Here is a 110860-nt window from a genome sequence, read left to right as displayed (position 1 = left end):
GCCGCCCGAACCCGCGTGCTGGGGCGTGACCACGGCGCGGGTCACGCCGCCGAGGCGGGCGACCGGCAGGGTGAAGGACCAGGGGTCCAGACCATAGGACAGGTCGAAGGCGGCGCTCAGGGTGTTGGCGCTGTTCGACAGGTCGTTGGAGCCGCGCACCGAGCCGACTTCCGAACCGCCGAGGCCCGAGTCCACGGCGACGAAGCCCGGCGTTACGACCTTGCCGCGCGCGTCGACGACCCGCAGCCCGGCCGGAGCCGCTCCGGTTCCGACCGAGACGACCCGGCCGTTACGCACGACCACGGTGCCGTTCTCGATCACCGAGGTGCCGGTCAGGACGCGACCGCCGGTGATGGCGACGTCCTGCGCCGCTACGGGACCGACGAGGGCGAGCGCTGCGACAGCGCCCGCGAGAAGGGTTTGGATACGCATGGTTCAGCGAGCTCCCTGGGCGACGCCGGCGGCGGACTGGCCGAAGCCGGGCTGACCCAGTTCGAAATCGGATACGGGCTGGTAGGCGGGGTTGGACCGGTCAAACGCCAGACCGCCGTCGATGAAGACCTGATCGGCGCGGGCGTAGATCGAGAAGGGATCGGCGCTCCAGATCACCACGTCGGCGCGCTTGCCGGCTTCCAGCGAACCCGTCTCCTTGTCGATGCCGATCGACTTGGCGGCGTTCAGGGTGATCCAGCTGATGGCGTGCTCTTCCGAGACGGTCATCCCGGCGCGGCGACCGGCCGACAGGGCGGCGGCGACTTCCTGGTTCAGACGCTGGGTCAGCTCGGCGTCGTCGGAGTGGATGACGGCGCACGAGCCCTCGGGCGCGTCGGTCAGGGCGGCGTTCTCTTCGATGCCGTCCAGGGCCTCCATCTTGAAGCCCCACCAGCCGGTCCACATGGCGGCGCAGACGCCCTCACGAGCCAGCAGCGGCGCGATCTTGTAGGCCTCGACCGCGTGATGGAAGGTGGTGATCTTGTAGCCGAACTCCTTGGCGACATCGAGCATGACCGCCATTTCGTCGGCGCGGTAGCAGTGGTTCTGGATCAGGATCGAGCCGTCCAGAACGCCCGCCAGGGTGTCGAGCTGCAGGTTGCGGGTCGGGGGCGTGCCCTCCCCCGTCTCGCGCCACTTGTCCCACTTGGCCTTGTATTCGCGGGCGGCGATGAAGGCGGCGCGATAGCCGGCGACATTGCCCATGCCCGTGGCGGGCGAGGTGTTACGGCCGCCATAGACGCGGCTCGGGTTCTCGCCGCAGGCCATCTTCAGGCCATAGGGGGCGTTGGGAAACTTCATCCCCTGCATGGTCACGGACGGGACGTTGCGCACCGTCACGCCGCGACCGCCGAACAGGTTGGCCGAGCCGGGCAGGATCTGGAGCGTGGTCACGCCGCCGGCGCGGGCGGTGTTGAAGCCCGGGTCCTGCGGCCAGATCGAATGTTCGGCCCAGACCTGGGCCGTGTTCGGATTGGTGGCCTCGTTGCCGTCGCTCATGCCCATGACGCCGGGCGAGGGATAGACGCCGAGGTGGCTGTGAATGTCGATGACGCCGGGCGTGACGTAGCGGCCGCGGGCGTCAACCACCTTGTGGCCCGCCGGGACCGGGGTGTCGGCGCCGCCGACGGCGGCGATGCGGCCGTCGGTGATCACCACCACGCCGCCTTCGATCTTCTGACCCGTGCCGGTCAGGACCACAGCGCCGACCAGGGCCAGGTTCTCACGCGGCAGGCCGCGATAGGTCGAGGGATAGGGGTCGGTGTTGGCCCAACCGTCCAGGCCGGGGGCCATGGTGCGGTCGGCGGACTTGGCCGGCGCCGTTTCGGGCGCCGGCTTGGCGTCTCCAGTCGTGGCGCAAGCGCTCAAGCTAAGCGCACCCAGGGCGCAGGCGATGACCGCGAGGCTGGAGCCCCGCAAGCGGTTGGATGACATGAACGAGACCCCCTCGCGCCCGCGTACGGCGGGCCTACAATGGGGCCGCATAGAAACGACACTTTCCCCTAGCGTAAAGCGGTAATGTCAGGGGGCGGACAAGCGGTCGCGCACCTCGGCCTCGTCCAGACCCTCGACCTCGATCATCTTCAGTCGCGACTGGCCGCCGCGCGCCAGGGACACGGAGCGCTTGGGCACGTTCAGCGCCTTGGCCAGAAAGGCGATCAGGGCGGCGTTGGCCTCGCCCTCGACCGGCTGGGCGCGAACGCGGACCTTGAGCACAGGACGCCCGTCGGGATCGACGTCCCAGCCGTCGATGCGGTCGGCGGCGGCGCGGGGCGTCAGCTTGATGGCGAGGCGGGCGGTCATGCCCCTATGTCCGCTATCCCGGCCAAAAAGAAAACGCGCCGGACGATCCCTCGTCCGGCGCGCTTCATGTTCAGTCTGTGGAAGCCCTTAGCCCAGGGCGGCCATCAGGTCCGGCACGGCGGTCTTGTAGTCGGCGACCAGGCCGTAGTCGGCGACCTGGAAGATCGGGGCGTCGGCGTCCTTGTTGATGGCGACGATGACCTTGGAGTCCTTCATCCCGGCCAGGTGCTGGATGGCGCCCGAGATGCCGATGGCGATGTAGAGGGCCGGGGCCACGACCTTGCCGGTCTGGCCGACCTGATAGTCGTTGGGGGCGTAGCCCGCGTCGACGGCGGCGCGCGAGGCGCCGATGGCGGCGCCCAGCTTGTCGGCCAGCGGCTCCATCACGGCGTGGAACTCGTCGGCCGAACCGAGGGCGCGGCCGCCCGAAACGATGATCTTGGCGGCACCCAGTTCGGGGCGGTCCGACTTGACCATTTCCTCGGAGACGAAGGCGGTCCGGGGCGCTTCGCCCGCGGCGACGGTCTCGACCGAGGCCGAGCCGCCTTCACCGGCGGCGACGAAGGCCGTCGGGCGCACGGTGATGACCTTCTTGGCGTCGGCCGACTGGACGGTTTCCAGCGCGTTGCCGGCGTAGATCGGGCGCACGAAGGTGTCGGCCGAGACGACCTCGACGATGTCCGAGATCGGCGCCGTGTCCAGCTTGGCGGCGATGCGCGGGGCGAAATTCTTGCCGTCGGTGTTGGCCGGGGTCAGGATGGCGTCGTAGGCGCCGGCCAGCGGCAGGACGGTGGCTTCCACCGCCTCGGCCAGGCCGCGAGCGACGGCGTCGCCCTCGGCCAGCAGCACCTTGCGAACGCCGGCGATCTTGGCGACGGCCTCAGCCGCACCCTTGGCGTCCTTGCCGAGAACCAGAACGTCCACGTCCGACGACAGGGCCAGGGCCGCCGTCACGGTCTTGTGGGTGGTGTCGCGAACAACCGAACCGTCGTGGTCGGCGATGACGAGAACGGCCATTTACAGGACCCCCGCGGACTTGAGCTTGGAAACCAGTTCGGCCGCGTCGGCCACCTTGACGCCCGCCGAACGCTTCGGCGGCTCCGTCACCTTCAGCACCTTGAGGCGATCAGCGACATCGACGCCGTAGTCGGCGACCGCCTTGACCGCGATCTCCTTCTTCTTGGCCTTCATGATGTTGGGCAGGCTGGCGTAGCGCGGCGTGTTCAGACGCAGGTCCACCGAGACCACGGCCGGCAGCGTCGCCGACAGGGTCTGCAGGCCGCCATCGACTTCACGGGTGACGACAGCCTTGCCGCCCTCGATCGCCAGCTTGCCGGCGAAGGTGGCTTGCGGCCAGTCCAGCAGGGCGGCCAGCATCTGGCCCACGGCGTTGTTGTCGCCGTCGATCGACTGCTTGCCCAGCAGGACCAGGTCCGGCTTCTCTTCGTCGACCACCGCCTTCAGCAGCTTGGCGACGGCCAGGGGCTCCAGATCCGTGTCGGACTGGATCAGGACGCCGCGATCGGCGCCCATGGCCAGGGCCGTGCGGATGGTTTCCTGAGCCTGGGTCACGCCGATGGAGACGACGACGATTTCCGTCGCCGTGCCCGCGGCATGGTGTTCCTTGCCTTCCTTGAGACGCACGGCCTCTTCGACGGCGATCTCGTCGAAGGGGTTCATGCTCATCTTGACGTTGGCCAGGTCGACGCCGGTCTGGTCCGCCTTCACGCGAGCCTTGACGTTGGAGTCGATCACCCGTTTCACCGGGACGAGTACCTTCATGAGCCTATCCACTTGGTCATCGAAATGTCGGTCGAGGGATTGGACCGGCGAAACCGGCCTGTCAACGTAACGCTACGTGAACTGCGGTCGTGTCGCCGGCGCATTTTTCATCTATGAGACCCGTATGAAACGCTTTCTGACGATCCGCCGCCTCAGCGTCCTGTTCTTCAGCATCTTCGGCCTGATGGTCGCGGGCATCTTCGTGTTCCAGCGCTACTGGATGGAGCCGGGCGAGCGCTGCGAGGCCGCGGGCAAGTGGTACGACATCGAAAGCCGCATCTGCGCCCAGCCGATCTCGATCGCTGAAATCACCGGCCGCCCCATCGGCGTCACCCGCGCCCAGGCCTCGGCTGAGAAGAACCAGGAGCTGGTCGAGATCGAGACCCAGCTGACCGCCGAGAAGCGCGCCCGCGCGGCCGCCACCGAAGCCGAACGCGCCCGCGTCGCGGCCCTGCAGCAGCAGTAAAAAGCGTCATCCCAGCCGGAGGCTCGTTTACGAGCCGGAGAGCCGGGACCGCCCAAAACGCAGCGCTTCCTGCGGTCCCGGATCGGCCTGACGGCCGTCCGGGATGACGGACAAGGCGTGATGTTTCAGCGCGTCGCGCCGGGCTTCCACAGGATGTCGGCGGCGCCGTTGGCGTTGGCGCGGCGGGCGGCGACGAACAGGTGGTCGGACAGCCGGTTCAGATAGCGGACCGCCTCGGGGTTCACCTGCTCGCCCGATTCCATCAGACGAATGGCGTCGCGCTCGGCCCGGCGGCAGACGGTGCGCGCCAGATGCAGGTGCGCCGACAGGGGCGAACCGCCCGACAGGATGAAGCTGTCCAGCGGCTTCAGGCTCTCGTTCATCCAGTCGATTTCGCTTTCGATGCGCGCGACCTGAGAGGCTAGGATGCGCAGCGCCTCCCATTTCGGGGCCGGGTCCAGCGGCGTGGCCAGGTCGGCGCCAAGGTCGAACAGCTCGTTCTGGATGCGGCCCAGCATGGCGTCGATGCGGTCGTTCTGGCCGCTGTTCAGGCGGGCCAGGCCGATGACGGCGTTCAGTTCGTCCACCGCGCCGTAGGCCTCGACCCGCAGATCAGTCTTGGACACGGGCGCGCCCGAGGCCAGGCGGGTCTGACCGCCGTCGCCGGTGCGGGTGTAGATCTTGTTCAGCGTGACCATGTCGTCAGCCCCCTCGTGAATTCAGCCGCCGTGCGTGGCTTTCCACCACATCCCGCCGATCAGCAGCAGCACCGCCGTCGCCTGCAGGATGATGCGCAGCCGCATCAGCTTGTTCGAGTTCGAGCGAGCGAAGTCGCCGCCGCGATACAGGGTGTAGACCCCAAAGCCGAGCGTAATGGTCACGGCGGCGATAGCGATCAGGATCAGGATGTCGAAGATTTCCATGACCGCCTTCTAGGCCCGCCGAACGGGCCGCGCCAGCGCCCGCGACGTCGCGCCCGGTCGGCGACCGCAGTTGCGACCTATTCGCACACCCCGGTTGTCACGCCGCCGCCCTTGCTGTTGAGAAGCGCTCGCAAATCAACCGGGGCCGTTCATGTCTTCCTTCGCCGTCTCTCGCCGCTCGACCCTTCTGGCCGCTTCTGCGCTGGCCACGCTCACTATGGGTCAGGCCGCGATGGCGGAAGAAACCGTCATCGACCAGCGCCAGACGACGACCAAGGTCGCCGACGTGGTCGTCACCGCTTCGGGCTTCGAGCAGCGCATCACCCAGGCCCCGGCCTCGATCAGCGTCGTCCCGCGCGCCCAGATCGAAGAAATGCGCGCGGTCTCGATCGCCGAGATCCTGACCAATATCGAAGGCGTCGATGTGGGCGCGGCGGTCGGCAAGACCGGCGGCCAGACCATCAACATCCGCGGCATGGGCTCGGACTACACCCTGATCCTGATCGACGGCCGCCGTCAGAACACGGCCGGCAGCGTGACGCCGAACGGCTTTGGCGAGACCTCCAGCAGCTTCATGCCGCCGGTCTCGGCCATCGAGCGCATCGAGGTCGTGCGCGGCCCGGTCTCGACCCTGTACGGGTCCGACGCCATGGGCGGGGTGGTCAACATCATCACCCGCAAGGTCGGCGACGTCTGGGGCGGATCGGCCTCGGCCAACTACACCCTGCAGGGCGACGACGATTTCGGCGCCATCTGGGGCGGCGACTTCTACGCCAACGGCCCGCTGGTGAAGGACCTGCTGGGTCTGGCGGTGCGCGGCTCCTATCTGACGCGCGAGCAGTCCAGCCTGACGTTCGAGAACGTCGGCGGCGTCGAGACGCCCGTGACCGGCTTCGGCCGCAGCTCGACCGAGAACGAGATCTGGACCCTGGGCGGCCGTCTGAGCCTGACGCCCCACGCCGACCACGACCTGTGGCTGGACGTCGACGTGTCGCGTCAATGGTACGACAACGCCAAGGGCCAGATGGGCACCAACACCACCGCCGGCGGCTATGCCAACGCGCTGGAGTTCAACCGCGACCAGGTCGCCCTGGCCCACAACTGGCGCCTGCCGTTCGGCGTGCTGGAATCCAACCTGTCCTACGGCAAGACCGAGACGGTGGGGCGCATCATCCCCAACGGCGTGGCCGGGGCCGGCGGCGCGCGCACCCTGGAGTCGGAAAACACCATCTTCGACACCAAGCTGTTCTCGCAGTGGCGCAACCACAGCTTCACCGTCGGCGGCCAGTACTGGGACGCCCAGATGGTCGACGGCGTGGCCCCCAAGACCTTCGAGCACACCCAGTGGGCCCTGTTCGCCGAGGACGAATGGCGCTTCACCGATACGCTGGCCCTGACCCTGGGCGCGCGCCACGACGACCACTCCAAGTTCGGCGCCCACTTCAGCCCGCGCGCCTATCTGGTGTGGAACGCCAACGACCAGTGGACCCTCAAGGGCGGCGTCAGCCAGGGCTTCAAGACCCCGCGCCTGGAACAGCTGGCCGAGGGCATCAACGGCTTCGGCGCGCAAGGCCGCCTGCCCCTGCTCGGCTCGCCGGGCCTGAAACCCGAGACCTCGACCTCCAGCGAGGTCGCCGTCTTCTATGACAACGGCTCGACCTTCCGCGCCAACCTGACCGTCTTCAACAACGCGTTCCAGGACAAGATCGCCGCCGGCACGCCGCTGACGAACTGCACCTTCGGCCTGACGCGGGCGCAATACGACGCCGGGAGCTACAACAAGACCGGCTGCACCGACGTCGGCTATTGGGCTGCCTACGCCACCTTCAGCCAGCAGGTGAACGTCGATGAGGCCGTCACCCGCGGCGTCGAGACGGCGGCGCGCTGGCGCTTCGCCCCCGACTGGACCCTGTCGGGCAACTACACCTACACCGACAGCGAGCAGAAGTCGGGCGCGGCCAAGGGCCTGCCCCTGACCGACACGCCCGAGCACATGGTCAACGCCAGTCTGCGCTGGAACGCCACGGACAGGATGAACCTGTGGCTGCGCGGCGAGTATCGCTCGGAGCGTTTCCGCGGTCTGGGCGCGGCCCGCGACGCCTGGGGCGACTACAAGGCCTATGAGCTGTTCCACCTCGGCGGATCGTACGACGTGACAGAGCGGGTCACGATCAACGCCGCCGTCTACAACCTGTTCAACAAGGACTTCGTCACGCTGAAGCCCTACGGCGCGCCGGTCGCCTATGCGCCGGAATACGCCAACAACCAGGAGCCGCGCCGCCTGTGGGTGTCGGTGACGACGACCTTCTGATCCTTCCGTTTCCTCCCCAAACTCCAAGGGCCGCCTCTTGCCGGGCGGCCCTCTTTCTTTGTCCCAGCTAAGCCGTTGGTCATTTTTGGCTGGCACGGTCCTCGGCCATGACTGATCGCGCCATCCGCAATCTTGAGCATCTGCGCCGCACCGCCTCGACGGCGCGGGTGCTGAACCTGCTCAAGGTCTATGACGAGCACGGCGAGACGGACGACTGGGCCGAACGCCCCATGTTCCGCACCCCGGCGCTGAACACCGCCCTGATCATCAAGCACCGCCTGCGCCGCAACGAGACCGACGCCTTTCCCGGCCGACGCCAGGTGGCGACCAAGGTCGTGGTGCCCATCGACAGCAGCGACCTGAAGACCGGCGGCCGCTTCGTCTTCGTCAACCAGATCGGTTTCGAGCGCGCCATGCAGGGAGCGTTCGGCATCGCCGCCGACCATCCTGACCTGAAGACCCTGCGGCTGATGGACCAGCTGCCGTCGCTGGACCCCTTCCTGCTGCGCGAGCAGCTTAGGCGGGGCGAGGTCGATGCGGCCCCTTGCTATTTCGCGCTCAGCGAGGCCGACATGGAGCGGATGCTGGCCTTCGTCCAGCAGGAGATCGAGCCCCTGGTGACGCTCAGCATGGGCAGCGGGGTGGCGGCGGTCGGCTCGACCGCGCGCATGGCGACCAAGATCCTGTCCAATGCGCCGGGCGACCGGCTGGAGGCGCTGCGCGCCACCCTGCGGCTGGAGCCGGAGCAGTATCAGGAAGGCGTCTTCTGCTGGAAGGGCTTCCTCTATTACAAATGGACCCTGGCCAGCCTGATGGGCGACATCGTCAACGTCGCCGACGAAGTGGGCGCCGTGCAGCCCGTCGGCCCCAGCGATCGCGCCGCCAAGGAATATATCGACCGCGGCCGCTCGGTCCTGCGCGGCCGGATCATGAAGACCTGCGAGGACGTCAGCCGCACCCTGCGTTACTACGACGACGCCTATGCGGGCCTGACCCGCGAGGGCAATCCCATCGCCTTCCGCGACTTCCTGCTGGAGGCGCCGACCCTGTTCGCGCGACTGGGCGACCAGTTGGGCGCGGTGCAGCACATCGTCAGCTTCTGGCGCTTCCGCTTCGGGCCCAAGGCGCCGCCGGTCGGGGTCGACGAGCTGATCGACATCTTCATGGATTTCGAGACCGGCCTGATGGGCCGCGAGACCGACGCCTACGACCCGCGCGACGCGGCCTAGCCCCCTCCGCCGTCATCCCGGCCGTAGCCGCAGGCGGAGAGCCGGGACCGCCCAGGCCACCACCGGCAGCGCTTCTTGCGGTCCCGGATAGCGGCTGCGCCGCTTCCGGGATGACGGACGGGGAGCGCCAAAAGAAAACCCCGCGCCGACGACGGCGCGGGGTTCTGTCGTTCGGACCTGCGACGGGTCCTAGTAGCGGTAGTGTTCCGGCTTGAACGGACCCTCGGTCGGGACCGAGATGTAGTCGGCCTGGGCCTGGGTCAGCTTGGTCAGCTTGGCGCCCAGCTTGGCCAGGTGGAGGAAGGCGACCTTCTCGTCCAGGTGCTTGGGCAGGGTGTAGACCTTGTTCTCGTAGGCCGAGACGTTGGTCCACAGCTCGATCTGGGCCAGGGTCTGGTTGGTGAAGGAGGCCGACATGACGAAGGACGGGTGGCCCGTGGCGTTGCCCAGGTTCACCAGACGGCCTTCCGACAGCAGGATGATCTTCTTGCCGTCCGGGAACTCGACGTGGTGGACCTGATCCTTGATCTTGTCCCACTTGAAGTTCTTCAGGCCGGCGACCTGAATTTCCGAGTCGAAGTGGCCGATGTTGCAGACGATGGCGTTGTTCTTCATCCGGCGCATGTGATCGACGGTGATGACGTCCTTGTTGCCGGTCGTCGTGACATAGATGTCGGCGCGGTCGGCGACGTCGTCCAGGGTCTGGACCTCATAGCCTTCCATCGCCGCCTGCAGGGCGCAGATCGGGTCGATCTCGGTGACGATGACGCGGGCGCCGCCGTTGCGCAGCGAAGCCGCCGAGCCCTTGCCCACGTCGCCGTAGCCGCAGACCACGGCGACCTTGCCCGACAGCATGACGTCGGTGCCGCGACGGATGGCGTCGACCAGGCTCTCACGGCAGCCGTACAGGTTGTCGAACTTGGACTTGGTGACGCTGTCGTTGACGTTGATGGCGGGGAAGGGCAGCTCGCCGCGCTCGGCCATCTGATACAGGCGGTGCACGCCCGTGGTCGTCTCTTCCGACACGCCGCCGATGGCGTCGCGGATAGCCGAGTAGAAGCCGGGCTTCTCGGCGATGTAGCGCTTCATCACCGCGAACAGGGCTTCTTCTTCCTCGTTCTGCGGGTTCGACAGGACCGAGATGTCCTTTTCGGCCTTCGGGCCAAGCACGCACAGCAGGGTGGCGTCGCCGCCGTCATCGAGGATCAGGTTCGGATAGCCGCCGTCGGCCCATTCGAAGATCTTGTGGGCGTAGTCCCAGTATTCCACCAGGGTCTCGCCCTTGGTGGCGAAGACCGGCGTGCCGGCGGCGGCGATGGCGGCGGCGGCGTGGTCCTGGGTCGAGAAGATGTTGCACGAGGCCCAGCGCACTTCGGCGCCCAGGGCTTCCAGGGTCTGGATCAGAACCGCCGTCTGGATGGTCATGTGCAGGGAGCCGGCGATGCGGGCGCCCTTCAGCGGCTGGGCCGCGCCGTATTCCTCGCGCAGCGCCATCAGGCCCGGCATTTCGGTTTCGGCGATGGCGATTTCCTTGTTGCCGAAATCGGCCAGGGAAATGTCGCGAACGATGTAGTCGGTCATGAAGGAGTTCTCGCGGCGAGGATTTTCAAGGCGCCGCTATAGCGCGCCCGGCCCGGCGGGGCAATCAACCCATAAGGATAGCTTTATATGACAGGCCGCCAGCGCCGCGCCCCAGCCCTACGGACTAGTACGTAGCCCCGCCTTAAGAGCCGCAATACCCATAAGGTTCAAAGGGATATCCAGGCGCGCTCCCTTGCGCCGCATTGCTTAGAAAGACGACGACGATGGCCGGTGAAGACATCCAACACCGCATGGGTTTCATGGGTCTGGGTCAGGCGTCGCCCGGCTATCGCGCCATGAGTCCGCTGCTGCGGCAAGAAGCGCCGGTGGCCCTGGCCGCCTTCTACGACCGGGTGCGCGCCGAGCCGACCACGCGCCGTTTCTTCCGCGACGAAGGCCACATCAGCGCCGCCAGCAACGCCCAGCAGCGTCACTGGGACGCCATCATCGACGGCCGCGCCGACGCCGACTACGCCCAGTCGGTGCGCACCATCGGCCATGTCCACGCCCGCATCGGGCTGGAGCCGCGCTGGTATATCGGCGGCTACAGCGTCATCCTGGCCCACCTGACCCGCGCCATCGCCCAGCGCCCCCGGAAGTTCTGGGCCAGCAAGCGCGAGCACGACCGCGTCACCGCCGAGGCCGTCGCCGAACTGACCCAGCGGGTCATGCTGGACATGGACCTGGCCATCTCCATCTACCTCGACGTGCTGCAGGAGCAGCGCGACAAGGTCCAGGCCGCCCACGCCGAGGCCGAGGCCCGCCAGACCGAGGTGGTCCGCGCCCTGGGCGCCGCCCTGCACGACCTGGCCGAGAACGACCTGTCGACCACCATTCCGGGCGTCTTCCCCGAGCAATACCGCAGCCTGCAAAACGACTTCCACGCCGCCACCCGCGCCCTGCGCACCGCCGTCCGCGCCGTGGCCGACAGCGTCGAGAGCCTGAGCGCCGGCTCGAACCAGTTGGCGACCGCCTCCGAGGACCTGGCCAGCCGCACCGAGCGCCAGGCCGCCAACCTGGAACGCACCGTCAACGAGGCCGACGCCATCGCCCGCGCCGTGGCCTCGACCGCCGACAACGCCCGCCAGACCGCCGAGGCCCTGGCCGCCGCCCGCGTCGATGTCGAGGAAAGCAGCCAGGTGGTCGGCGAAGCCGTCGCCGCCATCCACGCCATCGCCGAGTCCTCGACCGGCATCGCCCGCTTCACCAGCCTGATCGACGAGATCGCCTTCCAGACCAACCTTCTGGCCCTGAACGCCGGGGTCGAGGCGGCGCGCGCCGGCGACGCCGGTCGCGGCTTCGCCGTCGTGGCCCAGGAAGTCCGTGCCCTGGCGCAGCGCTCGTCCGAGGCCTCGGGCGAGATCCGCACCCTGATCTCCACCTCCTCGGCCCAGGTGGCGCGCGGCGTCGATCTGGTCGAACGCACCGGCGAGGCGCTGGAGCGCATCGGCGGCCGGGTGGTGGCCATCGACGGCCTGGCGAGCGGCATCGCCGGCTCGGCCCAGGACCAGGCCGAGGGTCTGGCCCGCGTCCGCCGCACCATGGGCGAGATGGACGACATCACCCAGCAGAACGCCGCCATGACCGAGGAAGCCACCGCCGCCGCCCGCCAACTGGCCAACGAGGCCGTCAGCCTGAACCAGCAGGTCGGTCGTTTCCGTCTGGATCGCGGGTCGTCCGGCGCCCCGCATCTGCGCGCGGTCAGCTGATTGCGTTTACGGACTGGCGCATGACGCGGCGCACGGCTTAACTCCCCCGAAAGTTCAAGGGGGAGTTTCGACCATGAAGACCATTCTGACGGGCGCCGTCTGCGCCATCGCGCTGACGGGGGCCCTCACCACAGCCCTGCCCGCCGCCGCCCAGACCGCTTCGGCGCCCGCGCCCGGCGCCGTGACCCTGATCCAGGCCGGGCGGCTGCTGGATCATCCCGGCCGGGCGCCGCGCGGGCCTTCGACCCTGGTGGTGCGCGACGGCAAGGTGGTCGAGATCCGCGACGGCTTCGTCGACGCCTCAAGCTTCCCCGGCGCGACCGTGGTCGACCAGCGCAACCGTTTCGTCCTGCCCGGCCTGATCGACAGCCATGTGCATCTGGTCTCGGACGTCGCGGGCCAGGCCGGCTTCCTGGCCGGGATCACCGACAATCTGCCGGTTCGCGCCTACAGCGCCGCCATGAACGCGCGAAAGACGCTGATGGCGGGCTTCACCACCGTTCGTAATCTGGGCGACACGGGCGGCGTCACCCTGGCCCTGCGCGGCGAGACGGCGGCCCACCGCCTGCCGGGGCCGCGCATCATCGACGCCGGCAACAGCATCTCGACCACCTCGGGCCACATGGACGGCCGCCTCGGCTTCAACGACGACCTACGCGAGCACGTGGCCCACGACAACGTCTGCGACGGCGCGGACAACTGCCGCGAGGCTGTGCGCCTGCAGGTCGGCCGCGGCGTCGACGTCATCAAGATCGCCACCACCGGCGGGGTCAACAGCCGCATCGGCGCCGGCCTGGGCGCCCAGATGTTCGAGGACGAGGCCAAGGCCCTGATCGACACGGCCCACCTGTACGGCAAGAAGGTCGCGGTCCACGCCCACGGCGTCGACGGCATCAACCTGGCCCTGCGCATGGGCGCCGACTCGATCGAGCACGGCACCATCTTCGACGACGAAACCCTGCAGCTGCTGCGCCGCACCCGCGCCTATTACGTGCCGACCCTGTCGGTGGTGAACGGCTACACCGAGCGGCTGGCCGCCGACCCCGAGGCCTATCCGCCCGAGGTCCTGCCCAAGATCCGCTGGCGCATCCAGATCACCGGCCAGTCGCTGCAACGCGCCGTGCCCGCCGGCGTCCGCATCGCCTTCGGCACCGACGCGGGCGTGTCCAAGCACGGCCGCAACGCCGACGAGTTCGAGCTGATGGTCAAGAACGGCATGACGCCGATGACCGCCATCGAGGCCGCCACCGTCAACGCCGCCGACCTGCTGGGCCTGTCCGACGAGGTGGGCGTTCTGGCGCCGGGCAAGCGGGCCGACGTCATCGCCGTGGCGGGCGATCCGCTGACCGACGTGACGACGCTCAAGACCGTCGCCTTCGTCATGCGCGACGGCCGCATCTACAAGGATGAACGCTAGAGCGTCTTCCGACTTGGCCTCGGGGCGAGGCGCGGCTAAGGCTTCGCCCCATGGCTGACGACGCTTCGATCCGACCCGCCCGCGATCTCTCGATCCCCCGTCACGACTGGACGCTGGAGGAGGTCGAGGCCCTGTTCGCCCGCCCCTTCATGGAGCTGGTGTTCGAGGCCGCAAGCGTGCACCGCGCCACCTTCGACCCCAGCGAGGTGCAGAAGTCCCAGCTGCTGTCGGTCAAGACCGGCGGCTGCGCCGAGAACTGCGGCTACTGCTCGCAGTCGGCCAGCTTCAAGACCGGGCTCAAGGCCGAGAAGCTGATGGAGCCCACCGCCGTCATCGCCGAGGCCATGGCGGCCAAGGCAGGCGGGGCCAGCCGCTTCTGCATGGGCGCCGCCTGGCGCGAGCTGAAGGACCGCGACACGCCCAAGCTGGCGGCCATGATCTCGGGCGTGAAGGCCCTCGGTCTGGAGACCTGCGCCACCCTGGGCATGCTGAACGCCGACCAGGCCAAGCAGCTGAAGGACGCGGGCCTCGACTACTACAATCACAACCTCGACACCGGGCCGGAATACTACGCCGAGGTGGTGACGACCCGCTCCTATCAGGACCGGCTGGAGACCCTGCAACACGTCCGCGACGCGGGCATGAGCACCTGCTGCGGCGGCATCGTCGGCATGGGCGAAAAGCGCCGCGACCGCGCCGGCCTGCTGCACACCCTGGCCACCCTGCCCGCCCATCCCGACAGCCTGCCGGTCAACGCCCTGGTCCCCGTCGGCGGCACGCCGCTGGGCGAGCGGGTGCTGAAGGAAGGCGAGATCGACCCGATCGAGTTCGTCCGCACCGTCGCCGTCGCCCGCCTGGTCTGCCCGCAGTCGATGGTCCGCCTGTCGGCCGGTCGCGAGGGCATGACGCCGGAAATGCAGGCCCTGTGCTTCCTGGCCGGCGCCAACTCCATCTTCGTCGGCGGCAAGCTGTTGACCACGCCCAACCCGGAAGAGGACGACGACGCCAAGCTGTTCGCCCTGCTGGACCTCAAGCCCATGCCGCTGCGGGTAGAGGCGCGGAGCTAGGGCTCCGCGCCGCCCTCGTCGGGTTAACGCGATTTCATTGGCGCGCAGCCTTGCCCAACGGCAAAGCTTGGGCATGAGTTCGAACCTCGCCCCACCCGCGGCGGACTTCCGGCGGCCCTTTCGCGGCTGGCTGGCGTTCGACGTCAGGACCGGGTTGATCCTTCTCGCCCTGTTCAGCGTCGCCCGCTTCGGCCTCGTCATGCTGGCGAACGTCACCCGCGACTACGGTCTGGTGTCCGCCTTCTTCATCGTCATGGCGCTGACGCCGCTGGTCCTGCTGACCCGGTCGGGACGGGCGCGGATCGGGCTGAACTGGCGCCCGAGTCTCGCGGGACTGGGGCTGGGCGCCCTTCTGGGCGCGGGGTGTTGCGTCGTCCTGATCGCCACCGCCAGCCTGCTCTTCGCCGCCCCCGGCGACAACGCCTTCGTCTATGTGGCGGGCACCTATTCCGCCCTGCCGGACCAGATGGACGACACGCTGCGGCTGATCATGTTCGCCGTCTTCGCCGTGATCGGCATGAGCTTCAGTCCGATCGGCGAAGAGTTGTTCTACCGCGGCCTGGTCCATGAATCGTTTGTCGTCCGCCTAGGCGAAAATCGCGCCGCCTGCGTCGACGCCGCCGCCTTCGCGGTCGTCCATCTGGCCCATTTCGGGCTGGTGTGGCGCGGCGCCGGCTGGGTGCTTCTGCCAGCGCCGGCCCTGTGGTGGCTGTGCGGCATGTTTGCGACCGCCCTGGCCTTCACTTGGGCGAGACGCGCGAGCGGCTCGGTTCTGGGGGCCGTCGCCGGGCACGCCGCGTTCAACCTCGCGATGACCGCGTGGATCTTCTACGGGCTTCGAGTCTAGTCCAACCCGAACAAGGGGCGCTACCGCCCCGGACGCCGCGTCATGGCCGAGGCTGGCGCCAACTGCAGGCCGCGCGCCTCAAGCCCCGCCGTCCAGCGGGCGGCGGCTTCGACGGTGACGGGGTAGCTGAAGCCGGTTCCCAGGGCCGCGCCGCGGGTCTTGGCGGCGGCTTCCAGGGCGTTGAGCTGGCCCATGATGGCGGCGGGGGTCTGGCTTTCGTCGATGATGCGGTCGGCGCTGGCGCGGGCGAAGGCGCCGGGCTTCCTGCGCATGGAGCCGTCGTCGAGGAAGGCCAGACCGCGCTGACGCAGCACGCCCAGCATGGCGCCCATGCCCTCGTCCGAGGTCGCGAAGCGGTCGCCCAGATAGTTGGTCACGCCGAAATAGCCGACAGCGCGGCCCAGCAGCCAGTCCAGCTTGGCCTCGACGTCGTCGGCCCCGCCGCTGGACAGCAGGGTGTAGGGGCCGGGATCGTTGTCGGGATAGCCGGTCGGCTCCATCGGCAGTTCGATCATCACCTCGTGGCCCTGGGCGCGGGCCATGTCGATCCAGGCCTGCAGCCCCTCGGCGTAGGGGACGAAGCTGAGCGTCACCTCGGCGGGCAGGCGCTCGATGGCCGCGCGGGTGGTGACGGCGTTCAGGCCCAGTCCGCCGACGACCAGCGACACCATGGGCTTGCCGTTCGAGCGGAACGGCCGGGCGTAGGCCTGGGCCGGGACGCGGCCGTCCGGCGCGATGCGCGGCAGGGGGCCGTTCGGACCGGGCGAGAACAGGCCGGCGATAGGGGCCTTGGCCAGGGGATTCGACGGCGCGCGAACGGGCGCGCCGATGGCCGAGCCGCCCGCCACGCTGGCGCCGTCCGGCAAGGTGATCAGGGCCTCGGTCCCGGCCGCGCCGTTCGGATCCAGCAGGGCCGGATCGCCGCCGGCCAAGTCCTGATAGACGTCCAGCCCGCTCATGGAAAAGGCGTCGGCGCCCGTGGGGGCCGGATCGGCGGCGGCGGCCGGGCGTTGCAGGGCCACCCGGGCCGAGGGCGCGCCCGCGCGCGGGTCGCCCAGAACGGCGACGAACAGAGCCCCGGCGGCCAGGACGAAGACGCCCGCCGCGCCCACGGCGACCGGCGGCTTCTTCAGCGTCGCCACGACGGCGTCAAGGCTCAGGCGCGAACGGGCCTCCGGCGGCAGGCCGGCGGTGGCGGCGAGAGCGGACTGGCGCTTGGCGAACATGGACAGGGCGGCGCTCGAACGACAGGGGCGGGACTGGAGAACCGCACGGCGCGGCTCCCCTCGATCCTCACTTATCCCCAGCGCCGGTTAAGAAACCCTAACGCCCCGTTCACCACGTCTGTCGGAGGGATCAGTCCCTTTTCGGTTCATTGCCGGGGGTGACTTCCGGCCCGCGCGCCGGGCGGTCAGGCGACTGCCCCGGCATGACCGCCTCGGCCGTCTCGATCGGCTTGGCGCCCGGCTCCGTGACCACGACGTTCGTCGGCGCGGCGGCCAGCCTGGCTAGGTCGCCGCCGGCGCGCAGCACGTCCAGGGCGCGTTGCAGCTGATAGTCCTTGGCCTTGTCGAAGTCCGGCCCCGGCGCTTCGTGCGGCGTGTGCGGCCCCTTGCGCTCGGCGCCGATGGAGGAGTCCAGCGCCGTGGCGTAGGCGGCCTCGGAATAGATGAAGCTGGAGCGCGAGACGATGCGCGCCTCGGCCTCGGAGCGCGCCACCTCCAGGTCCGGCTCGATGCCGATCTTCTGGATCGAGCGGCCCGACGGCGTGTAGTAGCGCGCCGTGGTGATCGACAGGGCGCCGTCAGCGCCGCCGCGCAGCGGGATCACCGTCTGCACCGACCCCTTGCCGAAGCTGGTCAGGCCGACGACCGTCGCCCGCTCCTGATCCTTCAGGGCGCCGGCCACGATTTCCGAGGCCGAGGCCGAGCCGTAGTTGATCAGGACCACGACCGGTAGGCCGCCGGTCAGGTCGCCCGGCCGGGCGGCGTAGCGTTCGATCTGATCCGGCTTGCGACCGCGCTGGCTGACGACCTCGCCGCGTTCCAGGAAGGCGTCCGACACGTCGATGGCGGCGGTCAGCAGACCCCCGCCGTTGTTGCGCAAGTCCAGGACAAAGCCCTTGATGCCGGGTTTCTCGGCCTTGAGACGGTTGATCGTCTCGGTCAGTTCGCGGCCGGTGTTTTCGTTGAAGGTCGAGATGCGCAGATAGCCGAAGTCGCCTTCCAGTCGGCCGGTGACGGATTCGACCTTGATGACCTCGCGGGTCAGGACCACTTCGCGCGGCTCCTCGCCGTCGCGCAGGAAGGTGACGGTGACGCTGGCGCCGATCGGGCCGCGCAGCTTTTCGGAGACCTCGGATACGGTCAGGCCGGCGGCGTTCTGGCCGTCGATGGCGCTGATGACGTCGCCCGCCTGAACGCCCGCGCGCCCTGCCGGACTGTCGTCCATCGGCGAGATGACCTTCACCAGACCGCCCTCGGAGGTGATGGTCAGGCCGACGCCGGAATACTCGCCTGTCGTCCGCTCGCGCAGGTCGCCGTAGGACTTGGCCGGCAGATAGTTGGAGTGCGGATCCAGCGCCGTCATCATGCCCTGCAGGGCGGCCTCGATCAGCTTCTTGTTGTCGACCGGCACCACATAGGCCTGTTCGACGATGCCCAGCACGTCGCCGAACATCTGAAGCATCCGGAAGGTCTCGTTGCGCGGGGTCTGGCTGGCGACCGCCGCCGCCGATCCGCCCAGGGCCAGGGCGGCGCAACCGATGAGAAGCAGTTTACGCATTCGGTGTCTTTCCATCGGACCCGCGCGGGCTCCGGTCGTCCAGGGAGGCGCAGGCGCGTTCGGACGCCGACGTCAGATGTGACGATACAATCAGCCTCGGCGCGGATTTGAAAGGACTTTCGCGCTGTCCGGGGCCTATTGCAGCCCCCTACTGAAGCCAGGGCGCGGGGTCGATGGGGCGTTCGTCGCGGCGCAGCTCGAAATAGGCCTCGCCCTCCTCGCCGGTGCGGCCCAGGGCCTGGCCGTCGCCGACCCTCTGCCCGGTCTCAACCGACAACTGGTCCAGCCCGGCCACGACGACCCGCCAGCCGGGTCCGAGGTCCAGGATCACCACCTCGCCCCACTCCTTCAGCGGCCCGGCGTAGGCGACGCGGGCGGGGGCCGGGGCGGCGATGACCTCATGGCTGGAACGCCAGCGCCAGCCGCTGGAGCCGCCGCCGAAACGCTGCGACGGCGCGCCCTGCACCGGGGCGGTCAGGCGGCTGCGTCCGGCGGGCAGACGGGCGGCGGGGGCCTCGACGGCGGCCTCGGCGACCATCGGCGTCTGGCCGCCCAGTTCGCGAATACGGGCCTCCAGCGCGCGGGTGGCGCGCTCGGCGCGCGCAGCCTCGGCGCGCAGGACGGCGCGCAAGGCGACCTTTCGGGCCGACAGGCTTTCGATCTCGGCCCGGCGGTCGCCCTGGGCGCTCTCGACGGTGAACAGGCGCTCGCTGGACAGGGCGGCCAGGCGGCGGATGCGGATCACCTCGGCCTGACGATCGACCAGGGTCTTGGCGCGCGCCTGAAGCTCGGGCGTCATGGCGCGGATCAGGATGGAGGCGCGCACTGTGTCCACCGCCTTGTCGGCCGGGATCAGCAGCGGCGGCGGCGGCTTGCGGCTCATCATCTGCAGGGCCGACAGCAGCCGTCCCTGCCCGGCCCGCTCACGCGACAGGGCGGCGACCAGGGCGGCCTCGCGGTCGCCCAGTTCCTTCAGACGGGCGCGCTGGGATTCCAGTTGCACGTCGTCCGCGGCCTCGGCCTGACGCAACTGCGCCAGTTGGCGATCCAGATCGACCACCTCGTCGCCGGCGGCGGCGGCCTCGGCGCGCAGGCGCCGGGCGCGCGCGGTCTCGTCGCGATATTCGGCCTGCAGCCGGGTCAGTTCAGGGTTGGGCGCAGCCGCGCGCTGGCTGGACGCCGGACCGGCGAGGGTCAGCGCCAACCCCGACGTCAGCAGAAGAAACCCCGCCCCCCGGCGCATCAGTCGCGATGATAGGGCGAGCCGGACAGGATGGTCACGGCGCGATAGAGCTGTTCGGCCAGCATGGCGCGGGCCAGGGCGTGGGGCCAGGTCTGCGGCCCGAAGGCCAGGGTCGAGCGGGCGGCGCGGCGCACGCTCTCGTCCAGCCCGTCGGCCCCGCCGATGGCGAAGACCAGGCGACGCTCGCCCTGATCGCGCAAGGTCGCAATGTGGTCGGCGAAGGCGCGCGACGAATAGGTCTTGCCCCGCTCGTCGCAGGCGATCAGGTGCGCGCCCTCGGCGGCGGCCAGGATCAGCTCGGCCTCGGGGGCCTTGCCCGATTTGCGGGGTTCGAGATCCACAAGCTCCAGCGGCCCCAGCCCCAGCGGACGACCCGCCAGGGTCGCCCGTCGGGCGTAGTCGTCGGCCAGGGCGGCCTCGGGACCGCGGCCCGGCTTGCCGATGGCCGCGATCGCCAGCTTCATGGGGTCAGCTCAGTCCGAGGATCAGGCGGCGCCGGCGCCGCGGTGGGCGCTGTCGATCGCCCAGATCTTCTCGATATTGTAGAAGGTGCGCACTTCGGGGCGGAACAGGTGGACGATCACGTCGCCCGCATCCAGCAGCACCCAGTCGCAGTGCGGCAGACCCTCGACCTTGACCTTGCCCAGACCCATGTCCTTGAACAGGCGCAGCAGGTGGTCGGCCAGGGCGCCGACGTGGCGGTGCGACCGGCCCGAGGCCACGATCATGGCGTCGGACATCGGGCTTTTGCCGCGCAGGTCGATCAGGACCATGTCCTGAGCCTTGTCGTCGTCGAGTTTGGCGATGATGGCGCGTTCCAGATCGGTCAGGCCGACCGGAAGCGGGGCTTGATCGCCGGTACTGGGACCGCCTTCGGCCTGACCGTCTTCGGAATGGACGGACTCGATCGGGTCCATCTCGTGCGCCGAGTTGGAAACGGCGGCGTCTTGCGCATCGTGCGCGGGCGAGGGGGTCAGCGGAGGGCTCCGGGGGAGATTACTAAAGGTCCAACCTAGCACGTCCCGGCCGAAAGGTCACCCATCGCCGCGAATCAGGACCTCGCCCCGACGAATCGCCGTCGAGGAGCGCGGATTCAGCGGCGCCGCCAGATAGGTCCAGGCGGGCGCGGCCAGGCTGGCCAGCAGCCCCGCCTGGGCCGCCGGGATGCGGAAGCGAGCGTAGCGCGAGGCCGCGGGGGCCGTGCGGCTGTCCAGCTGACTGCCGGGCCGAGCAATGACCGCCACCGGCATCAGATGCATGATGTCGGTCCAGCCCCGCCACCTGTGGAAGCTGGCCAGATTGTCCGACCCCATCAGCCAGACGAACCGAACGCCGGGATAGCGGGCCTTCAGCGCGCGCAGGGTGTCGACGGTCCATTGCGTCCCGGCGCGCGTCTCGAAATCCGAAACGATCATGGCCGGGCCGACCGTGTCGGCGACCGAACGGGCCGAGGCCATGCGCTCGACCAGGGGCGCGGTCTCATGGTTCGATTTCAAGGGGTTCTGCGGCGAGACCAGCCAGACCACCCGGTCCAGGCCCAGGCGCCGCATCGCCGTCTCGGCCACATGGGCGTGGCCGTCGTGGGCCGGATTGAAGGAGCCGCCGAACAGGCCGACCTTCATCCCGGGCTGCAACCCCAGCCCGTCACGCAGGGCGCCGGGTCGAGGGCCGAGGCCTTTCGGCGCGGGACCGGCGTGGAAGAAGGACAAGGGCGGCTCTTTGGCGGCGGCGACGAGAGGGCGGACTTATGCTCACCCGCGCCCTAACACGGCCCGTCGCCCCTGTCTCGCATCAGCAGGCGGACGAAAGCCTCAGAACTCTTTCCAGCTCGACCCCGGATCGCGCTCGCCCGGCTGGGCCAGCTGCTGGCCCCAGGTCACGACCATGAAGGCCTTGTGGCTGCGGATCTTGTACTGGCCGATCATCGGCGTGACGGCGCCCAGCGGCAGGCCGGTGCGACCGTCGTAGAGGAAGCCCGAGAACTCGGCCACGCCCATGCGGTCGCGGTTGGAATAGATCGACAGTTCGGGGATGGAGACGACGTTCAGGGTCTCGTTGATCGGCACCCGCATGTCGGGAATGCCGAACACCCGGCGCATCTGCTCCAGCGACAGGGCGCCGGCACGGACCTCGAAGATGGCGTCGGCGCTGTCGCGGTCGCGGCTGATCGCATAGCCGGCGTCCGACAGGGCGGCGCGGATGGCGCTCAGCGCATAGCGGGCGTTCTCGGCCTGGAAATAGGTCTCGTCGACGAAGACGCGCGCGCCCTGGGGGATCGGCAGGGTCAGCCCCTCGACCGCACGATCGGCGGCGCGGTTGACCAGCAGCATGTCGGTGGCCGTCCGCGCCGGATTGGTCTCGGTCACGGAGGCGCAGCCGGCCAGTACGGCGGTGGCTGCAAGAAGGACGGTCAGGCGCGCGGTCGTCAAATCACCAGGCTCCGGTGTTCGGCATGGAGGCCCACGGCTCGGCCGGGGCCAGACGCGCGCCGGCCTGCAGCAGTTCGACCGAGACGCCGTCGGGCGAGCGGATGAAGGCCATATGGCCGTCGCGCGGCGGACGATTGATCACTACGCCGCCGTCGGCCAGACGCTGGCAGGCGGCGTAGATGTCCTCGACCTCGAAGGCCAGGTGGCCGAAGTTGCGGCCGCCCTGATAGTCCTCGGGATCCCAGTTGAAGGTCAGCTCGACCTCGGGCGACTTCTCCGCCTCGGCGCGTGCGGTGTCTTGCGGCGCAGCCAGATAGATCAGGCTGAAACGCCCGGCCTCGCTGTCCATCCGGCGCGTCTGCACCAGACCCAGCAGGTCACGATAGAAATGCAGCGACGCCTCCAGGTCCTTCACGCGGACCATGGTGTGCAGATAGCGCATCGCTCAGTGGGCCTCGGGCGGGCGGGCCGCCGGGTCGAGGTATTCGCTCTCGGGGTGGGGATGGTCCGACAGGACGAAGCGGCGGTCGCAATAGCCGCACTCGACGAAGTCCTCCTCGCCCATCTCCAGATAGACCAGCGGGTGGCCGAGGACGCCGCCGCCGTCGCAGGCGACGCGCTTCGTCGGCACGACGATCTCTTCGGGGGCGGGGATGACAGCGTCGGTATGGCGGGGAGGCATGGTCCGGTCCGGGTCTGGAAGGCTCGCGCCGTTCCTAGAAGGACCGGACCTTTAGGTCAAACTTCCGAAGGGCGCGGTTGGCGACGGAACAGCTTGTCCAGCATGGCCTTGCGCTTCTTGAACAGGGTCAGGCCCAGGCAGCCGGCGCCGACCCACAGGCCGATCTCGCCGATCAGGGCCGCGACGGCGGCGAGCAGGGCCGCATGGGTCATGTCCAGATAGTCCAGCTTGCCCGCCAGCAAGGCGACGCCCATGCCGGTGTAGCCGACAGCACAGACGCCCATGGCGGCGAAACCGATCAGGCGGGTCTTGGTCAGGGGCTTTTTCATCTGGACTTGCAGGGCGGTCATGAGCGTCTCTCCATCAAGGCAGGTTGTCTTTATGACAAGGACCCTAGACATACCCCGCATTGACGTCAAGCACCATTTACACAAAGACGCGCAAACTTGTCTGAACGAGGTATCGCAGCGCCTTGGCGAACGCGCCCTCGCCTCCTACCTATGCCGCACGCTTCCGCCGTCCGAGTGAACGCCCGCATGACCGAGACCCCCGCCCTGCCCGTCAACGCCATCGAGGTGCGGGGGCTGAAGAAGACCTATGCGGGCAGCAAGAAGTCGCCGCCCAAGACCGCCCTGCGCGGGGTCGATCTGACGGTGCCGCGCGGCTCGATGTTCGGGCTTCTGGGTCCCAACGGCGCGGGCAAGTCGACCCTGATCAACATCATCGCCGGGGTCGTGAACAAGTCCGAAGGCAGCGTCCGCATCTGGGATCGCGACATCGACCACGAGGCGCGCGACGCGCGGGCGGCGCTGGGCGTCGTGCCGCAGGAGATCGTCGCCGACGTCTTCTTCACCCCGCGCGAGGCGCTGGAGGTCCAGGCCGGCTTCTACGGCGTGCCCGCCCATGAGCGCCGCTCGGACGAACTGCTGGCCGCGCTGGGCCTGTCGGACAAGGCCAACGCCTATGTCCGCGCCCTGTCCGGCGGCATGAAACGCCGTCTGATGGTGGCCAAGGCTTTGGTGCACAACCCGCCGGTCCTGATCCTGGACGAGCCGACGGCGGGGGTGGACGTCGAGCTGCGCCGCCAGCTGTGGGACTATGTGCGCAAGATCAACGAGGAGGGCGTCACCGTCATCCTGACCACCCACTATCTCGAAGAAGCCCAGGAGCTGTGCGACACCATCGCCATCATCAACCGGGGCGAGGTCGTGGCCTGCGAGCCGACGCATCAGCTGCTGAAGCGTCTGGACACCCGCAACGTGGTGGTGACGCCGGAGACGCCGCAGGCGGTCCTGCCCGATCTGCACGGCTTCCACGTCGCGCCGCGCCCGCATGGCGCCTTCGTCGTCACCTATCGCACCGGCGAGTCCAGCGTCGAGCAGGTGTTGGCCGCCGTCCGCGCCGCGGGCGTGACCATCAAGGACATCGCCACCGAGGACCCCAGTCTGGAAGACGTCTTCCTGGCCATGACCTACGGCGACGCCAGCCGCCCCAGCCCGACGCAGGACTGAGGCCCTTCGTCATCCCGGAAGCGGCGCAGCCGCTATCCGGGACCGCAGGAAGCGCGGCGATTGGAGCATGTGCTTGGGGCGGTCCCGGCTCTTCGCCTTCGGCTTCGGCCGGGATGACGGTTGGGGGCGGCGCTAGACCACCATCACCGTCCCGAGCAGCAGCTTGCCCCCCGGCTTGCCCAGCACCCGGTCGGTGGCGGCCTGCAAGGCGCGGCTCAGCCACTCCACGTCGGGCGGGGCGCCGGGCAGCATCCGTTCGCCGGCCAGCCGCACCACTTCGTTGTAGGCGGCGCTGAGGCGGGGCTTGGACTGGTCGGCGCGGGCGCGCAGGGCGGTATCGGCCACATCCACCCCGACCTCGACCGTCATCACTCCCCGGCGCCCGTCGCGGCGCAGGATGGTGGCGGTGGCGGTCGGCAAGGGGATGTAGGCGTTGGCGGGGGCGCCGCCGCCTCCGCTCTTGCCCGAGGCTTCAGCCTCGGCGGCGACGAGTGCGGTACCCAGGGCGGCGAGGCCGATCAGTGCGCGACGATCCATGCCCCATCCTGCCCCGCCGCCGCTTAAGGCCCGGTTACGGCTGGCGGGCCGCCGCGCCCCGGCGTAATCGAAAGGGATGAGCCAGACCGATCTTTCCGCCTATCGCCCCAATGTCGGGGTGGTGCTGTTCAACAAGACCGGACAGGTCTGGCTGGGCCGCCGCGCCAAGACGCCCGAGCCGTGGAACTGGCAGTTCCCGCAGGGCGGCGTCGACGAGGGCGAGAACCTGGAGGCGGCGGCGCTTCGCGAACTGCAGGAGGAGACCGGGGTCCGCTCGGTCGAGCTGCTGGGCCGCACCGGGGGCTGGATCGTCTATGACTTCCCCGAAGGCATGGGCGGCCCCAAGGCGTGGAAGGGCTTCAAGGGCCAGAAGCAGGTCTGGTTCGCCTTCCGCTTCACCGGCGAGGACAGCGAGTTCGACCTGGCCGCCCACGGCGAGCCGGAGTTCGACGCCTGGCGCTGGGGCGCGCTGGAGGAGGCGCCGGCGCTGATCGTGCCGTTCAAGCGCGAGGTCTATGAGCAGGTGGTGGCGGCCTTCGAGGACCTGCCGCAGAGCTGACGCCGCAAAGCTTCACCCCGCCGTCATTTCGACCGTCATCCTCGGGTCAAGCCCGAGGATGACGGTGAGTCAAAGGGCGCTGCACCGCTTGCCCAAAGAAAAAGGCCCCTCGCCGAAGCGAGGGGCCCTGATCTGTTTCGATGTCGCCGCGATCAGTTCGCGGTGATCTCCGAGGCTTCCTCGGCCAGGATGCTGAGACCCTCGCCGTTGACGTCGGCGAAGCCGCCCTTGACCTCGAAACGACGACGCTGGGCGCCGTCATAGACCGTCACCACGCCTTCGCGCAGGGTGGTCATGAAGGGGGCGTGGCCCGGCAGGACGCCGAAATCGCCTTCGATGCCCGGAGCATCGACCTGATCGACCGAGCCCGCGAAGATTTCGCGTTCCGGGGCGACCAGGGAGAAGTTCAGCTTGCCGGCCATGGCTTAGGCTTCCGCAGCCATCTTGGCCGCCTTTTCGACAGCCTCTTCGATGGCGCCGACCATGTAGAAGGCGGCTTCCGGCAGGTGGTCGTATTCGCCGTCCACGATGCCCTTGAACGAGCGGATGGTGTCCTTCAGCTCGACGAACTTGCCCGGCGAGTTGGTGAACTGCTCGGCCACGAAGAAGGGCTGCGACAGGAAGCGGCTGATCTTGCGGGCGCGCGACACGACCAGCTTGTCGTCTTCCGACAGCTCGTCCATGCCCAGGATGGCGATGATGTCCTTCAGCGCCTTGTACTGCTGCAGGATTTCCTGAACGCGGCGGGCGACGGCGTAGTGCTCTTCACCGATGACCAGCGGGTCCATGATGCGCGAGGTCGAGTCCAGCGGGTCCACGGCCGGGAAGATGGCCTGGGCCGCGATGTCGCGGTTCAGAACGGTCGTCGCGTCCAAGTGGGCGAACGAGGCGGCGGGCGCCGGGTCGGTCAGGTCGTCGGCGGGGACGTAGATGGCCTGGACCGAGGTGATCGAGCCCTTCTTGGTCGAGGTGATGCGCTCTTGCAGGTTGCCCATCTCGGTGGCCAGCGTCGGCTGATAGCCCACGGCCGAGGGGATGCGGCCCAGCAGAGCCGACACTTCCGAACCGGCCTGAGTGAAGCGGAAGATGTTGTCGACGAACAGCAGCACGTCCTTGCCTTCTTCGTCGCGGAAGTACTCGGCGATCGACAGGCCGGTCAGGGCGACGCGGGCGCGGGCGCCGGGGGGCTCGTTCATCTGGCCGTAAACCAGGGCGCACTTGGAGCCTTCGGTCGAGCCGTTGTTCTTGGACGGGTCCACGTTGACGTTGGACTCGATCATCTCGTGATACAGGTCGTTGCCTTCGCGGGTGCGTTCACCCACGCCGGCCAGAACCGAGTAACCGCCGTAAGCCTTGGCGATGTTGTTGATCAGTTCCTGCATGGTCACGGTCTTGCCGACGCCGGCGCCGCCGAACAGGCCGGTCTTGCCGCCCTTGGTGTAGGGGCAGATCAGGTCGATGACCTTGATGCCCGTGACCAGGATTTCCGACGAGGTCGACTGCTCTTCGAAGGTCGGGGCCTCGCGGTGGATCGGACGGTATTCCGTGGTCAGGATCGGACCGGCTTCGTCGATCGGCTGGCCGACGACGTTCATGATGCGGCCGAGCGTGCCCGGACCGACCGGAGCCATGATCGACTTGCCGGTGTCGACGACGGGCTGACCGCGGGTCAGGCCTTCGGTCGTGTCCATCGAGATGGCGCGGACCATGTTCTCACCCAGGTGCTGGGCGACTTCGAGGACCAGGGTGAAGGGCTGGCCCGTCTTCTGGTCGACGTTCTGGGTTTCCAGCGCGTTCAGGATGGCCGGCAGGTGGCCTTCGAACTCGATGTCGACGACGGCGCCGATGACCTGGGCGATCTTGCCCGAGCCGGCGACGGCGGCGGCGGCCTTGGGAGCGGCGGCCTTCTTGGGAGCGGCCGGCTTCTTGGCGGCGGGTTTCTTGGCGGTGGCGTCGGTCATGGGGTGCGTCCGGTTCGGATTGTCTTGTCGGTCGGGATCAGAGCGCTTCAGCGCCGGCGATGATCTCGATCAGCTCGGTGGTGATCTGGGCCTGGCGTTTGCGGTTGTACTGCAGGGTCAGGCTGTTGATGAGGTCGCCCGCGTTGCGCGTGGCGTTGTCCATCGCGGCCATCTGCGCGCCGAAGAAGCCGGCCTGGTTCTCGTAGAGAGCGGCCAGGATCTGCGTCGTCAGGTTGCGCGGCAGCAGGGTCTCGAGGATTTCCTCTTCCGAGGGCTCATACTCGTAGATGGCGCCGTTCAGGTTGATCGGTTCGGCGTCGCCTTCGACGACCGAGGGGACCAGCTGCTTGGCGGTCGGGACCTGCGAGATGACCGACTTGAACTGGCTGTAGAACAGCGTGACCACGTCGGCCTGCCCGCCCTCGAAGCTCTCGGCGATCAGTTCGGCGATGGGCTGGGCCGAGTGCAGACCGACGGTCTTGTGCTCGCTCAGTTCGAAGGTCTTGACGACCTTGTCGCCGAACAGGCGCGTCAGCTGGTCGCGCGACTTGCGGCCCACGGCGATGACGCGGACGTCCTTGCCATTGGCCAGCAGGCTGTTGATCCGGTCGCGGGCGGCGCGGATCACATTGGTCGAGAAGCCGCCGGCCAGACCCTTGTCCGCCGTAGCCACCACGACCAGGTGACGCTGGTCCGAACCCGTGCCGGCCAGCATCTTGGGCGCGTCCCCGCCCGAGACGGCCGAGGACAGGTTGGCGATGACCGAAGCCATCCGCGTCGCATAGGGGCGGGCGTTCTCCGCCTGCTCCTGGGCGCGCTTCAGCTTGGCCGCCGCGACCATCTGCATGGCTTTCGTGATCTTCTGCGTCGCTTTGACGCTTCCGATCCGATTGCGCATTTCCTTGAGGCTGGCCATCCGGCGCTACTCTCGCTCTCTGGTCAGTTCTTAGGCGAAGGTCTTGGCGAAGGCGGCCAGGACGTCCTTGAGTTCAGCTTCCAGTTCCGGCGTCAGGGCCTTCTTGGTGCGGATGCCTTCCAGCAGCGACGCGTGGTTCGAGTGGACGCGGGCCAGCAGCTCGCTCTCGAAGCGGCCGATGTCGGCCACGGCGACGTTGTCCAGATAGCCGCGCGTGCCGGCGTAGATCGACACGACCTGCTCCTCGACGGCCAGCGGCGAGTACTGCGGCTGCTTCAGCAGCTCGGTCAGGCGGGCGCCGCGCGCCAGCAGCTTCTGGGTCGAGACGTCCAGGTCCGAGCCGAACTTCGCGAAGGCGGCCATTTCACGATACTGGGCCAGCTCGCCCTTAATCGAACCGGCGACCTGCTTCATGGCCTTGATCTGGGCCGAGGAGCCGACGCGCGACACCGAGATGCCGACGTTCACGGCCGGACGGATGCCCTGATAGAAGAGGTCCGATTCCAGGAAGATCTGGCCGTCGGTGATCGAGATCACGTTGGTCGGGATGTAGGCCGAGACGTCGTTGGCCTGGGTCTCGATGATCGGCAGGGCGGTCAGCGAGCCCGAACCGTTGTCTTCGTTCAGCTTGGCCGAACGCTCCAGCAGGCGGCTGTGCAGGTAGAAGACGTCGCCCGGGTAGGCTTCACGGCCCGGCGGACGGCGCAGCAGCAGCGACATCTGACGATAGGCCACAGCCTGCTTCGACAGGTCGTCATAGACGATCAGGCCGTGCATGCCGTTGTCGCGGAAGAACTCGCCCATGGCGGTGCCGGCGAACGGGGCCAGGAACTGCAGCGGGGCCGGTTCCGAAGCCGTGGCGGCGACGACGATGGTGTATTCCAGGGCGCCGGACTCTTCGAGCGTCTTGACGATCTGGGCCACCGTCGAGCGCTTCTGGCCGATGGCGACGTAGATGCAGTACAGCTTCGCCGACTCGTCTTCCGACTTGTTGACGTTCTTCTGGTTCAGGATGGTGTCGATGGCGATGGCGGTCTTGCCGACCTGACGGTCGCCGATGATCAGCTCGCGCTGGCCGCGGCCGACGGGGATCAGGGTGTCGATCGACTTCTGGCCGGTCTGCATCGGCTCGTGCACCGACTTGCGGGGGATGATGCCCGGAGCCTTGACGTCGACGCGGCGGCGCTCGGTGAACTGGATCGGGCCCTTGCCGTCGATCGGCTCGCCCAGCGGGTTGACGACGCGGCCCAGCAGGCCCTTGCCGACCGGCACGTCCACGATTTCGCCCAGGCGGCGGACTTCATCGCCCTCGGCGATGGCGGCGTCCGCGCCGAAGATCACGGCGCCGACGTTGTCGCGCTCGAGGTTCAGGGCCATGCCCTTCACGCCGGCCTTGGTGAACTCGACCATTTCACCGGCCTGGACATTGTCCAGACCGTGGATGCGCGCAATGCCGTCGCCGACCGACAGCACCTGACCGACGTCCGAGACGTCGGCCTCGACGCCGAAGGAGGCGATCTGCGACTTGAGGATGGCCGAGATTTCGGCGGCGCGGATATCCATGATGGGCTCTCTGGCTTTCGTCTTCGGTGCGGGCCAGCCGGCCCGGCTTGAACTTGAATTCGGGGCTTAGGCGCGCTTCAGCGCGAAGGTCATCTGGTCGAGCTTGGTCTTCAGCGAGGCGTCGAACAGCTTCGAGCCCACCTTGACCTTCAGGCCGCCCAGGATCGACGGATCGACGCGGGCGGTCAGTTCGGGATCGCGGCCCAGCGCCGTGCGCAGGGCGGCTTGAATGCTCTTGGTCTGGGCCGCCGACAGCGGCAGGGCCGAAACCACCTCGGCGGCGACCAGACCGGCCTTCTTGGCGTAGAGCGCCTCGAAGCCGGCGATCACGCCCGGCAGGTCGCGAGCGCGGCCGTTCTGGGCCAGCAGGCCGACGAACTTCTTGGTCGTCGCATTGAACTTGGCCTTGTCGGCGATGGCCGACAGGCCCTTGCCCTGGTCCTCGGCCGAGATGACCGGCGACTGGGCCAGGCGGCGCAGGTCCGCGCTGTCCAGCCAGGCGGCCTTCAGCGAGGCGAGATCGCCGCGCACGGCGTCCAGCGCCCCCGTCTCGTCAGCGAGGTCGAACAGCGCCTGTGCATAGCGCCCACCGACTTCCGTCGTTCTGAAATCGTCCGCCACGTAATAAAGGTCCGCGATTTGAAGCGTTTGGGTCAAAACCGGCCGCGATGTCTCGCGCCAGCCAAGAGCTTGAAATGCTTATAGAAAGCACGCTGGGGACACATCTTTCGATGCATCCTTCGCTAAAGCCGCGCGGCTGATAGCATGCAAGGTCCCCGGTCGCAACCGACGGGGACGGAACGATAAGGTCGCACCCGCGCTCTTTTTCGCGATGCGAGGGGCTTTAAAGGCCGGCGACACCTTTAAGGAGGCCTTTCCCGCATGCGGGGGTGCGACGACAAAGCCGCGCGCAAACGCTTGATGCAACCTCACGGTCCCGTTACCGCTTATGGCTATCATCACATTCTGGAACCCCGATGCTTGAAAGCATAACTCCCCTGCTGAGCGATCCGGCCGCCTGGGCGGCCCTTGTGACCCTGGTGGTCATGGAAGTCGTTCTCGGCATCGACAACCTGATCTTCATCTCGATCCTGTCGAACAAGCTGCCGCCCGAGCATCGCCAGCGCACCCGCCGCATCGGCATCGGCCTGGCCCTGATCATGCGCCTGGCCCTGCTGGCCGCCATCGGCTGGATCGTCGGCCTGACGGCCCCGGTTTTCGACCTCGGCTTCCACGGCGAGACCTATGACACCGCCTTCAGCTGGCGCGACCTGATCCTGATCGCCGGCGGTCTGTTCCTGGTGTGGAAAGCGACGAAGGAAATCCACCACGCCGTCGACGCCACCCCGTCAAACGACATGCTGGAGAAGGACAAGAAGGACGTCGTCATCAACAACGTCGGCTCGGCCATCGTCCAGATCATCCTGCTGGACCTGGTCTTCTCGGTCGACTCCATCCTGACCGCCGTCGGCATGACCGATCACGTGCCGATCATGATGGTCGCCGTGGTCTTCGCCGTCCTGGTCATGCTGCTGGCCTCGGACCCGCTGGCTGACTTCATCGACAAGAACCCGACCGTGGTCATGCTGGCCCTGGGCTTCCTGCTGATGATCGGCGCGGTGCTGATCGCCGACGGCTTCGGCGTCCACGTGCCCAAGGCCTATATCTACGCCGCCATGGCCTTCTCGGCCCTGGTCGAAGGCCTGAACATGTGGTCCCGCACCGCCCAGATCAAAAAGGATCAGGCCGCGGAAGCCGCGCAAGCGGCCCTGAACAAGGCCGAGACCGCCGAACCCGGCGTTTGATCCTCGCGACGGACTGAAACGACGAAGCGCCGCGGTTTCCACCGCGGCGCTTTTTCTTTGAGCTGCCTCTATGCGCGAGCGCTCAAGCAGCGAGCCGCCGCGCGGCGAGCGTTAGCGCCCCTTCGTTCAAAGGAAACTATAGGGGTCCACGTCCACGGTCAGCCGCACCGAGGCCGGGACCTTCACCCGCGCCAGCCAGGCGCGCAGGAAGGCCTGCAGGTTCACGTCGCGGTCGGCCCGGACCAGCAGGCGCTTGCGGCGGCGCCCCCTCACCAGGGCCAGGGGAGCGTCGGCGGGGCCATAGACCTCCAGCCGCTCGGCGTTGGGGATGGCCTCGGCCAGGTCGCGGGCGACCTTGTCGACCGCCATGGCGTTCTCGCTGGACAGGATGATCGCCGCCAGACGGCCGTGCGGCGGCAGCGACGCCGCCTCGCGCTCGCCCATCTCGGCCTCGACGAAGGCGTCGCGGTCGCCCGCCGCCAAAGCCATCAGCACCGGGTGTTCCGGCGTCCAGGTCTGCAACAGCGCGCGGCCCGGCTTGTCCGCCCGCCCCGCCCGGCCCGTGGCCTGGGCCAGCAGCTGATAGGTCCGCTCGGCCGCGCGCAGGTCGCCGCCGCGCAGGCCCAGATCGGCGTCCACCACCCCGACCAGGGTCAGACGCGGGAAGTTGTGGCCCTTGGCCGCCGCTTGGGTCGCCACCAGAATGTCGATCTCGCCCTCGGCCATCGACTGGATCAGGGCGCGGGCCGACTGACCGTCCGGCACGGTGTCGGAGCTGAAGATGGCGGTGCGGGCCTCGGGGAAGAGGCGGCGCACCTCCTCCTCGACCCGCTCGACGCCCGGCCCGACCGGCACCAGCGAGTCCTCGGCCCCGCAGGACGGACAGAGCTTGGGCTTCATCATCGAAAAGCCGGTCAGGTGGCAGACCAGCCGCCCGGTGTAGCGATGCTCGACCAGCCAGCTGTCGGTGTCCGGCGCCGTCAGGCGATGGCCGCAGGCCCGGCACAGGACGACGGGGGCATAGCCGCGCCGGTTGAGGAAGAGCAGGCTCTGCTCCCCCTTGGCGAAGGTCTCGCCGATGGCCTCACGCAAGGGCTGCGACAGCCAGGTCTGCGGGTCGGGCGGACAGGTCCGCAGGTCCACCAGCTCAATGTCGGGCAGGACCGCCGCCCCGTGCCGCGCCGCCAGTTTCAGCCAGCCGTAGCGGCCTTGCCGCGCATTCCACAGGGTCTCCAGCGACGGGGTGGCCGAGGCTAGAACCACGGTCGCGCCCTCGATCCGGCTGCGCGCCACGGCCAGGTCGCGACCGTGATAGACCAGACCCTCCTCCTGCTTGAACGAGCCGTCGTGCTCCTCGTCCACCACCACCAGCTTCAGGTTGGCGTAGGGCAGGAACAGGGCCGAGCGGGCGCCGACCACGATGTTGCAGCGCCCGGCGACCACCGCCTCCCACACCTGACGGCGTTTCGGCGGGGTCACGCCCGAATGCCATTCCGCCGGGGCGGCGCCGAAGCGGGCGGTGATCCGTTCGATCAGGGCCTGGGTCAGAGCGATTTCCGGCAGCAGGATCAGCACCTGCGCCGACGGATCGGCCCGCAGCGCACGCGCCGCCGCCTCCAGATAGGCCTCAGTCTTGCCCGAGCCCGTCACGCCGTCCAGCAGGAAGGGGGCGAAGCCGCCCTTGGCCACGGCGTCCGCGATAGCCGCCGCCGTGGCCGCCTGATCCGGGTTCAGGGTGGCGGGAGCATGATTGGGATCGGGGGCGTCGAAGGCAGCGACCGCCTCGATCTCGACCACCGTCAGCACGCCCTCGTCGACCAGTCCCTTGACCACGCCGGTCGAGACGCCCGCCGCGCGGGCCAGATCGGGGCCGGTCATCGACCGTTGGCCCAGGGCCTCCAGCACCGCCGTTCGCGTCGCCGTAGGCCGGGAGGGGCTGCGGCCCTCGACCCGCTTGACCCGTCGCTCGGGTCGGGGGCGCGGCGCGCGCAGGCCCTTCAAGGCCGTCGCCGCCATCTCGCCCGGCGGGCTCAGGGTCCAGCGCGCCGCCCATTCGACGAAGGTCAGGGTCCGTTCCGGCAGGCGATGCTCGCTCAGCACCTGGTCGATGGCCTTCAGCCGCCGGTTCGAGCCGGTGGTCTCGAACACTTCGGCCGCCACGCCCCGGATCAGGCGCGGCCCTAGGGGCACGGTCACTTGATCGCCGCGCACAAGCGTCACCCCCTCCGGGACCTCGTAGTCGAAGGCCTCGGGCACCGGCAGGGGAATGAGGACGGAGGCGACTTTCACCGCGCGTCCCAAAGGACTAGCATCCCGGTCATGAAACTCTTTCTCGACACCGCCGACGTCGCCGTCATCAAGGATCTGCTGCCCACCGGGATGGTGGACGGCGTCACCACCAATCCGTCGCTGATCGCCAAGTCGGGTCGGAACATCGCCGAGGTCATCGCTGAGATTTGCGCCCTCGTCGAGGGGCCGATTTCCGCCGAGGCCGTGGCGACCGATTTCGAGACCATGGTCAAGGAGGGCGACAAGCTGGCCGCCATCGCCCCCAACGTGGTCGTCAAGCTGCCCCTGACCTGGGACGGGCTGCGCGCCACGCGCGTCTTCGCCGACAAGGGCATCAAGACCAACGTCACCCTGTGTTTCTCGGCCGCCCAGGCCATGCTGGCCGCCAAGGCGGGCGCCACCTTCATCTCGCCCTTCGTCGGGCGCCTGGAAGACGTCGGTGCCGACGGCATCGGCCTGCTGGATGAAGTCCGCGCCCTCTACGACATCCATGATTTCGATACCGAGATCCTGGCCGCCAGCTTGCGCAACCCCGGCCATGTCTCGGCCGCCGCCATCGCCGGCGCCGACGCCGCCACCCTGCCGACCGACGTTTTCAAGGGTTTGGTCAAGCACCCGTTAACCGACAAGGGGCTTGATGCGTTTTTGGCCGACTGGGGCAAGTCCGGTCAGTCCATTCTGTAAATCTCGACCCGGAAAGAGGTCCGCTTGAGCACTTCCCTGGACCTCTCTCCTGACGCCGCCGAGGGCCTTCACTGGCCCGAGGTGCGGGCCTGGCTGAACGCCCACCCCGATCGCCTGCTGGACGACCGCACCCTGCTGGAAGAACTGGGCCTGCGCGCCACGGGCCGCAACGTGGTCGATTTCGGCCGCGCGGCCCTGACCCGGCTGGAGGCCGTGGTCCAGCGCGAGGCCGGCGCGAGGAAACAGATCGAAGAGATCGCCCGCGCCAACTTCGCCGCCCAGACCCAGACCCACGTCTCGGCCCTGGACCTGATGGAGGCGACCAGCCATGCCGAACTGGCGCGCCAGCTGGACGCCACCTCGCAAGCCCGCTTCGGCCTGGCCGGCGGCGCCATCGCCATGGAAAAGCCCGGCGCCGTGCCCTTCGGCTGGAAGTCGCTGGAGCCGGGCCGCGTCGACGCCCTGCTGGGCGACGACGGTCTGGAATGGCTCGGCCCCAACTTCACCGGCCTGGACCTGTTCGGTCCCGCCGAGGGCGAGGTGAAGTCCGTCGCCCTGGTGCGGATGAGCCTGCATCTGCCCGGCGCCGACGGCGCCCGTCCGGCCCTGTGCGCCTTCGGCTCGTTTGAGGACGACGGCTTCACCCCGGCCATGGGCTGCGAACTGGTGGCCTTCATCACCCGCGTGGTGGAACGCATGGCCGAGCGATGGCCGACGCAGGGCTGACCCCCTCAGGTTTGGCCGCAGACCAGGCCCTCCTCGCCTGGCTTGAGCATCTGGCGCATGAGCGTCGCCTGTCGCCGCGCACGCTGGAGGCCTATGGCCACATCGGCCGCTTGTATGTCGCCTTCCTCGAACGCCATCGCGGCGGGCCTCAGACCCTGGCCGATCTCGGCGCCGTCACCGCCGCCGAGGTCCGCGCCCATCTGGCCGAACGCCGCAGCGGCGACCGCCCCCTGAACGCCCGTTCGCTCAGCCAGACGCTGGCCGCAATCCGGGGCTTTCACGCCTTCCTCGACCGGCGCTGCTGCACGCCCGCGCCGCAGCTGGCCCTGGTGCGCGGCCCGCGCGTCAAGCCGTCCCTGCCCCGCCCGGTCAGCGAGGATCAGGCCAGAGGCCTGCTGCACGAACCCGAGGCCGACCCCGACGCCGAACCGTGGGAGGCCGCGCGCGACCGCGCCGTCCTGACCCTGCTCTACGGCTGCGGGCTGCGCATTTCCGAGGCCCTGTCGCTGAAACGCTCCGACGCCCCCCTGCCGGACGCCCTGCGCATCACCGGCAAGGGCGGCAAGATGCGGCTGGCCCCGGTCCTCCCCCAGGTGCGCGAGGCGGTGGACGCCTATCTGGCGCTCCAGCCCTTCATCCTCGAGGCGGACCAGCCCCTGTTCCGGGCCAGGCGCGGCGGGCCGCTCAGCCCGCGCCACGTCCAGGCCACGGTCCAGCGCCTGCGCGGCCGCCTCGGCCTGCCCGCCTCGACCACGCCCCACGCCCTGCGCCACAGCTTCGCCACCCACCTGCTGGGCGCCGGGGCCGACCTGCGCTCGATCCAGGAACTGCTGGGCCACGCCAGCCTGTCGACCACCCAGAAATACACCCAGGTCGACGCCGCCCGTCTGCTGGCCGCCTATGCGGGCGCGCACCCGCGCGCCTGACTATCCAGCGGCCGCAAATGGCGCCTATTCTCCGCATGGGGATGAGTGCGGCGTGGAGGCCAGCCGTTGCGTGGACCAGAGTCCGTCAGCCATCCCTCACGCCGGTCGGCGCTTGTCCTGACCGCAGGCGGCGCCCTGGCGCTCGCTCTTCCCGGCCAGGTCGGCGCCCAGGACCCGCCGCCTCCGGCGCCGCCCGAACCCGACGAAACCGCCCGCCTGCTGGAAAACCTGCTGACGCGCATGGGCGTCAAGGTGAACGTCGGCGGCCCGCGCGACCCCCTGTTCGTCATCGACACAGGTGCGGAACGCACCGCCATCTCCGACCGCCTGGCGGCCGCGTTGAACCTGCAACCCGGCCCGCCGGTCCTGGTCCACGGCATCACGGCGGCGGAGATGGTGCGGACGGTTCATCTGCCCCGGCTCGACTTCTCGGGGCGGCGCTTCACCAACCTGACGCCGCCGGTCTTTCCCTATGAGATGCTGGGCGCCGACGGGCTTCTGGGCCTGGACGTCCTGTCTCGCTTTCGCCTGACGCTGGAGTTGCGCCAACGCCGGGTCATGATGGCGCCCTCCGGGTCCGACGTAGTCGAGCGCGGCTTTTCCTTCGGCGGCGTGGCCAGTCGGATGCGGCCCAACGTCACCAGCACGCGCAGCGGCCGCTTCGGGCAGTTGATCCTGACCAATGTCCAGGTCGACGGCGTGCCCGCCGTGGCCTTCGTCGACAGCGGGGCCCAGTATTCGATCGCCAATCTGGCGCTGATGCGGGCCGTCGACGCGCGCATCGGTCCCGCCGCGCGCCAGTCGATCCGGGTCTACGGCGTCATCGGCCAGTCGCTGATGGTGGACTCCGGCGAGGTCTCCAGCCTGAGGCTGGCGCGGCGCGAGATGGGCGCCACGCCCCTGCTGTTCGGCGACCTGCACGCCTTTCGGGTGCTGGGCCTGATCGAGCAGCCGGCCCTGCTGCTGGGGGCCGACATCCTGACCCGGTTCAGCCGCATCACCCTGGACTACGGCCAGTCGCGCATCGCCTTCGGCGGCCTGCTGAGGCGCCCGCCGCCGCCCGCCGTCAGATCGCCCTGACCGCCCCGCCGTCCACGCGGATCAGCGAGCCGGTGACATAGCCGGCCAGGGGGCTGGCCAGGAAGGCGGCGACGGCGCCGAACTCCTCGGTCGTGCCGATGCGGCCGGCGGGGATGGACTTGACCGATTCGGCGCGCGCCTCGGCGGGCTCGACGCCGGTGGCGGCGGCGCGGGCGGCGTCCAGGCGCTCGATGCGCGGCGTGTCGATGCGGCCCGGCAGCAGGGTGTTGACCGTCACGCCATTGGCCGCGACCTCGCCCGCCAGGGTCTTGGCCCAGGCCGCGACCGAGGCGCGCAGGGTGTTGGATACGCCCAGGGTCCCGACCGGCTCGATCACGGTGATGGAGGCGACGTTGAGGATGCGCCCCCAGCCCATGGCCCGCATCCCCGGCAGCACCCGGTCGGTCAGGCGGAAGACCGACAGCACCATGGACTCGAAATGATCGCGCCAGACCGACGGGTCCAGCCCGTTGACGCCAGACGGCGGCGGCCCGCCGGTGTTGTTCAGCAGAATCTCGATCGGGCCGCCCAGCGCCGCCTCGGCCACGTCGACCGCCTTCAGCAGGGCCTCATGATCGGCCAGATCGGCGGGGGCGATCACCGCCCGCCCCGGCCCCATGGCGTTCAGCTCGTCGGCCACGGCCTGAAGCTTGGCCGCATCGCGCGACAGCAGGGCCACGTGCGCCCCCTCGGCCACCAGGGCCGTCGCCACGGCCCGCCCCAGGCCGCTGGAGCCGCCGCAGACGAGGGCGCGCTTGCCGGTGAGTTTCAGGTCCATAGGGGTTCATCCGGTGCGGTGGAGAAGGAAGGCTATATGGTCACGGCGACCGCATAATGCGATGCGGCAGTGCGCTTCGTCTCTTCAGTTCTATCGTTACGCAGCTTCGGGGGATCATCATGAAGATCATAATTGTCACCGCGGCGGCCATGCTGATCGCAAATGAAGCCAGGGCCCAGGATTTCAAGCCGCCGGTATGGGCGGCGCCCCCGGATGGAGAACTGGCGAGTGATCTCTTTCCTGGCTTTGCGGGCTTTCTCGGCGTGAACGGTCGCGCGACCCTGACCTGCAGTATTTCCGAGGACGGCCCACCGTTCCGCTGCCGCGTAGACGAAGAAGCCCCTACCGGCCTGGGTTTCGGTGCAGCCGCGCGTCTGGTCGCCGCCAGCGGCCAGATACGCGCCGCCCGCCGAAATGGAGAGACTGTGCCCGCAGCAATCCAGACCACCGTGCGTTTCTTCCATCCCGAGGAGTCCGCTTTCGGCGGATGGACAGGACCGGAGCCCTCCTCTCAGGGGCTGGCCCTGGCGAAAGCACTGCTTTCCAGCGGCATAAAGGACGCCAAGCAGTTGCCGTCCTATCGCGAAATGATCCTGGATGGCCTCGACGCAGACCGAAAGAGCGTGGTGCGTGCCTGGCTCAATGAGCTGATGCCCTATGATCGGGCGCAGGACCTCTCGACAGCAGCGACACAACTCGCGCGTCTGTTCAGTGAAGACGAGTTGCGCAGCATGCTTGCCGGCGAGGAAGTCGCATCACCGTCCGAAGAGGCGTTCATGGCGGCTTGCCCGGATCCGACTCCAGAACAACGCGCGGCGCTGGACGAGCTGAAAGGCCGCTATTGCAGCCGCTACAGTTGCGACACCTGATGGATCGGGACGCCAAGTCGCGTCCGTTTTCGGCAAGCCCCCAACGAAAACGGCGCGCCCCTTGCGGAGCGCGCCGTGATGCGTTCGGGCCGGGGGCCTGGCCTTAGGCCTGCATGGCCCAGCCTTCGACGGCCATGGCCGCCTGGCGGACCGCTTCCGAGCGGGTCGGGTGCGAGTGGCAGGTGCGGGCGATGTCTTCCGACGAGCCGCCGAAGGCCATGGTCATGCAGGCCTCGCCGATCAGTTCGCCGGCCTGCGGGCCGTAGATGTGGACGCCCAGGACCTTGTCGGTCGAGGCGTCGGCCAGGACCTTCACGAAGCCCTCGGTCTCGTGGTTGATCTTGGCGCGGCTGTTGGCGGCGAAGGGGAACTTGCCCTTCTTGAAGGCGACGCCCGCAGCCTTGAGCTGCTCCTCGGTCTTGCCGACCCAGGCCACTTCCGGGCCGGTGTAGATGACGCTGGGGACCAGGTCGTAGTCGACGTGGCCCGGCTTGCCCGCGATCAGTTCGATCACCGCCACGGCGTCTTCCTCGGCCTTGTGCGCCAGCATCGGGCCATAGGTGACGTCGCCGATGACCCAGACGCCCGGCGCCGTGGTCTTGAAGTGGTCATTCGGGATGACGCCGCGCTTGTCGGTCTCGATGCCGACCGTCTCCAGACCCAGGCCGGCGGTGTAGGGACGGCGGCCGATGGCCACCAGAACCACGTCGCCCTTGAGGGTTTCGGCCGCGCCGCCGGCCGAAGGCTCCAGCGTCAGCTCGACGCCGTCCTTGACCGAGGCCGCGCCGGTCACTTTCGTGCCCATGCGGAAGGTCATGCCCTGCTTGGTCAGGCCGCGCTGGAAGGCGGTGGCGACCTCGGCGTCCATGCCGGCGCCGACCTTGTCGAGGAACTCGACCACGGTCACCTGGGCGCCCAGACGACGCCAGACCGAACCCAGCTCCAGGCCGATGACGCCCGCGCCGATGACGATCAGGTGTTTCGGAACCTTGGGCAGGAACAGGGCGCCGGTCGAGTCGATGACCTTGCCGTCCTCGAAGGCGACGCCCGGCAGCGGGGTCGGCTCGGAGCCGGTGGCGATGACGATGTTCTTGGCCTCATAGGTCGTCTTGGCGCCGTCGGCGGCCTCGACCTCGACCTTGTTCGGGCCGGCGATGCGGCCGCGGCCCTTCAGCCAGACGACCTTGTTCTTCTTCATCAGGAACTCGATGCCCTTGGTCAGGGCCTCGACGCTGTCGTCCTTGGCCTTGTGCATCTGGGGCAGGTTCAGCTTGGGCTTCACCTCGATGCCGATGCCGGCGAATTCGGTATTGGCGGCCTCATACAGCTCCGAGGCGTGCAGCAGGGCCTTGGACGGCATGCAGCCGACGTTCAGGCAGGTGCCGCCGAGCGTGGCGCGCATCTCGATGATGGCGACCTTCATGCCCAGCTGGCCGGCGCGAATGGCGGCGTTGTAGCCGCCCGGCCCGCCGCCGATGATCACCACGTCGTAGGTCTGGGAAGCGGCGTCGGCCATGGAAGTCCTCTGATCGGTCTGGCGCTGGGAAGGAGCGGCGCGGACACTAGCGCCGACCCCGGCGGGGTCAACCGCCACGGTCCATATAGGCCGTGATCCTCGCCGGGGCCATGCCGACGAAAGCCAAAGGCGAAACGACGAAGGGCCGGGCGTCGCCGCCCGGCCCTCCGTCGATCGTGTTCAGCCGCCTCAGAAGGCCATGCGGGCGACCAGTTGATAGACGGGACCGCCCTTTTCGGTTTCCAGCTCATACTCGTCATAGGAACGGTCGATCTGGTCCTGGACGCTGCCGAACTTGTCGAACACCTCGTCCTTGGAGGCGTTCAGCAGGTTGGAGCCGGTCAGGCGCACCACGACGTTCTCGGCCACGCGCTTCTCGAGAAAGACCTCCAGGTCGGCGCCGTAGGAGGTGCGGACTTCCTCGGCCAGGACGCGGCTGAGGGCCTCGCCCTGCTTGCGATAGGTGGCGCCGAAGGCCGCGCCCCAGGTCGGGATGTCGTGGGTGAAGCCGAAGTTCAGCACATAGTCCGACTGGCTGTTGAAGCGGCGCGCGCCCATGAAGTCCTCGACCTCGCTGTCCAGCCACGAGTAGTTGAGGAAGACGCCGGTCGTCTCCATGCCGATGAAGTCCAGCGGCGTCGACAGGTCGAACTCGACGCCCCAGACCTTGCCGTCGCCGACGTTGTCGACGGTGTAGATGAAGGTCCCGGCCCCGGCGCTGCCTTCCGCGCCGGTGTTGACCTCTTCCACCAGGTCCGAGATCGAACGGTAGAAGGCGTTGATCCCGACCACGCCGCGACGGCCCAGCTGGCGCTCGAAGCCGACGTCCACGCCCCAGGCCGATTCCGGCTTCAGGTTGGGATTGCCGACGAAGTCGCTGTCGCCGAACTCTTCTTCCAGGGTCGCGGGCGACAGGCGGTCGAAGCTGGGACGGCGCACCGTGCGGGCCGCCGAGACGATCAGCCGGTCGGTGTCGTTCAGACGATAGCGCAGGCTGGCCGAGGGCAGCAGGAAGCCGTAGTCGGTCTCGGTCACGCGGTCGGCGGCGGGGGCCGTCTCGTCGGTGATGGTCGTGTCCGTGGCCTCATAGCGCAGGCCCGCTTCCCATTTCAGCGCGCCGCGGTCGCCCGACAGCATGACATAGGGGTCGATGCGGGTTTCCTCGATCAGGCTGTCGCCGCCGGGAACCGCCTCGAAGGCGCCGAAGGGCGGGACGGTCGGACGCACGCCCGGCGCGTTCGGCACGTTGAAGCGGATGCGCGGGGCCTCAAGGATCAGGCTGTCGCGCTCCTTCATCGCCCACTGGACGCCGAAGTCCAGGGTCAGGCCGTTCAGGTCGCGCTTGTGCTCCAGGGCGCCCGACCATTCCTCGTCCTTGATCTGGACGTCGGTGGCGTCGGCGGTGAAACGGTCCTCGTCCGGGAAGGGCGTGCCGTCGCGCAGGTATTCCGACTCGTTCTCGAACTCGTACTGATCGTCGTCGATCATGGCGTAGCCGAGCTTGAACTTGGTCTTGCCGCCAAACATGTCGCGGCTGTAGCGGGCGTCCAGCGACAGGTTGTCGGTCAGGATGTCCAGGTCGTTGTCATTGATCGACAGCAGGTTGGCGTCGTTCTGGACGCCGTTGCGGTACTCCCACGAGTCCTCGTCCTGGAAACGGTCGGTGCGCACGAACAGACCCGACAGGGCCAGCTCGCCGCCCGCGACGTCGACCTGATAGGCGGCGTTGAACGAATAGTCGGTGCCGTCACGGATGTCGGTCTGGGCCTCGACGTTCTGGAGCGCGCCGTTCGGCTCGTCGAAACGTTGGCTGAATTTGTTCTTGGGGTTGCGGCGGTCCTGGACGTTGGCGCCGACCAGCAGGCGGCCCGGCCCGACCTGGCCGCCCCAGACGGCGCCGAAGGTCCCGCCCCATTGGCCGTACTCGCTGTCGTCGAACATCAGGGCGCCGGCGCGGACATAGCCGCCGTCCAGCGACAGGGCGTCGCGCAGCACGATGTTGACGGCGCCCGCCACCGCGTCGCCCGAGCGGTTGGCCGAGCTGGAGCGCACCACCTCGACCCGCTCGATCAGTTCGGCGGGGATGCGGTCGACGAAGAAGGAGCGGTCGACGCCGGCGCCCGGCACGCGGTCGCCGTTGATCAGGATCTGGGTGTAGCCCGAGTCCAGGCCGCGCAGACGCACGCCGTCGTATTCCAGCACGTCCGACAGGAAGGCGACCGAGGGCACGCGCTTCAGGGCGTCGCCGGCGGTCAGCGGCTCGAAGCGCTGGAAATACTCCAGGTCGTAGGACAGGGTCGGCACGACGTCGTCGGCGCGGTTGCGCAGCACGGGACGTCCCGTGACGATGACCTCGGCCACGGCCGTCGCCGGACCCTCGTTGCTGTAGTCCGGCGCGCGGACGGCGTCCTCGGCGCTCGCCGCGCCCGCGATGGCGAGAGGGGCGACGGCGGCGCCCAGCAGAAGACCCAGTTTCATGATGTCGATCCCCGAAGATGCGAACGGGCTCAAGCGCGACCGTTGGCTGTCAGGGGCGCTCGCTAGCCGGATGCGGCGACGCGGCCGCGACGGTTTCGCGAAGAGGATTCGCCGGTTTGCCGACCGTCGGACGACAGATCGTCCCGAGACTGAGGATTTTCGTGAGGAGGGCCTGAAATGCGAAACGGGGCCCGATCTTGCGATCGGACCCCGTTTTCCCAGTCTCGACTGGAGCGGGCGAAGAGATTCGAACTCTCGACCCCAACCTTGGCAAGGTTGTGCTCTACCACTGAGCTACGCCCGCATTCCCGTGGGAGCGGTGTGCTGCTCCCCGTCGAGGAGGGGCTTTTAGCCGACCCTTCTCAGACCGCGCAACCCCCTTTTTGGATTTTCCTTCAATCCGCTGATTTTTTTCGAATAGTTCTGAAATTTCAAACGAAAACGGCCCCCGCAACACCCCCGAAAGGAAGGCTGCGAGGGCCGCTCGAAACGACCGCTACGGACGATGCCGCCGCACTTGCCCGCTCAAGCAGCGAGCCGCCGCGCGGCGAGCGTAGCGGCCCCAGCCGCGCTGAGTATCAGCGCGGCGCCAGGCGAATAGCCCCGTCCAGACGGATGCACTCGCCGTTGATGTAGACGTTCTCGGCCAGGTGCAGCGCCAGGGCGGCGTAGTCGGCCGGGGTGCCCAGGCGGCTGGGGAAGGGAATGGCGGCGGCCAGGCTGTCCTGAACCTTCTGGTCCATGCCGGCCATCATCGGCGTCCACATGATGCCGGGCAGGATGGTGTTCACCCGCACCCCGTCCTGGGCCAGATCGCGCGCGACCGGCAGGGTCATGGCGTAGACGCCGCCCTTGGAGGCCGAATAGGCGGCCTGGCCGATCTGGCCGTCCTGGGCCGCCACCGAGGCGGTGTTGACGATCAGGCCGCGCTCGCCGTCGGCCATCGGCTCGGCCTGGACCATGCCCAGGGCCGACTGCGACAGGACGCGGAAGCTGCCGAACAGGTTGATCGAGACGGTGCGCTCGAAGGAGGCCATGTCGTGCGAGCGGATCTCGCCGGTGTCGCGCTTGCGGCTGACGGTCTTCTGACCCGTGGCGATGCCGGCGCAGTTGACGGTCAGGCGCTCCTGGCCGTGGGCGGCGCGGGCCTTGACGAAGCCGGCGGCGACGCTCTCGTCCGAGGTCACGTCCACCTTGCAGAAGACGCCGCCGATCTCCTTGGCGATCTCCTCGCCGCGTTCCTCATTCAGATCGAACAGGGCGACCTTGACGCCCTTGGCCGCCAGCGCCCGCGCCGTGCCCTCGCCCAGGCCCGAAGCCCCGCCCGTCACCACCGCCGCAATCGAACCGTCGAGTTTCATGAAGATCGTCCCTATATTCTGGTGAACCGAGTATCTGCGCGAGGATTTAGCGGCCATGACCGCCAAAGCCAAACCTGCTTCCCCAACTGACGCCATCGACCCCGAAAAGGCCCTGGTTCCGACGGTTCAGCGGGTCAATGAGATGCGCGTCAGAAAGGGCTTCTGGCCCAAGCTCCGCAGCACCGCGTCGCGCATTCCCTTCGCCGGGCAAGCCCTGGCCGCCTGGTACGCCACCCAGGACCCGCAGACGCCGATGGCGGCCAAGGGGATCATGCTGGGGGCGCTGGCCTATTTCGTCATGCCGGTGGACGCCATTCCCGACCTCTTCGCCGGGATCGGCTTCACCGACGACGCGGCGGTGATCGCCGCCGTCCTGGCCACCCTCGGCGCCCATGTGAAGCGCCGACATCATGAGCAGGCCGAGGCCGCGCTGAAGAAGGTCCGAGACGACGCCGAGACTTAGCTCCGGTTCAGCGGCTTGGCCCGCCACCAGCCCGTCACCGAATAACGCGGCCCGCCGGCGAAGGGCGCGACGGTCGAGACGGCGTGCATCTGCGGCACGGTGAAGACGTTCAGGGCGCCGAAGCTGGGCGTGAAGGTCTCGGTGATCTCGCCGCCCTCGTCGAGGAACTGCAGCAGGCCGCCCCACTCCGCGCGCCAGCCCGGCGACAGGTTCAGCACATAGGCGTAGAGCCGCTCGGTCTTGGCGTTGGCGTCGCTGTGCCGGTTGAGGAAATGCCCCGGCAGATAGCGCGTCACCTGGCCGTCCGAGAAGGCGATGCGGTCATCGCCGGTCAGGCGCCGCGCGAAGGCCAGGAAGGCGTCGGTGTTGAACAGGTCCAGCAGGTCGAACAGGATCTGAGGCGTGGCCATGCCCGCCTCGCGCGCCGGACCCAGGCGCAGCCGGTCGAACAGGAACTGCAGCCCCTCGGTCGCCCCGGCGTAGGCCTGCTGCGTCACCTGAGCCTGGTCTTCCGGCGAGGAGGCCTCCAGCGTCGCCACCGGGATGTCGGCCCCCAGCGGATTGAGGAAGGTGCGGACCCAGGCCTGCTCCGGCGTCGTCACGGCGGCGTGCAGGGCCCCGGCTCCATCGCCGAACAGGCCGGGGACGCGGGTGCGGCCGGTGCGGGCCAGCCGCTCGGCGGCGGCGGCGAAGTCGCCCTCGCCGACCGCCAGTTTCAGTTGCTCGCTCATGCGTCGGTCGTCACGACGATCTTGCCCAGGGCCTGACGGTCGCCGAGGGCCTTGATCGCCTCATGGGCGTCTTCCAGCGGATAGGTGCGGCTGACGCGCGGCCTGATCTTGCCGTCCTTCCACATCTGCATCAGCTCGGCCATGTTGGCCGCGTGGCCCTTGGGATCGCGCGCGACGGCCGCGCCCCAGAAGACGCCGATCACCGACACCGACTTCAGCAGGGTCAGGTTCAGCGGCAGGGACGGGATCCCCGCCGGGAAGCCGATCACCAGATAGCGACCGTTCCAGTCCATCGCGCGCAGGGCCGGCTCGGCGTAGTCGCCGCCCACCCCGTCGAACACCACGTCGGCACCGTCGCGGCCGGTGGCCAGCTTCAGCTCGCCCGACAGGGATTTCTGCGCCGCCTTGTCCATCGGGCCGGACGGATAGATCAGGCCGTTATCGGCCCCCAGCTCCAGCGCGAACTCGACCTTGTCGTTGGTCGAGGCGGCGGCGACCACGCGCGCGCCCATGGCCTTGCCCAATTCGACGGCGGCGGCGCCCACGCCCCCTGCCGCGCCCAGCACCAGCAGGGTCTCGCCCGGCTGCAGCTTGGCCCGGTCCTTCAGCGCGTAATAGGCCGTGCCGTAGGTCAGGACCAGGGCCGCCGCTGTCTCGAAATCCATGCCGTCAGGAATGGGAATCAGGCTGTCGGCCGGGACCGCCAGACGCTCGACCAGACCGCCCCAGCCGGGCACGGCGATGACCCGGTCGCCCCGGAACACGCCCTTGACCCCCTCGCCCACGGCGTCGACCAGACCCGCCACCTCGCCGCCCGGCGAGAAGGGGCGTTCGGGCCTGAACTGGTACTTGTCCTCGATGATCAGGGTGTCGGGGTAGTTGATCCCCACGGCCTTGACCTCGATCACCACCTCGCCCGGCTTGGGCGCGGGGTCCATGACCTCCTCGACGACCAGGGCTTCAGGGCCGCCGACGGCCTTGGACAGGACTGCGCGCATACTGGTTTCTTCCGTCATCCCCCGTCGGACATGGCGCCGACACGTTTCAGACGCTAATCAGCGCGCGGCCCGATGCAAAGAGGGCGATCCGAGTTTCAGGAGACGACGACCATGGCGCGAACCGCCCTCATCCTCCACGGCGGCGCCGGCGCCCGGCGCGAGCGCAACTACGACGCCGAGGTCGTGCATATGCGCGAGGTCGTCGAGGCGATGAAGGCGCGGCTGGACGCCGGTGCCTCCGCCGTGGACGTGGCGGTCGAGGCCGTGATCATGCTCGAGGACTCGGGCCTCTATGTCGCCGGGCGCGGCGCCTCGCCCAATCTGGCAGGCGCCTATGAACTGGACGCCAGCCTGATGGACGGCGTGACCGGCAAGGCCGGGGCCGTGGCCGCGCTGCAGGGCTTCCGCAACCCGGTCGTCGCCGCCCGCGCCGTGATGGACCGCACCCCCCACGTCATGCTGGCGGGCGAAGGCGCCGCCCTGTTCGCCCATGATCAGGGGCTGGAGCCGATCGGCGACGAGGAAGCCTGGTTCACCCGCGCCGGGCAGGGCGAGGACAACCACCCGCCCAGCGGCCTCAGCCACGGCACTGTCGGCTGCTGCGTGCTGGATTCGGAAGGCCGCCTCGCCGCCGCCACCTCGACGGCGGGCGTGTTCGGCAAGATGCCGGGCCGCGTCGGCGACACCCCCATTCCCGCCGCCGGCACCTGGGCCGACGAGCACGCCGCCGTCTCCTGCACCGGCCAGGGCGAGTATTTCATCCGCGTCGCCGCCGCCGCCCGCACCGCCTTCGGCGTGGCCGCCGGCCAGTCGCTGGCGGACTCGGCTCAAGCAACCATCGACCGCATCGGCGGCCTGGGCGGCGACGGCGGCCTGATCGCCCTGGACCGCGCGGGCAACATCGTCGCCCCCTTCAACAGCCAGGGCATGAAGCGCGCCTGGCTGACCACGGACGGCGAGGTCGGGGTCGAGGTGTTCGGGCGGTAAACGCCTCAACTTCCGCTCATCCCCGCGGAGGCGGGGACCCAGTGCTTTGGCTTCAAATGCAGCCGCCTGATGGATCGCAGTTTCACCCACGTTCGGCGTGTGAAGCTCTTACTGGGTCCCCGCCTCCGCGGGGATGAGCGGGATATGGCCGCGCTTCATTACAGCACCGTAAGGTGCGCGGCGGGTTTCGGCCCTGATAGGGTCCGGCGACCTGCCCCCGGCGCAGCTTGCGGGGCGACCGGAACCTGACGCCCATGAAGACCCGCCTGATCCTGACCGCCTGCGCCTCGGCGCTGCTGCTGGGCCTGCCCGCCGCCGCCTTCGCGGAGGGCTCGCCGCCGGCCGCCGCCATCGCCGCACAGGGCGGCGTCGAAGTGCCGCCGCTGGGCTTCACCAAGCGCGTGCTGGCCAACGGCATGGAGGTCTATTCCGCCCGCGACGCCTCGACCTCGAACGTCACGGTCCAGGTCTGGTATCGCGTCGGCTCCAAGGACGATCCGGCCAACCGCTCGGGCTTTGCTCACCTGTTCGAACACCTGATGTTCAAGGCGACCAAGAACTTCCCCGACGAGACCTTCGACCGGCTGACCGAGGACGTGGGCGGGAACAACAACGCCTTCACCTCGGACGACGTCACCGCCTATCACGAGACCGTCCCGGCCAATCACCTGCAGCGCCTGCTGTTCGCCGAGGCCGACCGCCTCGGCTCGCTGGTGGTCAACGAGGACGTGTTCAAGAGCGAACGCGACGTGGTGAAGGAGGAATACCGCCAGGGCGTCCTGGCCAGCCCCTACGGCCGGCTGTTCAGCGTCTTCATGCCCGAGACCATCTATCAGGCCCACCCCTATCGCCGCACCACCATCGGCTCGATCGAGGACCTGGACGCGGCGACCATCGAGGACGTGCGCCGCTTCCACGCCACCTACTACCGGCCGGACAACGCCATCCTGATCGTGGCGGGCAATTTCGACGAGACGAAGCTGAACGGCTGGGTCGACCAGTATTTCGCGCCGCTCAAGAACCCCGCCCGTCCGCTGCCGGTCAATGACGTCAAGGAGCCGGAGCCGACCGGCCCGCGCGAGGCGACCTTCTACGCCCCCAATGTGCCGCTGCCGGCCGTGGTCATCGCCTATCCGGCCATCGCCTATGGCGACCCCGATCGCGCGGCGCTGACGGTGCTGGACGGCATTCTGTCGACCGGCGAGTCGAGCCGCCTGTATCGTTCGCTGGTCTATGATCAGCAGATCGCCGCCCAGATCGGGTCCAGCCCCGACTTCTCGCAGCAGGCGGGCAATCTCAACGTCTACGCCATCATGGCCGACGGCCAGTCGCCCGACGCCGGGATCGCCGCGCTGAAGGCCGAGGTCGCCCGCTTCCGCGATGCGCCCGTCACCGCCGCCGAACTGTCCGAGGCCAAGAACGAACTGGTCGCCAACGCCCTACGCGAGCGCGAAACCATCGAGGACCGCGCCCGCACCCTGGGCTTCGCCCTGATCATGACCCGCGACGCCGCCGTCGCCGACCGCGAGATCGCCGAGATCCAGGCCGTCACCGCCGCCGACGTGCAGCGCGTTGCCCGCCGCTATCTGACCGATCAGCGCGGCGTCACCGTCCGCTATCTGAACGCCGACGCCGAGCACCCGACTTCGCAGCAGAAGCTGAACGTCGACGCGCCGGTGAAGATCGCCGACCTGGCCCCGGTGGGTCAGGTCTTCGCCCTGCTGCCGCCGGAACAGCGCGCCGCCATGCCCGAACCGGGCGCGGCGGTGGCCCCGGCCACGCCGACCGTGGCCGACTTCCGCCTGGACAACGGGCTGCGCGTCCTGGTCGCGCCCAAGGCCGGCCTGCCGCTGGTCTCGGCGCGGCTGTCCTTTGACGCGGGCACGGCCGATGAGGTCGCGGGCAAAACGGGCGTCGCCGCCCTGACCGCCGCCCTGCTGAGCCAGGGCACGACCACCCGCACCGCGCCCCAGATCGCCACCGAGATCGAACAGCTGGGCGCCAGCGTCGGCGCCGGTTCGGGCCCCGACTTCACCAACCTCTACGCCAACGCCCCGAGCGACGTCTTCCCGCGCACCGTCGCCCTGATGGCCGATCTGGTGCGCAACCCGGCCTTCGCCCAGGAAGAGCTGGACCGCCAGCGCGACCAGACGCTGGACGGCCTCAAGGTCCAGCTCAGCAGCCCTGGCCCGGTCGCCAGCCAGGCCGCCGGCCGCGTCATCTATGGCCAGGCCGCCTATGGCGCGCCCGGCGCCGGCACCCTGACCAGCCTGCCCGCCGTCACGCGTGACGACATCGCCGCCTTCCACGCCGCCCGCTACCGTCCGGCCGACGCCACCCTGGTCTTCTCCGGCGACATCACGGCCGAGGCCGCGCGCGCCCTGGCGCAACAGGCGTTCGGCGACTGGCGTCCGGCCGGCGCCGTCCCCACCCCGGCCGCCGCTCCGGCGGGTCAGGTCCTGGCCCCGCGCGTCGTCGTCATCGACCAGCCCGGCGCCGGTCAGGCCGCCGTCGTCGCCGCCCTGCGCAGCGTGTCGCGCGCCGACGACGCCTATTTCCCGCTGACGGTCGGCAACACCCTGCTGGGCGGCAGCTTCACCTCGCGCCTGAACCAGGAAATCCGCATCAAGCGCGGCCTCAGCTACGGCACCCGCTCGTCGCTGGGCGTTCGCCGCGAGACGGGCCTGTTCACCGCCTCGGCCCAGACCCGAAACGACGCAGCGGTCGAGGTGTCGGACCTGATCCTGGCCGAGATCACGCGCCTGGGCTCGACCCAGCCGACGGCGTCGGAAATGACCACCCGCAAGGCCATCCTGACCGGCGCCTTCGGCCAGGCGCTGGAGACGGTGGACGGCCTGGGGACGCTCGTCGCCAACCTGGCCCTCTACGACCTGCCGATGAGCGACCTGGCCGACTATGTCGGAGACGTCGAAGCCGTGGACGCCGCCGCCATCCAGGCCGCCTTCGCCGCACGCCTGCCGGCCGACCGGGCCAGCCTGGTGATCGTCGGCGACGCGTCGAAATTCATCGACGCCCTGCGGGCCAAGCATCCGAACGTCGAGGTCATTCCCCTGACCGCGCTGAACCTGGACAGCGCTGCGCTGAAGTAAGAAGGCTCGCTCAAGAGCGTCATCCCGGCCGAAGCCCCCGCGCAAGCGGGGGCGCAGAGCCGGGACCGCCCAGGACGCCGCGTCTCCCTCCTGCGGTCCCGGATGGCGGCTGCGCCGCTTCCGGGAGGACGGGCTGGGTCAGGCCGTCAGACAGACCACCTGGGCCACCCGCAGGTCGCGGCGCAGCCGATCGGCGACCTTGCCGTAGTTGTCGGTGTTCACCGCCTCGCCCAGCGCCTTTTCGTCGGCGCGCTGCTCGCCCCGGATGGCGGGGGCGAAGGTGTCGGGCGCCGTGGTGTAGATCAGGCCCCGGCGCGGCGCCTCGGCGATGGTCACGCCCAGAACCCGGCCGCGACGGTCCAGCGCCGGCGCGCCGGACAGACCCGACAGCGTGCCTTTCAGCCCCTTGGTGCGCCCGGCCTCGGCCCAGGCCAGCACCGGCTCGTCGCGCTCGCCGCGCCCCCGGATCTTCAGCGTCTCGCGCCCCAGCAGGCGCGAGGCCACCTCGCCCGGCTCGCCCTGGGGGAAGCCGGGATGGAAGGCGCGCTGGCCCTTGCGCAGCGGCGTCTGGGTCGCGACCGGCAAGGCCGGCGGCCCGCCCTCGGTCAGCAACAGGGCCACGTCCGCCCGCGCGGCCAGCCGCACGTCGGCGGCCAAGGCGCGCCCGCCGCCAATCACCAAAGCCGGTCGGCGGCAGCCCTCGACCACGTGCCGGGCCGTGACCCAGCGACCGTCCCCGGCGATGGAGAAGGCGGTGCCGGACGAGGGCTGAAAAGGAATGTCAGGGGCGATGACCGTGACCGACGGGTCAAACGGCGTCACCGGCCCCAGCAGGGGACCGTGCGCCTCTTCGTCCTCGGGCAGATGGGGCGCATCGGCCTTTTCGCGTCGCCCCAGGGACACGATCAGGATGGCGCCGACAACCGCCGCATAGATGGTCCAGTCGGGAAGATGGGGAAAGCGCATCGGGGCGCCGCCTCAGCCCGTCAGGGCGGCGGCCAGGATCAGGGCCGTGGCCAGCTTGGCGCCCGCCAGCACCACGGCGGCGGCCATCTCGCCCTTTTCGATCCGCTGCGGCAGGCCGGTCAGCAGCAGATCGACGACGCGGAAGGCCAGCAGTTGCAGCACCACCGTCGCCACGCCCCAGATGGCGATGTCGCGGATCGAGGTCGAGGTCGACAAAGAGGTCGCCAGCGGAATCGCCAGCCCGACCAGCACCCCGGAGAAGGCCACGGCGGCGGCGGGATTGCCCTGACGGATCAGCGCCACCTCGCGCCACGGCGTCAGCAGGGCATAGACGGTCGCCCCCATGGCCAGGAGGCCGAAGGTCACGATCAGATGCAGGACCAGGATCGGAAAGCCGGTGGCGAAGGCCTGGACCTCGGGACTCGACAGCACGCTGGGCAGAGACGACGAGTCCATGATGTGCGAGCCCGCAGCCCCCTGCTGAAAACGGAACGAAAGCAAAACAGCCATGCCCAAGCGCGTCCGGCTCCGCTAGGGCAGAGGCGCCACACCCGCCAAGGAAAACGGCGTTATCCGCACAAAACCGATCAAGCCGCCGCGCTGTCGTCTGCGGCGACCTCGGCCCGCTCGGCCTTGATCCGGGCCGACGCCCGCTGCTTCTCGCTCTCGGACTTCAGCTGGCCGCAGGCGGCCAGGATGTCGCGGCCGCGCGGGGTGCGGATGGGCGAGGCATAACCGGCCTTGTTCAGAATGGCGGCGAAGCGTTCGATGGTTTTCCAGTCCGAGCACTCGTAGTCCGTGCCGGGCCAGGGGTTGAACGGGATCAGGTTGACCTTGGAGGGGATGCCCTCGATCAGCTTGACCAGGGCGCGGGCCTCGTCCGGGCTGTCGTTGACGCCCTTCAGCATTACGTATTCGAACGTCACCCGGCGCGTGTTGGCCAGACCCGGATAGGCGCGGATGCCGGCCATCAGCTGTTCCAGCGGATACTTCTTGTTCAGCGGCACCAGGACGTCGCGCAGGGCGTCGTTGGTGGCGTGCAGGCTGATGGCCAGCATGGCGGCGGTGCGCTCGCCCAGAGCGTGCAGCTGCGGCACCACGCCCGAGGTCGAGACGGTGATGCGGCGCCGCGACAGGGCGATGCCCTCGTTGTCCGAAATGATGTCGATGGCGTCGGCGACATTGTCCAGATTGTAGAGCGGCTCGCCCATGCCCATGAAGACAATGTTGGACAGGCGGCGGTCTTCCTTGGGCGACGGCCATTCGTCCAGGTCGTCGCGCGCCACCTGGACCTGGGCCACGATCTCGGCCGTGGTCAGGTTGCGGACCAGCTTCTGCGTGCCGGTGTGGCAGAAGGTGCAGTTCAGGGTGCAGCCGACCTGGGACGAGACGCACAGGGCGCCGGCCCGGCCCACGTCGGGAATATAGACGGCCTCGACCTCGATGCCCGGCGCGGTGCGGATCAGGTACTTGCGCGTGCCGTCCTTGGACACCTGACGCTCGACGATCTCGGGGCGGGCCAGGGTGAAGGCCTCGGCCAGGGCCGCGCGGGTCTCCTTGCCGATGTCGCTCATCAGGGCGAAGTCGGTGACGCCGTAGTGGTGGATCCAGCGCCACACCTGCGAGGCGCGCATCTTGGCCTTTTCGGGCGGGCAGATGTTCGCGTCGATCAACGCCTGGCGCAGACCCTCGCGCGTCAGACCGGACAGGTTGACGGGGGCTTTAACCGGGGCGGAAGCACGCGAAAGGTCGAGCGTGATGCTCAAGGCTGGATATCCTGCGGCGATGGGGAGGAAGACGCGTCTAGCACAGATGGGGCGTCTTGTCGCCTCCGGCCAGCCCGGCGGGGTTGAACCTCGCGGTCTCAGCCGCTAGAGGGGCCGCGTTGGGGAGTAGCTTCCGGCGTCTGTCAGCCGGGATCGCGTCAACACACTTGCCTCCGCACGGAGGCATGGCGCGATCAGCGGATCCGTTCCGCCTAGCGAGACCAGCACGATCCGGGGGCCGAGCCGGCCTGCGCCCGGACGTGCTGTCACGCGCCCGGCTGAGTATCGTCTTGACCCCCATCGCCATCGCCGTCCTGTCGCTCAGCATGTCCGCCGACGCCTTCGCCGCCGCCATCGGCCGGGGGGCGCAGCACCGCCCCACCCTGCCGCAAGCCCTGCGCTCAGGCCTGGTGTTCGGCGTGATCGAGGCCATCACTCCCCTGATCGGCTTCGCCCTGGGCGTCGCCGCCGCCAGCTTCGTCGAAGCCGTCGATCACTGGATCGCCTTCGGTCTGCTGGGCGCGGTCGGCGGCAAGATGATCTGGGAGGCGCTGAAGCCCGAAGACGAGGCCGAAGAGGAAGCCGAGGCCAAGAAAGCCCTGTCGCGCGGCCTGGTCGCCCTGGTCGCCACCGCTGTCGGCACCAGCATCGACGCCGGCGCGGTCGGCGTCGGCCTGGCGCTTCTGGGCTCCAACATCTGGCTGATCGCCGCCTGTATCGGCTTCACCACCTTCAGCCTGGCCACCCTGGGCCTGCTGATCGGCAAGGCGGCGGGAACGCGGCTGGGCAAGATCGTCGAGCTGGTGGGCGGCGTCGCCCTGATCGCCCTGGGCCTCAAGATCCTGCTGGAGCACCTGGGCGTGCTGACGCTCTGAAACGGGTCTTGCGTCGGGGGCGCGGCTGGCGGAACGTCCGCCTCCGGCCAATCGTTAAGCCGACAACTGCAAGGAGTCTCGTCATGCGCGCCGCCCTCGTCCTCGTCGCCCTCGTCGCCCCCCTGGCTCTCGGCGCCTGCGCCACGGGCAAGACCTTCCCCACCTATCAGGAAGAAATGGACAAGCTGAGCGCAGAGTGCACCGCGCGCGGCGGCATCCTGGCCCCCTCCGGCGCCCAGACCGGCCGCCCGCAGACTGACTATGTGTGCAAGATCACCGGCGCCGCCACGCGCATTCCGCAGGGCTAGAATGCGACCCTGACCGGGAAATCCGTGGTGGTTGGAGGCGGGATCGAACCGCCGACCTGTGGGTTATGAATCCACCGCTCTAACCATCTGAGCTACCCAACCCCTTACGGGACCTCGCACAAGGTCGGTGACGACCGGGAGGCGCGAGAGGCGTGCGTATATCGCCGCCTTCGGTCGGGTTCAAGCCGCTTCGACAGGGAAATCGCGCGGGACGGCGCGTCGCGGACGGATTCGGCTCGCGCACGGAACGGCGAGGCTCCATTCTGGATTGCAACATCTGCTGTTCAGGAGAGCCTCATGCGCCCGATCGCCCTCGCCGCTTCCGCCTCGCTCCTCGTTCTCGCCGCCGCCTGCGGGGCCAATGGGCAGGATGCGCCCGCCGCATCCGGCGCGCCGGTCGAGACCCGCCCTGCCAACAACCCGGACCAGAAGCCGGCCTTCGAGGGTCAGACCCGCGCACCGGGTGTGCGCACCGAGGCGGCGCTGAGCCACAGCACCGTGGCCTCGGGCCTGGTCCACCCCTGGGGTCTGGCCCTGCTGCCGGACGGTCAATGGCTGGTGACGGAGAAGCCCGGCCGGATGCGGGTGGTCAGCGCCCAGGGCCGGATCGGCGACCCCATCGCCGGCCTGCCCGCCGTCGCCGCGCGCGGTCAGGGCGGGCTGCTGGACGTCATCATCAGCCCGACCTTCACTCAGGACCGAATGATCTATTGGTCCTATGCGGAGCCTCGGGAGGGCGGCAACGGCACCGCCGTGGCGCGCGGCCGCCTGTCCGACGACCTGACCCGGGTCGAGAACGTCCAGGTCCTCTTCCACGCCCAGCCCACCTATGACGGCGACAAGCATTTCGGCTCGTCGCTGGCCTTTGCGCCCGACGGCAAGCTGTTCATCACCCTGGGCGAGCGCTCCGACAAGCCGATGCGGCCCCAGGCGCAGGACCTGGGCTCGCACATGGGCAAGACCATCCGCATCAACGCCGACGGCAGCGTGCCGTCCGACAACCCCTTCGTCGGGCGCGAAGGCGCGCGGCCGGAAATCTGGTCGCTGGGCCACCGCAACATGCAGGGCGTCGCCGTCCAGCCGGGCACGGGCGCCATCTGGACCGTCGAGCACGGCACGCGCGGCGGCGACGAGATCAATCTGGACCAGGCCGGCAAGAACTACGGCTGGCCCGGCGTCGCCTACGGCATCGAATACAGCGGCCAGGCCATTCCCGACGCCGTTACGGTCCGGGAGGGCACCGAGCAGCCGGTCTATTACTGGGACCCGGTCATCGCGCCGGGCGGCATGACCTTCTACAGCGGGGCCATGTTCCCCGGCTGGCGCGGCAACCTGCTGGTCACGGGCCTGGGCGGCAAGCAGCTGGCGCGGCTGGTGCTGGAGAACGACCGCGTCGTCGGCGAGGAGCGGCTGCTGACCGACCTGAACGCCCGCATCCGCGACGTGGCCGTCGCCGCCGACGGCGCCGTCTGGATCATCACCGACGAGGAAGACGGCAAGCTGGTGCGGCTTTCGAAGCAATAGGCGCCGCCTTCATAAATCCGTTCATCCCCGCAGAGGCGGGGATGAACGGGTCGGGGTGTTTCGTCCGACAGCGGGGCGGCCGACAGCCTCACGCGCCTTGTTACTTGACGTTGACGTAAACGTCGGGTTTCTACGCACCAAGTTTCAATTCCAGACCCGTCCCTCAAGCAGCGAGGCGCCGCGCGCCAAGCGACAGGGACCCTAGAAGCAAGAGAGACATTCATGGCCGACGCCTACATCTACGACGCCGTGCGCACCCCGCGCGGCAAGGGCAAGAAGGACGGCTCGCTTCACGAGATCACCGCCCTGTCGCTGGCGACGCAGGTGCTGGAGGCGATCCGCGACCGCAACGGCCTGGACACCTCCAAGGTGGACGACGTCATCCTCGGCTGTGTCTCGCCGGTGGGCGAGCAGGGCGCCGACATCGCCCGCACCGCCGTGCTGAACGCCGGCTGGTCCCAGGCCACGGCGGGCGTGCAGATCAACCGCTTCTGCGCCTCGGGCCTGGAAGCCGTGAACATGGCGGCCGCCAAGGTGAAGTCCGGCGAGGCCGATTTCGCCGTCGGCGGCGGCGTCGAGGCCATGAGCCGCGTGCCGATGGGCTCGGACGGCGGCGCCTGGCCGGTCGATCCGTCCTCGGCCTTCGCCACCTATTTCGTGCCGCAGGGCGTCTCGGCCGACATGATCGCCTCCAAGTGGGGCTTCAGCCGCGCCGACGTGGACGCCTATTCGGTCGAGAGCCACAAGCGCGCCGCCCAGTCCTGGGCCGAGGGCCGCTTCAAGAAGTCGGTCGTGCCGGTCAAGGACCAGCTGGGTCTGGTCCGCCTGGACCATGACGAGACCATTCGTCCGAACACGGACATGCAGACGCTCGGCGCGCTGAACGCCTCCTTCGCCATGATGGGCGAGATGGCCTTCGACAGCGTGATCAACCAGCGCTACCCCGAGGTCGAGCGCGTCAACCACGTCCACACCCCCGGCAACTCTTCGGGCATCGTCGACGGTTCGGCGGGCGTCCTGATCGGTTCGCTGGAAGCCGGCAAGGCCCTGGGCCTGAAACCGCGCGCCAAGATCCGCGGCGCCGCCTCGATCGGCTCGGAGCCGTCGATCATGCTGACCGGCCCCGAGTTCGTGACCCACAAGCTGCTGGGCCGCCTGGGCATGAAGTCGACCGACATCGACCTCTATGAACTGAACGAGGCCTTCGCCGCCGTCGTCCTGCGCTACATGCAGGCGCTCGACATCCCGCACGACAAGATCAACGTCTGCGGCGGCGCCATCGCCATGGGCCACCCGCTCGGCGCCACCGGCGCCATGATCACCGGCGTGGTGCTGGACGAGCTGGAACGCTCGGACAAGGAAACCGCCCTCATCACCCTGTGCATCGGCGGCGGCATGGGCACCGCCACCGTCATCGAACGCGTCTGATCGGGAGCGACTGACCATGGAAAACTTCAAGATCGACGTGGACGCCGACGGCGTCGCCCTGATCACCTTCGACGTCCCCAGGCGCTCGATGAACACCCTGACCTCGTCCGTCATGGCCGAGATTCCGCAGCTGGTGGAACGCATCAAGACCGACGACGCCATCAAGGGCGCGGTCATCACCTCGGGCAAGACCTCGGGCTTCTGCGCCGGAGCCGACCTGGGCGACATCGCCGGGGGCATGATCGGCGGCGCCAGCCTGCAGGACGCCTATGACGCCGGCTGGAAGATGAACGGCGCCCTGCGCGCGCTGGAAACCTGCGGCAAGCCGGTGGCGGCGGCCATCAACGGCCTGGCGCTGGGCGGCGGCCTGGAGCTGACGCTGGCCTGCCACTATCGCGTGGTCGAGAACGACAACAAGATCCAGTTGGGCCTGCCCGAGATCAAGGTCGGCCTCTTCCCCGGCGGCGGCGGCACCCAGCGCCTGACGCGCCTGATCGGCGTGCAGCCGGCGATGATGGCCATGACGGAGGGCAAGTCCTTCCGTCCGAACGACGCCAAGGGCGCGGGCATCGTCCACGAGATCGTCGAAAAGGGTCAGTCGGTCGAGGCCGCCAAGACCTGGATCAAGAACGGCGGCAAGGCCGTCCAGCCGTGGGACGACAAGTCCTTCAAACTGCCCGGCGGCGGCCCCTATCACCCGGCCGGCATCCAGAACTTCCTGGTCGGCAATGCGATGATCCGCAAGCAGACCTACGGCAACTATCCCGCCGCGACCAACCTGATGAAGGCCGTCTATGAAGGCGTTCAAGTGCCGATGGATGCGGCCCTGCGCATCGAGACCCGCTACTTCATCAAGACCCTGATGACGCCGCAGGCCCAGGCCATGATCCGCAGCCTCTTCCTGTCCAAGCAGGAACTGGACAAGGGCGCCGTGCGTCCGGCGGGCGTGCCCAAGTCTGACGCCAAGAAGGTGACGGTGCTGGGCGCCGGCATGATGGGCGCGGGCGTGGCCTATGTTCAGGTCATGGCCGGCATCGAGACCGTCCTGATCGACCAGACCCAGGAAGCCGCCGACAAGGGCAAGGCCCATGTCGAGGAACTGCTGAAGAAGCGCCTGTCGCGCGGCCAGATGACCCAGGAGAAGTTCGACGCCACCCTGGCTCTCGTCACCGCCACCACCGACTACGACCACATCAAGGGCTCGGACCTGGTCATCGAGGCCGTGTTCGAAAACCGCGAGATCAAGGCCGATGTGACCAAGCGCGCCGAGGCGCAACTGGTTGAAGGCGCGATCTTCGGCTCCAACACCTCGACCCTGCCGATCACCGGCCTGGCCGAGGCCTCGGTTCGCCCCGAGGACTTCATCGGCATCCACTTCTTCTCGCCCGTCGACAAGATGATGCTGGTCGAGATCATCCTGGGCGAGAAGACCGGCCCGGCCGCCATCGCCAAGGCCATCGACTACGTCCTGAAGATCAAGAAGACGCCGATCGTCGTCAACGACAGCCGCGGCTTCTACACCTCGCGCTGCTTCTCGACCTTCCTGATGGAGGGCATGGCCATGCTCGAGGAAGGATATGCCCCGGCCCTGATCGACAACGTCGGCCGCATGACCGGCATGCCGCGCGGCCCGCTGGAAATGCACGACGACGTTGCTCTGGACCTGTCCTACAAGATCGCCAAGCAGACGGCGATCGACCTGGGCGACGCCTATGTCCCGGCCGAGGGCGCCGACATCGTCGCCAGGATGGTCGAGGGCGGTCGCTATGGCCGTAAGAACGGCAAGGGCTTCTACGACTACGCTGCCAAGCCCAAGACCCTGTGGGCGGGCCTGTCGGAACTTGCCCCGGTCAAGTTCGACGACTCGACCCCGGAACTGGTCGAGGAGCTGAAGACGCGCCTGCTCTATCGTCAGGCCGTCGAGGTCGCCCGCTGCTGGGCCGAGGGCGTCATCGACGACCCGCGTGAAGCCGACCTGGGCGCCATCCTGGGCTGGGGCTTCGCGCCCTGGTCGGGCGGCCCGATCACCCTGATCGACCAGACCGGCCTCAAGGCCTTCGTCGAGACCGCCGACCGTCTGGCGGCGACCTACGGCGACCGCTTCAAGGTCCCCGAACTGCTGCGCGAGATGGCCGCCAAGGGCGAGACCTTCTACGGCCGCTTCGCCCCGGAGAAGAAGGCGGCCTGATCTTCACGATCGGCTGAAAACGGAAAGGGCGGCTCCTTCGAGCCGCCCTTTCTTTTTGGGCTATCGCTCGCGACGCGGTCGCTTGCTGCGTGAGCGCACCCCTTGCCCGTCATCCCGGAAAGCGCGCAGCGCTTATCCGGGACCGCAAGAAGCGGCGGCGCCTTGGGCGGTCCCGGCTCTGCGCGGCTTCGCCGCTTGGCCGGGATGACGGATCAAGGCGGATCAACGGCTCCTGAACACCCGCGACGCGGCATAGCCCGTCAGCGCCGCCAGGATCACGCACAGCACGCCGTAGGACCACGGCCTACGGTGGGCGAACTCATAGATGTCGCGCTCCAGCCCGACCTTCTCGACGCTCAGGGTCAGGTTGGACACCGAGACCGGCGCCCCCTCCTGGAACAGCCAGACCTCGGCGTAGTATTTGCCGGTCGGGGCCACAGTCGGCAGCTCGACCTCGGCGCGGAACAGGCCCTTGTCGACGAACTCGACCCCGGCGGGATCGGTGTCATAGAGGGCCGCCGCCTCCTTCAGCCGGATCACGGCGCGGCGCCAGTCTAGGTAATTCTCGCCCAGACGGCTGACCACCACGTCGCGCACGCCGTAGCGGGTGACGGTGCGGCTTTCCTGCGGCGCGTCGATGCGCAGGTGATCGACGCCGACGCCGAGCCGCCGCAGCTGGCCGAAATCGGCCACGTCCGACAGCGGCCGGGTCGAGGCGGTCATGTAGAAGCCGGGCGCGCCCTCGAACAGGACCGGCCGGCTGTTCAGCCAGACGCCCATGTTGCGGGTCTTCTTGACCAGACGCACCGGGGCGTCCGGCCCGCGTACCACCACCACCACGTCGGCGGGCACGTCGGTCGGATTGAACACCGCGCCATACAGGACGATGGAGGCGCCGCGGAAGCTGGAGTCGACCTTGACCTGGGCGTCGGTCAGGGCGGCGGCGACGCGCACCTCGCCCTCGGTGGCGACCGAGCGCTCAACCGCGCCGACTTCAGCCGGAACGACGACGGGCGCGGGTTCGGGCGGCAGGACCTGGAACATCAGTCCCCCACCCCCGGCGCCAGCAGGAAGAGGTCGCTGGGCCGCACGAACAGCTCCAGCCCCATCTGGATGCCGACCAGCAGCACGATCAGGCCGAGCGCCGCGCGCATCTCCTCGGCGCGGAACCGTCCCGACAGCCTGGCCCCGAACTGGGCTCCCACGACCCCGCCCAGCAGCAGGATGGTCGACAGGACGATGTCCACCGTCTGGTTGCGCCCGGCCTGCAGGATGGTGGTGACAGCCGTGGTGATGATGATCTGGAACAGGCTGGTCCCGACCACGACGCCGGCCCGCATCCGCAGCACATAGAGCATGGCCGGGACCAGGATGAAGCCGCCGCCCACCCCCATGATGGCCGACAGGATCCCGGCGAAGACGCCCAGGCCGAAGGGCGGAATGGCGCTGATATAGAGGCCCGAGCGCGGGAAGCGCATGCGGAACGGCAGGCCGTACAGCCACATGGGGCGGCGGCGTTCCTTGCGCGGCGGGGTCTCGCCCCGGACGCGATAGAGGATCTGCGTCAGACTTTCGTACAGCATCATGCTGCCGATGGCGCCGAGGAAGATCAGATAGGACAGGGCCACCACCAGATCGGCCTGCCCCAGCAGCCGCAGGTAGCGGAACAGCTCGACGCCCGCGAGCGCGCCCAGGGCCCCGCCGACGGCCATGATGCCGCCGATGCGGTAGTCGACCGCCTTCATGCCCGAATAGCGGATGACGCCCGAGGTCGAGGAGGCGACGACGTGGCTGGCCTGGCTGGCGACGGCCACGGTCGGGGGGATGCCCATGAAGACAAGGACAGGCGCCATCAGGAAGCCGCCGCCGATGCCGAACAGGCCCGAGACAAAGCCGACCAGCGCGCCCAGCAGAACCAGGAACGGCCAGTTCACCGAAACCTCGGCGATCGGCAGGTAAATATCCACGGCACGCGCCTTCGGCTGGAAGGGAACGCAGAACAGCGCCGGAAAGGCGACTAGGCTTCTGGTCTTAGCGAGGGCTGCGACGAACCGCCACCCCCGCCCTGCGTGTTCGCCTCAGCCCGTTACGCGACCGGCTCGACCGTGAAGGCGTCGGCGGCTTCGCGTGCGACGCGGCGCGTCTCGGCCGAGGTCGCCGGCGTCAGCCGCTGCACCGCCGCCAGCGCCTGCTGGTCGCCGCGTCGGGCCGCGATCATGTACCATTTGAAGGCTTCGGTCGCGTTGGGGGCCACGCCCTCGTCGCCTTGCTCATAGAGGCGAGCGACGTTGTACTGGCTGTCGACGCGGCCGGCCTCGGCGGCCTTCTTGAGCCAGGTCAGGGCCTCGACGCGGTTCCGTGCGCCGCCTTCGCCGTCGTACAGTTGCATGGCGTAGTAGTGCATGGCCCGTGGCTCGCCGCCCTCGGCCGCGCGTCGCGCCCAGGTGCGCGCCTCGACCGGATCGGGCGCCAGGCCGGCGCCGCCCTCCTGATAGAGACCGGCCAGCCGCAGTTGCGCGCCCGCATGACCCAGGTCCGCCGCGCGCTTCAGCGTCTCCAGACCGCTGTCGTCGCCGTTGTCGAGCAGTTGAGCCGCGCGGGCGAACAGGGCCGCCCCCTCGGTCGCCGCCACGTCGGGCGACGGCACCGCGTCGGTCGGCGCGGCGTCCAGAGCCACCGCCGCCAGCGGCGTCGCGGCCGGCGTCGCCGCGGCGGGCGCGCCGCCCGTCAGGGCCGCCATGTCCGGCAGGATCAGGCCCGAGCCTTCGGCCAGTTGCAGCGAGGCGTAGCCCCCGCCCATGACCAAAGCCGCCACGGCCGAGGCGCCCAGGGTCTTGCGAAGGGTCGAGCTTTCGCGCGACGCCTGCTTGTCCAGACGCTCCTGCAGCTTGGACTTGCCGCCGCGCTTCATCTTCAGGCCGAAGGCCTGGCGCGGTTCGTCGGCGGCCGGCGTCAGGGCGGCGCGGGCGGCGTCCAGGGTGTCGCGGGTCGAGGCCGCGCGGCCCGCCGCCGCCCCCGCCTGCAAGGCCGCGGGGTCGATGAAGTCGTTCTCGGCGGAGAAGCCGCCGTCGTCCGCCGGACTATCGACCAGCGGCGGCAGGCCGCCGACCGGCGGCTCGTCCAGAACATCGCTGACGTCGGCGCCGCCGAAGTCGTCGAAGGCCGGCTCGGCCTCAAGCGCGAGATCGGTCGAGATCGAGCCGAAGCGCGCCGGTTCCGGGCTGGAGCCGAACGGCGCGGGCGCGACGGACTCGATCTCGAGCGGGTCGGCGAAGGCCGGCTCGGGGTCGGACGTCAGCGGCGCGGGGAAGGGCGCGGCGTCCAGAGCCCCGCCCAGGGTGTCGTCGGACCAGTCATCGACCGAATCGGCGAAGGCGGCGGCGCGCCAGTCGCCGCTCGCGCTCTCGGCCGGACTCCACGGGGTCGGCTCGGGGCTTTCCAGCGGAGTCTCGCGGCGACCGGCGCGGGTCCCACGCTGCTCCATGCTTTCGCGGGCCTCGGCCAGCAGGCGCGCGGTGCGATCCTCGCTCTGACGCATCCGCTCGGCCAGGTCGCCCGAGGCGCGGTCGTAGCGCTGCTCGATCTTGTCGGTGTTCTCGGCCAGACGACGGCCGATGTCGTCCAGGGCCTGGGCCGAACGGCGCTCCGACTGGGCGATGCGTTCGCTGAGGCGGTCCGAGATGCGGGTGATTTCACCGCCCAGCCGTTCCAGCGCCAGGGCGTGCTGGTCGTCGGACCGGGTGATGCGCTGGTCCATCGCCTGGACGTAGCGGCCCATGTCGCGGTCCAGCTTCTCGTTCAGGGCCTTGCCGAGCACTTCGATCTGCTCGCCGGCGGCGCCGCCGGTCTCGACCTTCTCGACCCGCGCGTTCAGGTTCTGGGCGATGCGCAGGACCTCGCGGCCCATGGCCTCGACGGCGTCGGCCGAGCGCTGCTCGGCGGCGCGGGTCTGATCGCCGACGGCGGCCAGGGCGCGCTCGACGCGCTCCACCCGCCCCTCGGTCTCGGCCACGTCGAGACGGCGCATCATCTCGCCGCGGCTGCTCTCGACCTGACGAGTCAGGGTCTCGGCCAGCTTCTCGAAGCGGGCGGCCTCGCGGGCGTGCTCGGGCTCGATCCGGCTCTCGGCGTCGCGCAGACGCAGGTCCAGGGCCGCGAACGACCGCTCCAACCCCTTCAGGGCCTCCGACGTGCGATCCTGCGCCTCGTCCAGACGCAACCCCACCTGGGCCAGGACGTCCGTGCCAGGCCCCGGTCCGGCGGCCTTCTCGATGGCCTCCATCCGTCCGCGCAGGTCGCCGATGGTGGTGCGCTGACGCTCGTCCAGGTCGAACAGACGGCTGGAGACGGCGCCGAGGGCGGCGTCCAGCTTGGCGAAGCCTTCCTCGGTCTTCGGGCCGGTTTCCTGCTCGAAACGGCGCAGACGCTTGTGGCCCTCGCGCAGTTCGTCGGCGATGTCGTCGATGCGGCGGGCGTAGCCCAGGCCGATCTCGTCCTGCTTCTCCAGGCGACGCACCAGGCCGACCACGGCCTGATCGACGCCCTGGATGGCGATGGTCGAGCGGCGCTCGGCGGCTTCCAGGCGTCCGGCGATGACCTCGATGGACGCTCCGAGACGGCCCGCCCCCTCGTCCTCGACGCCGTAGACGTCGTCCAGGCGGCGCGAGCGGCTGCGGCGGTCATAGGGATCGGGAATGGGCGTGCGGCGCGGCAAGGGCGTGACGTCCTCGTCCTCGTCCGGCTCATCCATGATCATGGAATTCAGCCACTCGCCGAGCGTCATGCCCGAACGGCGCGCAAGGTCCTTGGCGATCTCGCGAGCCTTGGGGTCGATCCCCTTCACGCTCCACGGCGCTGCTGCGCTCACTGATTCGCCTCCCGAGCCTTTGTGGGACGCTACCGCTCCAGATCAAGCGTGTAAACGTGTCGTTAACCGCAATATATGGCGCCTGGGCGAAGGAATCACCGGCAGCGCTTGTTCGCGGTCAGGCGCTTTTCACGCCGACATGGTTAACGTCGCGTTTAGATTCATCTTCTCGCAAGATTTCAGCTTGCGAAGCGGCGCCTCAGACGCCACCTGCCCTCGCCATGAGCCCTTCGCTGACCTTGATCCTGCTGGCCGCCTCGAGCGCCGTCGCCGTCTTTTCCGGCTGGCGCGGCGCGCGTCCGCCGGACCTGACCAGGGGGCCGCGCATGATGCCGTGGCGTTTCATCATGCTGGTCGCGGGGGCGCTGAACTTCCTGCTGCTGATCCACCTGGTCTCGACGCTGAGCGGCCGGACCTTCCCCTCGCCCTACTGAGGGCGCGACGGCCTCCCCATTGCATGGGTGGGGGTTGCGCGGCGCCTGAGATGACATGACAGAGGAGGCGACTCGACGGCTGACGCCTGCGCCGCCCCCTCCACCGCTACGCGGTCCCCCTCCCCACAAAGTGGGGAGGAAAGCAGGAAGCGGCCCTCAAGCAGCGCGAAGCGCGGTAGGGCCGCTCAAAACGGCGACTTCAGTCGCCTGCGAAACACCAAGCAAGAACCGCCTTCTGGGCGTGGATGCGGTTCTCGGCCTCGTCCCAGATCAGCGACTGCGGCCCGTCGATGACGGCGTCGGTGACTTCCTCGCCTCGGTGAGCCGGCAGGCAGTGCAGGAAGACGGCGTCGGGCGCCGCCAGACCCATCAGGGCCTCGTCGACGGTATAGGGCTCGAAGGCGGCCAGGCGCGCCTCGTAGTCCTGATCCCCCATCGACACCCAGGTGTCGGTGACGACCACGTCGGCGCCGACCACGGCCTCGCGCGGGTCCGAGGTCAGGTGGACGTGAGCGCCGCCCTTCTCCAGATCGCGCAGGTCGGGGTGGTATTCCGCCGGGCAGGCGACGTTCAGGCGGAAGCCGAACTTGGCCGCCGCGTGCATGAAGCTGTGGCAGACGTTGTTGCCGTCGCCGACCCAGGCGATGGTCTTGCCCGCGACCGGGCCCATGTGCTCCTCGATCGTCAGCAGGTCGGCCAGGATCTGGCACGGGTGGCTGCGGTCGGTCAGACCGTTGACCACCGGCACGCTTGAGACGCGGGCGAAGCGTTCGACGTCCTCATGGTCGTTGGCACGGATCATCACCGCGTCGACCATGCGCGACAGGACCTTGGCCGTGTCCTCGACCGGCTCCCCGCGGCCCAGTTGCATGTCGGAGGCCGTGGCGATGATGGCCGAGCCGCCCAGCTGACGAATGGCGGCGTCGAAGCTGAAGCGGGTGCGCGTCGAATTCTTCTCGAAGATCATGGCCAGGACGCGGTCCTTGCCCGGCGCATCGGCGTCGGGACGCCCCTGGGGCCAGCCCTTGCGCGCCTGCTTGCGGGCGTGAGCGTCGTCCAGAATGGCGCGCAGATCGGCCGCGTCCAGCCGATGGATGTCGAGGAAGTGACGGACCATATCTAACTCCGCTCATCCCCGCGAAGCGGGGACCCAGTCCTTTGGACGCAGAACGTCCGAGTAATGTCATCCGCCGCTCGCCCAGTCCCGCCGTCATTGGGAAACAGAACTGGGTCCCCGCTTTCGCGGGGATGAGCGGTAGAATGATTAGGCCGCCAGCTTGGCGCGGGCGAACTCGCAGGCCGTTTCGAACTTCTCGACGGCCTCGCGGGCCTCTTCGAGGGTAATGTTCAGCGGCGGCAGGATGCGGACCAGGTTGTCGCCGCCGCCGGCGACCAGCAGCTTGGCCTCGTCGCGGGCCCAGCCCATGAATTCGCGGTTGTTGGGGACCAGCTTGACGCCGACCAGCAGACCCTTGCCGCGCACCTCGACGATCACGTCGGGGAAGCGTTCCGCCAAGCCGTGAAGCTGCTGCTTCAGATAGCCGGCGACCTCGTTGACGTTGGCGATGACGGCGTCCGACGACACCTCGTCAAAGGCGGCCTGACCGACCGCCATGGCCAGGGGGTTGCCGCCGAAGGTCGAGCCGTGGGCGCCGACCGTCATGCCCTTGGCCGCTTCGGCCGTCGACAGGCAGGCGCCGATGGGGAAGCCGCCGCCCAGGGCCTTGGCGACCGCCATGATGTCCGGCGTCATGCCGGCCCATTCGTGGGCCCACAGCTTGCCGGTCCGGCCCATGCCGCACTGGACCTCGTCGAAGATGATCAGCACGCCGTACTGGTCGGCCATGTCGCGCATCCAGCGCAGGTCTTCTTCCGGGGTCGAGCGGCAGCCGCCCTCGCCCTGCACCGGCTCCAGGATGATCGCCGCCGTGGTCGCATTCTCGAAGGCGGCGGTCAGGGCTTCCTTGTCGCCCCACACCAGCTGATGGAAGCCTTCCATCTTGGGCCCGAAGCCCTCGGTGTAGCTGGGGTTGGCGGCGGCGTTGATCGCGCCATAGGTGCGGCCGTGGAACGAGCCGTCGAAGCCGTAGATGTCGATGCGTTCCGGCTGGCCGTTGGCCGAGTGGAACTTACGCGCCGTCTTCAGGGCGCACTCGACCGCCTCGGTGCCCGAGTTGGTGAAGAAGACCACGTCGGCGAACGACTTGGCGCACAGGGCGTCAGCCAGGGCGTCCTGGCCCGGAATCTTGAAGATGTTGGAGACGTGCCACAGCTTCTCGGCCTGATCCTTGACCGCCTGCACCAGCTTGGGGTGGGCGTGGCCGAGGGCGTTGGTCGAGATGCCCGAGACGCAGTCCAGATATTCCGTGCCGTCGGTCGCCCAAAGGCGGACGCCCTGGCCGCGCTCCACTTCCAGCGGCGCACGATTATAGACACCCATCAGATGACCGGACACAGGCAGACTCCATAAAGCGAGACGGTCCCGACGCATCTGCGACGGGACCGCTTCAAAAAGGGTGAGGGACTTGTCGGGCGCTATTCCCGCTTAGTCAACACCATGCCTGCGCGCCGTCAGTGCAGTTGCGCGTCCAGCTTCTGGATCAGAGCCGCGTAGGTGGCGCCGGCCGCAGCGATGGTCGCGCCCTCGACGGCCTCGATGGCGTCGTCCTTGGAGTGGATCACACGGAAGACTTGCGGGACAAAGCCCTCGGCCAGGCCGTTGGTCTCGCCGCCGTTGAAGGCCAGCCACATCTGGTGGGCGCCGACCTGATCCTGGAAGCCCAGCGACACCACCGGCGCGCCCGCCGCCGAGAAGGCGCGGTCGTCGGACGGCGGATACGCGGGGAAGCCGACGCATTGCAGGGCGCGCTCGGCACACAGTTCCTGCACCGCGCGGGTGACGAAGGCCGACTGCGCCCCGTTGTTCTGGCCGTACATCAGGGTGTCGCCATAGGCGGCGACGTCAGAGTTCACCACGGCGGCGACATTGGCGATCCCGTGCGCCTCGATCCACTTCTTGGCGCCGATCAGGCCCAGTTCTTCCTGGTCGAAGAAGATGACGCGGACGCGGTGCGCCAGAGGCTTGTCGCGCAGGATCTTGGCCGCCTCGATCAGGGCGACCACCGAGCCGGCGTTGTCGATCACGCCCTGGGACATGGTCCCGTCGCGCAGCTTCACCGCGTCATAGTGGGCGGTCAGCAAAATCTCTTTCGGGCCGTCGCCGATGGTGACGACGACGTTGGAGCCCTGCATCGGACCGGCGCGGCCGCCGCCCTCGAAGGTCTCGACCGTCGGCGCGAAGCCGGCGGCGCGCAACTGGCCCAACAGGACATTCATCCGCTCGGCGTTGGACGGCTGGACGTAGGCGCCGACCTGGGCCTTCAGCGCTTCCGCGTCCTGCGCGAGCGCAGGCGTGGACAGAAGCGCGGCGGCGGCGACGGCGGACGCGAGAACGGATCGAAACAGCATGAAGGACCTCCCATGCCCCTCCCCAGGGGCGTTCGGTCCTGCCTAACGGCTCAGCTCTTGAGACGCCAGCCCGAGCGGAACACCAGCCAGCAGGCCGCGCCCATCAGCACCGTCAGCACGGCGCTCATGACGATCCCGATCATCAGGCTGCCCTCGGCATGGCCGATGAAACCGGCCCGGAAGCCGTCGATCAGGTAGAAGAAGGGGTTGAAGCGGCTGATGCTCGCAAACGGCTCCGGCAGGCTGTCGATCAGGTAGAAGGTGCCCGACAGGAAGGTCATCGGCATGACCACGAAGTTCTGCACCGCCGACAGGTGGTCGAACTTCTCGGACCACAGCCCGGCCAGCACGCCCATCATCCCCATCAGCAGCGAGGCGATCAGGCCGAACCAGACGATCAGGGCGATATTGGCCAGACCCAGATTCGCAAACGGCAGGACGCACAGCGCCGTCACCAGGCCGACCGCCACCCCGCGCGTCGCGGCGCCCAGGGTGAAGCCGATGGTCAGCTCCAGCGGGCTGAGCGGCGGGGTCAGGAAGTCGGTCGCCGTGCCCATGATCTTGGCCTGGATCAGGCTGGACGAGGCGTTGGCGAAGGCGTTCTGCAGGATGGCCATCATGATCAGGCCGGGGGCCACGAACTCGGCGAAAGGGGTGCCGTGCAGCGGCGGCCGCGCGCCCTTCAGCGCCACCACGAAGACCAGCATGTAGAGCAGGGTCGTCACCACCGGCGCCGCCACCGTCTGGGCGCCCACCTTCCAGAAACGGCGCACCTCGCGCAGGTAGAGGGTGCGCAGCCCCACCCAGTTGATCCCGTCGTAACGACGCGGCTGGGGCAGGCCAGTTGGGCGCTCTGGGGGGCGAGTGGAGGCGAGATCAGTCGTCATGGCCGCCCAGATGCGCCCGCAAAGCTGGTTTCGCAAGGCGTCCGACGTTCGATCAGCGGACCTAAAACTGAGTCAAAACGGGACATTAACCACACTACATCTGGTTTCTGTGGACAGCCGAATTGCCACATCTTGCGTGTTTTAAGCCCTGCTTTACGATTAGTAGCAGGTCGAGGCGGGGAAATTCGTCGGCGACCCAAGATATTGAATCCGATCCCCGGGAGGGTGGCCATGACCGCAGCAAGCTGGACTGAAGACCGCGTCGGCGCGTTGAAGAAGCTCTGGCTGGAAGGCCAGTCGGCCAGCCAGATCGCCAAGACCCTGGGCGGCGGCGTGACCCGCAACGCCGTGATCGGCAAGGTGCACCGCCTGGGCCTGTCGGGCCGCGCCGCGCCGTCGCAACCGGCCCGCACCACCTTCCGCGCCGCCACCCGTCCGCGTCCGGCCGCGCCCGCCGCTCCGGTTCAGGCCCCGTCGGCCCCGCGCCGCATCGAGGCTGCCGCGCCCCGCCCGGTCATGACGGCCCAGCCCGTCGCTCCCGCCCCCGCCCCGGAACTGCCCGGCACGGCCACGGTGATGACCCTGGGCGCCCACATGTGCAAATGGCCGATCGGCGACCCGTCGTCGCGCGAGTTCAGCTTCTGCGGTCGCCGCGCCACGGAAAACGTCTATTGCGGCGAGCACGCCCGCGTCGCCTACCAGCCGCAGGTCCGCAAGGGCGCCAAGGACGGCGCCAGCGAACTGGCCCGTTCGCTTCGCCGTTATATCTAAGAGCGCTATCGCTCGCGACGCGGTCGTTCGCTGCTTGAGCGCACGCGCATCCTACCTTCCCCGTCCAGTGCGCTGGATGGGATCAAGGCTGGGGCTGCGGTTCATCCGGGTTGACGCAGCCCCTTCGCCCTCGCCTTGCAGGCGAGGGTTTTTTGTTGCCCCCAACCGCCGTCATTCCGGGGCCGCGCAGCGGAACCCGGAACCCAGGCGCTTGATACGCACACCGTCGCTTCCGGTCTGACCGCCTGGGTCCCGGATCGGCCCTGCGGACCGTCCGGGATGACGGCAGCTGTTGGCGTGAACCCTAGTTCAACACCCTTCGCGGGTCCGGAACGTCCAGGCTGAAGGCCGGAATGGCCGCCTCGAACATCCGCCCCTCGACATCGGTCATGTAATAGGCCCCCACCATCGAGCCGGACGGCGCGCCCAGCGGACAGCCCGAGGCGTAGGAATAGCTGTCGCCCGCTTCGATCACCGGCTGCTCGCCGACCACGCCCTGGCCGCGCACTTCCTCCACATGGCCGTAGGCGTCGGTGATGGTCCAGCGCCGCGCCACCAGTTGCACCGGCGCGCCGGTCAGGTTGACGATCTCGATCTGATAGGCCCAGACCCAGCGCCCGCCGTCAGGGTCCGACTGGCTCGCCAGATAGGAGGGGCGGACGCGGACGACGACGCCTTCGGTTTCGGCGGTGTAGGCAGGAGGGGCGTGCATACGCTATATGCCTTCCGCCGACCCCGGGGTTCAACCCGCCTGTTGTCGCAACCGTTGCAATCCGACGGAAGACAGGCAGAAAAATCCGTGTGAGACAGGACGGCATGAGCATCTTCGAGATTCCCGCCCAGCCCGGCATTCTGCCCTTCCAGAGCATCGAGACCCTGATCGCCGTCGGCGCGATCAAGTCCGACACCCCTTTCGATCACGATCAGGTGCAGCCGGCGAGCCTGGACCTGCGCCTGTCGAACCAGGCCTGGCGGGTGCGCGCCTCCTTCCTGCCCGGCCAGCGCAAGGTCGAGGACCGCATCAAGGACGTGGAGATGCACGCGGTCGACCTGTCGGGCGGCGTGGTGCTGGAAAAGGGCTGCGTCTATATCGCCCGGCTGCAGGAACGCCTGACCCTGCCGCGCGGCCTCAACGCCCGCGCCAATCCGAAAAGCTCGACCGGACGCGTCGACGTCTTCGTCCGTCTGCTGACCGATCAGGGCGGCAGCTTCGACGATGTGGACGAGGGCTATGACGGCCCCCTCTATCTCGAGATCGCGCCCCAGACCTTCTCCATCCTGGTCAAGCCGGGCACCCGCCTGAACCAGCTGCGCCTCAAGGCCGGCGAGCCGCCGAAGCTGGAGACCCGCAGCGTCGGCGTCGACCTGCGCGCGGGCGACCACGGCATCGTCGGCTTCCGCGGCCGTCGCCACGCCGGGGTGGTCAACATGGACCACATCGACGGCCACGACCCGCGCGACTTCTGGGAACCGCTGACCCTGCGTCGCGGCGAACTGCTGCTCGATCCGGGCGAGTTCTACATCCTGGCCTCGTCCGACGACGTGGAGATCCCGGTCGATCAGGCCGCCGAGATGACCCCGATCGACCCCTCGGTCGGCGAGTTCCGCGTCCACTACGCCGGCTTCTTCGACCCCGGCTTCGGCACGGACGAGGCCCACGGCGCCGGCTCCAAGGGCGTGCTGGAGGTTCGCACCCACGACACCCCCTTCCTGCTGGAACACGGCCAGATCGTCGCCCGCCTGGTCTATGAACCGCTGACGGAACGCCCGTCGCGCCTCTACGGCGAAGGCGGCAGCCACTACCAGAGCCAGGGCCTCAAGCTGTCGAAACACTTCCAGCCCTGGGGGTAAGCCTCTTTGCTGGCCGAGTCTCAGCTAGGCTCGGCCAGCAGAGCGTCCACCAAGGCCTTCGCCTCGGCGCTGGCCCAGTCCGCCTCGCCGGTCAGGACGGCGCGAACCCTGCCCCGCCTGTCCAGCAGGATCGTCTGCGGCATGGCCCCCTTGCCGGGGAACTCGAACGGCAGCTGGAATTTCGGATCGGCGTAATAGGTCAGCGGCGGGTGGTCGGCGATGAAGGCGCGGGCATCAAGCACGGCCTTGTCCACGTCCATGCTGATCGTCACCACGGCGAAGTCGTCGCGGTCCTTGTAGTGTTCGGCCAGGGCCGCCAGGGTCGGCATCTCGATCTTGCAGGGCGCGCACCAGGTGGCCCACAGGTTGACCACCGCCACCTTGCCCTTGAAGTCGTTGAAGCGAACATCACGCCCCTCGGCGTCCTTGAAGACATAGTCGGGGGCGGCTTCGGGCGCGGGCGTCAGCAGCTTCGACAGCGAACCCTTGGCGTAAACCGCCAGCGAGGATGACGCGGACTCTTTGCCCCCGCCGTCGCGATTGGCGTATAGCATCGCCGCGCCGCCGATCGCGCCGATCAGCAGCACCGCCGTCGCCACGCCCGCCAAAGTCCGTTTAGAGCCGCTCATGTCCGACACGCCTTCCGCCGCCAACCAAGGCCAGTCTCTATGGGGCGGGCGCTTCAGCGCCAAGCCCGCAGACATCATGCAGGCCATCAACGTCTCCATCGGCGTCGACAAACGCCTGTGGGCGCAGGACCTGGCGGGTTCGCGGGCGCATTGCCGCATGCTGGCCCAGCAGGGCATCATCGCCGCCGCCGACGCCGAGGCCATCCTGGGCGGGCTGGACGTCATCGAGGGCGAGATCCGGGACGGGTCCTTCCCCTTCCGCGACGCCTATGAAGACATCCACATGAACGTCGAGGCGCGGCTGGCGGAGCTGATCGGCGAGCCGTCGGGACGTCTGCACACGGCGCGCAGCCGCAACGACCAGGTGGCGACCGACTTCCGCCTCTGGGTCCGTGACGCCTGCGACCGCACCGTCGAACAGCTGAAGACGCTGCAGGCCGCCCTGCTGGACCGGGCGGAACAGCACGCGGGCGACCTGATGCCCGGCTTCACCCATCTGCAGACGGCCCAGCCGGTGACCTTCGGCCACCACCTGATGGCCTATGTCGAGATGTTCGGCCGCGACGCGAGCCGCTTCAATGACGCCCGCACCCGGATGAACGAGAACCCCCTGGGCGCCGCGGCCCTGGCCGGTTCGCCCTTCCCCATCGACCGTCACATGACGGCGCAGACTCTCGGTTTCGACCGCCCGATGGCCAACTCGCTGGACGCCGTGTCCGACCGCGACTTCGCCCTGGAAAGCCTGGCCGCCGCCTCGATCGCGGCGGGCCACCTGTCGCGTCTGGCCGAGGAGATCGTGGTGTGGATGACGCCGATGTTCGGCTTCGCCTCCCTGCCCGACGACCTGACCACCGGCTCGTCCATCATGCCGCAGAAGCGCAACCCCGACGCCGCCGAGCTGGTGCGCGCCAAGACGGGCCGGATCATGGGCTCGCTGGTCGCCCTGTCGACGGTGATGAAGGGCCTGCCGCTGGCCTATTCCAAGGACATGCAGGAGGACAAGCCGCCGGTGTTCGAGGCCTTCGACGCGCTCGATCTGGCGCTGACCGCCATGACCGCCATGGTCGCCGCCATCATCCCCAACACCCCGCGCATGGCCGCCGCCGCGGGCGCCGGCTTCTCGACCGCCACCGACCTGGCCGACTGGCTGGTGCGCGAGCTGAACCTGCCCTTCCGCAAGGCGCACCACGTCACCGGCGCCGCCGTCAAGCGGGCCGAGGCGCTGGGCGTCGGCCTGGGCGATCTGCCGCTGGAAGAATTGCAGGCTCTGGATTCCGGCATCACCAAAGCCGTGTATGAAGTCCTGACGCCCGAAGCCTCCTGCGCCAGCCGCCAGAGCTTCGGCGGCACGGCGCCGGAACAGGTCCGCGCGCGCATCGCCGACTGGAGAAGCCGCCTGTGAAAAAGACCCTGATCCTGATCAGCGCCGCCGCCCTGCTGCTGTCGGCTTGCGGCCGCATGGCCGACCTGGAAGCGCCCGGCGCCGTCCAGACCGAGCGCGCCCCGCGCGACAAGAACGCCAAGACCCTGCCCGAACCGGCGACGATCAACACGGCGCCTCGCCAGAACCCCATCGACAGCGGTGCCTCCGACCCGTTCGGCCGCCCGCCGATGGCCTGATCGGCCTCTCCCCCTCCAGACTGGACTCCCCGCCGGTGCATTATTTCGACCTGAAGGACGGCGTTCTGCACGCCGAGGGCGTCTCGCTGGAGGCGCTGGCGGCGGAGGTCGGCACCCCGACCTATGTCTATTCCTCGGCCACGCTGCGCCGTCACTACGGCCTGCTGCGCGACGCCTGCGACGCGCACAAGGACGCGCTCGGCGAGGCCCTGATCGCCTTTGCGGTCAAGGCCAACTCCAACCTGTCGGTGCTGGCGACGCTGGCGCAGCTCGGCTGCGGCGCCGACACCGTGTCCGAGGGCGAGATCCGGCGCGCGCTCAAGGCCGGCGTTCCGGGCGAACGCATCATCTTCTCCGGCGTGGGCAAGACCGACGCCGAACTGGCCTTCGCCATCGACGTCGGCGTGCGCCAGATCAACGTCGAGTCCTCGGCCGAACTGGACCGGCTGATCGCGGTGGCCGCTGAGAAGTCGGCCTCGCCGGCCATCGCCATTCGGGTGAACCCGAAGATCGGCGCCGGCGGCCACGCCAAGATCACCACCGGCGGCGCGGGCGACAAGTTCGGCGTGCCGGTCGAGGAGGCGCTGACCCTCTACGCCCGCGCATCCCACTCGCCCCACGTCACGCCCGTCGGCCTGGCCTGCCACATCGGCAGCCAGATCACCGACCTGACGCCGCTGGAAAACGCCTTCCGCGTGCTGCGCCAGATGACCGAGACCCTGCGCGCCGACGGCTACAGCGTCGCCCGTCTGGACCTCGGCGGCGGCCTGGGCGTGCCCTACTACGGCGACGCCGAAACCGCCTCGCCCGCCGACTATGTGGCCATGGCCGCGCGGGTGCTGGACGGCCTGAACGTCGAGGCGGCGTTCGAGCCGGGCCGGCTGATGGCCGCCAACGCCGGCGTGCTGCTGAGCCGGGTCATCCAGGTCAACGAGCGCACCGACGGGCGGCGCTTCCTGGTGCTGGACGCAGCGATGAACGACCTGATGCGCCCCGCCCTCTACGACGCCTTCCACGACCTGAAGCCGGTGCGCCCGCGCGAGGGCGAAGCCCTGCCCTACGACGTGGTCGGCCCCGTCTGCGAGACCGGCGACACCTTCGCCCGCGACCGCGACCTGCCGCCGCTCGAAGCCGGCGATCTGGTCGTCTTCATGAGCGCAGGGGCTTACGGCGCGGTGATGAGCGGCGAATACAACACCCGCCCCCTGGCCGCCGAGGTTCTGGTCGACGGCGAACGCCAGGCGGTCATCCGCCCGCGCCCGACCTATGAGAACATGCTGGCGCGGGAACCGATGGCCGACTGGCTGCGAGCGTAGCCAACACTTGTCCCTTCTCCCGATGGGAGAAGGTGGCCCGAAGGGCCGGATGAGGGTCGTCCTTGGCTGTCGGCGCAAGCCGCCGCTTCACGGCTGACGCCGACTGAAGCCGCAGCCCCTCACCCTTTCGCCTTCGCCATTCGCTACGCTCTTGGAGGCTCAAGCCCTCTCCCGTCGGGAGAGGGTGACGAGGGTTTCTAATCCAGCGCGCAGATGTCGGGCAGGCCGCGCAGGCCGCCCTTGTGGTCCAGGCCATAGCCGACGAGGAAGCGGTTGGGCGCTTCCCAGCCGACGAAGTCGGGTTCGGGCGCGCGCGCCTCGGGCCAGGGCTTGCGGGCGAAGACGCAGGTCAGGACGTCCGCAGCGCCCGCATCCCGGGTGATGCGAACCGCTTCGGCCAGCGACAGGCCTGTGTCGAAGACGTCGTCGAGGATCAGCACCCGCTTGCCCGCGATCGGGCGCTGGAACGGGGCGTAGACGTCGATCTTGCCTCGGCTGGTCGTCTCGTCGCCGTAGGAGGCCAGCCACAGGGCGTCGAAGCGGACGTGGCGGCCCTGGCGCGACAGGGCGCGGGTCAGGTCGGCGGCGAACCACAGCCCCCCGGTCAGCAGGACGGCGGCCACCGTCTCGTCGTCGATGACGGGGGCGATGCGCCGCGCGAGATCGGAGACGATCGCCTCGATCTCGGATTGCGGCAGGAGAACCGTGGGGGCGGGCGCCGGGTCGTGATCAGCCATGCCCGGCGGATACCCCCTAGGCGGGCCTGCTGTCGAGAGGCTGTGCGTCCACCGGGGTCAGATCATAGGCGGTGGCGCGACGCAGGCCCTGTTCCGGCGCGGGCGGCGGGGCGCGGCGAGCCGGGCGGGCGGCGGCCTGTTCGATGCGCGGCGCCGACGGCGGCGCGGCGGCCTGCTTCTTCGTCGGCTCCAGCACGAAATCGACGCCGACGCCGGCGGCCTTGCGCTCGGGGTCGGGGATGACGACGGCGAAGCCCTGGACCTTGCCCGGCAGGACCGGCGCGGTTTCCAGCCGCACGATGCGATGCGCCACCTCGGCGCCCGCCGCGTTCAGCAGGGCCACGCGCACCGGCGGGGCCACGACCTCGTTGTCGCGGATGTTGCGCAGGGCGCCCGAGACGACGACCTTGCCCGGATCATGGGAGGCGGTCTTGGCGCCCACGGCCTCGAACTCCAGCCCGGCCAGGTTCACCGGCGCGCCGACCAGCTTGTAGGCGGCCGCGGCCTGGGGCCAGGCCTGGACGATGGGCAGACGGAACATGAAGGCGGCGGCGATCAGGGCCAGCAAGATGACGCCCAGGGCGGCCCAGGCGGCGCCCTGGGCTGCGGCGCGCTGCATCCGACGCTTCTGCTCGGCCTTGGCGCGGAAGGCGCGCGGCAGTTCGGGCGCGGGGGTCTCGGCCAGGCTTTCGGGCGCGTCCTCGCGCTTGCCGAAGCCGCCTTCGGCCGCGGGTTCCTCGGCGGCGGACAGCTCCAGAGGCTCGTCCTCGAGCGTCGCGCGCCAGTCGTGACCGCAGGATTTGCAGCGCACGCGGCGGCCGTTCGGGCCGATCGCTTCATCGGGCACAAAATAGCTGGTGGCGCAGGCGGGGCAGGTCAGTATCATGTCGGCTGACTGCGAGGCTCGACGCCCCCTCCTGTCGAGGCGCCCGCAACGCCCCGGTCCAATACGAAACCTGAATGCCAAACTCGACCCGACGCGCCGCCGACCCCGATTCCGCGCCCGACACCGTCCGCCTGCGGGGCGTGGGTTTCGGCTATGCGGACAGGCCCGGCGTCCTGCGCGACGTTAACCTAAGTTTGCCGCAGGGCTCTTTCCACTTCCTTACCGGACCGTCGGGCGCGGGCAAGTCTTCGCTTTTGAGGCTGCTGACCCTGGCCGAACGGCCCCAGGCGGGGCGAATCAGCCTGTTCGGGCGCAACGTCACCGACCTGCCGCGCGGCGGCGTCCCCGCCTTCCGGCGGCGCATGGGGGTGGTGTTTCAGGATTTCCGCCTGCTGGACCACCTGTCGGCCTTCGACAACGCCGCCCTGCCCCTGACCCTGGCGGGGGGCAAGACCGCCGACCACGCCGCCGACGTGGCCGAGATGCTGCGCTGGGTCGGCCTGGGCGAGCGGATGGACGCCCTGCCGCCCGCCCTGTCCGGCGGCGAGAAGCAGCGTCTGGCCATCGCCCGCGCCGTCATCACCCGCCCGCGCCTGATCCTGGCCGACGAACCGACCGGCAGCGTCGACCGGGCGATGGGCGAGAAGCTGATGCGGCTGTTCCAGTCGCTGAACAAGCTGGGCGCCACCGTGCTGATCGCCAGCCATGACGAGGCCCTGGCAGAGCGCGTCGGCGCAACCGTGCTGCGGCTGGAGAACGGGCAGCTGACCCAGATGGCCACGGCGGGAGAGGCCGCATGATCCGCACCCTGTTCCGACGCGGTCCCGGCCTGCTGTCGCGCGAGGCGGGCGGCGAGCGCTGGCTGATCGTGGTCATCGCCGTGCTGTGTTTCCTGGCCTCGATCACCGCCGTCGGGACCCTGGCCGCCGATCGGGCGGCTCACGGCTGGGCGCGTCAGCTGCGGGCCGAGGCCACGGTCCAGGTGCGCCCGCGCGTGGACGAGACCGGCCCCACCGCCGCCGCCCGCGCCGCCGAGACCCTGGCCGGGGTCAAGGGCGTGGCCGAGGCCGAGGCCATGGACCGCAAGGCCGCCGAGCGACTGCTGCGCCCCTGGGTCGGCGAGGCGGCCCTGCCCGACCTGCCCCTGCCCTATCTGGTCACCGTCCGTCTGGACCCCCAGGCCCCGGCCAGCGCGCCCACGCTGAGCCGCGCCCTGGCCGAGGCCGGGCTGGACGCCACCGTCGACGACCACAGCCTGTGGCGCGGCGAGGTCGAGCGTTCGGCCGGCGTCATCACCGCCCTGGCCGGCGCGGCTTTCCTGCTGATCGCGGCGGCCACGGCGGCGGTCATCGCCTACGCCACCCGCGCCGGCATGGCGGCGCAGGCCGTCGTGATCGAGACCCTGAGCCTGAACGGGGCCTCGGACAGCTATGTGGCCGGCCTGTTCCAGCGCCGCTTCGGCGGGCTGGCGGCGCAGGCGGGGGCCATGGGGGCGGGGGTCGCCGCGCTGTTGTTGGCCCTGCTGCGGCTGGTCGGGGGCGAGGGCGGGCTGACCCCAGCCCTGCCCCTGGCGTTTTCCGACCTGCTGATCCTGATCGCCTGTCCGCTGCTGGCCTTTGGCGTCGCCCTGCTCGCCGCCCGCTTCACGGCGCTGGCGAAGCTGGGCGGTCGTGGCTAGTTAAGCGTGATGAAGTTCATGACGCTGATCGCCGTGGTGGCGCTGATGTGGCTGGTGGGGCTGTTCGCCTTCGCCGAGCGTGTGCGCGGCCTGACGCCGGCGCCCGAGCCCGCGCGCGCCGACGCCATCGTCGCCCTGACCGGTCCCTCGGCCGAGCGCGTCAACGCCGCCATCCGCCTGCTGGAGCAGGACAAGGGCCGCCGGGTGCTGATCTCGGGGGTCAATCGCGACGTGCGCCGCAAGGAGCTGCGCGCCCTGACGCCGGGGTCGAACAAGCTGTTCAACTGCTGCGTCGACCTGGGCTTCGAGGCCGAGAACACCGTCGGCAACGCCCAGGAGATCGCCGCCTGGGCGCGTTCCAAGGACTATGACAGCCTGATCGTCGTCACCTCGGACTATCATATGCCGCGCAGCCTGCTGGAGATCCGCGGCGCCGCGCCGGGCGTGACCCTGATCCCCTACGCCGTCTCGACGCCGTCGCTGGACAACTCCGGGTGGTGGCGCGCCGCCGTCACCGCGCGACGGATGACGCTGGAATACATGAAATACCTGGCCGTGCTGGGCCGCGAGGGGATGCACCGGCTGAGGGGCAATCACCCGGAACGATCGGCGCCGCAGACCCAGCACGAGGCCGCCTGAATGACCGCTGTCCGCTCCCTGATCTTCATCCTGTGGCTCTATCTGTCGATGGTGATCTTCGCCGTCGGCCTTTCGCCGGCCTTGCTGATGTCGCACGGCGCAGCCGTATGGGTCATCAAGTCCTGGTCGAAATTCGTCCTGTTCGGCCTGCGCTGGATCGCCGGGGTCAAGGTCGAGGTGCGCGGGCTGGAGCATCGCCCCCACGGCGCCGCCCTGCTGGCCTGCAAGCACCAGGGGATGCTGGACGTCATCGCCCCCTTCGCCTTCCTCGACGACGCCTGTTTCATCATGAAGAAGGAGCTGATGCCCCTGCCCTTCTTCGGCTGGTTCGCCTGGAAGACCAAGATGATCGCCGTGGACCGTTCGGCCCATTCCAAGGCGCTGAAGGACATGGTGCGTCAGGCCCGCGCCCGTCACGCCGAGGGGCGCCAGATCCTGATCTTCCCCGAGGGCACGCGCGGCGAGATCGGCGCCGCCCCCGACTACAAGCCCGGCATCGCCGCCCTGTATCGCGACCTCGACAGCCCCTGCTGGCCCATCGCCACCAACTCGGGCGTCTATTGGCCCGCCCACGGCTTCCGTCGCTATCCCGGCACCATCGTCTTCGAATTCCTGCCGCCCATCCCGGCGGGTCTGAAGCGCGCCGAGTTCATGGCCGAGTTGGAGAACCGGATCGAAACCGCCTCCACCGCCTTGCTGACGCCCAAAACCTAGGCTGTTGCATCCGGCCGCCGGGCCTCCCCGCTCGGCTGCTGTTCTGGATGCCCCATGTCGTTTCGCGCCCTTGTTCTGACCGCCGCCGTTTCTCTCAGCGCCGGTTCCGCCTTGGCCCAGGCCCAGCCCTATGCGCAGGTCGAGACGCCGAAGACGTGGAAGATCGACATCGGCGGCGGCCTGGTGCGCGGCTTCAGTGCAACCGGCAACACCAGCGACAGCTTCACCGCCACCGCCTGGGGCTCGGCCTCCTATCGCGACGTGGTCTACGCCAACGGCCTGGACGGCCTAGGCTGGAACGCGATCAAGCGCGACGACTTCCGCGCCGGGATCCAACTGCGCCCGCGCTTTGCGGCGGGCGAGATCGAAGGTCTGGACCGGCCCGGCCTGGGCGCCGACGCCGCCCTCTACGCCTACAAGCGGTTGCCGGGGAATATCGTGGTCGGCGGGCGCGTGCAGCACGACGCGACCGGCGACGACGCGGGGCTGGAAGTCATGGCCTCGGTCGGCCATCAGCGCGTGACGCGGGTCGGCCTGTTGCAGGTCATGGCCTATGGGCGCGGCTTCGACGACGCGCGGGCGCGGCGCTATTTCGGCGTCGCCCCGTCCGTCGCGCCGGGCAACGGCCTTTCCGCCTTTGAGCCGTCAGGCGGCCTGTCGGGCGCGGGCGCGGCGGCCCTGCTGGCCGTGCCGATCGGCGACCGCTTCGGCATGGGGGCCTTCGTCAACTACGAACAGCGCCTGGGCGACATCAAGGACAGCCCGCTGCTGAAGGACGACCACGTCTGGCGCGCGGGCCTGATCGGGGTCGTCCGCTTCAGCAGCCCTGACTAATCAGCTGGCGGCGAACTCGCTGAGGGCGTCGATCACGGCTCGGTTCTGGTCTTCCGTGCCGATGGTGATGCGCAGGCAGTCGGGCAGGCCGTAACCGCCGACCGGGCGCACGATGATGCCCTTGGCGTTCAGATAGTCGCTGGCGGCGGCGGCGTTGCGCTTGTCGTCCGGGAAGCGGACCAGGACGAAGTTGCCCGCCGAGGGGAAGACCTCGAAGCCGAAGCCGCGGATGGCCTGGGTCAGGCGCGGGCGCCAGTCCAGCACCAGGTCGCGCGAGGCCTTCTGGTGCGCCTCGTCCGACAGGGCGGCGGCAGCGGCGTCCAGGCCCGGCACCGAGACGTTGAACGGCAGGCGGATGCGGTCCACCGCCTGCTCGACCGCCAGCGGGGCGTAGCCGAAGCCGATGCGCAGGCCGCCCAGGCCGTGGATCTTGGAGAAGGTGCGGGTGACGACGATGTTGGACGCGTCGCGGGCCAGACCGAAGCTCGATTCCCAGTCCGGCTCGACCACGAACTCGGCATAGGCCTCGTCCACCACCAGGATGACGTGCGACGGCAGGGCGGCGTGCAGGCGGCGGATCTCCTCGCCCGAGTTCCAGCTGCCGGTCGGGTTCGACGGATTGGAGACGTAGACGATGCGGGTCCGCTCATCGACCTGTTCGAGAAGGGCCTCGACCTCGGTCTTCATGTTCGGCTCGGGCGCCAGCTTGACCTCGGCGCTGCAGGCCTTGGCCGAGATGCGGTAGGCGAGGAAGCCGTACTGGCCGGCGACGATGTTGTCCCCGGGCTGCAGATAGGTCTGGTTCAGCAGGGCGAAAACCTCGTCCGAACCGTTGCCGAAGATCAGGCGCTCGGGCTCCAGGCCGTGATGGGCGGCCACGGCCTCGCGCAGCCTGGTCGCGCGGCCGTCGGGATAGACGTGGATGTTCTTCATCGCGGCGGCGTAGGCCTCGCGCGCCTTTTCGCCGGCGCCGAGGGCGTTCTCGTTCGACGACAGCTTCATCGGCTCGGCGAAGCCGGCGATAGAGCCCTTGCCGCCCACATAGGGGGCGATGTCGAGGATGCCCGGCTTGGGGGCGGGCGCGGCCTTGTTCGCAGCGGCGGGGGTCGCGTCGGTCATGGGCGTCATCCTCGAAGAAGGGTCAGTAAACGGGGGCGGCGCCGATGACGCCGCTCATCTGGCCGGGGGCGTAGCTCAGCCGCCCGTCCTCGGCCTGCACATAGCCTGCCAGGACGAACAGCTTCAAGCCGCCGCCCGCCGCCAGGGAGCCGGCGATCAGGCCCGCCTCGCCCAGGGCCGCAAGGATGCGGGCGTCGGACAGGGGGCTGTCCGTGACCCAGAAGGTGCGGTCGTCGCCGGTCGGGCCGGGAGCCTCGGTCGAGACCAGCAGGGCGCGCGGCGATCCGGCCGCGTCGTCCGGCAGGGCGGCGACGACCTTGAGCATGGGCAGGGCCAGCAGTTTGCCCCACCAGGGCCGGGCGCCGAGGTCGATCAGGGCGCGTCCCCCTTGGCGCGCCGTCGCCAGCGCCTGATCCGGCTCGGCGACCGGGCGGCCGATCAGACCCCAGCGGTCGGCGGCCAGCGCCTGGGACAGCGGCCCGCAGGTGGACAGGGCCGGGCCGGTCGCGGCCTCGATCCGGCCAAGCACGGCGCGCAGGGCCGGGCGTTCAGTCGCCGGAACGTCGCGCAGGAGTTCCCGCAGGGCGATGGCGTCGGCGTCGGCGGAACCGCGCGGCCCGGCGGCGACCCGCGCCCGCGCCGCCGCGATCAGGGCGCGGTCCAGCGCCAGACGTTCAGCGTCTTCGGGCGGCTCGACCAGCATCAGAACAGCTGCGGCGCCGGGGCCAGGGCGAAGGGGCCGAGATAGGTGCGCCCGCCCTTGAAGTTCAGCACCAGATCGACGGCCTGCCCCTCCGCGCCCGTCCCGCCCTGCGGCGCAGCGGCGGCGGCGCGGGCGGCGGCGGCGCGGTCCACCGATCCGCCCTGCTGGGCGCCGGCCAGACCGACGATGGCGGCCAGGGGCTTCTCGGCGCGCAGGAAGACTTCGCCTTCCAGACGCCCCTTGTCGTCGGCCGACAGGGCCGGGCTGGACAGGAAGGTCTTGCTCTCGCCCGCGCCCAGTTCGCCCTTCATGTCGACGAAGCGGCCGCCGGCGGCGGTCCAGGCCGACAGCAGGCCCTTGGCGTCGGCGCCCTTCAGCACGCTGGCCTTCTCGATCACGGCCTCGACCTGGGCGTTCAGCTTGCCCGACTGGGTCAGGCCCTCGACCGGGCCGTTGGGACGACCCTCGCCGTCCACCAGACGGAACAGGACATCCACATCGTCGCTCGCCGCGTTCGAGCCCGCCAAGTGCGGCCGCATGTAGAACTGGACCAGCCCCGCCTTCGACAGCGGGAAGGGTTCAGCGGTCGGAAGGGCGGTGAAGACCGGCTTGACCAGTTCGAACGCCACATTGGGCCAGCGCTGGGTCAGGCCGTGCAGGCTCATGCGGATGACCTCGGCCCGCACCGCCGTCTTGCCCTTGGCGCCGCGCGTCACGACCATGCCGTCGGGCGCGATCACCACCCACTTGGTCGGGTTGTAGGCGTTGGCCTCGGCCACGATCTCGGGCGCGGCGACCGCGTGGCCCGAGGGGGCGACGACGTCGACGTGCTTCAGCGCAACCCGCGCCCGCAGCGGCCAGCCGGTCGTGGTGACGCCCGCGTGACGCACCGTCCAGCCCGACTGCTCCAGGCGGGCGATCCGGCCCTGCAGCTTGGTCTCGATCTGCTGCGTCAGGAAGAACCACCAGCCGGTCCACAGCGCCAGGCCGACGATGACAATGGCGAAGGGGACGATCAGCCCCTTGCGGCTGTGGCGAACGGGTGCGGCGGGAGCGTCGGTCATGGGCGCGGTTTAGCAGGACGCGCGGCTGCTGACACGCCCTGGCAGCAGGAACACGCCAATCTGCCGTCCGTTCGTATCGCAACCTGACAGGAGACGAGGACCATGGAGACGCAACAGCTTCATCGCGGCCGGCTGATCGACCATCTGCAACTGGTGACGCCCGACCTCGAGGCCAGCCGCCGCTTCTACGGCGCGGTGCTGGAGGCTCTGGGCGTGCCGATCGGCGGCGAGGCCGAACGCTTCTTCTGGGCCGACGAACTGTTCGTCTCGGCGGTGGACAGCGTGGCGGCGCAGGGCCGACCGACCGGACGCTGCCATCTCGCCTTCCAGGCGAGGGACAGGGCCATGGTCGAGGCCTTCCACAAGGCGGGTCTGGCGGCGGGCGGGACCGACAACGGGGTGCCGGGCGAGCGACCCTACCACCCCGGCTACTACGCCGCCTTCCTGCTGGACCCGGACGGCAACAATATCGAGGCCGTGTTCCACGGCGAGGCCGAGCGCTCGGCCGACAGCGTGGTGGTGACCTTTGAGGGCTAGGCTCGGGGTGAGGCTCAGGCCGTCAGATCGGCCATCTTCGCGTCCGCCGCTCGCGCCGCCTCGTCGGGCGTCAGGCCCAGCAGCAGGCCGCGCTGGCCGCCGTTGATCAGGATGCGGTCGAACAGGATGGCCGTCTCGTCCATCACGGTCGGCACGGCCTTGCGCTGCCCAAAGGGGCTGACGCCGCCGACCTTGTAGCCGGTCAGGCGTTCAGCGTCGGCGGGCTTCATCATCTGGGCCGACTTGCCGCCGATCGCGGCCGCCAGCTTCTTCATGCTGACCTCGCAGTCGGAGGGGACGATGACGCAGGCGGGCTTTGCGTCCACCAGGGTCATCAGGGTCTTGAACACCTGTTCGGGTGCCCAACCCAGAGCCTCGGCCGCCTGCAAGCCCACGCGCGGCGCGTCGGGGTCGTAGTCGTAGGGAAAGAGTTCAAAGGCGACGCCGGCCTTGGTCAGAGCCACGGTCGCGGGGGTGGTCTTCGACATCAGGTCGTCTCGGGATTGAGGAAGGCCTTGGTCAGTTCGACCGCCTCGGCCAGACCCATGCGCTGCACCTCGGTTCCGGGCGGCAGGCCGGCGAACAGGCGGGTCGGACAGGCGGCGTCCAGCATCAGGAAGACCCCCTTGTCGTCGGCGCGACGTATCAGGCGGCCGAACGCCTGGGCGATGCGGCCGCGCGCCAGGGCGTCGTCGTAGGTCTTGCCGCCGAAGCGCTCGCGCCGCGCCTTGTGCAGCAGGTCGGGACGCGGCCAGGGCACGCGGTCGAAGGCGAGGACGCGCAGGGAGCGGCCCGGCACATCCACCCCGTCGCGCACCGCGTCGGTGCCGAGCAGGCAGCTGTCCTGTTCGGCGCGGAAGACATCCACCAAGGCGCCGACCTCCAACGGATCGACGTGCTGGGCGTAGAGGGGGACGCCTGCCTTGGCCAGATCCGGCCCCAGCCGCTCATAGACGGTCTTCAGCCGGCGGATGGCGGTGAACAGGCCCAGGCCGCCGCCGCCCGCCGCCAGGAACAGCTCGCGCATGGCCGCCGCGATCTGGCGCGGGTCGTCCTTCATCAGGTCGTTGACGACGATGATGCGGCTGTTGGCGGCGTAGTCGAAGGGGCTGTCGACCTTCAGCGTCCGCGCCGGTTCGATCAGGCGGGCCGCGCCGGTCCGCATCCGGGCCAGGGAAAACGGGTCCTCGGCCGCCGGGTCCGACAGGGTGGCGCTGGTCACCAGCACGCCATGAGCGGGCATGATGACGGCGGCTTCCAGCGGCACGGTCGGGTCGATCCAGTGGCGGCGCAGGGCCACGTCGTGGATGCGGCCGAAGGCGGCCTCGGCGCTCAGCCAGTCGACGAAGTCGGGGTCGGGTTCGTCGCCGCCCTCCTCCAGCGCCGCCAGCATGGAGCGCCAGCCCGGCAGGGTCATGCGCGCCCGCCGGTCCATGCCGCGCAAGGCCCCCTCGATGCGGGCGCGGGCGGCGCCGTCCAGCTCGGCGGCCTCCTCATCGAGGATGTCCTCGAGGTGGCGCGACAGGGCCAGCAGCGGCGCCTCGACGGCGGCGATAGCGCGGGCGGCGGCGCGGGCGGCCTCCAGCACCGGCTCGGTCGCCGGACGCAGGGCGCACTCCAGCCCGAACTCGGTCCCGCCGGTTTCCTGACTGCGGGCGCGCAGCTGTTCCAGGGCGGCGACAAGGAAGGCCTCGATCGGGCCGATGGGATTGATCTCGCCGGACGCCGGGGCGATGCGGCCCGAGACGCCCTCGCCCGGCAGGGCGGCGGCGGCGCGCATGGCGTCCGTCAGGGCCTTGGCGGCGGCCTCGTTGTCGGCGCACAGGTCGCCCAGCCGCTGCTCCAGCCCGCGCCCGCGACGGCCGCGTCCCTCGGGGCCTCTGATCCAGCGACGCAGCTCGGCGGCTTCCTGACCCGACAGGGCGGCGGAGAAGGCGCTGTCGGCGGCGTCGAACAGGTGGTGGCCCTCGTCGAAGACGATGCGTTTCAGCGCCGCCGTCTCGCCGTCCTGCTTCTGGCCGCGCGCCGACCGGGCGCCGTCGAAGGCGGCCTGGGTCATGACCAGGGCGTGATTGGCCACGACCAGATCGGCGCGGCGGCTGGCGCGGATAGTCTTCTCGACGAAGCAGAGGCGGTAGTGGGGACAGGCGGCGTGGACGCATTCGCCGCGCCGGTCGACCAGATTGGCCGGACTGGCCTGATGGCTGGGGGCCGCAGCGAACAGGCCGGGCAGCCAGCCGGGATAGTCGCCGCCGGTCATGTCGCCGTCGCGGCTGTGCGCGGCCCAGCGGGCGGCCAGCCCCATGCCGATCAGGTCCCCAGCGCCCAGCTGGGCCGCCTGCATCATGTCCTGCAGGTTCAGCAGGCAGAGGTAGTTTTCGCGGCCCTTGCGCACCACCGTCTTCTTGCGGCGCTCGGCCTCGTCGGGCCACAGGGCGCGGCTTTCGCGGTCGATCTGGCGTTGCAGGGCGCGGGTGTAGGTCGAGACCCAGGCCGCCCCCGAATTGCGCTCGGCCCACAGGCTGGCGGGGGCCAGATAGCCCAGGGTCTTGCCGGTGCCGGTGCCCGCCTCGGCCAGCAGGACGCGCGGACGGCCCTCCTCGTTGCGCGGCGAAAAGGCGTAGGCGGCCTCGGCGGCGTAGTCGGACTGGGCCGGGCGGGTCTCGTCCAGACCCGAGGCCTGCAGCAGCTTGTCGAGACGGATGCGGGCGCTCTCGCTGTCGACGGGGGCCGAGCCGGCCTCGCCGCGCGGGGCCTCGTCCTCCCACTCGGCGAGGCGGGACCAGACGTCCAGACCCGTGCCGCGCTCGCGCCGGTCGCGCAGGGGTCCGGCCTGAAGCGCGGCCAGCACGCGCGAGCCCCAGGACCAGCCCGCCCTGTCCAGCGTCCCGGCCAGCGCATAGGCGTCCTCGCGCCCCGGATAGGCGGGGTCGGTCAGTGCGTTCAGCAGGTCGGCGGCGGCGTCGCGCAGGGCTTGCGCCTGAGCCTCGGCCCCCTTGGGTTCGGACCGCCCCAGGGCGAGCGCCAGCCCCGACGGCGAGGGGGCGCAGAACCTGGCGGGCCGCACGAAGGCGTAGAGTTCCAGCACGTCCAGCATGTCGGTCGAACGCGGCGGTGGGCTGAGGCCCAGACGGCGCGCGGTCAGGCTGGCGTGGGCGACCATGACGGGGCCGCCGGTGAAGACCCCCTCGGCCGCGCCGCGACCGATCTTCTTCGCCCCCGCCGCGTCGCACACCGCGCCCGCGCCCGGCGGGGTGGCCAGCGCAGGCGGCAGCTCGGCCCAGACCTGGGTCGCGGGCTGGACTGCGGAAGGGGCGGAGACGTCGGTCACGCCCGATCCATAGCGCCCCGCGCCGCGAAACGGAACGAGAACGTGCGCCCCTCTCGCCAGAGACCGAAAAGCGGGTCAGGCTGGCGGCGACTGGAGGACCGCCCATGCAGACCCGCCGCATCGCCACCGACGGCCTGACGCAACAGGTGCTGGAGGCCGGAGAAGGCCCGCTGGTCCTGCTGATCCACGGCTTTCCCGAACTGGGGATCAGCTGGCGGGCTCAGGTTCAGGCCCTGGCCGAGGCGGGCTATCGCGCCGTCGCCCCCGACATGCGTGGCTATGGCGGCACCGACAAACCCGCCGATGTGGAGGATCACACCATCCTGCATCTGGTCGGGGACATGGTCGATCTGGTCCGGGCGCTGGGCGCGGATCAGGCCGTGGTCGTCGGTCACGACTGGGGCTCGGCCGTCGCCTGGCACTGCGCCCTGATGCGGCCGGATGTGTTCCGCGCCGTGGCCGGCCTGTCGGTGCCGTTCCAGCCGCGCCGGGCCAAGGGACCGCCGACCGCTGCGATGGCGGCGATCACCAAGCGGGCAGGGCTGGGCGACCTCTACATCAACCGCTTCCAGTCGCCGGAGGCCCATGTCGCGCTGGACGCCGACCCGGCGACCGCCCTGAAGAAGATGTTCTGGGCCTACGACGGCGCCACCGCCGACGCGGACCAGTCGACCGGCTTCATGCCCGAGGGCGTCAGTCTGCTGGACAGCATCTCGGACGACGCCGCCCTGCCGCCGTGGATGAGCGAGGCGCATTTCGCCGAATACGTCGCCGCCTTTGCCGCCTCTGGTTTCCGGGGGCCGCTGGACTGGTACCGCTGCCTGGACCGCAACTGGGCCCTGACCGGCTTCCTGCAAGGCCAGAAGATCGCTCAGCCCGCCCTCTTTCTCGTCGGCGAACGCGACCCCGTCCGCCACTACGCCGGCCCGCACGAGGCGGCGCAGAAGGACTGGCTGACCGATCTGCGCGGACAGGTGGTCCTGCCGGGGGCGGGCCATTGGTTGCAACAGGAACGGGCGGAGCAAGTAAACGCGGCGCTGGCGGCGTTTCTGCGGGGACTGTGAGCCTCCCCAAAGGCGCGGCGATCGGCTTCCTCCCCACTGGGTGGGGAGGAAAGAGATCGGCTCTTAGCTGACGTGGGGCGTGATGATGCCCAGCGGCAGGGTGGTGACGTTCTTGACGCCGCGCGTGACGATGTGGCTGGCGCAGTCGGAGACGATGCCCAGGGTCAGCAGCTTGTCGCGCAGGAACTGATCGAAGGCGTGCATGTCCGAGGTGATGATGCGCAGGACATAGTCCTCGCGGCCCGTGATGGTGGCGCACTGCACCACTTCCGGCCACTGGGAGACAGCGGCTTCGAAGATGTCGAGGTTCTCGCGCGAGGGCAGGCTCAGCTTGACGATGGCGTAGACTTCGAAGTCCAGACCCAGCAGACCGGCGTCCAGAAGCGTGACCCGCTTGCGTATCAGGCCAGAGTCCTCCAGTCTCTTGATCCGGCGCCAGCAGGGCGAGGCCGAAAGGCCGACGCGATCGGCGACCTCGGCGACCGACAATCCGGCGTCCTGTTGCAGGATGTCGAGGATGCGGGCGTCGATAGGATCAAGTTCGTCGGCCAAAGGCGTTTCTCCAAATGGGGATTTGACGCAATAAAATACCCCAAATCAGCATTTGGCAAGGGTATTTTTAGGAAAGCCAACAGAGACGCGCCATGCTATGCCCTCTTCATAGAGGAAACGCGGACGGATCAACCGGACGGGACGCATGATGAAGAACACCCCCACCCTGTCGCTGCGCGTGCCGGAGCCCTCGGGGCGTCCGGGCGATGCGCCCGATTTCAGCCACTTGCAGTTCGACCCCGCCGGCGCCGTGAGCCGGCCCGAGGTGTCGACCGCCCCCTATGACATGCGCGACCACGCCTTCCGGCTGGTCCGCGTGCTGGACGACGAGGGCCAGGCCGTCGGGCCGTGGGATCCCAAGCTGGACCCCGAAGTTCTGCGTCGCGGCCTCAAGGCCATGATCCTGACGCGCGCCTTCGACGAGCGGATGCACCGCGCCCACCGCCAGGGCAAGACCAGCTTCTACATGAAGTGCACCGGCGAAGAGGCCATCGCGGTGGCGCAAGGCATGATCCTGAGCCGCGAGGACATGGGCTTCCCCACCTATCGCCAGCAGGGGCTTCTGATCGCACGCGGCTATCCGCTGGCGAGCATGATGAACCAGATCTATTCCAACGCCGAAGACCCGATCAAAGGCCGCCAGCTGCCGATCATGTATTCGGCCAAGGACTATGGCTTCTTCACCATCTCGGGCAACCTCGGCACCCAGGTGCCGCAGGCCGTGGGTTGGGCCATGGCCAGCGCCTACAAGGGCGACGACAAGATCGCCATCAGCTGGATCGGCGACGGCGCCACGGCAGAAGGCGACTTCCACAACGCCCTGACCTTCGCCGCCGTCTACCGCGCCCCGGTCATCCTGAACGTAGTCAACAACCAGTGGGCCATCTCGTCCTTCATGGGCATCGCCGGCGGCCTGGAGACCACCTTCGCCGCCAAGGCCATCGGCTACGGCCTGCCGGCCCTGCGCGTCGACGGCAACGACTTCCTGGCCGTCTGGGCCGCGACCCAATGGGCCGAGGAACGCGCGCGCACCAACCAGGGCGCGACGGTGATCGAGCTGTTCACCTATCGCGGCGCCCCGCACTCGACCTCGGACGACCCCAGCCGCTATCGCCCCGGCGACGAGCATGAGAAGTGGCCGCTGGGCGACCCCATCGAGCGCCTGAAGCAGCACCTGATCGCGCTGGGCGAATGGTCGGACGACCAGCAGGTCGAGGCCGAGAAGGACGCCGTCGAACAGGTCCGCGCCGCCGGCAAGGAGTCCGAAGCCATCGGCACGCTCGGCCAATCGCGCCCCAGCGTGAAGACCATGTTCGAGGAGGTCTATGCGACCGAGGACTGGCGCCTGATCGAACAGCGCCGCGAGGTCGGAGTCTGACCATGACCACTGTTCCCATGAACATGATCCAGGCCCTCAACTCGGCCATCGACGTCAAGATGACGGAAGACCCCAACGTCCTGTCGTTCGGCGAGGACGCGGGCTATTTCGGCGGCGTCTTCCGCGTCACCGACCAGCTGCAGCAGAAGCACGGCCTGACCCGCAGCTTCGACGCTCCGATCAGCGAGTGCGGCATCGTCGCCGCCGCCATCGGCATGGGCGCCTATGGCCTGCGCCCGGTCGTCGAGATCCAGTTCGCCGACTACATCTATCCGGCCTATGACCAGATCGTCTCGGAAGCGGCCAAGATGCGCTACCGCTCGGGCGGTCAGTTCACCTCGCCGATCACCATCCGCAGCCCCTACGGCGGCGGCATCTTCGGCGGCCAGACGCACAGCCAGTCGCCGGAAGCCCTGTTCACCCATATCGCCGGTCTGAAGGTCGTCATTCCGAGCAACCCCTATGACGCCAAGGGCCTGCTGACCGCGGCCATCGAGGACGACGATCCGGTCGTCTTCTTCGAGCCCAAGCGCCTCTACAACGGCCCCTTCGACGGCTGGCACGAAAAGCCCGTCTCGCCGTGGAAGACCCAGGAACTGGCCCAGGTCCCGACCGAGAAATACGCCCTGCCCATCGGCAAGGCCCGCGTCATGCGCGAAGGCAGCGACGTCACCATCCTGGCCTATGGCACCATGGTCTGGGTCGCCCTGGCCGGCGCCGAGCACGCGGGCGTGGACGCCGAGGTCATCGACTTGCGGACGCTCGTGCCGCTGGACATCGCAACCATCGAGGCCTCGGTCAAGAAGACCGGCCGCTGCGTCATCGTGCATGAGGCGCCGAAAACCTCGGGCTTCGGCGGCGAGCTGTCGGCCCTGGTGCAGGAGCGCTGCTTCTATCACCTAGAGGCGCCCATCGCGCGCGTGACCGGCTGGGACACCCCCTATCCGCACGCCTTCGAGTGGGAATACTTCCCCGGCCCGCAGCGCGTGGCCGACGCCCTGAAAGCCGTCATGTCAGGAGGCCGTTAAGATGGGTCGTTTCGTCTTCAAGCTGCCCGACGTGGGCGAAGGCACTGCCGAGGCCGAGCTGGTCGCCTGGCACGTCGCGGTCGGCGACATGGTCGAGGAAGACCAGATCGTCGCCGACATCATGACCGACAAGGCCACGGTGGAAATCACCGCCCCGGTCAGCGGCAAGGTCACCGCCATCCACGGCGAGCCGGGCCAGATGGTGCCGGTGCGCGGCCCCCTGGTCGAATTCGAGGTCGAGGGCGCGGGCAATGCGTCCGACGCCGAGCCGACCCCTGCCCCCGTCGCCGCCAAATCCGAGCCGGCCCCAGTCGTCGCTGAAGCGCCGAAGGCCGAGGCCGCCCCGGTCAGCGCCCCGGCCGCCGCCGGCGGAGCGAACTATGTGTTCAAGCTGCCCGACGTGGGCGAAGGCACGGCCGAAGCCGAACTGGTCGGCTGGCACGTCAAGGTCGGCGACGCGGTCGAGGAAGACCAGATCCTCGCCGACATCATGACCGACAAGGCCACGGTCGAGATCACCAGCCCGATCAACGGCGTGGTCGTGGCCCTGCACGGCGATGCGGGCCAGCAGGTCCCCGTCGGCGGGCCTCTTGTCAGCTTCAAGGTCGAGGGCAAGGGCAATGTCGCCGTGGCTCCGGCTGCTGCTCCCGTCGCCAAGGCCGAGAAGGCCGCGCCAGCTCCGGTCGCCAAGCCTGCTGCTGCCCCCGCGCCCAAGGCCGAGGCCAAGCCCGTCCCCGCCATGACCGGCCGCCAGCCCGGCGAGCGCGCCCTCGCCTCGCCCGCCGTGCGCAACCGCGCCCGCGATCTGGGCATCGACCTGGCCTTCGTGCCGGGCTCGGGTCCCGCCGGCCGCATCCAGCATGAAGACCTCGACGCCTTCGTCGCGCGCGGGGGCTCGCTGCCCGCCGCCACCGTTGGAGCGGCCTCCTCGACCTACGCCCGCGCGGAAGGGACCACCGAGGTCAAGATCATCGGCCTGCGCCGCAAGATCGCGGAGAAGATGGCCGAGAGCGTCCGTCGCATCCCGCACATCACCTATGTCGAGGAAATCGACATGACGGCGGTGGAAGAGCTGCGCGCCCACCTGAACGCGACGAAGTCGAAGGACCAGCCCAAGCTGAACGTCCTGCCCTTCATCGCCCGCGCCATCGTCGTGGCCCTGCGCGACCAGCCCAGCATCAACGCCACCTATGACGACGAGGCCGGCGTCCTGACCCGGCACGCCCCGGTCCATCTGGGCATCGCCGCCCAGACGCCGAACGGCCTGATGGTGCCGGTCGTCCGCCACGCCGAGGCGCTGGACCCCTACGCCACGGCGCTGGAGATCGCCCGCGTCTCGGGCGCCGCCAAGGACGGCTCGGCCAAGCGCGAGGAGCTGTCCGGCTCGACCATCACCATCACCTCGCTGGGGACGCTGGGCGGCGTGGTTCACACGCCCATCATCAACCACCCCGAGGTCGCCATCGTCGGTCCGAACAAGATCGCCGAACGCGTGGTGGTCAAGGACGGCCAGATGGTCGTGCGCAAGATGATGAACCTGTCCTCCAGCTTCGATCACCGCATCGTCGACGGGCATGATGCTGCGGTCTTCGTGCAGCGCATCAAGGGCCTGCTGGAGCACCCGGCCACGCTCTGGATGAACTGATCGAACCCAACCCCTTCCGCTCATCCCCGCGGAGGCGGGGACCCAGGCTTTAGCTTCGGACCCCGCCCTTGGCCTTTTTCACCTACATCATGGCCAGCCGACGGAATGGGACGCTCTATACGGGCTCGACGGACGACATCGGTCTGCGCGCCTGGCAGCACAAGGAAGGGGCGGCGTCGAAGTTCACCGCCGAGCACGACGTAGAAAGACTGGTCTGGTTCGAAAACGCACGAAACCCGCGAGGCGGCGTTTCGACGGGAGCGTCAGACCAAGAAGTGGAATAGGCAGTGGAAACTGCGGCTGATTGAAGAAATGAACCCCGGCTGGCGCGATCTCGTCGAGACGCTGAGCGCATAGCCAAAAACCTGGGTCCCCGCCTCCGCGGGGATGAGCGGAAGTTGTTCGGATCATGCAGACCCTCAAGACCAAAGTCCTGATCATCGGCGCCGGCACCGGCGGCTACGTGGCTGGTATCAGATGCGGCCAGCTCGGCCTGGACACCGTGCTGGTGGACGGCGGCGACGGCCTGGGCGGCACCTGCCTGAACGTCGGCTGCATTCCGTCCAAGGCCATCATCCACGCGGCGGGCAAGTATGAGACGGTGCTGAAGGCCGCCGGCGACGGCACGCTGGGCATCACGGCGTCGGCCCCGGCCATCGACCTGTCCAAGACGGTCGCGTGGAAGGACGGCATCGTCAGGAAGCTGAACGCCGGCGTCGCCGCCCTGCTGAAGAAGGCCAAGGTCAAGGTCATCAAGGGCTGGGCCGAGTTCTCGGACGCCAAGACCTGCCGCGTCGAGACCGCCGACGGCCCCATCCTCATCACCGCCGAACACGTCATCCTGGCCACGGGGTCCGAGCCGGTCGAGCTGCCCTTCCTGCCCTTCGGCGACGACGTCATTTCCTCGACCGAGGCCCTGAGCCTGCCGGAAGTGCCGAAGAAGCTGGTCGTCGTCGGCGGCGGCTATATCGGCCTGGAGCTGGGCATCGCCTTCCGCAAGCTGGGCGCCGAAGTGGCCATCGTCGAGATGGCCGACCGGCTGCTGCCGCTCTACGACAAGGCCCTGACCGACCCGGTGCAGAAGTGGCTCGAGAAGCACGGCGTCGAACTGTTCCTCGGCGCCCGTGCGGGCGGCTTCGGCGACGGCAAGCTGAACGTCACCGACAAGGACGGAAGCCCGATGCAGCTGGACGCCGACAAGGTGCTGGTCACCGTCGGCCGTCGTCCGCGCACCAAGGGCTGGGGTCTGGAGACCATGGGCGTGGCCATGGACGGCGCCTTCGTCAAGATCGACAAGCGCTGCGCCACCAGCATGAAGAACGTCTGGGCCGTCGGCGACCTGACCGGCGAACCCATGCTGGCGCACAAGGGCTCGGCCCAGGGCGAGGTGGTCGCGGAAATCATCGCGGGCCATGACCGCATCTTCGATCCCGTCACCATCGCCGCCGTCTGCTTCACCGAGCCGGAGATCGTCTCGGCGGGCCTGGGTCCGCAGGACGTCGAGGGCCGCGACGACGTGATCCAGTCCATCTTCCCCTTCGCCGCCATCGGCCGCGCCCTGGCCATCGAGGCCGGCGAGGACGGCGGCTTCGTCCGCGTCATAGCCTCCAAGACCGACCACCGCATCCTGGGCATCCAGGCCGTCGGCCAGCACGTGTCCGAGATGTCCAACAGCTTCGCCCAGATGCTGGAAATGGGCGCCGTGCTGGAAGACGTCGCGGGCGTGATCCACGTCCACCCGACCCTCGGCGAAGCCTTCCACGAGGCCAGCCTGCGGGCGCTCGGGCACGCCATTCACATCTGAGGGCGCTATCGTCCTGCTTGCACTGGAAAGGGGGCCGCGATTTCGCCGCCCCCTTTTTTACTGTCAGTGCACCCGCGCCTTCCCGATCTCCAGCCCGTCCGGGCCGGCTGACACGGCCACCACGGACCCGTCCTCGATCTCGCCGGCGAGGAGTTTCTTGGCCATGGGGTCGACCAGTTCCTTCTGGATGACGCGCTTCAGGGGGCGCGCGCCGTAGACGGGGTCGTAGCCCTTGTCGGCGAGCCAGTGGAGGGCGCTGTCGTCGAGGGCCAGCGTCAGGCGGCGGTCGGCCATCAGCTTTTCGAGGCGGGCCAGCTGGATGCGGACGATGCCGCCCATCTGTTCGCGGCCGAGGCGGTGGAACAGGATGATCTCGTCGATGCGGTTCAGGAACTCGGGGCGGAAGTGGGCGCGGACCTGTTCCATGACCAGGGGCCGGACGGCCTCGACATCCTCGCCTTCCGGCTGGTCGGCCAGATGCTGGCTGCCCAGGTTGGAGGTCATGATGATCAGGGTGTTCTTGAAGTCGATGGTGCGGCCCTGACCGTCGGTCAGGCGGCCGTCGTCCAGCACCTGCAGAAGCACGTTGAAGACGTCGGGGTGGGCCTTCTCGACCTCGTCGAACAGGATGACCTGATAGGGGCGACGACGCACGGCCTCGGTCAGGGCGCCGCCCTCGTCATAGCCGACATAGCCGGGAGGGGCGCCGATCAGGCGGCTGACGCTGTGCTTCTCCATGTACTCGCTCATGTCGATGCGGGTGATGGCGTTGTCGTCGTCGAACAGATAGCCGGCCAGGGCCTTGGTCAGCTCGGTCTTGCCCACGCCCGTCGGGCCGAGGAAGAGGAAGCTGCCCAGCGGCTTGTTGGGGTCGTTCAGCCCGGCGCGGGCGCGGCGCACGGCGTCGGACACGGCTTCCAGCGCCTCGTCCTGACCGACCACGCGGCGGCCCAGTTCGTCCTCCATCTTGAGCAGCTTCTCGCGCTCGCCTTCCAGCATCTTGTCGACGGGGACGCCGGTCCAGCGGCTGACGACGGCGGCGATCTGCTCGGCGTCGACGACCTCGGGCGTCAGGGGACCTTCCGCCGGTTTCTCGGCGGCTTCGGCCTCGGCCAGCTGGCGTTCCAGTTGCGGGATCTGGCCGTAGGCGATCTCCGAGGCGCGGCCCAGATCGCCCGCGCGCTGGGCGGCGGCCAGTTCGGCGCGCAGACGATCCAGGGTCTCGCGCAGTTGGGCGCCCTGCCCGACCTTGTCCTTTTCCGACTTCCAGCGGGCGGTCATGTCGTCCGACTGGCCTTCGAGGTCGATGATCTCGTCCTCCAGCTTCTCCAGGCGCTGCTGCGAGGCTTGGTCGCTCTCCTTCTTCAGGGCCTCGCGCTCGATCTTGAGCTGGACCAGGCGGCGGTCGATCTCGTCCAGAGCCTCGGGCTTGGAATCCACGGCCATGCGCACGCGCGACGCGGCCTCGTCGATCAGGTCGATGGCCTTGTCGGGCAGGAAGCGGTCGGTGATGTAGCGGTTCGACAGGGTCGCGGCCGCCACGATGGCGCTGTCGCTGATGCGCACCCCGTGGTGGACCTCGTACTTCTCTTTCAGTCCACGGAGGATCGACACCGTGTCCTCGACGGTGGGTTCGGCGACGAAGACCGGCTGGAACCGACGGGCCAGGGCCGCGTCCTTCTCGACGTGCTTGCGGTATTCATCGAGCGTGGTGGCTCCGACACAGTGCAGCTCGCCGCGCGCCAGAGCGGGCTTCAGCAGGTTGGAGGCGTCCATGGCCCCGTCGCCCTTGCCGGCGCCGACCAGGGTGTGCATCTCGTCGATGAACAGGACGATGCCGCCCTCGGCCTGCGCCACCTCGTTCAGCACGGCCTTCAGCCGCTCCTCGAACTCGCCGCGATATTTGGCGCCCGCGATCAGGGCGCCCATGTCCAGCGACAGGACCTTCTTGTCCTTCAGGCTTTCCGGCACGTCGCCGTTGACGATCCTCAATGCGAGTCCTTCGACGATGGCGGTCTTGCCGACGCCGGGTTCGCCGATCAGGACGGGATTGTTCTTGGTGCGGCGGGCCAGGACCTGAATGGTGCGGCGGATTTCCTCGTCGCGGCCGATGACGGGGTCGACCTTGCCGTCGCGCGCGGCCTCGGTCAGGTCGCGGGCGTAGCGTTTCAGGGCGTCGTAGCTGTCCTCGGCCGAGGCGTTGTCGGCGGTCTTGCCCTTGCGCATTTCGGCGACGGCTTCGTCCAGCTTCTTGGGCGTGACGCCGGCGGATTTCAGCGCCTCGGCGGCGGCCCCGCCCTCCTTGGCGATGGCGGCCAGCAGACGCTCGGTGGTGACGAAGGCGTCGCCGGCCTTCTTGGAGGCCTCCTCGGCGGCGCTGAAGACGCGGGCCGTGTCGCCGTCCAGATAGAGCTGGCCCGAGCCGCCCTCGACCTGGGCCCGCTTCTTCAGCAGGCCCTCGGTGACGATTTCCACGGCGGACGGATCGCCGCCCGCCTGATCGATCAGCTTGCGGGCGAGACCGTCGCGTTCCTCGAGCAGCACCTTCAGCAGGTGCTCGGGCGCGAACTGTTGGTGCCGCCGGGCGAGCGCCAGCGACTGGGCGGATTGGACGGCCTGTTTGGCGCGGTCGGAATAGAGGTCGAGATTCATTTCGATGCAGTCCCCTCGGAAGGCGGAAAACCATCAACGCGCCCTTCTGCGAAGCGGCGCCTTGAGTTGTGTCAAACGAGGTGGGCGTGACCTATCCGCCACGCAAGGGGCGATGGCATGGAACCCCAAGCGTCGCCGTGCGCTAGGTCCCCATGCTGACGACCAAGATGAACCCCCGCGTCTTCTGGGGGGCCAGCGCCATCACCGGCGGCCTGCTGCTGCTGGCCCTGATCGCGCCCTCCACCTCCGACCTGATTTTCGGCGCGGCCCAGGCCTGGGTGATCGAGACCTTCGGCTGGTTCTATGTGGCGGCGGTGGCGGGCTTCCTGCTGTTCGTCACCGTGCTGGCGCTGGGGCCGACCGGGCGGCTGAAGCTGGGGCCGGACGACTGCGAGCCGGACTTTCCCTATGTCTCATGGCTGGCCATGCTGTTCGCGGCGGGCATGGGCATCGGCCTTATGTATTTCGCTGTGGCCGAGCCGGTGCAGCACTATATCGCCCCGCCCGAGGCCGCGCCCGGCTCCCTCGACGCCGCGCGCGAGGCCATGGTCATCACCTATACCCACTGGGGCGTGCACGCCTGGGCCATCTACGCCGTGGTGGGGCTGAGCCTGGCCTATTTCGCTCACCGAAAAGGCCTGCCGCTGACCATGCGGTCGGGACTCTATCCCCTGCTGGGCAAGCGGATCAACGGGCCGATCGGCGATGCGGTCGACATCTTCGCCATCTGCGGCACCCTGTTCGGCATCGCCACTTCGTTGGGGCTGGGGGTGGCCCAGATCACCTCGGGCCTGAACTATTTGGCGGGCGCGCCCAATACGGTGACGGTGCAGGTCGGCCTGATCGTGGTGGTCATGGGGGCGGCGACGATCTCGGTCCTGACCGGGGTGGACAAGGGGGTGCGGCGGCTGTCCGAGCTGAACCTGGTCCTGGCCGTCTGCCTGATGCTGTTCGTCCTGGCGGCGGGGCCGACCCTGTTCCTGCTGCGGGCCTATGTGCAGAATTTCGGTCTGTATCTGGACCACTTCTTCGTGCGCACCTTCACCCTCTACGCCTATGAGCCGCGGGCGTGGATGGCGGACTGGACCCTGTTCTACTGGGCCTGGTGGATCGCCTGGTCGCCCTTCGTGGGCATGTTCATCGCCCGCATCTCGCGCGGGCGCACGGTGCGCGAGTTCGTCATCGGCGTGCTGCTGGTCCCGACCGCCTTCACCTTCCTTTGGATGACGGTCTTCGGCAACTCGGCCATGAGCCTGGATCTCGGCGCGGCGGGAGGGGCGATTTCGGACGCGGTTCAGGCGGACCTGTCGACCGCCCTGTTCCGCTTCCTGGAGTATCTGCCGGGCACGGCGATCACCTCGACCCTGGCGGTGGCTCTGGTGGCGGTCTTCTTCGTCACCTCAGCGGATTCCGGCTCGCTGGTCATCGACACCATTGCGTCCGGCGGCGCCGAGGAGACGCCGCGCTGGCAGAGGATCTACTGGTGCCTGCTGCTGGGGCTGACGGCGGCCCTGCTGTTGCTGGCCGGCGGTCTGGGCGCGCTGCAGGCCGCGACCCTGGTGGCGGCGCTGCCGTTCGCCGTCATCATGATCCTGCTGGCCTTCGGTCTGGCGCGACAGATGAACGCCGACCTGAAGGGCGAGGCGGTCGAGACCGAGGCCCCGCCCCTGCGCGAGCGCCTGAAGCGGATGCTCGCCCCCGCCCATCGCAAGGACATCGCCCGCCAGATGGAGCGGCAGGGCGCCCCGGCCCTGGTCGAGGTGCGCAACGCCCTGGTTGAGGGCGGGCTGGAGCACAGCCGGGTCGAGATGGACGAGAACGGGGTCTGGCTGGTGGTCGAACACGCCAACGGCCGCGACTTCCTCTATCGCATCGGCGCCCGGTCGCGGCCCCTGCCGGCCCTGACCGCGCTGGAGGCGCCCGAGGCGCGGCGCGCGCTGGAATGGCGGATGACGGCCCAGACCGGCGACGGAACGCGCGCCCGCGACATCACCGGCTTCGCCCGCGCCCAGATCGTCGCCGACGTGCTGGAGCATCTGCAACGGTGGCGGCTGGCGGCCTAGCCCCTTGGCCGGAGGGAGGCAGGGCGCTAGCGTCGCCGTTCTGTTTTCCGGAGCGTGCCCATGTCCATCCGCCTGTCGCGTCGCGCGGCGCTGATTTCCTCCGCCGTCGCCACGACCGGCGTCGCCCTGCCCGCGACCGGCTGGGCCCAGACCAGCGCCGACATGCGCACCGACGACGAGATCGCCGCCGCCGCCGACGCCTGGGTGCAGCGTTGCATGGCCGCCTGGCCGGACCAGCCGGCGGTGTCCCTGGCCCTGGTGCGCGACGGCAAGACGGTGCTGGCCAAGGGTTACGGCGTGCGCCGTCAGGGCAAGGCCGAGCCGGTCGACGAGCACACCCTGTTCGCCCTCGCCTCCAACTCCAAGAACGTCACCGCCGCCTGCCTGGCCATCCTGGTCGACGAAGGCAAGGTGAAGTGGGACGAGCCGATCAAGACCTATCTGCCCGGCTTCACCCTGTCGGACCCGGTGATCGGCGAGCGCATCACGGTTCGCGATACGCTGAGCCACCGCGCCGGGTTCGGCCTGGGCGCCGGGGACCTGCTGTTCTGGCCCAACAGCGACCGGACCCGCGCCGAGATTCTGGCCCAGGCCGCCTTCGTGCCGATCGAGGACGGCTTCCGCGAGGAGTACCACTACTGCAACCTGATGTTCGTGGTCGCGGGCGCCGTGATCGAGGCGGTCTCTGGCCTCTCGTGGGAAGACTTCGTCCAGACCCGCATCTTCGACCGCGTGGGCATGAGCGAGAGCGTGCCTCTGGCGCGTCTGGCCGACCCGAAGAAGAGCGCCCTGCCCCACGGCCGCGTCGGGCCGCCGCTGCGCTATCAGGGGGCGATGACGCAGATCGCGGACTCCATCGTCGAGGTGTGGAACTGGGATTCGGCGGCGGCGGCGGGCGGCATCTGCGCCAGCGCCAATGATTGGGCGAAATGGATCGCCGTGCGCCTGAACGACGGCAAGCTGGCCGACGGCACGCGCCTGTTCTCCGAAGCCGCCGCGCAGGAGATGTACAAGCCGAACATCATCGTCATCTCCTCGGCCGGGCCGACGGCGGAACTGCCCAACCAGGCCGTGGCCTCGACCTACGCCATGGGGTTGCAGGTTCAGGACTATCGCGGCGAACGGCTGGCCACCCACGGCGGCGGCTCGCCCGGCGGCATCTCGGCCACGGTGCTGATTCCCGGCCGCAAGATCGGTTTCAGCGTCTTCACCAACGCCGAGGAGAGCTTCCTGCTGCGCGCCCTGCGCGCGGGCCTGTCGGACATCGCCATGAACAAGGTCGACGTCGACTGGATCGCCGATTCCAAGAAGCGCGAGGCCGAAGGGACCGAGAAGTCGCTGAAGGCCGCCGTCGAGATCGACGCCAAGCAGGCGGCGGGCGCGGCGCCGTCGATGCCGCTGGAGGCCTATGTCGGGACCTGGCGCGACCCCTGGTACGGCGACATCACGATCGAACAGAAGACCGAGGGACGCGGCCGGAACAGGAAGACCGGCCTGTGGCTGGCCTTCACCCGCACCCCGGCGCTGCGGGGCTGGCTGGAGCCCTATGACGGCGAAACCTTCCGCACCCGCTTCCCCGACAAGCGCGAGGAAGACGCCTTCATCACCTTCAGCATCCTGACCGCCAAGCCGGCGACGGCGACGCTCAAGGGCGTCTCGCCCGACATCGACTTCAGCTACGACTATCAGGACCTGCGGCTGACGCGGGTCTGAGTCCAGCAAGAAGGGGCGGTCCCAAACGGGCCGCCCCTTCTTCGTTAGCCGTTGAATGCAGCCTCAGCGCGCCGCCGGGCGCTGGCCCGCCTCGAGGATCGGCATGCCCGCCTCGGTGGGGATGTAGATGGTCTGGCGGCCTTCCTTGCCGGCGGTTTCCTGCAGCATGTTGATGTAGGACCAGCGCAGATAGGCCTCGGGGCCGCCCAGGGCCTGGGCCATGATGCGGTTGGCCTCGTTGGCGCCCTTGGCGCGTTCGATCTCGGCGGCGGCGGTCAGCTTGGCGGAATCGAGGGCGGCCTGGGCCTCCAGCACGCGGATGCGGCGGTTCTGCACCGCCTCCTCATAGGCCGCCTTGCCCGCCATCTGCTTGGAATAGACGTTGTAGGTCGGGAAGCCGACCAGGACGACGGCGATCAAGACGCCGATGGCGATGACCGAGCCGACGGTGAAACCGATGCCGCGCATGAGCGCCTCCCCTGAATGGACGGCCGTCAGGGTGGACGCCCGCCACGTCCCCGGTCAAGGGTCGGCGGGCAAGCTCAGCGCCCGGCGGGGACCAGTTCGATCAGGTCGAGGTTGGACTCGTTCGCCGGCCAGGGGATGACCAGCCGCCAGCGATGCTCGCCGATGCGTTCGACCACAGCTGCCATGTCACGATCCGGCCTCAGGCCGTACGAGCGGGCGGCGGGTTCGGACGCCAGGGCCATCGAGCCGAGAAAGACCATGTGGCGGTCGTTCTCGGGGAACAGCAGGCCGCCAGGGCGCTGCGACCCCGTCAGCTTGGAGAACTTCAGCCCGGCGGGCGTCCGCTCGATGCGGCAGGCGAACCAGCCGTAGACGACATAGCCCAGGCCCTGCTCGCCGCCCTGCGACCCCAGCTTGACGGTGCGGCAGCGATAGTTTCCGACCGGCGGCGTCACCGACGAACGCCCGGCGCCGGGGTCGATCAGCACGCCCAACGCGGACAGATCGCCCGAACCCGGCTGACGGCGGGCCTGCTGCAGGGCCAGGGTCCAGGCGGCGTCGCGGCGCTGATAACGGTCGCGGTCAGCGGCGGTGATGACCGCGCGCCAGTCGCTGAGCACGGCCCCGCCGGACGCAGCGGCCAGGTTCGAAGGCGGCGGCGGCGGAGGCGGCGGCGTGATCGCGCAGGCCGCCAGCAGAGCGGACGCCGACAAGCTCGGAACCAGAAGCCGGGCGCGCCAGATCGCCTTGAAACGCGATATGCAGGCCGACGAACGTGACATGGGCGCTCCCTCGCACAGGGTCGAAAAGCCCCCGTTTCTTAGGAAGCCCTCCCCGCGCGCCGCGTCAACCCCGGGGCGAAAGCCCGCCCTATTCGGCGAACAGGGTCACGCGGCGTCGGCGGGCGGCGCCGCGCGCGTCGCCAGGGCCAGCGACAGCGCCTCGACCAGGGCCGGGATCTGCAGCGGCTTGGTCAGATATTCGGCGAAGCCCGCCGCGCGCCCGCGCCGAATGTCGGCCGGCGTGGCCCGCGCCGACAGGGCGAGCACCGGCAGATGGCGCGTCAGGGGATCCTCACCCAGCCGCGCCTTGACCTCGAACCCGTCCATGCCCGGCAGGTTGATGTCGAGCAGGATCACGTCGGGCCGCAGGTCGCGGGCCAGCATCAGCCCATCCGGCCCCGTCTCGGCCACGTGCAGCTGGATGCGGCCCAGGGCCATGACCACATGGCGCATCAGGGCGATGTTGGAGGGGTTGTCCTCGACATAGAGCAGCGTCGCCTCGGGCAGGCGGGCCTCTGGAACCGGCGAGGCGACGACTGTGCGGGCCTCGGCCACGGCGAGCGGCAGGCGAATGGTGAAGACCGCGCCCTCGCCTTCGCGGCTCTCCGCCTCCAGCCGGCCGTCCATGGCCTCGATCAGACGCCGCGCCACCGCCAGGCCGATCCCGGCCCCCGGCACGTCGGACGCTTCGCGTCCCAGACGGTTGAAGGGCTGGAACAACTCGTCCATTCGCGCGGCCGGAAGACCCTGGCCCGTGTCGCGGACGTCCAGGCTGACGCCGTCGTCCGACTGGCGCGCCTCGATCAGGACCACCCCGCCGGGACGATTGTATTTGACGGCGTTGGCGATCAGGGCCGTCAGCACCTGTCGCAGGCGTTCGCAGTCAGCCCGCGCGGCGAGGCCTGCCACGGGCGGCGGCTCGCGCAGTTCAACCTGGGCCGCCTCGGCCATAGGGCGCAGGCGCTCGCACACCTGTCGCGCGATCAGCAAGGGATCGACCCGCTCGACCGCCACCGCCAATCGGCCGCTCTCGATGTCGGCCAGGTTCAGAACCTCGTCCACCAGGGTCAGCAGCCGGGCGCCGGCCGCGCGGATCTGCTCGACGGCCTGATGCTGGCGATGGGTCAGCGGCTCCTGCCCCTCGTTCATCCGCATCAGGTCGGAAAAGCCGATGACGGCGTTGAGCGGCGTGCGCAGCTCATGGCTCATGCTGGCCAGGAACTCGGTCTTGGCCCTATGCGCCGCCTCGACCTGGGCGGCCTGCCCTTCGGCGGCGGCAAGCGCCGCCTGAAGCTCGCGGGCGCGCTGCTCGGCGCGGGCCTCGAGCGTGGTGTTGAGCCGCCGCAAGGTCTTCACCTCGCCGCCGGCCTTCATCGCGAGCCGCAATCCCGCCCAGCAGCCGGACAGAGCCAGGGCGAGCACCACCAGAACGAGTTCCATCGCACGTCCTCCCGATGCCTCGAGAATAACGCCCATAGATTGATGTTATGTAAAAATACGCGCTAAGGTTGCGCGCAGCCGATCAGCCCTCGTCGGCAGCGGGTTCGACCTTGCGACGCGGCGCACGACGCTTGGGCGCGGCGGCCTCGTCCGAGACTTCCGCTTCGTCCGAGGACGGGGCGGAGGGACGGGTCAGGAAGCCGGGCAGGCCCATGCCGTCGCTGACTTCGGCCTCGCCGGGCGCGTCGACCGGCGCGCGCTCGGCGCGCGGACGGCGCGGGGCGCGGGCGGGACGGGCGTCAGCCTCGGCTTCGACGGCAGGCGCGGCGGCCTCTTCCGAACCGGCTTCAGGAACATATTCGGCCTCGGCCAGGGCGCGGGCTTCGTCCTCGGGCGTGGCCTCGCCGGCCTCGAAGCGACGGTTGCGTTCCTCGCGGCGACGCTCCCAGCGCTCGCGGCGGGTCTCGCGACGGCCGCCTTCACGGGCCTCGCCCTCGGCGCGGGGTTCGCGGTCGTCAGCGCGGGGTTCGCGCGGCTCGCGCGGTTCCCGATCCCGGTCGCGGTTGTTGTCGCGATCCCGGTTGTTGTCGCGGTTGCTGTAGTCGCGGTCGCGGTTGGCTTCGCGCTCGGCGCGCTCGGCCTGGCGGCGGGCGTCGTCCTCGGCCTTCTGCTGCTCGGCCTGGGCGGCGGCGATGATGGCGGCGGCCTGAGCGCCCGACTCGTCTTCGAAGTCGATGTCGAAGCCCTGGCCGGCCAGTTCGCGCTGGGCGATCTCGCTGACCGGACGCTGGGGCTGCAGGGCGCGCAGGACGCGGAAATAGTGTTCGGCGTGCTGGGTGTAGTTCTCGGCCAGCACCCGGTCGCCGGCGGCCGAGGCGTCGCGCGCCAGCTGCATGTAGCGCTCGTAGACGGTCTGGGCGTTGCCGCGGACCTTGATGTTCTCAGGGCCTTGCGAGTCCCACGACCGGTTCGGATTGGTGGCGTTGGCGTTGTTGCCGCCGCCGCTGCCGGGCTTCCGGTTGCGTCCGCGCTGACGCTTCATGCCCTTGAAATCTCTCATCGGAGCTTACCGTGCTGGTGCGGGCCGCCGTCGGGTGAGGACGGGCAGGACCCAGTTCGTCGTTCCGTTCGGTCGGGGCCAATCCCCGTATCGATGTGCTCGGAAAACCGTTCGCCGCCCTGTGGTCCGCCGGACCGACCGGCCCGACCGTCACTGGCCCAGACGCGCTTGAGCGAGCAAACCTGCCCGAAAAGGATGCGTTTGAGTGGGAGACAAGAAACGACTTAGCGCGCGATGACGTCGTTTCCAAGGCTTTTGTTGCGCGGCCCTTCTGGCCCCGATCAGGCTTCCGGGATGGGATCGACGCGCGGGTCCGGGCCGTTGGTGACGACGCGGTCGCGCTCGCCCAGGTCCTTGACCACCTTGACCCCGGTGAAGCCGGCCGCCTCGAACAAGGCCTTGACCTGCGCCCCCTGGTCCCAGCCGATCTCGACGGCGAAGACGCCTTCGGGACGGAGGATGCGGGCGATCTCGGGGGCCAGGTCGCGATAGGGCTGAAGCCCGTCCGGGCCGCCGTCCAGCGCCAGATGCGGGTCGTGCTCACGCACTTCCGGGTCAAGGCCGGCGATGTCGCCGGTCGGAATATAGGGCGGGTTGGACACCACCAGATCGAAGCTGTCGTCGGCGAAGCCGGTGGCCCATTCGGTGCGGATGAAGGTGCAGCGCTCGTTCAGGTCCAGGTTGGCGGCGTTCTCGCGCGCCACGGCGATGGCCTCGGTCGAGATGTCGGTGCCGACGCCGCGCGCGCCCGGCCGCTCGACCAGGGTGGCCAGCAGGATGGCGCCCGAGCCGGTGCCCAGGTCGATGAAGTCGAAGGCGCGCTGCGGCGCAAAGGCGCGGACGATGACGTCCAGCAAGGTCTCGGTGTCCGGGCGCGGGCTAAGCACGTCGGGGGTGACGTTCAGCATGATCTTCCAGAAGCCCTTCTTGCCCAGGATGCGCGACACCGGCTCGCGCTTCAGGCGACGCGCGACCATGGCCTCCAGGGCGGCGAACTTGTCGGCCTCGATGACACGATAGGGATCGGTCAGGATGTCGACGCGGCCCGCGCCGGTCGCGGCCTCCAGCAGCAGGCGGGCGTCGATCGACGGGCTGTCGATGCCGGCGGCTTTCAACTGGGCTTGCGCGCCCTTCCAGGCGGTGAGCAGGGTCGGGGCGGCGGGGGCGTTTTCGGACATGATGGGTGATTGGCGCTTGCGGCGGGCGATTTCAAGACGGAACGCGATGTGGAACGCGGGGCCAGCGTGGCCGTTCAGGGGCGGATGGGGATGCAGAACCTTGTGAAACGGGCGCCGCAACGGCGATCAGGCGGCGCGATCTGGCGTTATGTCGGCGCGACGATGGGCGGGCTGGCGGCGGGGGCCACGGCGGCGCACCTGCTCTATACCCAGGGCCACAGGTTCGGCGTCGAACTGCGGCCCAAGCGCCCCCTGCCCCTGGAGCCGCGCGAGCCGACGCCCGAGGACTATGACGCAGACGAGCCCGGACGCGGCCGTCTGGCCCGACACCCGGTCCACATCCCGCGCAAGGGCTGGATCGACATCGCCTGGCGCACGACCATGGGTTATTTCGGCGACCGGGTCGGCTTCGTCGCCGGAGGCGTGACCTTCTTCATGCTGCTGGCCCTGTTCCCGACGCTGGGCGCCTTCGTCACCATCTACGGCCTGTTCGCCGATCCCGCCGACGCCTGGGGCCAGCTGAGCTTCCTCTATGAGGTGCTGCCGTCGAACGTGGCCCAGTTCCTCGGGGCCGAAATGCAGCGGCTGGCGAGCGGGTCGACCGGACAGCTGACCTTCACCCTGGTCTGGACCCTGGCCCTGTCGCTGATGGCGGCGAACGGCGGGGTGAAGACCCTCTTCTATGGCCTGAACCTCGCCTATCACGAGGTCGAACGGCGCAACATCATCACCTACAACCTGGTGTGCATGGGCTTCACCGTCTCGGGCCTGCTGGCGGTGCTGCTGAGTTCAGGTCTGGTGGTCGGCGTGCCCGTGGTGCTGAGCCTGCTCGGGCTGGAGGAGGAATGGGCGCATCTGGCGCCGCTGCGCTGGCCGCTGTTGTTCCTCGGCTATGTCGGCGCCCTGACCCTGATCTATCGCATGGCCCCCAGCCGGGCGCGGGCGCGCTGGCGCTGGCTGACGCCGGGGGCGGTGTTCGCGGCGACCTTAAGCCTGCTGGTGTCCTTCCTGTTCAGCTGGTTCCTGAGCAACTTCGTCCGCACCGACTCCTACGGCCCGCTGGCGGCGGCCATGGGCTTCCTGCTGTGGACCTGGTTTTCGGTGCAGGTCATCCTGATGGGGGCGCGGCTGAACGCCGAGATCGAGCATCAGACAGCGCTGGACACCACCATCGGCAAGCCCCGGCCGATCGGCGAGCGCGGAGCGGTGATGGCGGACTCCGTCGGGCCGCGCCGAGGCAACCCGGCAGCCCTGGCCTTCACGCTGAAATACGCCGAGGCGCTGGGCGATCGGGTGCTGAGGCGACGCTCACGCCGCCGTTAGGCGTCAGCCGAACTCGGCTTCCAGGTCGGCCAGGCGGGCGGCCTGATCCTCGGCGATCAGGGCGTTCAGCATCGGATCGATGTCGCCTTCCAGAATCTGCGGCAGACTGTGCAGGGTCAGGCCGATGCGGTGGTCGGTCACCCGGCCCTGGGGGAAGTTGTAGGTGCGGATGCGCTCCGATCGGTCGCCCGAGCCGACCTGCGACTTGCGCGCGTCGGAGCGGGCGGCGTCCTTGGCCTGACGCTGCATGTCGTAGAGGCGCACGCGCAGGTTCCGCATCGCCTTGTCGCGGTTGACGTGCTGCGACTTCTCCGACGAGGTCACCACGATGCCGGTGGGCAGGTGGGTGATGCGCACGGCGGAATCGGTCTTGTTGACGTGCTGACCACCCGAGCCGGAGGCGCGGAAGGTGTCGATGCGGATGTCCTTGTCGTGGATCTCGATCTCGACGTCCTCGATCTCGGGCAGGACGGCGACGGTGGCGGCCGAGGTGTGGATGCGGCCTTGCGCCTCCGTCGCCGGGACGCGCTGGACGCGGTGGACGCCCGACTCGAACTTCAGCCGGCCGAAGACGCCCTCGCCGGTGACGGTGGCGATGATTTCCTTGTAGCCGCCGGCCTCGCCTTCGGTGGTGCTGTCGATCTCGACCCGCCAGCCCCGCGTCGAAGCGTAGCGCGAGTACATGCGGAACAGGTCGCCGGCGAACAGGGCCGCCTCGTCCCCGCCGGTGCCGGCGCGCACTTCCAGCACGGCCGAGGCGTTCTCGTCGGCGTCGCGCGGGGCCAGCAGCAGGGCGACCTCGCGCTCCAGCTCAGGCAGGCGCGCGTTCAGGACGTCCAGCTCGTCGGCGACCATGGCGGCCATTTCGGGGTCGGCGGCCATGGATTGCAGGTCCTCGACCTCGGCGCGGGCGCGGGCCAGGGCCTGCACCGCGTCGGCCACCGGCTTCATCTCGGCGTGTTCTTTCGACAGGCGCACGATCTCGGCGCCGTCCGAAGCCGCGCCCATGCGCGCCTCCACCTGGTGGAAGCGGTCGAGCACCTGATCGAGCCGGGCCTGGGGCAGTCGCAAGGGAGCGTCCTTTGAAGGAAATTTCGAGGGCGGAGCCTTACCCGCCGGACCGGCCCCTGTCGATGAAAAGGCCCGAACACGCGCAGATGGAGCGATTGTGAACAGCCGTCACAAGCCCGTCAGGCCGGTTCCTTCGCAGGTGCAAACCGCCTAGCTCGACAGGGGCTGAAACCAGACAGGAGACAGGCATGTTCGATGGAAACGCACGTTCGACCGCCGGGGCGGACGCCAATGTGGCGCGGTTGTGCGCCCTCTATGACGGGCTGCTGGAGCACCCCGACGCGACGGTTTCCGCCGAAGCCGAGACCGAACTGAAGGCCCTGGCCAAGATCTTCGATCTGGACGCCGACCGCCCCGCCGCCGAGCTGTGGCCCTATGTCCGCGCCGTTCTGGTGCGCCAGGCGCCGCCCGCGACGTCGGCGCCGCCATCCGTCGCCGAACCGATGACCGTGCTTCTGGTCGAGGACGACGCCGAGGCCGCCGCCGCCCTGACCGAGGCCCTGGACGCGGCCGGCCACCGCATCGTCGGCCCCTTCCACAGCGCCGAGGCCGCCGAGGCGGCGACCGCGCTTCACCCCATCGACGCCGCCCTCTTGGACATCAACCTGTCGGGCGAGGCCACCGGCGTCGATCTGGCCCGCAGCCTGAAGGCGCGCTGGGGCGTCCCGGTCATCTTCCTGTCCGGCGACGTCAGCGCCGCCGCCGGGAACGCAGAGCTGGCCGCCGCCATGGTGATCAAGCCCTATACCGGCCGCGACGTGCTGGACGCCCTGGCGCGCATCGGCCCGCACGACGCGGCCGTCGCTCGCGGCCGATAGGCGCGCCCCCCCTAGACCTGAGCCCGCAAAAGGCTCCAGTTAAGGTTCGGCAACATAACCGGCGTCAGCGGCGTTGGGCTCTGAGCAAGTGTCGGGGCAGGATTCGGGGCGCCATTGGACAGTATTGAAACCTTCCTGCTCTTTCTGGTCGTCGGCCTGCTGGCTCAGGCGGTCGACGGCGCCCTGGGCATGGCCTACGGGGTGATCTCGTCCTCGGTGCTGCTGGCCTTCGGCGTGCCCCCGGCGGCGGCCTCTGCCAGCGTCCACGCCGCCGAGGTCTTCACCACCGCCGCCTCGGCCGGCAGCCATGTCCTGCACCGCAACGTCGAATGGCGGCTCTTCTTCCCCCTGGCGCTCGCCGGCGTCATCGGCGGGGTCCTGGGCGCCTATGTCCTGACCGGGATCGACGGCCGGGTCATCAAGCCCTTCATCATCGGCTACCTAGCCCTGATCGGGGTGTGGATTCTGTGGCGGGCGGGGCATGACATCAAGCTGCGACACGTCCCCACCTGGCTTGTCGCCCCGCTGGGCGTGGTCGGCGGCTTCCTCGACACCGTCGGCGGCGGCGGCTGGGGATCGACCGTCAGCTCGACCATGGTCGGGGCCGGCCATGATCCGCGCCGCGCCATCGGCACGGTCAATACGGCCGAATTCTTCCTGGCAGTGGCGGTGTCTGCTGCCTTCGTCTGGTCGCTGATGAGCGGCCACTGGGAAGAGGCTGGCGCCCTGGAAAGCCATTTCACGGCCGTGGCCGGTCTGGTGGCCGGCGGCCTGATCGCCGCCCCTTTCGCCGGACTGATCGTCAAGAAGATCCCGCGCAAGGTCCTGACCTATTCGGTCGGCTTCCTGCTGCTGTTCCTGGCCGGCTTCCAGGGCCTGCAACTGGCCGGACTGGTCGGTCGATAGAAAAAGGGCGGGACCGGCCTGCGCCCGTCCCGCCCTTCTTGCCCTCAATCGACCGGATCAGCGCTTGGTATGGGCGCGGAAGCGTTCGATGAAGGCCTTGATGTTCTCGCGGATGGCGTATTCGTTCGCCAGACGCAGGCGCTCAGTGCCGACGAAGGCCTC

The 110860-nt window shown here is 69.2% G+C and carries 105 protein-coding genes, 2 tRNA genes and 1 riboswitch (2 of these 108 running past the window's edge); of the genes, 46 read left to right on the top strand and 61 right to left on the bottom strand.

From position 1 onward, the window contains the following. From AC3IS2_RS00810 to AC3IS2_RS00790, 5 genes are all read right to left on the bottom strand, one after another. A protein-coding gene (locus AC3IS2_RS00810) for an amidohydrolase family protein (protein WP_489198778.1) crosses the window boundary here: on the bottom strand, positions 1 to 432 show its 5' end (the start). It extends 912 nt beyond the left edge of the window; only the first 432 of its 1344 coding nucleotides appear in the window; the start codon lies at positions 430 to 432; its stop codon lies beyond the left edge, outside the window. Positions 433 to 435: 3 nt separating this feature from the next. Beyond that, positions 436 to 1926, bottom strand: coding sequence for an amidohydrolase (locus tag AC3IS2_RS00805; protein WP_489198777.1), 1491 nt, complete (start codon positions 1924 to 1926; stop codon positions 436 to 438). An 87-nt stretch (positions 1927 to 2013) separates the two neighbouring features. Next, positions 2014 to 2295: a DUF167 domain-containing protein gene (locus tag AC3IS2_RS00800; RefSeq protein WP_489198776.1), complete on the bottom strand. Its 282-nt coding sequence runs from the start codon at positions 2293 to 2295 to the stop codon at positions 2014 to 2016. A gap of 87 nt (positions 2296 to 2382) precedes the next feature. After that, positions 2383 to 3312, bottom strand: coding sequence for an electron transfer flavoprotein subunit alpha/FixB family protein (locus AC3IS2_RS00795; protein WP_489198775.1), 930 nt, complete (start codon positions 3310 to 3312; stop codon positions 2383 to 2385). Continuing rightward, positions 3313 to 4077 (bottom strand): electron transfer flavoprotein subunit beta/FixA family protein, encoded by a 765-nt coding sequence (locus tag AC3IS2_RS00790; protein WP_489198774.1) that lies wholly within the window; start codon positions 4075 to 4077, stop codon positions 3313 to 3315. A gap of 124 nt (positions 4078 to 4201) precedes the next feature. Between AC3IS2_RS00790 and AC3IS2_RS00785 the strand changes: the two genes are divergently transcribed. Beyond that, positions 4202 to 4543: a hypothetical protein gene (locus tag AC3IS2_RS00785; protein WP_489198773.1), complete on the top strand. Its 342-nt coding sequence runs from the start codon at positions 4202 to 4204 to the stop codon at positions 4541 to 4543. Between the two features lie 125 nt (positions 4544 to 4668). On the opposite strand, the gene AC3IS2_RS00780 is transcribed toward AC3IS2_RS00785, so the two are convergent. Together AC3IS2_RS00780 and AC3IS2_RS00775 are read right to left on the bottom strand one after the other, a co-directional pair. After that, positions 4669 to 5241, bottom strand: coding sequence for a cob(I)yrinic acid a,c-diamide adenosyltransferase (locus AC3IS2_RS00780; RefSeq protein ID WP_489198772.1), 573 nt, complete (start codon positions 5239 to 5241; stop codon positions 4669 to 4671). A 21-nt stretch (positions 5242 to 5262) separates the two neighbouring features. After that, the gene (locus AC3IS2_RS00775; protein ID WP_489198771.1) at positions 5263 to 5466 is read right to left on the bottom strand and encodes a twin transmembrane helix small protein; all 204 of its coding nucleotides are present in this window, start codon (positions 5464 to 5466) and stop codon (positions 5263 to 5265) included. 151 nt (positions 5467 to 5617) lie between these two features. On the opposite strand from AC3IS2_RS00775, the gene AC3IS2_RS00770 reads away from it, so the two are divergent. Together AC3IS2_RS00770 and AC3IS2_RS00765 are read left to right on the top strand one after the other, a co-directional pair. After that, on the top strand, positions 5618 to 7777 hold the full coding sequence (locus AC3IS2_RS00770) for a TonB-dependent receptor domain-containing protein (protein ID WP_489198770.1): 2160 nt from the start codon (positions 5618 to 5620) through the stop codon (positions 7775 to 7777). Positions 7778 to 7884: 107 nt separating this feature from the next. After that, entirely contained in the window at positions 7885 to 9006 is a 1122-nt protein-coding gene (locus AC3IS2_RS00765; RefSeq protein ID WP_489198769.1) for a hypothetical protein, read from the top strand. 189 nt (positions 9007 to 9195) lie between these two features. Here the strand turns inward: AC3IS2_RS00765 and ahcY are convergent, their stop codons facing one another. Beyond that, positions 9196 to 10587 (bottom strand): adenosylhomocysteinase, encoded by a 1392-nt coding sequence (ahcY, locus tag AC3IS2_RS00760; RefSeq protein WP_489198768.1) that lies wholly within the window; start codon positions 10585 to 10587, stop codon positions 9196 to 9198. Positions 10588 to 10811: 224 nt separating this feature from the next. Here ahcY and AC3IS2_RS00755 point away from each other — a divergent pair, with 224 nt between their 5' ends. The 4 genes from AC3IS2_RS00755 (at position 10812) to AC3IS2_RS00740 (ending at position 15627) form a co-directional block, all read left to right on the top strand. Next, a complete protein-coding gene (locus AC3IS2_RS00755) occupies positions 10812 to 12296 on the top strand; it encodes a globin-coupled sensor protein (protein WP_489198767.1) in 1485 nt (494 codons plus the stop codon). Positions 12297 to 12369: 73 nt separating this feature from the next. Further along, entirely contained in the window at positions 12370 to 13713 is a 1344-nt protein-coding gene (locus AC3IS2_RS00750; protein ID WP_489198766.1) for a metal-dependent hydrolase family protein, read from the top strand. Positions 13714 to 13763: 50 nt separating this feature from the next. After that, positions 13764 to 14780 (top strand): biotin synthase BioB, encoded by a 1017-nt coding sequence (gene bioB / locus AC3IS2_RS00745; RefSeq protein WP_489198765.1) that lies wholly within the window; start codon positions 13764 to 13766, stop codon positions 14778 to 14780. Positions 14781 to 14853: 73 nt separating this feature from the next. Beyond that, entirely contained in the window at positions 14854 to 15627 is a 774-nt protein-coding gene (locus AC3IS2_RS00740; protein WP_489198764.1) for a CPBP family glutamic-type intramembrane protease, read from the top strand. A gap of 20 nt (positions 15628 to 15647) precedes the next feature. Here AC3IS2_RS00740 and AC3IS2_RS00735 read toward each other — a convergent pair whose 3' ends face one another. The 10 genes from AC3IS2_RS00735 to AC3IS2_RS00690 form a co-directional block, all read right to left on the bottom strand. After that, on the bottom strand, positions 15648 to 16853 hold the full coding sequence (locus AC3IS2_RS00735; protein WP_489198763.1) for a divergent polysaccharide deacetylase family protein: 1206 nt from the start codon (positions 16851 to 16853) through the stop codon (positions 15648 to 15650). Between the two features lie 130 nt (positions 16854 to 16983). Then, positions 16984 to 18411, bottom strand: coding sequence for a S41 family peptidase (locus tag AC3IS2_RS00730; RefSeq protein ID WP_489198762.1), 1428 nt, complete (start codon positions 18409 to 18411; stop codon positions 16984 to 16986). Positions 18412 to 18559: 148 nt separating this feature from the next. After that, complete coding sequence (locus tag AC3IS2_RS00725; RefSeq protein ID WP_489198761.1) at positions 18560 to 19615, bottom strand: murein hydrolase activator EnvC family protein; 1056 nt, start codon at positions 19613 to 19615, stop codon at positions 18560 to 18562. A gap of 38 nt (positions 19616 to 19653) precedes the next feature. Beyond that, positions 19654 to 20118, bottom strand: coding sequence for a 23S rRNA (pseudouridine(1915)-N(3))-methyltransferase RlmH (rlmH, locus tag AC3IS2_RS00720; protein ID WP_184266435.1), 465 nt, complete (start codon positions 20116 to 20118; stop codon positions 19654 to 19656). 21 nt (positions 20119 to 20139) lie between these two features. Next, positions 20140 to 20571: a ribosome silencing factor gene (gene rsfS, locus AC3IS2_RS00715; RefSeq protein ID WP_489198760.1), complete on the bottom strand. Its 432-nt coding sequence runs from the start codon at positions 20569 to 20571 to the stop codon at positions 20140 to 20142. 117 nt (positions 20572 to 20688) lie between these two features. Next, on the bottom strand, positions 20689 to 21363 hold the full coding sequence (locus AC3IS2_RS00710; RefSeq protein ID WP_489198759.1) for a nicotinate-nucleotide adenylyltransferase: 675 nt from the start codon (positions 21361 to 21363) through the stop codon (positions 20689 to 20691). Positions 21364 to 21465: 102 nt separating this feature from the next. After that, the gene (locus AC3IS2_RS00705; RefSeq protein WP_489198758.1) at positions 21466 to 22083 is read right to left on the bottom strand and encodes a DUF6655 family protein; all 618 of its coding nucleotides are present in this window, start codon (positions 22081 to 22083) and stop codon (positions 21466 to 21468) included. Position 22084: 1 nt separating this feature from the next. Next, a complete protein-coding gene (locus tag AC3IS2_RS00700; protein ID WP_489198757.1) occupies positions 22085 to 22525 on the bottom strand; it encodes a VOC family protein in 441 nt (146 codons plus the stop codon). A 3-nt stretch (positions 22526 to 22528) separates the two neighbouring features. Next, positions 22529 to 22765 (bottom strand): zinc-finger domain-containing protein, encoded by a 237-nt coding sequence (locus AC3IS2_RS00695; protein WP_489198756.1) that lies wholly within the window; start codon positions 22763 to 22765, stop codon positions 22529 to 22531. Positions 22766 to 22821: 56 nt separating this feature from the next. Further along, a complete protein-coding gene (locus AC3IS2_RS00690; RefSeq protein WP_489198755.1) occupies positions 22822 to 23115 on the bottom strand; it encodes a hypothetical protein in 294 nt (97 codons plus the stop codon). A gap of 186 nt (positions 23116 to 23301) precedes the next feature. On the opposite strand from AC3IS2_RS00690, the gene AC3IS2_RS00685 reads away from it, so the two are divergent. Next, positions 23302 to 24276, top strand: a complete 975-nt coding sequence (locus AC3IS2_RS00685) for an ABC transporter ATP-binding protein (protein WP_489198754.1) — start codon at positions 23302 to 23304, stop codon at positions 24274 to 24276. A gap of 132 nt (positions 24277 to 24408) precedes the next feature. On the opposite strand, the gene AC3IS2_RS00680 is transcribed toward AC3IS2_RS00685, so the two are convergent. Further along, the gene (locus tag AC3IS2_RS00680) at positions 24409 to 24813 is read right to left on the bottom strand and encodes a Tat pathway signal protein (RefSeq protein ID WP_489198753.1); all 405 of its coding nucleotides are present in this window, start codon (positions 24811 to 24813) and stop codon (positions 24409 to 24411) included. A gap of 76 nt (positions 24814 to 24889) precedes the next feature. Between AC3IS2_RS00680 and AC3IS2_RS00675 the strand changes: the two genes are divergently transcribed. Beyond that, complete coding sequence (locus AC3IS2_RS00675) at positions 24890 to 25372, top strand: RNA pyrophosphohydrolase (RefSeq protein ID WP_489198752.1); 483 nt, start codon at positions 24890 to 24892, stop codon at positions 25370 to 25372. A 152-nt stretch (positions 25373 to 25524) separates the two neighbouring features. Here the strand turns inward: AC3IS2_RS00675 and AC3IS2_RS00670 are convergent, their stop codons facing one another. From AC3IS2_RS00670 to AC3IS2_RS00650, 5 genes are all read right to left on the bottom strand, one after another. Beyond that, on the bottom strand, positions 25525 to 25794 hold the full coding sequence (locus AC3IS2_RS00670) for an ATP synthase F1 subunit epsilon (RefSeq protein ID WP_331034693.1): 270 nt from the start codon (positions 25792 to 25794) through the stop codon (positions 25525 to 25527). A gap of 3 nt (positions 25795 to 25797) precedes the next feature. Beyond that, the gene (gene atpD, locus AC3IS2_RS00665; RefSeq protein ID WP_489198751.1) at positions 25798 to 27333 is read right to left on the bottom strand and encodes a F0F1 ATP synthase subunit beta; all 1536 of its coding nucleotides are present in this window, start codon (positions 27331 to 27333) and stop codon (positions 25798 to 25800) included. A 37-nt stretch (positions 27334 to 27370) separates the two neighbouring features. Beyond that, positions 27371 to 28249, bottom strand: a complete 879-nt coding sequence (locus AC3IS2_RS00660) for a F0F1 ATP synthase subunit gamma (RefSeq protein WP_489198750.1) — start codon at positions 28247 to 28249, stop codon at positions 27371 to 27373. A gap of 30 nt (positions 28250 to 28279) precedes the next feature. Next, on the bottom strand, positions 28280 to 29812 hold the full coding sequence (atpA, locus tag AC3IS2_RS00655) for a F0F1 ATP synthase subunit alpha (protein WP_489198749.1): 1533 nt from the start codon (positions 29810 to 29812) through the stop codon (positions 28280 to 28282). Positions 29813 to 29878: 66 nt separating this feature from the next. After that, on the bottom strand, positions 29879 to 30433 hold the full coding sequence (locus AC3IS2_RS00650; protein WP_489198748.1) for a F0F1 ATP synthase subunit delta: 555 nt from the start codon (positions 30431 to 30433) through the stop codon (positions 29879 to 29881). Between the two features lie 356 nt (positions 30434 to 30789). On the opposite strand from AC3IS2_RS00650, the gene AC3IS2_RS00645 reads away from it, so the two are divergent. Beyond that, positions 30790 to 31617 (top strand): TerC family protein, encoded by an 828-nt coding sequence (locus tag AC3IS2_RS00645; RefSeq protein ID WP_489198747.1) that lies wholly within the window; start codon positions 30790 to 30792, stop codon positions 31615 to 31617. A gap of 126 nt (positions 31618 to 31743) precedes the next feature. Here AC3IS2_RS00645 and AC3IS2_RS00640 read toward each other — a convergent pair whose 3' ends face one another. Continuing rightward, on the bottom strand, positions 31744 to 33906 hold the full coding sequence (locus tag AC3IS2_RS00640) for a primosomal protein N' (RefSeq protein ID WP_489198746.1): 2163 nt from the start codon (positions 33904 to 33906) through the stop codon (positions 31744 to 31746). 30 nt (positions 33907 to 33936) lie between these two features. Here AC3IS2_RS00640 and fsa point away from each other — a divergent pair, with 30 nt between their 5' ends. From fsa to AC3IS2_RS00620, 4 genes are all read left to right on the top strand, one after another. Then, positions 33937 to 34590 (top strand): fructose-6-phosphate aldolase, encoded by a 654-nt coding sequence (gene fsa / locus AC3IS2_RS00635; protein WP_489198745.1) that lies wholly within the window; start codon positions 33937 to 33939, stop codon positions 34588 to 34590. Between the two features lie 24 nt (positions 34591 to 34614). Then, positions 34615 to 35316 carry a DUF484 family protein gene (locus tag AC3IS2_RS00630; RefSeq protein WP_489198744.1) on the top strand — a complete coding sequence of 234 codons (702 nt, stop codon included), beginning with the start codon at positions 34615 to 34617 and terminating at the stop codon, positions 35314 to 35316. Then, positions 35298 to 36242 carry a tyrosine recombinase XerC gene (locus tag AC3IS2_RS00625; RefSeq protein WP_489198743.1) on the top strand — a complete coding sequence of 315 codons (945 nt, stop codon included), beginning with the start codon at positions 35298 to 35300 and terminating at the stop codon, positions 36240 to 36242. Before AC3IS2_RS00630 ends, AC3IS2_RS00625 begins: the two co-directional genes overlap by 19 nt. A 66-nt stretch (positions 36243 to 36308) precedes the next feature. Continuing rightward, the gene (locus tag AC3IS2_RS00620) at positions 36309 to 37322 is read left to right on the top strand and encodes a retroviral-like aspartic protease family protein (RefSeq protein WP_489198742.1); all 1014 of its coding nucleotides are present in this window, start codon (positions 36309 to 36311) and stop codon (positions 37320 to 37322) included. Here the strand turns inward: AC3IS2_RS00620 and AC3IS2_RS00615 are convergent. Continuing rightward, positions 37309 to 38100: an SDR family oxidoreductase gene (locus AC3IS2_RS00615; RefSeq protein WP_489198741.1), complete on the bottom strand. Its 792-nt coding sequence runs from the start codon at positions 38098 to 38100 to the stop codon at positions 37309 to 37311. The two genes, AC3IS2_RS00620 and AC3IS2_RS00615, sit on opposite strands and share 14 nt — an antisense overlap. A gap of 119 nt (positions 38101 to 38219) precedes the next feature. Here AC3IS2_RS00615 and AC3IS2_RS00610 point away from each other — a divergent pair, with 119 nt between their 5' ends. Continuing rightward, the gene (locus AC3IS2_RS00610; RefSeq protein ID WP_489198740.1) at positions 38220 to 38969 is read left to right on the top strand and encodes an energy transducer TonB; all 750 of its coding nucleotides are present in this window, start codon (positions 38220 to 38222) and stop codon (positions 38967 to 38969) included. Positions 38970 to 39072: 103 nt separating this feature from the next. Here the strand turns inward: AC3IS2_RS00610 and lpdA (AC3IS2_RS00605) are convergent, their stop codons facing one another. From lpdA (AC3IS2_RS00605) to AC3IS2_RS00590, 4 genes are all read right to left on the bottom strand, one after another. Then, complete coding sequence (lpdA, locus tag AC3IS2_RS00605) at positions 39073 to 40485, bottom strand: dihydrolipoyl dehydrogenase (RefSeq protein WP_489198739.1); 1413 nt, start codon at positions 40483 to 40485, stop codon at positions 39073 to 39075. Between the two features lie 189 nt (positions 40486 to 40674). Further along, positions 40675 to 42963 carry a TonB-dependent receptor plug domain-containing protein gene (locus AC3IS2_RS00600; protein ID WP_489198738.1) on the bottom strand — a complete coding sequence of 763 codons (2289 nt, stop codon included), beginning with the start codon at positions 42961 to 42963 and terminating at the stop codon, positions 40675 to 40677. A gap of 229 nt (positions 42964 to 43192) precedes the next feature. Beyond that, a tRNA-Gly gene (locus AC3IS2_RS00595) sits at positions 43193 to 43267 on the bottom strand. 274 nt (positions 43268 to 43541) lie between these two features. Then, positions 43542 to 44324 carry an SDR family oxidoreductase gene (locus AC3IS2_RS00590; RefSeq protein WP_489198737.1) on the bottom strand — a complete coding sequence of 261 codons (783 nt, stop codon included), beginning with the start codon at positions 44322 to 44324 and terminating at the stop codon, positions 43542 to 43544. A gap of 55 nt (positions 44325 to 44379) precedes the next feature. On the opposite strand from AC3IS2_RS00590, the gene AC3IS2_RS00585 reads away from it, so the two are divergent. Further along, complete coding sequence (locus AC3IS2_RS00585) at positions 44380 to 44787, top strand: YkvA family protein (RefSeq protein WP_489198736.1); 408 nt, start codon at positions 44380 to 44382, stop codon at positions 44785 to 44787. On the opposite strand, the gene AC3IS2_RS00580 is transcribed toward AC3IS2_RS00585, so the two are convergent. After that, positions 44784 to 45518 (bottom strand): 2OG-Fe(II) oxygenase, encoded by a 735-nt coding sequence (locus AC3IS2_RS00580; protein ID WP_489198735.1) that lies wholly within the window; start codon positions 45516 to 45518, stop codon positions 44784 to 44786. The genes AC3IS2_RS00585 and AC3IS2_RS00580 overlap by 4 nt on opposite strands. After that, positions 45515 to 46516, bottom strand: a complete 1002-nt coding sequence (locus tag AC3IS2_RS00575; protein WP_489198734.1) for an NADPH:quinone oxidoreductase family protein — start codon at positions 46514 to 46516, stop codon at positions 45515 to 45517. The genes AC3IS2_RS00580 and AC3IS2_RS00575 overlap by 4 nt, the downstream gene beginning before the upstream one ends. A 111-nt stretch (positions 46517 to 46627) precedes the next feature. On the opposite strand from AC3IS2_RS00575, the gene AC3IS2_RS00570 reads away from it, so the two are divergent. Both AC3IS2_RS00570 and AC3IS2_RS00565 read left to right on the top strand, forming a co-directional pair. Beyond that, on the top strand, positions 46628 to 47503 hold the full coding sequence (locus AC3IS2_RS00570; protein ID WP_489198733.1) for an isoaspartyl peptidase/L-asparaginase family protein: 876 nt from the start codon (positions 46628 to 46630) through the stop codon (positions 47501 to 47503). A gap of 254 nt (positions 47504 to 47757) precedes the next feature. After that, positions 47758 to 50613, top strand: coding sequence for a M16 family metallopeptidase (locus tag AC3IS2_RS00565; protein ID WP_489198732.1), 2856 nt, complete (start codon positions 47758 to 47760; stop codon positions 50611 to 50613). Positions 50614 to 50751: 138 nt separating this feature from the next. Here AC3IS2_RS00565 and AC3IS2_RS00560 read toward each other — a convergent pair whose 3' ends face one another. The 3 genes from AC3IS2_RS00560 to rlmN all read right to left on the bottom strand — a co-directional run bounded on the left by AC3IS2_RS00560 (position 50752) and on the right by rlmN (position 53345). Further along, positions 50752 to 51579, bottom strand: a complete 828-nt coding sequence (locus tag AC3IS2_RS00560; RefSeq protein ID WP_489198731.1) for a S1 family peptidase — start codon at positions 51577 to 51579, stop codon at positions 50752 to 50754. A 12-nt stretch (positions 51580 to 51591) separates the two neighbouring features. Continuing rightward, positions 51592 to 52035: a DUF350 domain-containing protein gene (locus AC3IS2_RS00555; protein ID WP_489200072.1), complete on the bottom strand. Its 444-nt coding sequence runs from the start codon at positions 52033 to 52035 to the stop codon at positions 51592 to 51594. Positions 52036 to 52166: 131 nt separating this feature from the next. After that, positions 52167 to 53345, bottom strand: coding sequence for a dual-specificity RNA methyltransferase RlmN (gene rlmN, locus AC3IS2_RS00550; RefSeq protein ID WP_489198730.1), 1179 nt, complete (start codon positions 53343 to 53345; stop codon positions 52167 to 52169). Between the two features lie 114 nt (positions 53346 to 53459). Continuing rightward, positions 53460 to 53559: riboswitch (yybP-ykoY riboswitch) on the top strand. A gap of 76 nt (positions 53560 to 53635) precedes the next feature. On the opposite strand from rlmN, the gene AC3IS2_RS00545 reads away from it, so the two are divergent. Together AC3IS2_RS00545 and AC3IS2_RS00540 are read left to right on the top strand one after the other, a co-directional pair. After that, complete coding sequence (locus tag AC3IS2_RS00545) at positions 53636 to 54220, top strand: manganese efflux pump MntP (protein WP_489198729.1); 585 nt, start codon at positions 53636 to 53638, stop codon at positions 54218 to 54220. Between the two features lie 83 nt (positions 54221 to 54303). Beyond that, on the top strand, positions 54304 to 54528 hold the full coding sequence (locus tag AC3IS2_RS00540) for a hypothetical protein (protein WP_489198728.1): 225 nt from the start codon (positions 54304 to 54306) through the stop codon (positions 54526 to 54528). 25 nt (positions 54529 to 54553) lie between these two features. Here AC3IS2_RS00540 and AC3IS2_RS00535 read toward each other — a convergent pair. Then, positions 54554 to 54630 (bottom strand) — tRNA-Met (locus AC3IS2_RS00535). Positions 54631 to 54825: 195 nt separating this feature from the next. Here AC3IS2_RS00535 and AC3IS2_RS00530 point away from each other — a divergent pair. From AC3IS2_RS00530 to AC3IS2_RS00520, 3 genes are all read left to right on the top strand, one after another. Next, on the top strand, positions 54826 to 56052 hold the full coding sequence (locus tag AC3IS2_RS00530; RefSeq protein WP_489198727.1) for a PQQ-dependent sugar dehydrogenase: 1227 nt from the start codon (positions 54826 to 54828) through the stop codon (positions 56050 to 56052). A 222-nt stretch (positions 56053 to 56274) separates the two neighbouring features. After that, a complete protein-coding gene (locus tag AC3IS2_RS00525; protein WP_489198726.1) occupies positions 56275 to 57480 on the top strand; it encodes an acetyl-CoA C-acetyltransferase in 1206 nt (401 codons plus the stop codon). Positions 57481 to 57496: 16 nt separating this feature from the next. Further along, a complete protein-coding gene (locus AC3IS2_RS00520) occupies positions 57497 to 59668 on the top strand; it encodes a 3-hydroxyacyl-CoA dehydrogenase NAD-binding domain-containing protein (protein ID WP_489198725.1) in 2172 nt (723 codons plus the stop codon). A gap of 222 nt (positions 59669 to 59890) precedes the next feature. On the opposite strand, the gene AC3IS2_RS00515 is transcribed toward AC3IS2_RS00520, so the two are convergent. The 3 genes from AC3IS2_RS00515 to AC3IS2_RS00505 form a co-directional block, all read right to left on the bottom strand. Beyond that, positions 59891 to 60712, bottom strand: coding sequence for a TIGR02186 family protein (locus AC3IS2_RS00515; protein ID WP_489198724.1), 822 nt, complete (start codon positions 60710 to 60712; stop codon positions 59891 to 59893). After that, positions 60712 to 61635: a sulfite exporter TauE/SafE family protein gene (locus AC3IS2_RS00510; RefSeq protein WP_489198723.1), complete on the bottom strand. Its 924-nt coding sequence runs from the start codon at positions 61633 to 61635 to the stop codon at positions 60712 to 60714. The genes AC3IS2_RS00515 and AC3IS2_RS00510 overlap by 1 nt, the downstream gene beginning before the upstream one ends. A gap of 119 nt (positions 61636 to 61754) precedes the next feature. After that, complete coding sequence (locus tag AC3IS2_RS00505) at positions 61755 to 64535, bottom strand: SEL1-like repeat protein (RefSeq protein ID WP_489198722.1); 2781 nt, start codon at positions 64533 to 64535, stop codon at positions 61755 to 61757. Between the two features lie 221 nt (positions 64536 to 64756). On the opposite strand from AC3IS2_RS00505, the gene AC3IS2_RS00500 reads away from it, so the two are divergent. Further along, positions 64757 to 64969 carry a hypothetical protein gene (locus AC3IS2_RS00500; protein ID WP_489198721.1) on the top strand — a complete coding sequence of 71 codons (213 nt, stop codon included), beginning with the start codon at positions 64757 to 64759 and terminating at the stop codon, positions 64967 to 64969. Positions 64970 to 65168: 199 nt separating this feature from the next. Here the strand turns inward: AC3IS2_RS00500 and argF are convergent, their stop codons facing one another. The 4 genes from argF to AC3IS2_RS00480 form a co-directional block, all read right to left on the bottom strand. After that, positions 65169 to 66086: an ornithine carbamoyltransferase gene (gene argF, locus AC3IS2_RS00495; RefSeq protein ID WP_489198720.1), complete on the bottom strand. Its 918-nt coding sequence runs from the start codon at positions 66084 to 66086 to the stop codon at positions 65169 to 65171. 147 nt (positions 66087 to 66233) lie between these two features. Next, the gene (locus AC3IS2_RS00490; protein ID WP_489200169.1) at positions 66234 to 67409 is read right to left on the bottom strand and encodes an aspartate aminotransferase family protein; all 1176 of its coding nucleotides are present in this window, start codon (positions 67407 to 67409) and stop codon (positions 66234 to 66236) included. A 131-nt stretch (positions 67410 to 67540) separates the two neighbouring features. Continuing rightward, on the bottom strand, positions 67541 to 68437 hold the full coding sequence (locus AC3IS2_RS00485; protein WP_489198719.1) for a M20/M25/M40 family metallo-hydrolase: 897 nt from the start codon (positions 68435 to 68437) through the stop codon (positions 67541 to 67543). Between the two features lie 50 nt (positions 68438 to 68487). Then, the gene (locus AC3IS2_RS00480; RefSeq protein WP_489198718.1) at positions 68488 to 69324 is read right to left on the bottom strand and encodes an ABC transporter permease; all 837 of its coding nucleotides are present in this window, start codon (positions 69322 to 69324) and stop codon (positions 68488 to 68490) included. A gap of 231 nt (positions 69325 to 69555) precedes the next feature. On the opposite strand from AC3IS2_RS00480, the gene gcrA reads away from it, so the two are divergent. Beyond that, the gene (gcrA, locus tag AC3IS2_RS00475) at positions 69556 to 70095 is read left to right on the top strand and encodes a cell cycle sigma 70 cofactor GcrA (RefSeq protein WP_489198717.1); all 540 of its coding nucleotides are present in this window, start codon (positions 69556 to 69558) and stop codon (positions 70093 to 70095) included. Between the two features lie 304 nt (positions 70096 to 70399). Here the strand turns inward: gcrA and apaG are convergent, their stop codons facing one another. Beyond that, positions 70400 to 70807 (bottom strand): Co2+/Mg2+ efflux protein ApaG, encoded by a 408-nt coding sequence (gene apaG / locus AC3IS2_RS00470; protein ID WP_489198716.1) that lies wholly within the window; start codon positions 70805 to 70807, stop codon positions 70400 to 70402. A gap of 104 nt (positions 70808 to 70911) precedes the next feature. Between apaG and AC3IS2_RS00465 the strand changes: the two genes are divergently transcribed. After that, entirely contained in the window at positions 70912 to 71946 is a 1035-nt protein-coding gene (locus AC3IS2_RS00465) for a 2'-deoxycytidine 5'-triphosphate deaminase (protein WP_489198715.1), read from the top strand. A gap of 20 nt (positions 71947 to 71966) precedes the next feature. On the opposite strand, the gene AC3IS2_RS00460 is transcribed toward AC3IS2_RS00465, so the two are convergent. Next, positions 71967 to 72575, bottom strand: coding sequence for a TlpA family protein disulfide reductase (locus AC3IS2_RS00460; RefSeq protein ID WP_489198714.1), 609 nt, complete (start codon positions 72573 to 72575; stop codon positions 71967 to 71969). Between AC3IS2_RS00460 and argH the strand changes: the two genes are divergently transcribed. The 3 genes from argH to lysA are packed head-to-tail and all read left to right on the top strand — an operon-like array spanning position 72574 to position 75511. Further along, positions 72574 to 73977: an argininosuccinate lyase gene (argH, locus tag AC3IS2_RS00455; RefSeq protein WP_489198713.1), complete on the top strand. Its 1404-nt coding sequence runs from the start codon at positions 72574 to 72576 to the stop codon at positions 73975 to 73977. The genes AC3IS2_RS00460 and argH overlap by 2 nt on opposite strands. Further along, a complete protein-coding gene (gene lptM / locus AC3IS2_RS00450; protein WP_489198712.1) occupies positions 73974 to 74195 on the top strand; it encodes an LPS translocon maturation chaperone LptM in 222 nt (73 codons plus the stop codon). The genes argH and lptM overlap by 4 nt, the downstream gene beginning before the upstream one ends. Before the next feature lie 35 nt (positions 74196 to 74230). Further along, the gene (gene lysA, locus AC3IS2_RS00445; RefSeq protein WP_489198711.1) at positions 74231 to 75511 is read left to right on the top strand and encodes a diaminopimelate decarboxylase; all 1281 of its coding nucleotides are present in this window, start codon (positions 74231 to 74233) and stop codon (positions 75509 to 75511) included. A gap of 197 nt (positions 75512 to 75708) precedes the next feature. On the opposite strand, the gene AC3IS2_RS00440 is transcribed toward lysA, so the two are convergent. Both AC3IS2_RS00440 and AC3IS2_RS00435 read right to left on the bottom strand, forming a co-directional pair. Further along, the gene (locus AC3IS2_RS00440) at positions 75709 to 76248 is read right to left on the bottom strand and encodes a phosphoribosyltransferase (protein WP_489198710.1); all 540 of its coding nucleotides are present in this window, start codon (positions 76246 to 76248) and stop codon (positions 75709 to 75711) included. A 16-nt stretch (positions 76249 to 76264) separates the two neighbouring features. After that, complete coding sequence (locus tag AC3IS2_RS00435) at positions 76265 to 77134, bottom strand: MJ0042-type zinc finger domain-containing protein (protein ID WP_489198709.1); 870 nt, start codon at positions 77132 to 77134, stop codon at positions 76265 to 76267. 74 nt (positions 77135 to 77208) lie between these two features. Between AC3IS2_RS00435 and AC3IS2_RS00430 the strand changes: the two genes are divergently transcribed. Genes AC3IS2_RS00430 through AC3IS2_RS00410 form a run of 5 tightly spaced genes read left to right on the top strand, consistent with a single transcriptional unit; the run spans position 77209 to position 80999 of the window. Beyond that, the gene (locus tag AC3IS2_RS00430) at positions 77209 to 77934 is read left to right on the top strand and encodes a cell division ATP-binding protein FtsE (RefSeq protein ID WP_489198708.1); all 726 of its coding nucleotides are present in this window, start codon (positions 77209 to 77211) and stop codon (positions 77932 to 77934) included. Beyond that, complete coding sequence (locus tag AC3IS2_RS00425) at positions 77931 to 78812, top strand: cell division protein FtsX (RefSeq protein WP_489198707.1); 882 nt, start codon at positions 77931 to 77933, stop codon at positions 78810 to 78812. Before AC3IS2_RS00430 ends, AC3IS2_RS00425 begins: the two co-directional genes overlap by 4 nt. Positions 78813 to 78821: 9 nt before the next feature. Beyond that, the gene (locus AC3IS2_RS00420; RefSeq protein ID WP_489198706.1) at positions 78822 to 79451 is read left to right on the top strand and encodes a YdcF family protein; all 630 of its coding nucleotides are present in this window, start codon (positions 78822 to 78824) and stop codon (positions 79449 to 79451) included. Then, positions 79452 to 80165, top strand: coding sequence for a lysophospholipid acyltransferase family protein (locus tag AC3IS2_RS00415; protein ID WP_489198705.1), 714 nt, complete (start codon positions 79452 to 79454; stop codon positions 80163 to 80165). 54 nt (positions 80166 to 80219) lie between these two features. Beyond that, positions 80220 to 80999: a MipA/OmpV family protein gene (locus tag AC3IS2_RS00410; RefSeq protein WP_489198704.1), complete on the top strand. Its 780-nt coding sequence runs from the start codon at positions 80220 to 80222 to the stop codon at positions 80997 to 80999. Here the strand turns inward: AC3IS2_RS00410 and hisC are convergent, their stop codons facing one another. Genes hisC through AC3IS2_RS00395 form a run of 3 tightly spaced genes read right to left on the bottom strand, consistent with a single transcriptional unit; the run spans position 81000 to position 83885 of the window. After that, complete coding sequence (gene hisC, locus AC3IS2_RS00405; RefSeq protein WP_489198703.1) at positions 81000 to 82118, bottom strand: histidinol-phosphate transaminase; 1119 nt, start codon at positions 82116 to 82118, stop codon at positions 81000 to 81002. Positions 82119 to 82140: 22 nt separating this feature from the next. Then, entirely contained in the window at positions 82141 to 82821 is a 681-nt protein-coding gene (locus AC3IS2_RS00400; protein ID WP_489198702.1) for a hypothetical protein, read from the bottom strand. Beyond that, positions 82821 to 83885 carry a DUF2125 domain-containing protein gene (locus AC3IS2_RS00395; RefSeq protein ID WP_489198701.1) on the bottom strand — a complete coding sequence of 355 codons (1065 nt, stop codon included), beginning with the start codon at positions 83883 to 83885 and terminating at the stop codon, positions 82821 to 82823. The genes AC3IS2_RS00400 and AC3IS2_RS00395 overlap by 1 nt, the downstream gene beginning before the upstream one ends. A 102-nt stretch (positions 83886 to 83987) precedes the next feature. On the opposite strand from AC3IS2_RS00395, the gene AC3IS2_RS00390 reads away from it, so the two are divergent. Continuing rightward, entirely contained in the window at positions 83988 to 84422 is a 435-nt protein-coding gene (locus AC3IS2_RS00390) for a VOC family protein (RefSeq protein WP_489198700.1), read from the top strand. A 14-nt stretch (positions 84423 to 84436) separates the two neighbouring features. On the opposite strand, the gene ybaK is transcribed toward AC3IS2_RS00390, so the two are convergent. Both ybaK and AC3IS2_RS00380 read right to left on the bottom strand, forming a co-directional pair. Beyond that, positions 84437 to 84910: a Cys-tRNA(Pro) deacylase gene (ybaK, locus tag AC3IS2_RS00385; RefSeq protein WP_489198699.1), complete on the bottom strand. Its 474-nt coding sequence runs from the start codon at positions 84908 to 84910 to the stop codon at positions 84437 to 84439. Further along, entirely contained in the window at positions 84910 to 87585 is a 2676-nt protein-coding gene (locus AC3IS2_RS00380) for an ATP-dependent DNA helicase (RefSeq protein WP_489200168.1), read from the bottom strand. Before AC3IS2_RS00380 ends, ybaK begins: the two co-directional genes overlap by 1 nt. A gap of 272 nt (positions 87586 to 87857) precedes the next feature. Here AC3IS2_RS00380 and AC3IS2_RS00375 point away from each other — a divergent pair, with 272 nt between their 5' ends. Continuing rightward, complete coding sequence (locus AC3IS2_RS00375) at positions 87858 to 88817, top strand: alpha/beta fold hydrolase (RefSeq protein ID WP_489198698.1); 960 nt, start codon at positions 87858 to 87860, stop codon at positions 88815 to 88817. A gap of 63 nt (positions 88818 to 88880) precedes the next feature. On the opposite strand, the gene AC3IS2_RS00370 is transcribed toward AC3IS2_RS00375, so the two are convergent. Continuing rightward, positions 88881 to 89369, bottom strand: a complete 489-nt coding sequence (locus AC3IS2_RS00370; RefSeq protein ID WP_489198697.1) for an Lrp/AsnC family transcriptional regulator — start codon at positions 89367 to 89369, stop codon at positions 88881 to 88883. Between the two features lie 145 nt (positions 89370 to 89514). Between AC3IS2_RS00370 and AC3IS2_RS00365 the strand changes: the two genes are divergently transcribed. The 5 genes from AC3IS2_RS00365 to lpdA (AC3IS2_RS00345) all read left to right on the top strand — a co-directional run bounded on the left by AC3IS2_RS00365 (position 89515) and on the right by lpdA (AC3IS2_RS00345) (position 95224). Then, positions 89515 to 90747 (top strand): 3-methyl-2-oxobutanoate dehydrogenase (2-methylpropanoyl-transferring) subunit alpha, encoded by a 1233-nt coding sequence (locus AC3IS2_RS00365; RefSeq protein ID WP_489198696.1) that lies wholly within the window; start codon positions 89515 to 89517, stop codon positions 90745 to 90747. 2 nt (positions 90748 to 90749) lie between these two features. Further along, a complete protein-coding gene (locus tag AC3IS2_RS00360; protein ID WP_489198695.1) occupies positions 90750 to 91775 on the top strand; it encodes an alpha-ketoacid dehydrogenase subunit beta in 1026 nt (341 codons plus the stop codon). A 1-nt stretch (position 91776) separates the two neighbouring features. Further along, complete coding sequence (locus AC3IS2_RS00355; RefSeq protein WP_489198693.1) at positions 91777 to 93420, top strand: dihydrolipoyl dehydrogenase family protein; 1644 nt, start codon at positions 91777 to 91779, stop codon at positions 93418 to 93420. A 68-nt stretch (positions 93421 to 93488) separates the two neighbouring features. Beyond that, positions 93489 to 93704 (top strand): GIY-YIG nuclease family protein, encoded by a 216-nt coding sequence (locus tag AC3IS2_RS00350; RefSeq protein ID WP_489198692.1) that lies wholly within the window; start codon positions 93489 to 93491, stop codon positions 93702 to 93704. Positions 93705 to 93829: 125 nt separating this feature from the next. Next, entirely contained in the window at positions 93830 to 95224 is a 1395-nt protein-coding gene (gene lpdA, locus AC3IS2_RS00345; protein ID WP_489198690.1) for a dihydrolipoyl dehydrogenase, read from the top strand. A 63-nt stretch (positions 95225 to 95287) separates the two neighbouring features. Here lpdA (AC3IS2_RS00345) and clpB read toward each other — a convergent pair whose 3' ends face one another. Continuing rightward, on the bottom strand, positions 95288 to 97876 hold the full coding sequence (clpB, locus tag AC3IS2_RS00340) for an ATP-dependent chaperone ClpB (protein WP_489198689.1): 2589 nt from the start codon (positions 97874 to 97876) through the stop codon (positions 95288 to 95290). Between the two features lie 152 nt (positions 97877 to 98028). On the opposite strand from clpB, the gene AC3IS2_RS00335 reads away from it, so the two are divergent. Both AC3IS2_RS00335 and AC3IS2_RS00330 read left to right on the top strand, forming a co-directional pair. Beyond that, entirely contained in the window at positions 98029 to 99939 is a 1911-nt protein-coding gene (locus tag AC3IS2_RS00335; RefSeq protein WP_489198688.1) for a BCCT family transporter, read from the top strand. Positions 99940 to 99999: 60 nt separating this feature from the next. Then, entirely contained in the window at positions 100000 to 101652 is a 1653-nt protein-coding gene (locus tag AC3IS2_RS00330) for a serine hydrolase (protein ID WP_489198687.1), read from the top strand. A 63-nt stretch (positions 101653 to 101715) separates the two neighbouring features. On the opposite strand, the gene AC3IS2_RS00325 is transcribed toward AC3IS2_RS00330, so the two are convergent. From AC3IS2_RS00325 to prmC, 5 genes are all read right to left on the bottom strand, one after another. Further along, on the bottom strand, positions 101716 to 102120 hold the full coding sequence (locus AC3IS2_RS00325) for a hypothetical protein (protein WP_489198686.1): 405 nt from the start codon (positions 102118 to 102120) through the stop codon (positions 101716 to 101718). 74 nt (positions 102121 to 102194) lie between these two features. Continuing rightward, positions 102195 to 102902, bottom strand: a complete 708-nt coding sequence (locus AC3IS2_RS00320; RefSeq protein ID WP_489198685.1) for a DUF4893 domain-containing protein — start codon at positions 102900 to 102902, stop codon at positions 102195 to 102197. Positions 102903 to 103007: 105 nt separating this feature from the next. Further along, complete coding sequence (locus tag AC3IS2_RS00315; protein ID WP_489198684.1) at positions 103008 to 104342, bottom strand: hybrid sensor histidine kinase/response regulator; 1335 nt, start codon at positions 104340 to 104342, stop codon at positions 103008 to 103010. Positions 104343 to 104424: 82 nt separating this feature from the next. Then, the gene (locus AC3IS2_RS00310) at positions 104425 to 105402 is read right to left on the bottom strand and encodes a DUF4167 domain-containing protein (protein ID WP_489198683.1); all 978 of its coding nucleotides are present in this window, start codon (positions 105400 to 105402) and stop codon (positions 104425 to 104427) included. A gap of 281 nt (positions 105403 to 105683) precedes the next feature. Next, positions 105684 to 106580, bottom strand: coding sequence for a peptide chain release factor N(5)-glutamine methyltransferase (gene prmC, locus AC3IS2_RS00305; protein ID WP_489198682.1), 897 nt, complete (start codon positions 106578 to 106580; stop codon positions 105684 to 105686). A gap of 9 nt (positions 106581 to 106589) precedes the next feature. Here prmC and AC3IS2_RS00300 point away from each other — a divergent pair, with 9 nt between their 5' ends. After that, positions 106590 to 107903 (top strand): YihY/virulence factor BrkB family protein, encoded by a 1314-nt coding sequence (locus AC3IS2_RS00300; protein ID WP_489198680.1) that lies wholly within the window; start codon positions 106590 to 106592, stop codon positions 107901 to 107903. A gap of 3 nt (positions 107904 to 107906) precedes the next feature. On the opposite strand, the gene prfA is transcribed toward AC3IS2_RS00300, so the two are convergent. Then, on the bottom strand, positions 107907 to 108974 hold the full coding sequence (prfA, locus tag AC3IS2_RS00295; RefSeq protein WP_489198679.1) for a peptide chain release factor 1: 1068 nt from the start codon (positions 108972 to 108974) through the stop codon (positions 107907 to 107909). 188 nt (positions 108975 to 109162) lie between these two features. Here prfA and AC3IS2_RS00290 point away from each other — a divergent pair, with 188 nt between their 5' ends. Both AC3IS2_RS00290 and AC3IS2_RS00285 read left to right on the top strand, forming a co-directional pair. Further along, complete coding sequence (locus tag AC3IS2_RS00290) at positions 109163 to 109792, top strand: response regulator (protein ID WP_489198678.1); 630 nt, start codon at positions 109163 to 109165, stop codon at positions 109790 to 109792. A 114-nt stretch (positions 109793 to 109906) separates the two neighbouring features. Further along, on the top strand, positions 109907 to 110698 hold the full coding sequence (locus tag AC3IS2_RS00285) for a sulfite exporter TauE/SafE family protein (RefSeq protein WP_489198677.1): 792 nt from the start codon (positions 109907 to 109909) through the stop codon (positions 110696 to 110698). Between the two features lie 57 nt (positions 110699 to 110755). Here AC3IS2_RS00285 and AC3IS2_RS00280 read toward each other — a convergent pair whose 3' ends face one another. Beyond that, positions 110756 to 110860, bottom strand: the 3' end of a protein-coding gene (locus AC3IS2_RS00280) for a hypothetical protein (protein ID WP_489198676.1). 450 nt of this gene lie beyond the right edge of the window; only the last 105 of its 555 coding nucleotides appear in the window; its start codon lies beyond the right edge, outside the window — the gene reads right to left on this strand; the stop codon is at positions 110756 to 110758.

The sequence above is a fragment of the Brevundimonas sp. KH_025 genome (assembly GCF_057839885.1).
Note: the sequence above shows the minus strand (reverse complement) of the source record. Positions and strands in the feature narration are given on the sequence as shown.

Excerpts from the sequence above, each read along its gene's own strand:
- AC3IS2_RS00420 (WP_489198706.1), top strand. The coding sequence starts at position 78,822 with ATGAAGTTCATGACGCTGATCGCCGTGGTGGCGCTGATGTGGCTGGTG.
- clpB (WP_489198689.1), bottom strand. The coding sequence starts at position 97,876 with ATGAATCTCGACCTCTATTCCGACCGCGCCAAACAGGCCGTCCAATCC.
- apaG (WP_489198716.1), bottom strand. The coding sequence starts at position 70,807 with ATGCACGCCCCTCCTGCCTACACCGCCGAAACCGAAGGCGTCGTCGTC.
- AC3IS2_RS00390 (WP_489198700.1), top strand. The coding sequence starts at position 83,988 with ATGGAGACGCAACAGCTTCATCGCGGCCGGCTGATCGACCATCTGCAA.
- argH (WP_489198713.1), top strand. The coding sequence starts at position 72,574 with ATGTCCGACACGCCTTCCGCCGCCAACCAAGGCCAGTCTCTATGGGGC.
- AC3IS2_RS00375 (WP_489198698.1), top strand. The coding sequence starts at position 87,858 with ATGCAGACCCGCCGCATCGCCACCGACGGCCTGACGCAACAGGTGCTG.
- atpD (WP_489198751.1), bottom strand. The coding sequence starts at position 27,333 with ATGACCGACGCCACCGCCAAGAAACCCGCCGCCAAGAAGCCGGCCGCT.
- AC3IS2_RS00795 (WP_489198775.1), bottom strand. The coding sequence starts at position 3,312 with ATGGCCGTTCTCGTCATCGCCGACCACGACGGTTCGGTTGTTCGCGAC.
- AC3IS2_RS00690 (WP_489198755.1), bottom strand. The coding sequence starts at position 23,115 with ATGACCGCCCTGCAAGTCCAGATGAAAAAGCCCCTGACCAAGACCCGC.
- AC3IS2_RS00435 (WP_489198709.1), bottom strand. The coding sequence starts at position 77,134 with ATGATACTGACCTGCCCCGCCTGCGCCACCAGCTATTTTGTGCCCGAT.
- fsa (WP_489198745.1), top strand. The coding sequence starts at position 33,937 with ATGAAACTCTTTCTCGACACCGCCGACGTCGCCGTCATCAAGGATCTG.
- AC3IS2_RS00480 (WP_489198718.1), bottom strand. The coding sequence starts at position 69,324 with ATGACGACTGATCTCGCCTCCACTCGCCCCCCAGAGCGCCCAACTGGC.
- AC3IS2_RS00530 (WP_489198727.1), top strand. The coding sequence starts at position 54,826 with ATGCGCCCGATCGCCCTCGCCGCTTCCGCCTCGCTCCTCGTTCTCGCC.
- AC3IS2_RS00750 (WP_489198766.1), top strand. The coding sequence starts at position 12,370 with ATGAAGACCATTCTGACGGGCGCCGTCTGCGCCATCGCGCTGACGGGG.
- AC3IS2_RS00755 (WP_489198767.1), top strand. The coding sequence starts at position 10,812 with ATGGCCGGTGAAGACATCCAACACCGCATGGGTTTCATGGGTCTGGGT.
- AC3IS2_RS00310 (WP_489198683.1), bottom strand. The coding sequence starts at position 105,402 with ATGAGAGATTTCAAGGGCATGAAGCGTCAGCGCGGACGCAACCGGAAG.
- AC3IS2_RS00565 (WP_489198732.1), top strand. The coding sequence starts at position 47,758 with ATGAAGACCCGCCTGATCCTGACCGCCTGCGCCTCGGCGCTGCTGCTG.
- AC3IS2_RS00490 (WP_489200169.1), bottom strand. The coding sequence starts at position 67,409 with ATGGGTGTCTATAATCGTGCGCCGCTGGAAGTGGAGCGCGGCCAGGGC.
- AC3IS2_RS00585 (WP_489198736.1), top strand. The coding sequence starts at position 44,380 with ATGACCGCCAAAGCCAAACCTGCTTCCCCAACTGACGCCATCGACCCC.
- AC3IS2_RS00365 (WP_489198696.1), top strand. The coding sequence starts at position 89,515 with ATGATGAAGAACACCCCCACCCTGTCGCTGCGCGTGCCGGAGCCCTCG.
- AC3IS2_RS00765 (WP_489198769.1), top strand. The coding sequence starts at position 7,885 with ATGACTGATCGCGCCATCCGCAATCTTGAGCATCTGCGCCGCACCGCC.
- AC3IS2_RS00325 (WP_489198686.1), bottom strand. The coding sequence starts at position 102,120 with ATGCGCGGCATCGGTTTCACCGTCGGCTCGGTCATCGCCATCGGCGTC.
- AC3IS2_RS00740 (WP_489198764.1), top strand. The coding sequence starts at position 14,854 with ATGAGTTCGAACCTCGCCCCACCCGCGGCGGACTTCCGGCGGCCCTTT.
- AC3IS2_RS00395 (WP_489198701.1), bottom strand. The coding sequence starts at position 83,885 with ATGACCGACGCTCCCGCCGCACCCGTTCGCCACAGCCGCAAGGGGCTG.
- AC3IS2_RS00575 (WP_489198734.1), bottom strand. The coding sequence starts at position 46,516 with ATGCGCGCAGTCCTGTCCAAGGCCGTCGGCGGCCCTGAAGCCCTGGTC.
- AC3IS2_RS00555 (WP_489200072.1), bottom strand. The coding sequence starts at position 52,035 with ATGGACTCGTCGTCTCTGCCCAGCGTGCTGTCGAGTCCCGAGGTCCAG.
- gcrA (WP_489198717.1), top strand. The coding sequence starts at position 69,556 with ATGACCGCAGCAAGCTGGACTGAAGACCGCGTCGGCGCGTTGAAGAAG.
- AC3IS2_RS00730 (WP_489198762.1), bottom strand. The coding sequence starts at position 18,411 with ATGCGTAAACTGCTTCTCATCGGTTGCGCCGCCCTGGCCCTGGGCGGA.
- AC3IS2_RS00645 (WP_489198747.1), top strand. The coding sequence starts at position 30,790 with ATGCTTGAAAGCATAACTCCCCTGCTGAGCGATCCGGCCGCCTGGGCG.
- AC3IS2_RS00560 (WP_489198731.1), bottom strand. The coding sequence starts at position 51,579 with ATGCGCTTTCCCCATCTTCCCGACTGGACCATCTATGCGGCGGTTGTC.
- lpdA (WP_489198739.1), bottom strand. The coding sequence starts at position 40,485 with ATGGCCGACGCCGCTTCCCAGACCTACGACGTGGTGATCATCGGCGGC.
- AC3IS2_RS00775 (WP_489198771.1), bottom strand. The coding sequence starts at position 5,466 with ATGGAAATCTTCGACATCCTGATCCTGATCGCTATCGCCGCCGTGACC.
- AC3IS2_RS00805 (WP_489198777.1), bottom strand. The coding sequence starts at position 1,926 with ATGTCATCCAACCGCTTGCGGGGCTCCAGCCTCGCGGTCATCGCCTGC.
- AC3IS2_RS00460 (WP_489198714.1), bottom strand. The coding sequence starts at position 72,575 with ATGAGCGGCTCTAAACGGACTTTGGCGGGCGTGGCGACGGCGGTGCTG.
- AC3IS2_RS00440 (WP_489198710.1), bottom strand. The coding sequence starts at position 76,248 with ATGGCTGATCACGACCCGGCGCCCGCCCCCACGGTTCTCCTGCCGCAA.
- AC3IS2_RS00330 (WP_489198687.1), top strand. The coding sequence starts at position 100,000 with ATGTCCATCCGCCTGTCGCGTCGCGCGGCGCTGATTTCCTCCGCCGTC.
- lpdA (WP_489198690.1), top strand. The coding sequence starts at position 93,830 with ATGCAGACCCTCAAGACCAAAGTCCTGATCATCGGCGCCGGCACCGGC.
- AC3IS2_RS00770 (WP_489198770.1), top strand. The coding sequence starts at position 5,618 with ATGTCTTCCTTCGCCGTCTCTCGCCGCTCGACCCTTCTGGCCGCTTCT.
- AC3IS2_RS00380 (WP_489200168.1), bottom strand. The coding sequence starts at position 87,585 with ATGGTCGCCCACGCCAGCCTGACCGCGCGCCGTCTGGGCCTCAGCCCA.
- rsfS (WP_489198760.1), bottom strand. The coding sequence starts at position 20,571 with ATGGACCCGATCGAGTCCGTCCATTCCGAAGACGGTCAGGCCGAAGGC.
- AC3IS2_RS00320 (WP_489198685.1), bottom strand. The coding sequence starts at position 102,902 with ATGTCACGTTCGTCGGCCTGCATATCGCGTTTCAAGGCGATCTGGCGC.
- AC3IS2_RS00675 (WP_489198752.1), top strand. The coding sequence starts at position 24,890 with ATGAGCCAGACCGATCTTTCCGCCTATCGCCCCAATGTCGGGGTGGTG.
- AC3IS2_RS00700 (WP_489198757.1), bottom strand. The coding sequence starts at position 22,525 with ATGCGCTATCTGCACACCATGGTCCGCGTGAAGGACCTGGAGGCGTCG.
- AC3IS2_RS00290 (WP_489198678.1), top strand. The coding sequence starts at position 109,163 with ATGTTCGATGGAAACGCACGTTCGACCGCCGGGGCGGACGCCAATGTG.
- AC3IS2_RS00400 (WP_489198702.1), bottom strand. The coding sequence starts at position 82,821 with ATGCTGGTCGAGCCGCCCGAAGACGCTGAACGTCTGGCGCTGGACCGC.
- AC3IS2_RS00785 (WP_489198773.1), top strand. The coding sequence starts at position 4,202 with ATGAAACGCTTTCTGACGATCCGCCGCCTCAGCGTCCTGTTCTTCAGC.
- AC3IS2_RS00415 (WP_489198705.1), top strand. The coding sequence starts at position 79,452 with ATGACCGCTGTCCGCTCCCTGATCTTCATCCTGTGGCTCTATCTGTCG.
- hisC (WP_489198703.1), bottom strand. The coding sequence starts at position 82,118 with ATGACCGACGCGACCCCCGCCGCTGCGAACAAGGCCGCGCCCGCCCCC.
- AC3IS2_RS00500 (WP_489198721.1), top strand. The coding sequence starts at position 64,757 with ATGAGCCCTTCGCTGACCTTGATCCTGCTGGCCGCCTCGAGCGCCGTC.
- bioB (WP_489198765.1), top strand. The coding sequence starts at position 13,764 with ATGGCTGACGACGCTTCGATCCGACCCGCCCGCGATCTCTCGATCCCC.
- AC3IS2_RS00615 (WP_489198741.1), bottom strand. The coding sequence starts at position 38,100 with ATGGACCTGAAACTCACCGGCAAGCGCGCCCTCGTCTGCGGCGGCTCC.
- AC3IS2_RS00520 (WP_489198725.1), top strand. The coding sequence starts at position 57,497 with ATGGAAAACTTCAAGATCGACGTGGACGCCGACGGCGTCGCCCTGATC.
- AC3IS2_RS00485 (WP_489198719.1), bottom strand. The coding sequence starts at position 68,437 with ATGCTGTTTCGATCCGTTCTCGCGTCCGCCGTCGCCGCCGCCGCGCTT.
- AC3IS2_RS00735 (WP_489198763.1), bottom strand. The coding sequence starts at position 16,853 with ATGTTCGCCAAGCGCCAGTCCGCTCTCGCCGCCACCGCCGGCCTGCCG.
- AC3IS2_RS00800 (WP_489198776.1), bottom strand. The coding sequence starts at position 2,295 with ATGACCGCCCGCCTCGCCATCAAGCTGACGCCCCGCGCCGCCGCCGAC.
- prmC (WP_489198682.1), bottom strand. The coding sequence starts at position 106,580 with ATGTCCGAAAACGCCCCCGCCGCCCCGACCCTGCTCACCGCCTGGAAG.
- argF (WP_489198720.1), bottom strand. The coding sequence starts at position 66,086 with ATGGTCCGTCACTTCCTCGACATCCATCGGCTGGACGCGGCCGATCTG.
- AC3IS2_RS00790 (WP_489198774.1), bottom strand. The coding sequence starts at position 4,077 with ATGAAGGTACTCGTCCCGGTGAAACGGGTGATCGACTCCAACGTCAAG.
- atpA (WP_489198749.1), bottom strand. The coding sequence starts at position 29,812 with ATGGATATCCGCGCCGCCGAAATCTCGGCCATCCTCAAGTCGCAGATC.
- AC3IS2_RS00685 (WP_489198754.1), top strand. The coding sequence starts at position 23,302 with ATGACCGAGACCCCCGCCCTGCCCGTCAACGCCATCGAGGTGCGGGGG.
- AC3IS2_RS00410 (WP_489198704.1), top strand. The coding sequence starts at position 80,220 with ATGTCGTTTCGCGCCCTTGTTCTGACCGCCGCCGTTTCTCTCAGCGCC.
- AC3IS2_RS00600 (WP_489198738.1), bottom strand. The coding sequence starts at position 42,963 with ATGAAACTGGGTCTTCTGCTGGGCGCCGCCGTCGCCCCTCTCGCCATC.
- AC3IS2_RS00680 (WP_489198753.1), bottom strand. The coding sequence starts at position 24,813 with ATGGATCGTCGCGCACTGATCGGCCTCGCCGCCCTGGGTACCGCACTC.
- AC3IS2_RS00780 (WP_489198772.1), bottom strand. The coding sequence starts at position 5,241 with ATGGTCACGCTGAACAAGATCTACACCCGCACCGGCGACGGCGGTCAG.
- AC3IS2_RS00590 (WP_489198737.1), bottom strand. The coding sequence starts at position 44,324 with ATGAAACTCGACGGTTCGATTGCGGCGGTGGTGACGGGCGGGGCTTCG.
- AC3IS2_RS00315 (WP_489198684.1), bottom strand. The coding sequence starts at position 104,342 with ATGGAACTCGTTCTGGTGGTGCTCGCCCTGGCTCTGTCCGGCTGCTGG.
- AC3IS2_RS00540 (WP_489198728.1), top strand. The coding sequence starts at position 54,304 with ATGCGCGCCGCCCTCGTCCTCGTCGCCCTCGTCGCCCCCCTGGCTCTC.
- AC3IS2_RS00670 (WP_331034693.1), bottom strand. The coding sequence starts at position 25,794 with ATGGCCGGCAAGCTGAACTTCTCCCTGGTCGCCCCGGAACGCGAAATC.
- ybaK (WP_489198699.1), bottom strand. The coding sequence starts at position 84,910 with ATGTCGAAGACCACCCCCGCGACCGTGGCTCTGACCAAGGCCGGCGTC.
- AC3IS2_RS00355 (WP_489198693.1), top strand. The coding sequence starts at position 91,777 with ATGGGTCGTTTCGTCTTCAAGCTGCCCGACGTGGGCGAAGGCACTGCC.
- AC3IS2_RS00515 (WP_489198724.1), bottom strand. The coding sequence starts at position 60,712 with ATGTTCCAGGTCCTGCCGCCCGAACCCGCGCCCGTCGTCGTTCCGGCT.
- AC3IS2_RS00625 (WP_489198743.1), top strand. The coding sequence starts at position 35,298 with ATGGCCGACGCAGGGCTGACCCCCTCAGGTTTGGCCGCAGACCAGGCC.
- rlmH (WP_184266435.1), bottom strand. The coding sequence starts at position 20,118 with ATGAAGCTGGCGATCGCGGCCATCGGCAAGCCGGGCCGCGGTCCCGAG.
- AC3IS2_RS00525 (WP_489198726.1), top strand. The coding sequence starts at position 56,275 with ATGGCCGACGCCTACATCTACGACGCCGTGCGCACCCCGCGCGGCAAG.
- AC3IS2_RS00570 (WP_489198733.1), top strand. The coding sequence starts at position 46,628 with ATGGCGCGAACCGCCCTCATCCTCCACGGCGGCGCCGGCGCCCGGCGC.
- AC3IS2_RS00580 (WP_489198735.1), bottom strand. The coding sequence starts at position 45,518 with ATGAGCGAGCAACTGAAACTGGCGGTCGGCGAGGGCGACTTCGCCGCC.
- AC3IS2_RS00465 (WP_489198715.1), top strand. The coding sequence starts at position 70,912 with ATGAGCATCTTCGAGATTCCCGCCCAGCCCGGCATTCTGCCCTTCCAG.
- AC3IS2_RS00425 (WP_489198707.1), top strand. The coding sequence starts at position 77,931 with ATGATCCGCACCCTGTTCCGACGCGGTCCCGGCCTGCTGTCGCGCGAG.
- AC3IS2_RS00695 (WP_489198756.1), bottom strand. The coding sequence starts at position 22,765 with ATGCCTCCCCGCCATACCGACGCTGTCATCCCCGCCCCCGAAGAGATC.
- AC3IS2_RS00335 (WP_489198688.1), top strand. The coding sequence starts at position 98,029 with ATGCTGACGACCAAGATGAACCCCCGCGTCTTCTGGGGGGCCAGCGCC.
- AC3IS2_RS00660 (WP_489198750.1), bottom strand. The coding sequence starts at position 28,249 with ATGGCCAGCCTCAAGGAAATGCGCAATCGGATCGGAAGCGTCAAAGCG.
- ahcY (WP_489198768.1), bottom strand. The coding sequence starts at position 10,587 with ATGACCGACTACATCGTTCGCGACATTTCCCTGGCCGATTTCGGCAAC.
- AC3IS2_RS00430 (WP_489198708.1), top strand. The coding sequence starts at position 77,209 with ATGCCAAACTCGACCCGACGCGCCGCCGACCCCGATTCCGCGCCCGAC.
- AC3IS2_RS00360 (WP_489198695.1), top strand. The coding sequence starts at position 90,750 with ATGACCACTGTTCCCATGAACATGATCCAGGCCCTCAACTCGGCCATC.
- AC3IS2_RS00610 (WP_489198740.1), top strand. The coding sequence starts at position 38,220 with ATGAAGATCATAATTGTCACCGCGGCGGCCATGCTGATCGCAAATGAA.